At 62.4% G+C, this 115,343-nt stretch carries 94 protein-coding genes, 1 tRNA gene and 1 pseudogene (1 of these 96 only partly in view); 48 read left to right on the forward strand and 48 right to left on the reverse strand.

Annotated features, from left to right (window positions below; genetic code table 11):
* Window positions 1-386 carry the 5' portion of a substrate-binding domain-containing protein gene (locus HZ994_09805; GenBank protein ID QTN32614.1) on the reverse strand. 676 nt of this gene lie to the left of the window's left edge, so the window shows 386 of its 1,062 coding nt (coding positions 1-386); the start codon lies at window positions 384-386; its stop codon lies off the left edge, out of view.
* A gap of 177 nt (window positions 387-563) precedes the next feature.
* Here HZ994_09805 and HZ994_09810 point away from each other — a divergent pair, with 177 nt between their 5' ends.
* The 6 genes from HZ994_09810 (at window position 564) to HZ994_09835 (ending at window position 9,904) form a co-directional block, all read left to right on the forward strand.
* Window positions 564-1,442 (forward strand): PEP-CTERM sorting domain-containing protein, encoded by an 879-nt coding sequence (locus HZ994_09810; GenBank protein QTN32615.1) that lies wholly within the window; start codon window positions 564-566, stop codon window positions 1,440-1,442.
* Between the two features lie 76 nt (window positions 1,443-1,518).
* Window positions 1,519-4,347 (forward strand): hypothetical protein, encoded by a 2,829-nt coding sequence (locus tag HZ994_09815; protein ID QTN32616.1) that lies wholly within the window; start codon window positions 1,519-1,521, stop codon window positions 4,345-4,347.
* 106 nt (window positions 4,348-4,453) lie between these two features.
* Window positions 4,454-5,893, forward strand: coding sequence for a hypothetical protein (locus HZ994_09820; GenBank protein QTN32617.1), 1,440 nt, complete (start codon window positions 4,454-4,456; stop codon window positions 5,891-5,893).
* Entirely contained in the window at window positions 5,863-8,142 is a 2,280-nt protein-coding gene (locus HZ994_09825) for a hypothetical protein (protein QTN32618.1), read from the forward strand. Before HZ994_09820 ends, HZ994_09825 begins: the two co-directional genes overlap by 31 nt.
* A gap of 22 nt (window positions 8,143-8,164) precedes the next feature.
* A complete protein-coding gene (locus tag HZ994_09830; GenBank protein QTN32619.1) occupies window positions 8,165-8,881 on the forward strand; it encodes a hypothetical protein in 717 nt (238 codons plus the stop codon).
* Window positions 8,882-8,923: 42 nt separating this feature from the next.
* A complete protein-coding gene (locus tag HZ994_09835; GenBank protein QTN32620.1) occupies window positions 8,924-9,904 on the forward strand; it encodes a DUF1080 domain-containing protein in 981 nt (326 codons plus the stop codon).
* Window positions 9,905-10,004: 100 nt separating this feature from the next.
* Here HZ994_09835 and HZ994_09840 read toward each other — a convergent pair whose 3' ends face one another.
* The 6 genes from HZ994_09840 to HZ994_09865 all read right to left on the reverse strand — a co-directional run bounded on the left by HZ994_09840 (window position 10,005) and on the right by HZ994_09865 (window position 18,382).
* Window positions 10,005-11,390, reverse strand: coding sequence for a sulfatase (locus HZ994_09840; protein QTN32621.1), 1,386 nt, complete (start codon window positions 11,388-11,390; stop codon window positions 10,005-10,007).
* A 2-nt stretch (window positions 11,391-11,392) separates the two neighbouring features.
* Window positions 11,393-12,124 carry a hypothetical protein gene (locus tag HZ994_09845; protein QTN32622.1) on the reverse strand — a complete coding sequence of 244 codons (732 nt, stop codon included), beginning with the start codon at window positions 12,122-12,124 and terminating at the stop codon, window positions 11,393-11,395.
* A complete protein-coding gene (locus HZ994_09850) occupies window positions 12,121-13,029 on the reverse strand; it encodes a thioredoxin family protein (protein ID QTN32623.1) in 909 nt (302 codons plus the stop codon). The genes HZ994_09845 and HZ994_09850 overlap by 4 nt, the downstream gene beginning before the upstream one ends.
* Before the next feature lie 4 nt (window positions 13,030-13,033).
* Window positions 13,034-14,110 carry a DUF4332 domain-containing protein gene (locus HZ994_09855; GenBank protein ID QTN32624.1) on the reverse strand — a complete coding sequence of 359 codons (1,077 nt, stop codon included), beginning with the start codon at window positions 14,108-14,110 and terminating at the stop codon, window positions 13,034-13,036.
* A gap of 4 nt (window positions 14,111-14,114) precedes the next feature.
* Window positions 14,115-16,799, reverse strand: coding sequence for a valine--tRNA ligase (locus HZ994_09860; protein ID QTN32625.1), 2,685 nt, complete (start codon window positions 16,797-16,799; stop codon window positions 14,115-14,117).
* Window positions 16,800-16,912: 113 nt separating this feature from the next.
* The gene (locus HZ994_09865; protein ID QTN32626.1) at window positions 16,913-18,382 is read right to left on the reverse strand and encodes a DUF1501 domain-containing protein; all 1,470 of its coding nucleotides are present in this window, start codon (window positions 18,380-18,382) and stop codon (window positions 16,913-16,915) included.
* Between the two features lie 277 nt (window positions 18,383-18,659).
* Between HZ994_09865 and HZ994_09870 the strand changes: the two genes are divergently transcribed.
* Complete coding sequence (locus tag HZ994_09870; GenBank protein ID QTN32627.1) at window positions 18,660-19,001, forward strand: EF-hand domain-containing protein; 342 nt, start codon at window positions 18,660-18,662, stop codon at window positions 18,999-19,001.
* Window positions 19,002-19,048: 47 nt separating this feature from the next.
* Here HZ994_09870 and HZ994_09875 read toward each other — a convergent pair whose 3' ends face one another.
* The 6 genes from HZ994_09875 to HZ994_09900 all read right to left on the reverse strand — a co-directional run bounded on the left by HZ994_09875 (window position 19,049) and on the right by HZ994_09900 (window position 25,774).
* Window positions 19,049-19,771, reverse strand: a complete 723-nt coding sequence (locus HZ994_09875; protein ID QTN32628.1) for a GDSL family lipase — start codon at window positions 19,769-19,771, stop codon at window positions 19,049-19,051.
* Window positions 19,772-19,895: 124 nt separating this feature from the next.
* Window positions 19,896-21,203 (reverse strand): DUF1501 domain-containing protein, encoded by a 1,308-nt coding sequence (locus HZ994_09880; GenBank protein QTN32629.1) that lies wholly within the window; start codon window positions 21,201-21,203, stop codon window positions 19,896-19,898.
* Between the two features lie 14 nt (window positions 21,204-21,217).
* Complete coding sequence (locus HZ994_09885; protein QTN32630.1) at window positions 21,218-23,677, reverse strand: DUF1553 domain-containing protein; 2,460 nt, start codon at window positions 23,675-23,677, stop codon at window positions 21,218-21,220.
* Between the two features lie 334 nt (window positions 23,678-24,011).
* Complete coding sequence (locus HZ994_09890; GenBank protein ID QTN32631.1) at window positions 24,012-24,431, reverse strand: hypothetical protein; 420 nt, start codon at window positions 24,429-24,431, stop codon at window positions 24,012-24,014.
* A 28-nt stretch (window positions 24,432-24,459) separates the two neighbouring features.
* The gene (locus HZ994_09895) at window positions 24,460-24,999 is read right to left on the reverse strand and encodes a hypothetical protein (GenBank protein QTN32632.1); all 540 of its coding nucleotides are present in this window, start codon (window positions 24,997-24,999) and stop codon (window positions 24,460-24,462) included.
* 22 nt (window positions 25,000-25,021) lie between these two features.
* Entirely contained in the window at window positions 25,022-25,774 is a 753-nt protein-coding gene (locus tag HZ994_09900; GenBank protein QTN32633.1) for a hypothetical protein, read from the reverse strand.
* A 180-nt stretch (window positions 25,775-25,954) separates the two neighbouring features.
* Between HZ994_09900 and HZ994_09905 the strand changes: the two genes are divergently transcribed.
* The gene (locus HZ994_09905; GenBank protein ID QTN32634.1) at window positions 25,955-26,704 is read left to right on the forward strand and encodes a topoisomerase DNA-binding C4 zinc finger domain-containing protein; all 750 of its coding nucleotides are present in this window, start codon (window positions 25,955-25,957) and stop codon (window positions 26,702-26,704) included.
* Between the two features lie 37 nt (window positions 26,705-26,741).
* Here HZ994_09905 and HZ994_09910 read toward each other — a convergent pair whose 3' ends face one another.
* Window positions 26,742-29,549 (reverse strand): sulfatase-like hydrolase/transferase, encoded by a 2,808-nt coding sequence (locus tag HZ994_09910; protein QTN32635.1) that lies wholly within the window; start codon window positions 29,547-29,549, stop codon window positions 26,742-26,744.
* 104 nt (window positions 29,550-29,653) lie between these two features.
* On the opposite strand from HZ994_09910, the gene HZ994_09915 reads away from it, so the two are divergent.
* From HZ994_09915 to HZ994_09925, 3 genes are read left to right on the forward strand one after another with little or no spacing between them, the layout of a single operon-like run.
* The gene (locus HZ994_09915; protein ID QTN32636.1) at window positions 29,654-30,328 is read left to right on the forward strand and encodes a response regulator transcription factor; all 675 of its coding nucleotides are present in this window, start codon (window positions 29,654-29,656) and stop codon (window positions 30,326-30,328) included.
* Window positions 30,325-31,839, forward strand: coding sequence for a HAMP domain-containing protein (locus HZ994_09920; protein QTN32637.1), 1,515 nt, complete (start codon window positions 30,325-30,327; stop codon window positions 31,837-31,839). Before HZ994_09915 ends, HZ994_09920 begins: the two co-directional genes overlap by 4 nt.
* Complete coding sequence (locus HZ994_09925) at window positions 31,836-33,524, forward strand: cytochrome C peroxidase (protein QTN32638.1); 1,689 nt, start codon at window positions 31,836-31,838, stop codon at window positions 33,522-33,524. Before HZ994_09920 ends, HZ994_09925 begins: the two co-directional genes overlap by 4 nt.
* Before the next feature lie 22 nt (window positions 33,525-33,546).
* On the opposite strand, the gene HZ994_09930 is transcribed toward HZ994_09925, so the two are convergent.
* Both HZ994_09930 and HZ994_09935 read right to left on the reverse strand, forming a co-directional pair.
* A complete protein-coding gene (locus HZ994_09930) occupies window positions 33,547-36,609 on the reverse strand; it encodes a DUF1553 domain-containing protein (protein QTN32639.1) in 3,063 nt (1,020 codons plus the stop codon).
* Window positions 36,610-36,768: 159 nt separating this feature from the next.
* Window positions 36,769-37,572: an esterase family protein gene (locus HZ994_09935; protein ID QTN34362.1), complete on the reverse strand. Its 804-nt coding sequence runs from the start codon at window positions 37,570-37,572 to the stop codon at window positions 36,769-36,771.
* 147 nt (window positions 37,573-37,719) lie between these two features.
* Between HZ994_09935 and HZ994_09940 the strand changes: the two genes are divergently transcribed.
* The 5 genes from HZ994_09940 (at window position 37,720) to HZ994_09960 (ending at window position 43,394) form a co-directional block, all read left to right on the forward strand.
* Window positions 37,720-38,514 carry a histidinol-phosphatase HisJ family protein gene (locus HZ994_09940; GenBank protein QTN32640.1) on the forward strand — a complete coding sequence of 265 codons (795 nt, stop codon included), beginning with the start codon at window positions 37,720-37,722 and terminating at the stop codon, window positions 38,512-38,514.
* A 159-nt stretch (window positions 38,515-38,673) separates the two neighbouring features.
* Complete coding sequence (locus tag HZ994_09945) at window positions 38,674-39,486, forward strand: thymidylate synthase (GenBank protein QTN32641.1); 813 nt, start codon at window positions 38,674-38,676, stop codon at window positions 39,484-39,486.
* A gap of 57 nt (window positions 39,487-39,543) precedes the next feature.
* Window positions 39,544-40,014: a dihydrofolate reductase gene (locus HZ994_09950; GenBank protein ID QTN32642.1), complete on the forward strand. Its 471-nt coding sequence runs from the start codon at window positions 39,544-39,546 to the stop codon at window positions 40,012-40,014.
* Window positions 40,015-40,150: 136 nt separating this feature from the next.
* On the forward strand, window positions 40,151-41,275 hold the full coding sequence (locus tag HZ994_09955) for a fatty acid desaturase (protein ID QTN34363.1): 1,125 nt from the start codon (window positions 40,151-40,153) through the stop codon (window positions 41,273-41,275).
* A gap of 70 nt (window positions 41,276-41,345) precedes the next feature.
* Entirely contained in the window at window positions 41,346-43,394 is a 2,049-nt protein-coding gene (locus HZ994_09960; protein QTN32643.1) for a prolyl oligopeptidase family serine peptidase, read from the forward strand.
* A 199-nt stretch (window positions 43,395-43,593) separates the two neighbouring features.
* On the opposite strand, the gene HZ994_09965 is transcribed toward HZ994_09960, so the two are convergent.
* The 6 genes and pseudogenes from HZ994_09965 to HZ994_09990 all read right to left on the reverse strand — a co-directional run bounded on the left by HZ994_09965 (window position 43,594) and on the right by HZ994_09990 (window position 48,214).
* On the reverse strand, window positions 43,594-44,058 hold the full coding sequence (locus HZ994_09965; protein QTN32644.1) for an MEKHLA domain-containing protein: 465 nt from the start codon (window positions 44,056-44,058) through the stop codon (window positions 43,594-43,596).
* A 1-nt stretch (window position 44,059) separates the two neighbouring features.
* Window positions 44,060-45,340 carry a type II secretion system F family protein gene (locus HZ994_09970; protein QTN32645.1) on the reverse strand — a complete coding sequence of 427 codons (1,281 nt, stop codon included), beginning with the start codon at window positions 45,338-45,340 and terminating at the stop codon, window positions 44,060-44,062.
* A gap of 21 nt (window positions 45,341-45,361) precedes the next feature.
* Window positions 45,362-46,051, reverse strand: coding sequence for a hypothetical protein (locus HZ994_09975; protein ID QTN32646.1), 690 nt, complete (start codon window positions 46,049-46,051; stop codon window positions 45,362-45,364).
* Window positions 46,052-46,084: 33 nt separating this feature from the next.
* Window positions 46,085-46,244 (reverse strand): annotated as a pseudogene (locus HZ994_09980) (type II toxin-antitoxin system HicA family toxin).
* Window positions 46,241-46,459, reverse strand: a complete 219-nt coding sequence (locus HZ994_09985; GenBank protein QTN32647.1) for a type II toxin-antitoxin system HicB family antitoxin — start codon at window positions 46,457-46,459, stop codon at window positions 46,241-46,243. The pseudogene HZ994_09980 and the gene HZ994_09985 overlap by 4 nt, the downstream one beginning before the upstream one ends.
* Window positions 46,460-46,498: 39 nt before the next feature.
* Window positions 46,499-48,214: a type II/IV secretion system protein gene (locus tag HZ994_09990; protein QTN32648.1), complete on the reverse strand. Its 1,716-nt coding sequence runs from the start codon at window positions 48,212-48,214 to the stop codon at window positions 46,499-46,501.
* 161 nt (window positions 48,215-48,375) lie between these two features.
* On the opposite strand from HZ994_09990, the gene HZ994_09995 reads away from it, so the two are divergent.
* The 8 genes from HZ994_09995 (at window position 48,376) to HZ994_10030 (ending at window position 58,803) form a co-directional block, all read left to right on the forward strand.
* Window positions 48,376-48,465: transfer RNA gene (locus HZ994_09995), tRNA-Ser, on the forward strand.
* A gap of 401 nt (window positions 48,466-48,866) precedes the next feature.
* Window positions 48,867-49,901 carry a tetratricopeptide repeat protein gene (locus HZ994_10000; GenBank protein QTN32649.1) on the forward strand — a complete coding sequence of 345 codons (1,035 nt, stop codon included), beginning with the start codon at window positions 48,867-48,869 and terminating at the stop codon, window positions 49,899-49,901.
* Between the two features lie 5 nt (window positions 49,902-49,906).
* Window positions 49,907-51,490, forward strand: a complete 1,584-nt coding sequence (locus HZ994_10005; GenBank protein QTN32650.1) for a HAMP domain-containing histidine kinase — start codon at window positions 49,907-49,909, stop codon at window positions 51,488-51,490.
* A complete protein-coding gene (locus tag HZ994_10010; GenBank protein QTN32651.1) occupies window positions 51,487-52,164 on the forward strand; it encodes a response regulator transcription factor in 678 nt (225 codons plus the stop codon). The genes HZ994_10005 and HZ994_10010 overlap by 4 nt, the downstream gene beginning before the upstream one ends.
* Window positions 52,165-52,913: 749 nt before the next feature.
* Complete coding sequence (locus HZ994_10015) at window positions 52,914-55,184, forward strand: sigma-70 family RNA polymerase sigma factor (protein QTN32652.1); 2,271 nt, start codon at window positions 52,914-52,916, stop codon at window positions 55,182-55,184.
* Window positions 55,185-55,222: 38 nt separating this feature from the next.
* The gene (locus HZ994_10020; GenBank protein QTN32653.1) at window positions 55,223-55,963 is read left to right on the forward strand and encodes a hypothetical protein; all 741 of its coding nucleotides are present in this window, start codon (window positions 55,223-55,225) and stop codon (window positions 55,961-55,963) included.
* A 390-nt stretch (window positions 55,964-56,353) separates the two neighbouring features.
* Window positions 56,354-56,890 (forward strand): ankyrin repeat domain-containing protein, encoded by a 537-nt coding sequence (locus tag HZ994_10025; GenBank protein ID QTN32654.1) that lies wholly within the window; start codon window positions 56,354-56,356, stop codon window positions 56,888-56,890.
* A 695-nt stretch (window positions 56,891-57,585) separates the two neighbouring features.
* The gene (locus HZ994_10030) at window positions 57,586-58,803 is read left to right on the forward strand and encodes a bifunctional folylpolyglutamate synthase/dihydrofolate synthase (GenBank protein QTN32655.1); all 1,218 of its coding nucleotides are present in this window, start codon (window positions 57,586-57,588) and stop codon (window positions 58,801-58,803) included.
* 193 nt (window positions 58,804-58,996) lie between these two features.
* Here HZ994_10030 and ftsY read toward each other — a convergent pair whose 3' ends face one another.
* Both ftsY and HZ994_10040 read right to left on the reverse strand, forming a co-directional pair.
* Entirely contained in the window at window positions 58,997-59,848 is an 852-nt protein-coding gene (gene ftsY, locus HZ994_10035) for a signal recognition particle-docking protein FtsY (protein ID QTN32656.1), read from the reverse strand.
* 92 nt (window positions 59,849-59,940) lie between these two features.
* Window positions 59,941-62,685 carry a PDZ domain-containing protein gene (locus HZ994_10040; protein ID QTN32657.1) on the reverse strand — a complete coding sequence of 915 codons (2,745 nt, stop codon included), beginning with the start codon at window positions 62,683-62,685 and terminating at the stop codon, window positions 59,941-59,943.
* Between the two features lie 290 nt (window positions 62,686-62,975).
* Between HZ994_10040 and HZ994_10045 the strand changes: the two genes are divergently transcribed.
* Entirely contained in the window at window positions 62,976-63,773 is a 798-nt protein-coding gene (locus HZ994_10045; protein ID QTN32658.1) for a DUF4190 domain-containing protein, read from the forward strand.
* 70 nt (window positions 63,774-63,843) lie between these two features.
* Here the strand turns inward: HZ994_10045 and HZ994_10050 are convergent, their stop codons facing one another.
* Both HZ994_10050 and HZ994_10055 read right to left on the reverse strand, forming a co-directional pair.
* On the reverse strand, window positions 63,844-65,100 hold the full coding sequence (locus HZ994_10050) for a replication-associated recombination protein A (protein QTN34364.1): 1,257 nt from the start codon (window positions 65,098-65,100) through the stop codon (window positions 63,844-63,846).
* Between the two features lie 116 nt (window positions 65,101-65,216).
* Window positions 65,217-65,957 carry a methyltransferase domain-containing protein gene (locus tag HZ994_10055; protein QTN32659.1) on the reverse strand — a complete coding sequence of 247 codons (741 nt, stop codon included), beginning with the start codon at window positions 65,955-65,957 and terminating at the stop codon, window positions 65,217-65,219.
* A gap of 309 nt (window positions 65,958-66,266) precedes the next feature.
* Between HZ994_10055 and HZ994_10060 the strand changes: the two genes are divergently transcribed.
* Window positions 66,267-67,229 (forward strand): hypothetical protein, encoded by a 963-nt coding sequence (locus HZ994_10060; GenBank protein QTN32660.1) that lies wholly within the window; start codon window positions 66,267-66,269, stop codon window positions 67,227-67,229.
* Between the two features lie 76 nt (window positions 67,230-67,305).
* On the opposite strand, the gene dinB is transcribed toward HZ994_10060, so the two are convergent.
* Complete coding sequence (dinB, locus tag HZ994_10065) at window positions 67,306-68,358, reverse strand: DNA polymerase IV (protein ID QTN32661.1); 1,053 nt, start codon at window positions 68,356-68,358, stop codon at window positions 67,306-67,308.
* Window positions 68,359-68,537: 179 nt separating this feature from the next.
* Between dinB and HZ994_10070 the strand changes: the two genes are divergently transcribed.
* Together HZ994_10070 and HZ994_10075 are read left to right on the forward strand one after the other, a co-directional pair.
* Window positions 68,538-69,008, forward strand: a complete 471-nt coding sequence (locus tag HZ994_10070; protein QTN32662.1) for a 50S ribosomal protein L9 — start codon at window positions 68,538-68,540, stop codon at window positions 69,006-69,008.
* A 118-nt stretch (window positions 69,009-69,126) separates the two neighbouring features.
* Entirely contained in the window at window positions 69,127-70,143 is a 1,017-nt protein-coding gene (locus HZ994_10075) for a hypothetical protein (protein QTN32663.1), read from the forward strand.
* An 11-nt stretch (window positions 70,144-70,154) separates the two neighbouring features.
* On the opposite strand, the gene HZ994_10080 is transcribed toward HZ994_10075, so the two are convergent.
* The 3 genes from HZ994_10080 to amt form a co-directional block, all read right to left on the reverse strand.
* A complete protein-coding gene (locus tag HZ994_10080; GenBank protein ID QTN32664.1) occupies window positions 70,155-70,910 on the reverse strand; it encodes a type III pantothenate kinase in 756 nt (251 codons plus the stop codon).
* A complete protein-coding gene (locus HZ994_10085; GenBank protein ID QTN32665.1) occupies window positions 70,895-71,365 on the reverse strand; it encodes a hypothetical protein in 471 nt (156 codons plus the stop codon). Before HZ994_10085 ends, HZ994_10080 begins: the two co-directional genes overlap by 16 nt.
* Window positions 71,366-71,461: 96 nt before the next feature.
* Window positions 71,462-72,880: an ammonium transporter gene (gene amt, locus HZ994_10090; protein QTN32666.1), complete on the reverse strand. Its 1,419-nt coding sequence runs from the start codon at window positions 72,878-72,880 to the stop codon at window positions 71,462-71,464.
* A gap of 580 nt (window positions 72,881-73,460) precedes the next feature.
* Between amt and HZ994_10095 the strand changes: the two genes are divergently transcribed.
* From HZ994_10095 to HZ994_10120, 6 genes are all read left to right on the forward strand, one after another.
* Complete coding sequence (locus HZ994_10095; protein ID QTN32667.1) at window positions 73,461-74,180, forward strand: hypothetical protein; 720 nt, start codon at window positions 73,461-73,463, stop codon at window positions 74,178-74,180.
* A 102-nt stretch (window positions 74,181-74,282) separates the two neighbouring features.
* Complete coding sequence (locus HZ994_10100) at window positions 74,283-75,830, forward strand: carbohydrate kinase (protein QTN32668.1); 1,548 nt, start codon at window positions 74,283-74,285, stop codon at window positions 75,828-75,830.
* Between the two features lie 8 nt (window positions 75,831-75,838).
* A complete protein-coding gene (gene fabG, locus HZ994_10105) occupies window positions 75,839-76,582 on the forward strand; it encodes a 3-oxoacyl-[acyl-carrier-protein] reductase (GenBank protein ID QTN32669.1) in 744 nt (247 codons plus the stop codon).
* A 91-nt stretch (window positions 76,583-76,673) separates the two neighbouring features.
* Window positions 76,674-77,159 carry a histidine phosphatase family protein gene (locus HZ994_10110; protein ID QTN32670.1) on the forward strand — a complete coding sequence of 162 codons (486 nt, stop codon included), beginning with the start codon at window positions 76,674-76,676 and terminating at the stop codon, window positions 77,157-77,159.
* Between the two features lie 55 nt (window positions 77,160-77,214).
* Entirely contained in the window at window positions 77,215-78,297 is a 1,083-nt protein-coding gene (gene aroC, locus HZ994_10115) for a chorismate synthase (GenBank protein ID QTN32671.1), read from the forward strand.
* Between the two features lie 31 nt (window positions 78,298-78,328).
* A complete protein-coding gene (locus tag HZ994_10120; GenBank protein QTN32672.1) occupies window positions 78,329-79,102 on the forward strand; it encodes a hypothetical protein in 774 nt (257 codons plus the stop codon).
* On the opposite strand, the gene HZ994_10125 is transcribed toward HZ994_10120, so the two are convergent.
* Window positions 79,099-79,623 carry an NUDIX hydrolase gene (locus tag HZ994_10125; GenBank protein QTN32673.1) on the reverse strand — a complete coding sequence of 175 codons (525 nt, stop codon included), beginning with the start codon at window positions 79,621-79,623 and terminating at the stop codon, window positions 79,099-79,101. The two genes, HZ994_10120 and HZ994_10125, sit on opposite strands and share 4 nt — an antisense overlap.
* Window positions 79,624-79,754: 131 nt before the next feature.
* Here HZ994_10125 and HZ994_10130 point away from each other — a divergent pair, with 131 nt between their 5' ends.
* Both HZ994_10130 and HZ994_10135 read left to right on the forward strand, forming a co-directional pair.
* A complete protein-coding gene (locus HZ994_10130; protein QTN32674.1) occupies window positions 79,755-80,909 on the forward strand; it encodes a 3-dehydroquinate synthase in 1,155 nt (384 codons plus the stop codon).
* 111 nt (window positions 80,910-81,020) lie between these two features.
* Window positions 81,021-81,815 (forward strand): HAD family hydrolase, encoded by a 795-nt coding sequence (locus HZ994_10135; GenBank protein QTN32675.1) that lies wholly within the window; start codon window positions 81,021-81,023, stop codon window positions 81,813-81,815.
* A gap of 7 nt (window positions 81,816-81,822) precedes the next feature.
* Here the strand turns inward: HZ994_10135 and HZ994_10140 are convergent, their stop codons facing one another.
* Complete coding sequence (locus HZ994_10140; protein QTN34365.1) at window positions 81,823-83,457, reverse strand: sulfatase-like hydrolase/transferase; 1,635 nt, start codon at window positions 83,455-83,457, stop codon at window positions 81,823-81,825.
* Window positions 83,458-83,501: 44 nt separating this feature from the next.
* Window positions 83,502-83,990, reverse strand: coding sequence for a hypothetical protein (locus HZ994_10145; GenBank protein ID QTN32676.1), 489 nt, complete (start codon window positions 83,988-83,990; stop codon window positions 83,502-83,504).
* Between the two features lie 58 nt (window positions 83,991-84,048).
* Between HZ994_10145 and HZ994_10150 the strand changes: the two genes are divergently transcribed.
* The 7 genes from HZ994_10150 (at window position 84,049) to HZ994_10180 (ending at window position 92,298) form a co-directional block, all read left to right on the forward strand.
* Complete coding sequence (locus HZ994_10150) at window positions 84,049-86,562, forward strand: insulinase family protein (protein ID QTN32677.1); 2,514 nt, start codon at window positions 84,049-84,051, stop codon at window positions 86,560-86,562.
* Window positions 86,563-86,615: 53 nt separating this feature from the next.
* Window positions 86,616-87,458 carry a PEP-CTERM sorting domain-containing protein gene (locus tag HZ994_10155; GenBank protein ID QTN32678.1) on the forward strand — a complete coding sequence of 281 codons (843 nt, stop codon included), beginning with the start codon at window positions 86,616-86,618 and terminating at the stop codon, window positions 87,456-87,458.
* A 166-nt stretch (window positions 87,459-87,624) separates the two neighbouring features.
* On the forward strand, window positions 87,625-88,920 hold the full coding sequence (chrA, locus tag HZ994_10160) for a chromate efflux transporter (GenBank protein QTN32679.1): 1,296 nt from the start codon (window positions 87,625-87,627) through the stop codon (window positions 88,918-88,920).
* 55 nt (window positions 88,921-88,975) lie between these two features.
* Window positions 88,976-89,413, forward strand: a complete 438-nt coding sequence (gene ndk, locus HZ994_10165) for a nucleoside-diphosphate kinase (protein QTN32680.1) — start codon at window positions 88,976-88,978, stop codon at window positions 89,411-89,413.
* Window positions 89,414-89,421: 8 nt separating this feature from the next.
* Window positions 89,422-90,168 carry a hypothetical protein gene (locus tag HZ994_10170; GenBank protein QTN32681.1) on the forward strand — a complete coding sequence of 249 codons (747 nt, stop codon included), beginning with the start codon at window positions 89,422-89,424 and terminating at the stop codon, window positions 90,166-90,168.
* A gap of 58 nt (window positions 90,169-90,226) precedes the next feature.
* Window positions 90,227-91,231 carry a hypothetical protein gene (locus HZ994_10175; protein ID QTN32682.1) on the forward strand — a complete coding sequence of 335 codons (1,005 nt, stop codon included), beginning with the start codon at window positions 90,227-90,229 and terminating at the stop codon, window positions 91,229-91,231.
* A gap of 83 nt (window positions 91,232-91,314) precedes the next feature.
* Window positions 91,315-92,298, forward strand: a complete 984-nt coding sequence (locus HZ994_10180; GenBank protein ID QTN34366.1) for a threonylcarbamoyl-AMP synthase — start codon at window positions 91,315-91,317, stop codon at window positions 92,296-92,298.
* A gap of 31 nt (window positions 92,299-92,329) precedes the next feature.
* On the opposite strand, the gene HZ994_10185 is transcribed toward HZ994_10180, so the two are convergent.
* Window positions 92,330-94,417, reverse strand: a complete 2,088-nt coding sequence (locus HZ994_10185) for a right-handed parallel beta-helix repeat-containing protein (GenBank protein QTN32683.1) — start codon at window positions 94,415-94,417, stop codon at window positions 92,330-92,332.
* A gap of 83 nt (window positions 94,418-94,500) precedes the next feature.
* Window positions 94,501-95,583: a hypothetical protein gene (locus HZ994_10190; GenBank protein QTN32684.1), complete on the reverse strand. Its 1,083-nt coding sequence runs from the start codon at window positions 95,581-95,583 to the stop codon at window positions 94,501-94,503.
* 146 nt (window positions 95,584-95,729) lie between these two features.
* Between HZ994_10190 and HZ994_10195 the strand changes: the two genes are divergently transcribed.
* Window positions 95,730-97,421 (forward strand): arylsulfatase, encoded by a 1,692-nt coding sequence (locus HZ994_10195; protein QTN32685.1) that lies wholly within the window; start codon window positions 95,730-95,732, stop codon window positions 97,419-97,421.
* Window positions 97,422-97,527: 106 nt separating this feature from the next.
* Here HZ994_10195 and HZ994_10200 read toward each other — a convergent pair whose 3' ends face one another.
* The gene (locus HZ994_10200; GenBank protein QTN32686.1) at window positions 97,528-98,940 is read right to left on the reverse strand and encodes a sulfatase; all 1,413 of its coding nucleotides are present in this window, start codon (window positions 98,938-98,940) and stop codon (window positions 97,528-97,530) included.
* 239 nt (window positions 98,941-99,179) lie between these two features.
* On the opposite strand from HZ994_10200, the gene HZ994_10205 reads away from it, so the two are divergent.
* Together HZ994_10205 and HZ994_10210 are read left to right on the forward strand one after the other, a co-directional pair.
* A complete protein-coding gene (locus HZ994_10205; protein ID QTN32687.1) occupies window positions 99,180-99,527 on the forward strand; it encodes a BlaI/MecI/CopY family transcriptional regulator in 348 nt (115 codons plus the stop codon).
* 12 nt (window positions 99,528-99,539) lie between these two features.
* A complete protein-coding gene (locus tag HZ994_10210; GenBank protein ID QTN32688.1) occupies window positions 99,540-101,300 on the forward strand; it encodes a M56 family metallopeptidase in 1,761 nt (586 codons plus the stop codon).
* Window positions 101,301-101,308: 8 nt separating this feature from the next.
* Here the strand turns inward: HZ994_10210 and HZ994_10215 are convergent, their stop codons facing one another.
* A complete protein-coding gene (locus HZ994_10215) occupies window positions 101,309-102,742 on the reverse strand; it encodes a DUF1501 domain-containing protein (GenBank protein QTN32689.1) in 1,434 nt (477 codons plus the stop codon).
* 61 nt (window positions 102,743-102,803) lie between these two features.
* Between HZ994_10215 and HZ994_10220 the strand changes: the two genes are divergently transcribed.
* Both HZ994_10220 and HZ994_10225 read left to right on the forward strand, forming a co-directional pair.
* A complete protein-coding gene (locus HZ994_10220; protein QTN32690.1) occupies window positions 102,804-103,010 on the forward strand; it encodes a toxin-antitoxin system antitoxin subunit in 207 nt (68 codons plus the stop codon).
* The gene (locus HZ994_10225; protein QTN32691.1) at window positions 102,994-103,257 is read left to right on the forward strand and encodes a type II toxin-antitoxin system RelE/ParE family toxin; all 264 of its coding nucleotides are present in this window, start codon (window positions 102,994-102,996) and stop codon (window positions 103,255-103,257) included. The genes HZ994_10220 and HZ994_10225 overlap by 17 nt, the downstream gene beginning before the upstream one ends.
* A 1-nt stretch (window position 103,258) precedes the next feature.
* Here HZ994_10225 and HZ994_10230 read toward each other — a convergent pair whose 3' ends face one another.
* The 11 genes from HZ994_10230 to HZ994_10280 all read right to left on the reverse strand — a co-directional run bounded on the left by HZ994_10230 (window position 103,259) and on the right by HZ994_10280 (window position 115,268).
* Window positions 103,259-106,360: a DUF1553 domain-containing protein gene (locus tag HZ994_10230; GenBank protein ID QTN32692.1), complete on the reverse strand. Its 3,102-nt coding sequence runs from the start codon at window positions 106,358-106,360 to the stop codon at window positions 103,259-103,261.
* A 133-nt stretch (window positions 106,361-106,493) separates the two neighbouring features.
* Complete coding sequence (locus tag HZ994_10235; protein QTN32693.1) at window positions 106,494-106,913, reverse strand: HIT family protein; 420 nt, start codon at window positions 106,911-106,913, stop codon at window positions 106,494-106,496.
* Entirely contained in the window at window positions 106,910-107,476 is a 567-nt protein-coding gene (locus tag HZ994_10240; protein ID QTN32694.1) for a membrane integrity-associated transporter subunit PqiC, read from the reverse strand. Before HZ994_10240 ends, HZ994_10235 begins: the two co-directional genes overlap by 4 nt.
* 5 nt (window positions 107,477-107,481) lie before the next feature.
* Window positions 107,482-109,146 (reverse strand): intermembrane transport protein PqiB, encoded by a 1,665-nt coding sequence (gene pqiB / locus HZ994_10245; protein QTN32695.1) that lies wholly within the window; start codon window positions 109,144-109,146, stop codon window positions 107,482-107,484.
* A complete protein-coding gene (locus tag HZ994_10250; protein QTN32696.1) occupies window positions 109,139-109,801 on the reverse strand; it encodes a paraquat-inducible protein A in 663 nt (220 codons plus the stop codon). Before HZ994_10250 ends, pqiB begins: the two co-directional genes overlap by 8 nt.
* The gene (locus HZ994_10255; GenBank protein ID QTN32697.1) at window positions 109,798-110,451 is read right to left on the reverse strand and encodes a paraquat-inducible protein A; all 654 of its coding nucleotides are present in this window, start codon (window positions 110,449-110,451) and stop codon (window positions 109,798-109,800) included. Before HZ994_10255 ends, HZ994_10250 begins: the two co-directional genes overlap by 4 nt.
* 9 nt (window positions 110,452-110,460) lie before the next feature.
* The gene (locus HZ994_10260) at window positions 110,461-111,315 is read right to left on the reverse strand and encodes a fumarylacetoacetate hydrolase family protein (protein ID QTN32698.1); all 855 of its coding nucleotides are present in this window, start codon (window positions 111,313-111,315) and stop codon (window positions 110,461-110,463) included.
* 72 nt (window positions 111,316-111,387) lie between these two features.
* A complete protein-coding gene (locus tag HZ994_10265) occupies window positions 111,388-112,113 on the reverse strand; it encodes a single-stranded DNA-binding protein (protein ID QTN32699.1) in 726 nt (241 codons plus the stop codon).
* The gene (locus HZ994_10270) at window positions 112,113-112,766 is read right to left on the reverse strand and encodes a DUF1080 domain-containing protein (protein ID QTN32700.1); all 654 of its coding nucleotides are present in this window, start codon (window positions 112,764-112,766) and stop codon (window positions 112,113-112,115) included. The genes HZ994_10265 and HZ994_10270 overlap by 1 nt, the downstream gene beginning before the upstream one ends.
* 10 nt (window positions 112,767-112,776) lie before the next feature.
* Complete coding sequence (cyoE, locus tag HZ994_10275; protein QTN32701.1) at window positions 112,777-113,691, reverse strand: protoheme IX farnesyltransferase; 915 nt, start codon at window positions 113,689-113,691, stop codon at window positions 112,777-112,779.
* A 479-nt stretch (window positions 113,692-114,170) separates the two neighbouring features.
* Complete coding sequence (locus HZ994_10280) at window positions 114,171-115,268, reverse strand: sugar kinase (GenBank protein ID QTN32702.1); 1,098 nt, start codon at window positions 115,266-115,268, stop codon at window positions 114,171-114,173.
* Between the last annotated feature and the right edge of the window lie 75 nt (window positions 115,269-115,343).

A 115,343-nucleotide genomic window follows, 5' to 3' on the forward strand; every position in this document is an offset into this window, starting at 1 on the left:
ACCCGCCCCGCATCCATGCCCAGATCCAGCAGCGATTTCGTGGCAAACCCCGCGCTGTGCCCTGCCTCCTGCAGCCTGTGGCGCAGATCCGAGATGTAGTCGACCTTCGCATCCTGCCGCTCATAAAGCAGGATTTTCACCCGCAGCGCAGGCGCGGAGCCCTGCGGCAGCGCTGTACGGCTGCACCTCCCCGCCCCTTGCGCCAGCAAGAAGCCTTCGCGCTCCAATTGCTTCATGGCCGCATGTACCGTGTTCGCGCTGCATCCCAGACTGGCCGCGAGCCGGTTGATCCCCGGCAGCCGCCCGCCCAAGCCCCCCTGCCGGATCTCCTCCCTGAGATATCCGGCGAGCTGTTCAACGGAGGATAGCGGGCGGAACGGTTTCATGGTCGCAGACCATTATCCATGGAGTAATGGTTGAGGGAAAGAAAATTCTGGACGGGTTTGGATGAGCCGCAACAAATCGAAGTGATAGCAAATGCTAGATTGTCATGCCGCTTTGCGCGGTTCCCTCCATAAGCATTTCAGCCCAAACACAAGAACAGACAACAATACCTAATGAAAATGAAACCATACATCGCGGCCCTAGCGGCTTTCTCGCTGTTTGGTGCCTCGGCCAACGCGGCACTCGTCAGCCAACTAGGCATCCTCGACCTCAATGCCAACGGCGGGATCAACCCGAACACCGGTGTTGCATGGCAGGCCAATGACCAGTATCGCCTCGCTTTCTGGACGATAGGCACCATCACGGCAACCTCGAACGATCCCGCGTTTTACGACAACTTCGCCACCGCCCAGGCCCAACTCAGCACACTCGGCAACGGCAACATCCAGACATCAACAGGCTGGACGGCTTTGGCATGGGTGAACACGGATTTCAACCAGAACCAAGGGCTCGCACTCAGTAGCCCCTTGGTGAGATCCGGAACCAACGATTTCACGGGGGGTGCCGCTGCCGGCGGGGCGGGGGTTCCGGTCTACGCGATGGACGGCATGACTGCGATCGCGCGCAACAACAACGACATTTGGAACAACTGGAGCAACCCCTTTGCGAACAGTCTGAACGGCCAACCGGCGGATTCAACGATTCGCCTCACCAGTGCACAGACAGGGAATGGGCAAACGGTCTATTATTCTCCGTTCCTCGATCAAAACGGAGGCGGGGACACGGGTATCAACCACGGTGTCGACGCCTGGACAGGCGGTTTCAATGGTCATGTCAACGCCCTAGGTGACACCATCGACAATACGACTTCCAGCTACGGCAGCACGAACGCGAACAACCCAGGACGGGTGTATAACCGCTTCACGGGCAACAACACGGATTCGAGGAAAGTCTATGTGCTGTCTCCCCTCCTGACCGTCACAGATGCCATACCCGAGCCTTCCACCGCGCTTCTTGGAGCGCTCGGCATGCTCGCGCTGTTCCGCCGCCGCCGCTGATGCGGAAGTTTGCGAATAGGAACTTAGTCCAACTTCGGGGCGGTCGTCAGGCCGCCCCGTTTTTGTATTGAAAACCATGAATCTGAACCATCCAGCCATCCGCAAGACCCCCGCCCTTTTCCTGGGGGCGCTTTCCCTATTTGCCATGCAGATCCGCGCGGAGCCGCTGAAGGTTTTCATCCTTGCGGGCCAGTCGAACATGCTTGGGCAGGGAAACGTGAGTCCGGCCGGAACGAAGGGGACGCTCGAATACACCGTGGCGAACGAGCCTGCCACCTACGGCTTTGTAGGCACCGGTGCGGGGAACTGGGTGGTGCGCAGCGATGTGCGCATCAAGAACGAGGGTGCCGCCGCCGCCGGTCTCAGCGTCGGCTTCGGCTCCAGCGCCACAACCATCGGCCCGGAGGTGGGCTTCGGGCACAGGATGGGGGATCTTTATGAAAACCGCATCCTCATCGTCAAAGCCTCATGGGGCGGGAAGGATCTGGCGGTGGACTTCCGCCCGCCCAGCTCCGGGGGCACCACCGGCTTCTATTACACCGCGGTGCTCAACGCAGTGAACGATGCCATCGCAAATCTCCCCGCCTACGTCCCCGGATACGATCCTGCCGATGGATACGAGATCGCCGGCTTCGGCTGGCACCAGGGCTGGAACGACAGGGTGGATGCCGGAAAAAGCGCCCAATACCAGGTGAACATGGCGAATTTCATCCGCGACATGCGCACTGCCCTCGGAGTCCCCGGCCTGCCCTTCGTCATCGCCACAAGCGCGATGGATGGGAACGGCCCGGAGACATACTCGCAGGTGGAGCTGGCGCAGCGGGCGATGACCAACCCATACCTGACCAACCCAAACCCGCCGGATCTTTACCCGGATTTTGTAGGCAGCGTTTCGGTGGTCGATTGCCGCAGCACCTATGACGGGATGAAATTCTGGTTCCCCGTGGAGGAATCCCCCATAGATCAGGGCTTCCACTGGAACCGCAACGCAAAGACCTACCTGAACATCGGCCTCGCCATGGCGGATGCGATGTCCTCCCTCGCCCCCGGCCGCTGCCCGTCCCGCCTGCGGGCGGAGGGCGCTCCCGGCGGCATCAATCTCACCTGGCAGAACGGTCTCGATACCCCGTCCAGCGTCCGCATCCTCCGGAATTCGGTGGAAATCGCCGCGGCAGCACCGGCCAGCCCCGCCGCTTTTCTGGATACGACCGCCCTTCCGGGTATCCATGACTATGAGTTCATCTTCACCATGCCCGGCGATCCCTGCGATCCGCTCTCGGTCGCTTTCGATGGCGGCATTGCCAACCTCGCGGCCTTCCGCAGCCCGGGCGGCATCGGCCTGACCTGGGAAAACACCATGCCATACTCCGGCATAGAGCTGCGCCGCAACGGCACGCTGTTGGAGGCCAGCCTCCCCGGCAGCTCCACATCCTACACCGATGCCTCGCCGCCCGCCTCGGGGCTTGTCACATACTCCGTGGTGCCCACCACAGGCACCGCCTCCCGCACCACCACACAGATCAATCTCGCCGGCCCGCCCACCGGCAACGCCCTCGTCTACGAGCCCTTCGATTATGTCATCGGCGGGCTGAACCTGCGCTCGGGCGATTCGGAGGTCGGGCTGGACGGGGCTTGGAATGCAAACAGCCTCACGCCGGTCACTGCCGGCAGCCTCTCATTTGGCGCTCTGCCTGTCGGCGGAGGAAAGCTATCGGCTTTCAGCGCTGCGCAAAACCGCTTTGGCGGTAGCCGCCCCATCCGAGCGTCAGCCCTCGCTGAAAACGGGTTCCTGAACGACGGCGCAACCGTTTGGTTCAGCTTCCTCGCCGGGCTTGAGGAAGGCACCAACAGGACGAACACCCGCCTGGCGGTCGCACTGGCGGCAGGCCCCTTCGGCACGGGCAACGCGGATTTTTTCATCACCGGCGGCACCGGTGTCGGCGTCTCCATCAGCGCCGGCATCCCGCGCGCCGCGTCGTTCCCTGCGGGCAGCGGATCGCCGGTCACCGCCAGCAACAACAGCCCCCAGTCCCAGGTCGGCCAACATGGGCTGATCGTCGGAAAAATCACCTGGGGAGCCACCGCCGGTGCGGCGGACACCATCCAGCTCTACGCACCCGGCACGGATCTCGCCCTCCCCGCAACCCCCATTTCCACCCTATCCACCACGGTGGACCAATCGACCTTCGACACCCTCACCTTCCGCCGCGGGGACAAGCCGATCCTCGATGAGATCCGCTTCGGCGCGAGCTATGATGATGTCATCGGCGCAGGCAACACCCCACCCACCATCTCCGCGATCGTTGACCAGACGATCCCTTCGGGAGGAAGCACCAGCGCACTTGCCTTCACTGTCGGCGGCGGCGAATCCGGCCCGCTCACACTGAGCGCCTCCAGCAGCAACAACACCCTGGTCCCGGGCGGTAACATAAGCCTCGGCGGCAGCGGAGCCAACCGCACCGTCACGGTCACCCCCGTTTCCGGATTCAGCGGCAGCTCCACCATCACCATCACCGCGGACAACGGCACCGCCACCGCCACCCAGTCCTTCATCCTCACTGTCACGGAAAATTTCCTCTCCTGGGCCACCGCCAACAGCGTGTCCGGCGGAGCCAACGACGATTCAAACGGGAACGGCGTGAAAAATCTCATCGAATACGCCCTGGCAGATGGCGCGGCACATGGCCTGCTTGATGGCGACACCCTCACTTTCACCAAACGCAGCGCACCCTTCGGGGCGGATCTCACCTACGCCATCGAGATCTCCTCCGATCTCGGAACCGGCGACGAGTGGACCGTGGCGGAGACCGGTGTCACCCAGGACGCCGCAAGCATCAGCATCACCTTCACCCCGGGCAGCCCGCAGAGACGCTTCGCCCGCCTCAAAGTGCTTCAAAATCCCTGAATTCCCCACCAATCCAACCAACCAGCCACCGTAAGAACCGATGAAAGCCACAGCCCCCGAAAAGTCCTCTTGCGCCCCGTCCATGGATATGCGATGTAAAGCCATTATGAATACCAAACCCACCTTGATTCCGGTTTTCTCCGCCCGCCGGGGCTTCGCGCTGGTCATCACGCTGACCCTTCTGGTGCTCCTGAGCATCCTGGCGCTGGGAATGCTCTCGCTTTCTTCCATCGCCCTGCGCTCCTCATCCCAGGACGATGGCATGGCGCAGGCCAAGGCGAATGCCCGCCTCGCCCTGATGGTCGCCATCGGCGAGCTACAGAAGGAAATGGGGCCGGACATGCGGGTCAGCGGCGAGTCGTCGATCCTCGACACCAATGAATCGACCGAAAGCATCGATGGCGTGGCACAGTCGCGCTGGCTCGGAAGCTACGATTCCTGGGGCACGTGGCTCAACGCCACCTATGCCCGCCCTGGCAGCGGCAGCCCGCTCAACATCCAGGACACCTATTCGAAAGGCCGCACCAACATGTTCCGCCGCTGGCTGCTCTCCCTGCCCCGGGGCATGGAGACGAACCTCGACGTCCCGCGCACGCTCGCCGGGATCGACCCATCGCGGCTCGCCCTGATGGTCGGCGAGGGCTCGCTCGGCACATCGCCCGATGCGGATGAGGTCACCAAAGCCTATCTCGTCGATGTCGGCACCAGGGGCAGGCACGCATGGTGGATCGGCGCCGAGAACCAGCGCGCGAAGGCCACGCTGGCAAAGAACCCCCGCAACCTTGCGGTCACCGACTGGGAATCCTCGCAGGGCGACACCGCCGAGGTTGGCGTGGGAACCCTGGATGGCCTGAAATTCCTCGATGACACACCGCAGCTTTCCGAACGCCTGGTGTCCAGCTCCACCCTTGAGGCCGCCGGTGCCGCCAAGGGCGACGCGCAGCAGCATTTCTTCGATATCACCACGCATGGCAAAGGCGTCATTACAAGTGTCCGCACCGGCCAGCTGAAAATGGATCTGAGCCTGCTTTTCGAAAAACCCAACAGCAACCTGCCCGAGCAATACAGGTTCAACGCAAGCGACATCCGCGAACCTTCGATCCGGCCGATGAGCCCGGAGCTGAGGAACAGGGCGATAATGCCCAACCGGCAGTTCGCCTCATGGACGAACATGCGGCATTTCTACCGCATGTACCGCACCTCCAGCGATGCCACACCCACGGAACAGGGCACCACCGGCTCCCTCGAATGGAAACGGGGCAAACCATCTTCCGCATACGCCGCTTCCAGCTCGGTCAAGATCTCCAACCCCCGCTGGAACGGATCGAACCATTACTGGCGCACACCAATCCTTGCGAAACTGACCCTGGTCTACAGCCTGCTGGCCAGGCCGGCCGCCGGCGGGAAATACGATTGCCTCCAATACTACAGCCCGGTCTTCACCTTCTGGAACCCCTACAACACCCAGCTGACCCTTCCTTCCGGCCAACTGTCATCTCCAGCAAGGCATACCGGATGTGGCCCACCAACTCGAAGTTCTACCTGAACGGTGTCTACAAGACGATGAACGGTTACGGCGAGGCCAAGAACTTCACCGCGGCGCTCACTTCCGGGGGATCCGGTGACATCGTTTTCCAGCCGGGCGAACTGAAGGTTTTCTCCATGAAACAGACCATCGACAGCAATGCGTCCGGCACGCGCATCGACACCGATCTTGTCCCCGGCTTCGACCCGAACGTGGTCGTGGGGGATGAGCGGAGGTGGAGGGTGGGATCAGCCACATCTTTCTCGGCGGCGGAGAGGCCGGGTGCCGCCTATGAGTTTTCCTGCGCCCAATGGGGCGGCGGGGTGAACATGGGGAACACGCCGGGCGCGATGTTCATCGAATCGAGGTTCGCGGGCGGATCGGGTGAATTGCCCCTGACCTACAGCAACGACTGGTTCCAGAGGGCTCCGCATCCCAGCGACCAGACCAACACCGCGATCACCCCGCCCGGTGCCAGCAACCTCGCCACATGGGCATTCGACGGCAACCCCAAGATCGTGGCCTACGCACAGATGGCGATCAAGGGACTCTTCGATTACGATTATCCCAGCATCGGCTGGAAGAAAGACTGGCGCAGCCGGAACTGGATCCAGGCCCCGCCGTTCTACTTCGGTAGCGGGATGTACATGTCTCTGGACGACACGATCGCCCACACCCAGCGTCTGGACTGCCCCTACATCGTGAACTTCGGGCCGACCACCACGTTCGGCATCAGCAAGATCATCGGGCAAATCGGCGACAAGGCGTTCCTCGGGCCGGCGGAACAGGTCACTTCCGCAGCCATGCTGGAGTTGCCCGCCGCACCGATCAGCAGCCTTGCCGGCTTTTCCAGCATGCGCATCAACCCCGGCTGGCTCAGGGCCGACCAACTCAGCCCCAACTTCATCGGCGGTTTCAGCGGGAACGGAAGCAGCGTGGCGAAATGCTCGCTGTATGCCGCCGAGAGCAAGCGTGTCGCCTACCAAAGCGGGGTGACCGGCCCGGGGATCGGGAACTCATTCATGCATCCCATGCTGCCACGCAACGATGTTTACAAGTTCATCGACAATTCCAAGAGCCGGGATGTCATCGACCGCACGAACCCAAGCATCACCGAGGAGGTGGACACGAAGGCCTACTGCGACTACTGGGACCATGTGTTCCTGCTCAATGACACGCTGTGGGACGATTACTTCGTCTCCTCGCTGGCAGACCAGCAGAGGCCGCCGGCGAGCGCGGCGTCCAGCCTGCTGGACAACATACGCAGGCTGGCCTCCGATGAGGATCTTTCCAACAGCCGCTATGTCCGGCACGAGACGGGCAGGTCGCTGGCCCAGATGGAAACAGAGCTTCAGGGTGCGGACGGCTACCTCAAGGCGGCCAGGCACCTGATGGTGGACGGCATGTTCAATGTCAACAGCACCTCGGTGGACGCCTGGTACGCGCTTTTCGCGGGGATCCGCGAGCGCAAGGCGGTTTACCGGGATGCGAACGGCAACCTGAAGGAGATCCAGGTGCCCAGCGGCAAGCGGATCGTTCTCACCCGCTTCAACACGGAGGTTTCCGATCAGGAAATGACCAATGCCACAAGCGGCGTAACCATGCCCGATGGCTCGAAAGGCTGGAGCGGCGTGCGTTTCCTCGATGACGATGAACTCCGCAAACTCGCGGAGGAATGCGTGAAGCAGGTGAAGCTGCGCGGGCCGTTCCTGAATTTTTCCGAATTCATCAACCGCCGCCTTTCCAATGACAAGCTCGGCATCATGGGTGCGCTCCAGAGCGCGATCGACTACGACGACGCCTCGCCGGAGTCCGGCTCGATCAACTACCGATTCAAGAGCGACCCCGCACTGAGGATCACGAAGTCCGACCTCGGTGTCGCCGCGACCGGGGATGTTTCGAAACGCTTCAGCACTCCGGAGGCCGCCGAGGGATCGCGTTTGGCGGGCATTCCCGGATACGTGATCCAGTCGGATCTGCTCAAGCCCATCTCCAACACCCTCTCGGTGCGCGACGACACCTTCCGCATCCGTGCCTACGGGGAGTCGCTCGATGCCAAGGGCAAGGTCGTCGCCCGCGCGTGGTGCGAGGCCATCGTGCAGCGCATGCCCGAGTATTACGATCCCTCGAACCCCGCCGAGACGCCTGTCCGGGAAATGGGCAACGACGGTGCCTTCAAGGATTCCGGCAAGCTCAGCGGGGACAACCTGCGCTTCGGACGCCGGTTCGTGGTTGAAAGTTTCAGATGGCTCAACGAGAAAGAGGTCTGAGCTTTCTTCCCCATCAGCGCCCATGAAAAACTTCGCCATTTGCCTCTCCATCCTGACTTGCACGCTTATCCCATTGCCTGCCCAGCAGGATGAGGGTGAGCCTGCAAAAAAAACCAGGGGCAGGCAGGCATGGTTTGTCTACACCAGCATGCCGGAGGGTCTCGAGAATCCCGTCAGCGTCATGTCAGGCAAGGACATCAGCGAGATTCTCCTGTCCAAGCTTTCCGCCAGCGAGCCGGTGAAGATCCCGGCGGATGGCATCCTCCGCATCGTGCGCAGGATCGAGAACCCGAAAGACCCGGAAAAACCGGCGTATCTCACCCTCGCCCAAGCCAGCGTTCCCGAAACGGTGTCCGCCGCCATGATCATCCTCATGCCGGCCGCGAAGAATGCGGACGGCTTGCTCTTCCAGACGAAAGTCCAGGATCTGGCGGCCATGAAGGGAGGGGACACCATGTTCCTGAACATGACCAAGCTCCAGATTGGCATCGAGCTGGGTAGGGAGAAATTCCTCGTAACTCCGGGACAAGCGAAAATCCATAACCCCCTAGGAGCCAAAAAAACCGTCAGCCTGCCGATCCGCCTGAGCTTTTTCCATCCGGAGCGCAAGGAATGGGACATGATCACCGCCTCCACCGTCGCGCTCTATTCGACCCGACGGGAGCTTTGCATTTTCAATTGGGATTCGCGCTTCAACCGCGTGGATTTCGAGAGCATCACCTTTCCGATGATCGATTAGGGAGGCCATTGCATTCACGAAGCGCGACACGATCCTGAAACCATGAGAGCCCTGACCCGCAGCCTGGCGTTCGCATCCCTCGCCGTCTTCGTGCAGGCGGGGTTTGCGGAAGAAAAAAACAAGACCTGGACGGATCCCGGTCTGGTGGCGCAGGAAGATCCGGATTTCCTGATCCAAGGCGAATACGCAGGTGAGGATTCCGGGGTTCAGGTGGTGGCGCTCGGGGATGGGAAGTTCGATGCCTATGTGCTCGAAGGCGGCCTGCCCGGGCTGGGATGGACGCCGGGAAAAGCACGCTCCGTCCTCAGGGGCAAGCGGGAGGCTGGGGACATCGTCTTCAAGGGCGAGAAGCTATCGGCGGCAATTTCCGAGGGGAAATTCCGTCTGATCGAAGGGGATGGCACGGTGCCCGCATCCCCGCGCATCGAGCGCAAAAGCCCAACGCTCGGAGCGCCTGCCCCGGAGGGGGCGGTGGTGCTTTTCGATGGCAGCTCCGCCGATGCATGGGAGAACGGGAAAATGGAGGACGGGTTTCTGTTGGCCACCGGCTGCACCAGCAAACAGGCCTTCAAAAGCTACAGGCTTCACCTTGAGTTCAGGACGCCCTACAAGCCCTCCGCGCGCGGCCAGGCACGTGGCAACAGCGGGATCTATCACAGCGGCCGCTATGAGACGCAGATCCTGGATTCCTTCGGCCTGGAGGGGAAAGACAACGAATGCGGCGGCATCTACTCGATCTCCAAGCCGCTCCTCAACATGTGCCTGCCGCCGCTCGCATGGCAGACGTATGATGTGGATTTCACCGCCGCGAAGTTCGATGCGGACGGCAAACGGACGGCATGGCCGCGCATCACCGTGAAGCTCAACGGCGTATTGGTCCACGAAGACCTGGAACTGAACAAGGACTTCACCACATCAGCGCCCAGCAGCAAGCCCCTGACCTCACCCGAAGGGCCGATTTTTCTCCAGAACCATGGCAACCCCGTCGTTTTCAGGAACATCTGGGTCGTGCCGGGAGAATGATGTGAGGAACCGCGATTGGGAAAGCGCGTCCGCAAGCGCCCCCGGTGGTCGGGAGGTTTTCCGCCATGCATTTCGCGATCGGAAAAATTGCGGCCCCCATTCAGTCCGGTGCCAGCCCTACCTGGGACTGGAAGTTCTCCAGCTGTGGGTCGTTGGTTGCCTTCATCTGTTGTTGGAGGGCTTTGGTCAGTGAGGCGGCTTTCTCGCTGCTTTCCCCAATCAGGTTTCGAAGGCAATCGGGATCGGTGCGGAGGTCATACAATTCCTGGGGCACACGGTTGTCGTAGAGTTTCACGCGGGCGGCGATGGCTGGATCGGATTTCGCGGCGGCTTTCATGGCCTTGTAGGTGAGGCCGGACATGGATTCGTTCTGGAAATAGGCTTTGCCGTCCGCCCAGCCGTTCCAGATGTAGAGGGATTCGCCGTCGTTGACGGCGCGCATGGGGAACGGCTTTCCGGAATACGGGGCGTTGATGGAGGTGAATGCCTTGTTGCGCTCCGGCTGCGCTTTCCCCTCAAGGATGGGGAGGATGGAGGAGCCGTCTGCGCCGGCGAGGTTTTCCAATCCGGCGGCGGCGAGGAAGGTGGGTGCGATGTCGATGCCGGAGACGAAGTGATCCCCATCGCGGGCACCGGGCTCCGCATGGCCGGGCCAGCGAACGATCCACGGGGTGGCGGTGGAGGCGAGGTAGCAGTTGGTCTTCGCGAAGGGCAGGGGCATGCCGTGGTCGGAGAGGAAAATCACGAGCGTGTTCCCCGTTAGGCCGGCCTTGTCGAGTTCCGCAAGGATGGCGCCGACGACATCGTCGGCGCGGCGGACGGAGGTGAAGTAGTCCGCGAGCTCGGTGCGGATGTCGGGGAGGTCGGGGAGGAAACCGGGGACGACGACCTCGTCCGGGGTGATGCGGCGGGAGGCTTCGGGGACGTCCTTGTAATCGCCCTTGCTGCCGGAGAAGGGACGGTGTGGATCGTGGGCGTTGGCCATGATGAAAAAGGGCTTCCCGGCTTCCTTTGCGGCCCCGATGGCATCGCGCATTGCGGCGGCGTAGGCTTGCGGATCGCGGCCGCTCCTCAGCTCGCGTTCGGTGCGGATGAGGTCGAAGGCGGCGTGGCGGGAGGGCACGACGTGGATTTCCTTTCCGAACAGGGCGTTGTAGTAGCCGCCTTGTTTCAGGGCTTCCGGAAGCGAGGGGACATCGGGCTTGATCCTGTCGAAGCCAAGCGCGCCGCTGCGGTGCGGATAGCGGCCTGTCATCCAGACGGCGCGGCAAGGCATGCAGATGGCGATGTTGACGAAGCCGCGGTCGAAGGCGGTGCCCTCGGCGGCGAGCTTGTCGATGTTCGGGGTGATGCCTTCGATGGTGCAGCCGAAGGCCCCGACCGAATCGCGGTTCATGTCATCTGCGGTGATGAAAAGGATGTTGGGCCGGTCCGCGCTGGCAGGGGCGATCATCAGCAGGGCAAGGAGGGTTCGGATGGTTTTCATGTTCAGTGGGATGCTGCGTCGCTGCGCGGGCGGTAGATGTCGTATTGGATTTCGGTGGCTGAGGCCGACGGCTTTGCCATGTGGCGGTAGCGCCAGGGGTTGTAGCCTTCCTTTTTCAGGTAGCTGATGAGAATGGCTCCGCGCCGTGCCCTCCAGGTCGGCTTCGGGCCGGCCTCGTAGCCGATGACGTATCCGTCCTTGCGGGCGGCGAACATGAGCACGTGGCCGCTTTTGAGGATGATGTCGCCCGGCAGCAGCTCGTCCCATGATACGGGATCGGAGATACCGGGCAGTTCGCGGGTATCATAATGGCGGTCAAGCCCCCAGCAGCGGGAGACGAAGCCGGAGCAGTCGATGCCGACGCTTTCGGAGCTGATGGCGGCGTTGTCGTTGCGAACTTTGTAGGTGTTGGCGATGTCACCCGCCTTTTTCCCCTCGCGCAGGCCTTGGAGGAAGCTTTCCGGGGTGTCGAAACCGCCCCATTTGTAGGCCATGCCCTTGGCCGGGACGCCGGGTTCCCACCAGCCGCGCGAGTCCCCTGTGTGGCTGGCAAGGGTTGTGTCCGGAGTGTGGACGGGGATGCCTGCGGAGTCCTTGCCGTGGCGGATGTGCCATTGCCTCGGCTGCCAATCCAGATCGGCGTATGTGACGGCGATGCGAAGCGCCTCTTCGGGCGTGTGCTTCGGGGCACATGCGGCGAGGGTCATGCAGACGATGCAGAGAGCGGCTTTCATTGGATGCCGCGCATTGCCTTCTGTTCGGCGATCCATTTCCGGTCGGCCTTGGAAAGCCTTGATTCATCGGTCTTGTAGCGCTCGCCACCGGGCTCGATGAGGATGAGGGTGCCGTTGGAGTAGGAGGCGAGTTTCGCGAAAACCTTGTTGCCCCTGTGACCCTCCCACTCGCGGTAGCCTTTTTTCTCAAGACCTTTCCGCCAGTCAGCGTAGGCGGCCTGCGAGGATGCGACGCCCTGTTTGATGAGACCCCAGTAGAAATCGGCGTCGCCGCGTTTGTAGCCGCGGTAGCGGGTGATGACCTCGCCGCTGGGATTGAGCATCAGTACGGAAGGGTGGCCGAGGATGCGGTAGCGTTTTTTCAGGCGCTTGACGTAGTTGCGCAGGTCGGTCTGGCGGGTGATCTTCTCGTCTAGGGAGAGTTCGGGATCGTTGACGGTGACGTTTGCATCGATACGCAGGCGGACGAGGTTTTCCCCGGCCCATTTGCCGAAATCCGGGGTGGCGAAGAGCTCGGCGGCGAGGGCTTTGCACATGGGGCTGCGGGCGGAATCGGTGAACCAGATCAGGATTGGCTTGCCCTCGCGGGCGGCGGTCTGGCGGGCGATGGTCTCGCTTTCCTCCCACGGCCCCTTCTTGGGTGCGGACATGAGGTTTTCCAGGCCCGGGATGCCGGCATCGGGGTTGTCGGGATCCGTGAAGGATATGTCCTCCTGGGGGGTGAAAGCGATGGACGCGGGGGTTTGGTTGCCGCCGGCTGGCCACGGGGAACCGGCATCCGTGGTCATGGGCGGGCCGACACCGGGAGGCGGGAGGGATTCCTTGATGTTGATGCCCTTGTCCGCGCAAGACGGGAAGGCCAGTGCGGCTGCAAGGCTGAGGGCGTGCTTCCCGGAAAGGCGCATGGGACTATTTTTTCAGACGGACGGGGGTTCCGCAAGAGGAACAGCGGAACCAGCTGAAGAGCAAAAGATGGATGCAAAGAGGGACGACGTAGCCGATGCCCTTGAAGTGGTGGGCTTTGACGTGCTTGAGGGCGGCCTTGTGCACGAAGAGCTTCTGGGTGCAGATGCGGCATTTTCCGGAAACGCCCCAGAACAGGTAGCCCAGGCCTGTGATGGGCAAGGCGATGGGAAAGGCGAGGAACCACTCGGGTATCGCCGGGAAGGTTTCCGGCATCTCGCGCGAGAGCAGGAGGAGCAGGGCTGCGATGACGGCGAGCGGCAGGTTCACGAGCAGGAGGAGGCTGAAAAACGCACCGGTGCGCAGGCTCCACGGGTGTGTGTGGAGGACTCCCCGGACGTAGCTGCGAGATTCGGGGTCCTTCCCGCGGTTGGTCTGCTCGCGCGGTGCGCGGATCAGGGACACCCTATCCTCCTCGTGGCCTTGCTTGGACTTCGGGATGCGCTTTTCGCCGGTTGTGGGAAGCCCCATCGGCTTTGCGGATGAGGCCTCGAAGTGGCGGCGGGCGGTGGTTTTCTCTATCGTTTCCATGTTCCCGGAGGAGCGGCGGGAGGGGACTTCCGTCCTCTGTGCGGCGGGATCATCCACGCGGACATCGAGGTCGCCTGAATAGCGGTTGAGCAGCAGCCCGGCGGGGATATCGGAAACGGCAAGGCCTTTCTCCATCATGATCCTGCCAGCCAGCGGGATCGCGTATGGCGAGCGTGAGAGCATTTCGGCAACCTCGCCGTTCGCCTCGTAATTGACAGGCACGGGCGAGGCGGATGTCTCACCCCCGGGCTCATCCACGGCGGCCGGCGGCGGTGCGCCGACAAGATCGGCGGCACCGGCGATCCATTTCTCTACGGTGGCGATCCCGGGCGGGCGCTTGCTTATCCCCAGGCTCTCGTTGGTGCGCCTGAGTTCTTCGACAAGATCCCCGGCATCCTGCGCGGCAAGGCTTTCGGCATGCTGGATCCCTGCGGCGGCAAGGAGTTGCAGTGAGGCTTCGCCGATCCCTTTGATTTCGTTGAGTGAGGCCATGGGCTTACTTTAGATCTTCGAGCATTTGCTGCAACTGGGCGAGCTTGGCTTTCCAGTCCCCGAGCCGCTGTTTTTCCTGCTCCACCACTTCAGGCGGGGCACGGTCCACGAAGGATGCGTTGCCGAGCTTGCCTTCGGCTTTCTTCACCTCGATGTGGATCTTCTCAATCTCCTTGGTGATGCGAGTGCGCTCTGCCTCGACATCGATCAGGCCTTCCATGGGCATGTAGGCCTCGCCGGAAGGGGTGACGGCGGCGGGGGTGCCTTTCGGGGCTTCGTAGGAATCATCCACTAGGATCTCCGTAGCGCCGGCGAGCAGGGCGAGGACGTTGAGTTCGGCGGAAAGCCATGGGGCGGCGCCTTTCATGATGAAGCGGACGTCCTTGCGGGAGCCGAGGTTGTATTCCGCCTTGAGGTTGCGCAGGCGGCCTGCGGTCTCGTAGATCGCGGTCGCATGTTTGTCGGCCGCGGAAATTTCTGCGGCGGAAAGCTCCGCGAGCAGTGCCTTTTCCGGGAGGATTTTCTGCATCAGGAACTCGCCTTGGGAAACGTAGTCCATGCGCTCGGAAAGCTCCTCGGTGACGTGAGGCATGTAGGGATGCAGCAGCTGGAGGTATCGGCTCATCGCGGCATCGAAAGTGCCGAGCGCGGCGGCGCGGGCTTCCGGGGTGGCGGATTCGCGGAGGTCGGCTTTCACCGCCTCCAGCCATTTGTCGCAGAAGTCGTTCCAGAGGAATTCGTAGAGGCGCTGGGCGATCTCGCCGAAACGGTATTCACCGTAAATGCCATCGAGATCCGCCTGGAGCTGGTCAAGCTTCGCCATGACCTGGATGTGATAGACCGGCAGGCCTTTCACGGATGGGAGCGGGGCGAACTCATTGCCGTCCATCTGGCGGAAGCGGCAGGCGTTGTAGAGCTTGTTGGCGAAGTTCCGGCCTTCCTCGACGGAGCTTTCGTCGAAACGGACATCGGCACCCACGGGCGCGATGCGCATCAGGCCGAAGCGCAGGCCGTCGGCTCCGAACTTGTCCATCAGGTCGATGGGATCGGGCGAGTTGCCGAGGGACTTGCTCATCTTGCGGCCTTTGAGGTCGCGGATGATGGAGGTGAAATAGACGTTCCTGAACGGGAGGCCGTCGGCGAAGCGGTAGCCGGCCATGATCATCCGCGCGACCCAGAAGAAGATGATGTCGGGGCCGGTGACGAGATCGGTGGTGGGGTAGAATTTTTTCAGTGTCTGCGAGTTTTCACCTACGTCAGACATCGTAGCAAACGGCCACAGCCACGAGGAGAACCAGGTGTCCATCACGTCCTCATCGCGTTCCCAATCGCCTTCTGTCGGCGGCTCGACGCCGACGTAGATGTCCCCGGCTTCGGCGTCCTTGGTTTCGAGTGACTCGGCGTTCTTGAGGTCGGTGAGCTTGTCCTTGCGATACCACACGGGGATCTGGTGCCCCCACCAGAGCTGGCGGCTGATGCACCAGTCCTGGAGGTTTTCCATCCAGTGGGCGTAGGTTTTCGCCCAGCGTCCGGGGCGGAAAGCGATTTCCCCGGAGGCAACGGCCTCGGTGGACTCCTTGATTTTCGGGTAGCGTAGGAACCACTGCATGGAGATGCGCGGCTCGATGGGCACGTCGGCGCGCTCGGAATAGCCGACGTTGTTCTCGTATTCCTCGACACCGAGGAGCAGGCCCATTTCCTCGAGCTTTGCGGCGGCCTTGCGACGGGCGACAAAGCGGTCTAGCCCGTCGAACTCCGGCATGGAGGGCATGTTCATCGTGCCGTCGGGATGGAGGACGTCGATGATCTCCAGCCCGTGCTTGAGGCCGATCTCGAAGTCCACCTTGTCGTGGGCCGGGGTGATTTTCAGCGCGCCGGTGCCGAACTCCAGATCCACCGCGTCGTCGCCGATGATGGGGATGAGCGCTTCCGGGAAGGGTCGTTTCACCATTTTCCCGATCCATTTGGCATACTTTGGGTGCTTCGGGTGGACGGCGATCGCAACATCTCCCATCAGCGTTTCCGGACGGGTGGTGGAGATGTGGATGAACTCGCCGGGGCTGTCGGCGAGCTCGTATTTCATGGTGAAAAGCTTGGAGCGCGAGGGCTTCATGATCACCTCCTCGTCGGATAGGGCGGTGAGGGAAACCGGGCACCAGTTGACCATCCGCTTGCCGCGGTAGATGAGGCCTTCGTTGAAAAGGTCGACGAACACCTGGCTGACCCAGCGGGTGTATTGCGGATCCATGGTGAAGCGCTCGCGCGACCAATCGCAGGAGCAGCCGAGGCGCTTGAGCTGCCTGATGATGATGTCGCCGTGCTTGTCCTTGAAATCCCAGACACGCTTGAGGAACTCGTCGCGGCCGAGGTCGCGGCGGGTCTTGCCCTCGCTTTCGCGCAGCTCGCGCTCGACCTTCGCCTGGGTGGCGATGCCTGCGTGGTCGGTGCCGGGGAGCCAGAGGACTTCCTTGCCTTTCTGCCGCGCACGGCGGGCGAGGATGTCCTGGATCGAGTTGTTGAGCACGTGGCCGAGGTGGAGGATGCCGGTGACGTTGGGCGGTGGGATGACGATGGCGTAGGCTTCCTTTTCGGAATGTTCATCGGCGCGGAAACACCCCGCCTCTTGCCATGCGGCATACCATTTTTCCTCCACGGCCTGCGGCTCGTAGGCTTTCGCTAACTCGGACATCGGGCGCGGATGTTCGGGGAGGGGCATTCCTTTGTCCAGCATGGAGCAAGGCGAAAGCCTTATCCGAAGGATGCGGGTGGAGGGGAAAAGCGAGACAGCCCCGGGAAGCCGGCCTAGGCAAGCAGGTCTTTCACCACATGCCCGTGGACATCGGTGAGGCGGAAATGGCGACCCTGGAACTTGTAGGTGAGGCGGGTGTGGTCGATGCCGAGCTGGTGGAGCATGGTGGCGTGGAAATCGTGCACGTGGACGGCGCCGGGGGTATCGCCGTCTTTCGATGGGTTGTCGATCCTGTTGCCGTCCGGACCGAGGATGTTGTAGCCGTAATCGTCGGTTGTGCCATAGGTGGTGCCGGCTTTCACGCCGCCGCCGGCCATCCATGCGGTGAAGCAGCGGGGGTGGTGATCGCGGCCGTAGTTGGTCTTGGTGAGCGTGCCCTGCGAATAGGCGGTTCGGCCGAACTCACCGCCCCAGACGACGAGGGTGTCCTCAAGCATGCCCCGGCGTTTCAGGTCTGTGATGAGGGCGGCGCAGCCCTGGTCGGTTTCCTTGCACTGGTTGCGGATGGCGGAGGGAAGGTTTCCGTGCTGATCCCAGCCGGGGTGGTAGAGCTGGATGAAACGGACGCCGCGCTCCGCGAGGCGGCGGGCGAGCAGGCAGTTCGCCGCAAAGGTGCCGGGCTTCTGGGAGTCCGGGCCGTAGAGATCCTTGGTTTCCTGGGTTTCGTCTGTGGTATCCGTGACCTCCGGGACGCTGGTCTGCATCCGGTAGGCCATTTCGTATTGGGAAATGCGGGTCTCGATCTCGGGGTCGAGCTCGTTGTGGAAGTCGATCCTGTTGAGTGCTGAGACCTTGTCCAGGAGGGCGCGGCGGCCGGACTGGCAGACGCCGTCGGGGTTTGTGAGGTAGAAAACCGCATCCTTTCCGGAGGAGAAACGCACGCCCTGGTAGCGGGAGTCCAGGAATCCTGTGCCCCAGAGGCGGGCATAGAGCGGCTGGTCGGTGGGTTTTTTCGTGGTGAGGACGACGAAGCCGGGGAGGTTCTCGTTGTCGGTGCCGAGGCCGTAGGTGACCCACGAGCCCAGCGAGGGGCGCCCGGCGATCTGGGAGCCGGTCTGGAAAAAGGTCATCGCCGGGTCGTGGTTGATCGCCTCGGTCCAGAGGGATTTCACGAAACAGAGGTCATCCACCACCTTGGCGGTGTGGGGCAGCAGCTCGCTGACCCATGCCCCGGATTTCCCGTGTTGGGCGAACTTGAACTGCGACCCGGCAAGCGGCAGGGAGGCCTGGTTGCCCGACATGCCGGTGAGGCGCTGGCCGTTTCGGACGTGATCCGGGAGTTGCTCGCCGTTGAGCTCGTTGAGCTTCGGCTTGTAATCGAAGAGATCCATGTGGGAGGGCCCCCCTGACATGAAAAGATAGATGACGCGCTTGGCCTTGGGCGCGTGGTCGGCGATCATTTTTTCGCCGACGGCTGCGGAGGACGCCGCGCGCAGGTTTTCCGGCAGCAGGGATGCGAGCGCTGCCCCGCCGATCCCGGTGGAGAGCTTCGAGAGGAAATGGCGGCGTGTTACTTCAAGCATGGGCAAGGGAGTTTGCGGCGCCGGGCTTGAGGCGCTTCCGGCGGTTGTGGTGGCAGGATCTGGCTATACACCTGATACGCATCGGATTCCAACGAGTTATCCATGTTTTCTCAGTCCTTCCGGATGCGCCCGAGTCCGCGCTTTCCGGGCCGCCGCCGGTTTCGGATTTTACAAACTCTTAACAAATCCGGGCGAAACCGGGGGTAGGGCGCGGAGTTTCATACATGGAAGCGGATCGGCAGATGCCAACCGCGAACCAACCAAGAAAACGAACACCATGAAAACATACCTACACATCATCGGGGCGATGGCCATCGCCACTTCACTGACATGCGCCCAGGATGGCCCGAAAGGCCCCAAGAAGCCCGGCAAGGGGCGTCCGAACCCTGAGGCGATCTTCAAGAAACTGGATGCCGACGGCAGCGGAGCGGTGAGCCTCGACGAGTTCAAGGCCGGCCCGCGTGGGAAGGAGAATCCCGAAAAGGCCGAAGAGATCTTCAAGAAGATCGACAAGGACGGGAATGGCGAGCTGAGCCTCGAGGAGTTCAAGAGCCACCGTCCGCCGCACAAAGGAGGCCCCGGCAAGCGTGGCGGCGACGGCCTGCCCCCTGCCGAGTAAGCAAACCATAGCCCTGCCCCACGGCCTTGGTGGTCGTGGGGCTGTTTTTAGCCACCGACGATCTCCTTGACCTTGCCAGCGATGGCTTCCGCCCAGATGTCATAGCCATTCGGGGCGAGGTGGAGAAAGTCACCCATGTTATCTTTGCTGATCATCCCATCGGCATCCAGATACTTGTCCCAGATATCGACATACTCGACATTCCCACCCGCGAGATTCGAAATCAGGTCGTTCACGGCCTTGCGCTTGTCGCGGCCTGGATTGGGTTTTTCGCCGGTAGGCAGGAGACTCATGAGAAGGATCCTGGATTCCGGATGCTTGGACTTGATCAAATCGAGCACCGCCTTGACCCCCGCCGCGGCGTTTGCCGGGTCGGCGTCCCTGGCCCACATGTTGTTGGTTCCGATCATGACGACAAAAAGCTTCGCCTTGTAGCCATCAAGGTCGCCGTTCTGGAGACGCCACAGCACGTGCTGCGTTTGGTCGCCGCCAATGCCCATGTTGACCGCGCGGTAGGATCCCCAGTGACCCTTCCAGTTTTCACTGTCCCTCCAGCGCGCCGTGATCGAGTCGCCTACGAAGGCCACGTCGATCTTGCCATCCATCTTCTTGATGTCGTTGTCGATCCTCGTGCAGTTCCCATTCCACCAGGCTTCCCCATTGGTCTTTGCGGCAACGGGGGTGGTGCTTTCCAATTCCTGTGCAAAGGCAGGGAATCCGGCCAGGGTGGCAAGCACGAGGATAAGGGGACGTATGTGGTTTGGTTTCATGGTTTGTTTGATCTGATGTGACGAAACAACAGCAAAACCGAAGCCCGGTCAATACGGGGTGACCGCCCGGACACCGAAAGGTTGAGCGCGCGGCGTCCGTTGCCCGAGCAACAGGATTGGCAGATCACGCCACAATTTCACTCACCACCCGTCCATGCACATCAGTCAGGCGGAAGTCACGCCCGGCGTGGCGGTAGGTGAGCTTTTCGTGATCGAGGCCTAACAGGTGGAGGATGGTGGCGTGCCAGTCGTGGATGCTGACTTTTCCGTCCACGGCTTCGTAGCCGTAATCGTCGGTGACGCCGTAGCGCGCGCCGGCTTTCACGCCGCAGCCCGCCATCCACATGGTGAAGGCGCCGACGTTGTGGTCGCGGCCGTCCTGGCCTTCGGCGTGCGGGGTGCGGCCGAACTCCCCGCCCCAGATGACGAGCGTGTCCTGGAGCAGGCCGCGCGATTTCAGGTCGGTGAGCAAGCCGCGCAGGGGAAGATCGACCGAGGCGCAGCTTGCGGGCAGCGCTTCGCCGAGGTTGAAGTGGTGATCCCAGTCGCCGTGGTTGATTTCCACGAAACGCACGCCGGACTCGACCATGCGGCGGGCGAGCAGGCACTTGCGGCCGAAGTCGTCGGTGACAGGATTGCCGATCCCGTAGAGGCGGCGGGTGGCTTCCGTTTCCTTTTCAATATCCATGACGCCGGGCATCTCGCTCTGCATGCGGTAGCCGAGCTCGAAGGATTCGATGAGCCCTTCGACCTGCGGATCGTGTTTTTCGCGGGTGAGCTTGGACTGGTTGAGCGCTTGGACGAGGTCGAGTTCCGCGCGTTGCGAATCCGGTGTGAGGCTCGATTTTAAATTGGCCACTTCGGCGCTGGAGATGGGGCGTTTCTCGACACCGATGCGGGTGCCTTGGTATTTCGCGGGAAGGAAAGCGCTGCCGTAGTTCTGCGCACCGCCGAGGCCGCTGGGCGGGGCGAGGGTGATGAAACCCGGAAGGTTTTCGTTGCCCGAACCCAGCCCGTAGTGCGTCCATGCACCCATCGAAGGCCGCACGAACTGCGAGCTGCCGGTGTGCATGCGCAGGTAGGCCTGGGGATGCGCCGGGACTTCCGTTTGCATGCCGTGGAGGAAACAGAGATCATCCGCGCAGGCGGCGAGTTCGGGAAAAAGTTCGGACATCCAGTGGCCGCTCTGGCCGTGCTGCGAAAATTTCCAGCGCGAGCCTAACAGCTGCGTGCCGGGGCGGGATCCGGGCTTGCCGGAGTCGGCGTTGAGCTTGGGCTTGTAGTCGAAGGTATCCACATGCGAAGGCGCTCCGCGCATGCAGAGGAAGATCACGCGTTTCGGCGATTTCGCTGCGGTCTCGGAGGCCAGGGCGGAGAGGCCCATCCAGCCGAAGCCGAGCGAGCTGGTTTGTAGGAAATGTCTGCGGTTCATGGTGTTTTTTTGGTTCAGTTGATGAAAAGGAAATCGGCGCTGCCGAACAGGGCGCGGCAGATGCCCGTCCATGCGTTCAGGTCGTCGCCGGTGATCTTGCGGGCGGCAGCCAGCTCTTCGGGCAGGGCTTTGCGTCCGTAGGCCAGGCGGCAGGCGAGGTCGAAACGCCGCTCGAAGCCGTCCACCTGCATCACGCACTCCGCCATCGCGGTGGCCATTTCCGCGACGAACTCGTCGTTCATGAGGTAAAGCGCCTGTGGCGGCACGATCGTGGTGTCACGCGCGCCGCGGACGATGCTCGGATCGCTGAAGTCGAACACGGCCAGCGACTCCACCTGCACGGTGCGCGCGATGGGCAGGTAGATGCTTCGCTGGTGGCTGGTGGCCGTTTCAATCTGGCTTTCCTTGAGCACCTGGAAACGGTCGCCGCCGATGGGGCCGTCGCCCGCCACTGCGATCATCGATCCGGTCGGTGCTTTGGTTTCGAGCTTGCCGCTGGCGGCGAGCATAGCGTCGCGGATGGTTTCCGCGTCGAGCCGCCGGGCGTTCATCCGCCAGAGCAATTTGTTGTCGGGATCGACGAGGTGGTTCTTTTCGTCATACATCGTATCGAGCTGATAGACGCTGCTGCTGACGATGCGCTTGATGAGTTTCTTGATGCTCCAGCCATCGGCGATGAACTGCTGCGCGAGGTAGTCGAGCAGTTCGGGATGGGATGGAGCGATGCCGCTGGCACCGAAATTATCCACCGTCTCCACCAGCCCGCGCCCGAAGAGCCAATACCAGACGCGGTTCACGGTCACGCGGGCGGTCAGGGTGTTTTCAGGCGAGGCAATCCACTCCGCGAGTTCAAGCCGCCCGCTGCTGCCCGCAGGAATCTCAAGCGCATGACCGCGGGCGAGGATTTCCGGAACACCACGGGGAACCTTTTCGCCTTCGTTGTCGATGCTGCCGCGCACGAAAAGCGGGCTATCTCCGACGGTCAGGAAACCGCTGTCCGCGCGCTTGCTGGCGTTCGGCCCACCTCTCCTGGCAGCGCTGTGGTCGGCGGGAGGGGCGGTGGTGGGCTTGTCGAGGACTCCGATGATCTTCGGTTTCACGCTGCCATCCGGATGGAAGGCGCTGAGCTCCAGCTCGATCCGCTTCGCCTGTGTGATGATGCGCACCACGTCGAAGCCGGTCATTTCCCCGCCTCCTCCGGACGACTGGCCGCCGGGTCTGCGCGAGGCGAGCGCGGCGTCGCGCTGTTTGATGAGATCATCGAGCTGGGCTTTTTTGCGCTGCCATTCCTCGGGATCCATGCTGCGCTCGACGGTGGGCAGTTCGTAGGATGCAGGCGCGTCGATGAGGTTGGAGGCGTTGCGTTCACGCACGCCGCCGGCAGTGCCGTAGCGTGTGTCGGTGCTGAGGAAAATGCCGGCGATGGAGGTGTAGTCGCTCTGGGTGATGGGGTCGAACTTGTGGTCGTGGCAGCGGGCACAGGAAATGGTCGTGCCCATGAAAGCCTGCGACACCGTGTCGATCTGTTCGTCCGCCACATCGACCGCGAACTGTCTCGGATCCGTGCCGTTGAGGGATTTCTGGCCGATGGCAAGGAAACCGGTGGCGATCTGGTGCTCCGCGCGCTCGGGATCGCTGGCAGTGGGCAGCAGGTCGCCGGCGAGTTGCTCGCGGATGAACTCGTCGAAGGGCTTGTCCTCATGAAAGGAGTCGATCACGTAGTCGCGGTAGCGCCATGCCTCGGGCAAGGTCACGTTCATATCGCCGCCGGTGGTTTCGGCATAGCGTGCGACATCGAGCCAATGCCTGCCCCAGCGCTCGGCGAACTCGCGGCTTTCTAACAGGCGATCCACAAGGTTTTCAGCTGACGCATCCGGCGCCGGAGGGAGTCCTGTTAGATCGAGATACAGGCGCCGGACGAGGGTCGCATTGTCGGCGCGCCCGACCGGCTCCAGGCCTTTCTCCTCAAGCTCCGCGAGGATGAAGCGGTCGATGTCGGTCTTCGCCCAGGTTTGGTTCTTCACCTCCGGCACCTCGGGCTTGGTCATCGGCTGATACGCCCACCAGTCCTTCGCGGACATGCCGTCGTATTGCTTCGGCGCGGCCTTGCCGTCGCGCGGATCCTCGGCTCCGGATTTCACCCATGCCTCGATGTCGGCGATGATGGCGTCGGGCAGCTTGCCGCCCTTTTTCTCCGGAGGCATGCCGGTGTCCTCGTCATGCCATCGGATGGCCTCGATGAGCAGGCTGTTTTCCAGATCACCCGGCACCACCGCCGGCCCGGTGTCGCCGCCGGTGCGGATGCCCTCGCGCGTGTCGAGCTGCAGGCCGCCCTTCGATTTCCCGGCCTCCGCCGAGTGGCATTCGTAGCAGTTCTCCACCAGCACGGGGCGGATCTTCGTTTCGAAAAAATCATCCCCGGCGGCGCTGAGCGCGGTCGCGAGAATGGTGGCGGGGATCAATGGGGGTTTCATATACAAGATGAAACCCCGGTGAGATGAACGGAAGGGAGCGGTTCGGATAAATTCCCGTTTATTTTTACGGGCGGAGGGTTCGAATCAGACAGAGGGCAACCTATGGAGAAGTTGTGTTTTTGATCAGCGGATCGCTAAGTTACCGGGAAATCGTTTACCTGGAAATCCGGAATCGATTCCGAAATTTCCATGTGAATCTCTCGATTTGCGCGTCTTTGCAGGCTCCGGGCTCATTGGAGCGCGCCGGTATTGAGGTTGATCGTGCATGGATCCCCGCCTTCCCTCGCTGCCATTTCATGTGATCTTGTTCTGCTTCCCGTTTCGGTTCCCAGGACTACTGCTTATCGGCTGCCAAACGCTCTACGAGAGTGATCCGCTTCTGGACATGCGCTTCCCATTCCACGATGGCATCGTTGCCGGTGATATCGTGCGACTTGAACCACATCACGGTATCCGGCCCCACGCCAACGACGAACTCGTTCGGCGCTTTGGCGCTCCTGTCGCGCAAGGCAACCAGGCCTTCATAGCCAGTGTAGGGCGTGTCGACTGGCAGGATCTGTTGAAAGTTCTTCCCCGCTATCATCTCGAAATCATTCTTTTGTAGGGCTTGGACAAGCACTTCGGAGGCAACCGCCATTTCAACGGAGCCCAGACCAGACCCTTTGCTCTCTGCCGGGCGAGCATGAGGGTTGCACCCAAGGAGACTTCCAAACGCCAAGACGGCAACCATCGCGACGGTGGTTAGGTTCTTCATTTTTGTGGCAAGTTAGGTTTGCTAGGTTTCAGTGCCCATTTTCAGCAGGATTCCCCTGTTTGTCTACTTCAACGCAAGCAGCCGTTTTGAGATCAATGACCTGGGTCTTGCGGCCTTCCACCTGAATGGTCAGCAGGTTCCCCTTGATCGTGGCGTCGTCCCGCCAGAGGCGCCAGAAGTCCCCGATCGGGCCGATCTCGTCCTCGCCGGGTTTGCGCGGGGTGGAAAGCTGTCGATAGGTGAAGATTCGCCGCGCGCCATCGCGCCCGTAGATCACCACCGCGGGTTCGTCCAGTTCGTCGGCCTTGCACCAAGCCCAGTGCACGACGACCGCCGCCTCGCCGTCGTCGCTGACAAAGAAGCTGTGGTTCGATATGTCATGGTGGAACTTCCATAGCTTCAGGAAGCGGAAATCCCCTGTCACCTCGTGCCCGCCGTCCTCGGCGTTCACGTGGAGCTTGAACTTCCCGTTGGTCGATTCCACATCGTGGCTCTTCGGCGGTGCAAACTTCGTAGCCAGCGCGTTTCCCGTCAGGGCGATCATGGTCATCAAAAGGAGCGCTTTCATGGTTGTTTTTCAGAAGGAAAACTCACTTTCCGACCGGATTCTTTCCGGCACTTCCCTTGCAGTCGACCCCATGGGTTGGAGGGTGGTTCACCTTGTGGTGTTCGTCGGGTCCGAGGCCGCAATGTGGGTTGCCACAACGCTTGTAAGCGAGGCCGCAAACCGGGCATTTGAATACAAGGGACTTTGCATCCGGCTTGGCTACGCCTTTCGCATTTTCCGGTTCGGGAGTGGAGGCGGTTTCTTCGCCCGTGGCCGGCAGAACTTCGCCCAACGCACCGGGTTTCTCTTCGGGAACTCCCCCGGCCAGCTGGATCATGCGCCAGGCATCCAGGGAAAATCCCTGCGGGCCGTCGCCCAGCCCAAACATTTGCGACTTATCGATTTCCTTGTCCTCCTCGGGAAACAGGATCCATACGTAGCAGTTCTCAATGTTCTCCCTGGGTATGGCGAAAAGGAGCTTCGTCGGGTCGGTCTGTCCCTTGCGGTGTTCGGCTCGGCACAGTGAGGCGGCCTTGAAATCCTTGGTGCCGGAATAAAGCGTCATTTCCACGTGGCGGTCTTCACCCATTTTCTTCCAATCGTAGGAAATCTCCACCCACCTCACGGCGGGGAAGTCCCGGCCCTCGTCGTTTGCCCAGGGCTTGATCGTGATCCCGGCTTCCTGGAGCTGGTCTGTGCTCCAGCCGTTGACGTCCGCGATCCCGCTGTAGGCGGAAACGGGCAGGATTCCTGAGAATGTCATCAGGAGTGTGGTTGTGATTGCCAAATGTTTCATGGTGAATGATGTGGGATGGGGCGAGGAAAAGTCGCTCCGTATCTGTCATGACACGCGAGCGATCGGTTCCTTAGAATATTTCGCGCTGAAGTAGCTGGGAGCCTAATTATATATGGCGTTGCCATCCAGTATCTTGTAGCCGTCTCGCTGGAACTGAGGAAATTTTCAACGCCTAGACCCATGGACGAAGCACCCAGACGTATCCGAAAGACCGGCGGCTACCGCAACCTGCGGAGCTTTCAAATCACGACTCTCATCTATGATGGCACGGTTGCGTTTTGTAGGAACTTCGTGGATTTCAAAAGCCGCACCAGCGACCAAATGGTGCAGGCCGCGCGCAGCGGACGCCAGAACATCGCGGAGGGGAACCGCGCCGGCGCCGTAAGCAGCCACTCCGAACTGCTTCTCACGAACGTAGCAAGAGCCAGCCAGGAAGAGCTCCTGCTGGATTTCCAGGATTACCTCCGGCAGAACGATCTGCCGCTCTGGGGGAAGGATAGTCCGGAGGCGGATGCCGTGCGGAGGCTGGGGAGGAGAGATCGGTCGGATCCGTCCGATCGGTCGGATCTCTTGGACAGCTCTGAAGACGCCGGAGACCGTGCCCGCTACCAGCTCTACCGGCCGTGGCTGGAAAACAAGGACCCCACCGTGATCGCGAATACGCTGATCTGCCTGATTCACCAGGCGAATTTTCTGCTGGATCAGCAGCTTCTCGCCATGGAGCAGAGTTTCATCTCGGAGGGTGGCTACAAGGAACAGCTCGCCAGCGCCCGCATCGCGGAGCGCAACAAACCCGACGACTCCTCCCCGAAGTGCGAGGACTGCGGCAAGCCGATGTCTCTGCGCACCGCCCGCCAAGGGAAAAACGAAGGCTCCCAATTCTGGGGATGTTCGGGTTACCCGGAGTGTAAGAGAACCATGCCTGTTTGAAGAGATCCGTCTGATCGGACGCATCCGACCGATCTCCTCAGGGCGTATCGATGACATCATAAGCATCCACACTATCCCTCCGCACTCGGTGGAAGCTGCGGTTGGGGCTGGCGGCGGGAATGGTGCGCTGGGTCTGGAAGGCGGAGCCATCTGCAGGCACCTGCGGTATGGTCGTCCAGTCAGTGAGATCCACGCTTGTTTCCACGACATAATTCCCGCCCTCGGCGCTGTCCCAGCGGATCGTCACGTTGCCGCCGGATGGTTCGATGCGGTCGATCTCAAGCTGCGCATCCGCACCGCCTTGGTAGGTGGTGACGTTGGGCTCCTCGAGTGCATTGAAGCCAATAGTGCTGGCTGCGGCGAAGTTGCCACCCTGCTTCACGCCATGGTATTGGCGGCCGATGATGTAGGGGTAGGCAGGCTGGAACGAGGAGTCGATGGTGACGAAGTAGGCGTAGGTTCCTTCGGGAAACTCGGGCGTGATGCACCAGCGGCCGTTGCACTCGTCGAGGTCGAAATCCGTGCCCTGGGTGTAGCCCCGGTCGCCGAGGTAGTCATAGTCCTGAAGATACCAGCCGATGGGAAACGCGGCGCTCACCGCAGGGCCGGTGGCGGCATCTGCGACGGGGCTGATGCCGTGGCCGGAGCGGATCGCCCATGCGGGCAGGGTGGTGCGGCCTGCGGTGTTGAGGTTCGTGGTGCCGAAATTCCCGTCTCGCGGCACGTAGCCGCTGACGATGCGGCGCACGGCGCTGTTAGGGTCGGTGGAAATGCCGTATCCGTAGGGGCCGTAGATCGGGTAGCCGTCGAAGCTCCAGCCGAGGATAGGGCTGTGCGCGGGAGCTCCGGAGGCCTCGGTGTAGGTGTGGGTGGCGGGGTTGTACTCCATGTGGTCTCCCATTTCGTAACGCAGTGCGAAGGGGCTGATGTGGTGATGGCTTTCCCCGGTGAAGGGCTGGTGCGCGCCTGCGGGATCGAAGGTGAGGCCTTCGGCGAGGCGGGCGTTTCGCGTCCAGTATTCGGTGCCGCGCGCGTTGTCGTCGATGTCGCTACTACCATTCCAGTAGAACGCGTCGAGCTGGTTGTGGATGATGGCGGTGTTCACCCAGATGGCGATGGGGCCGAAGTTTGTGTTGGTGCGGGTGGCGGCCGGGACGGGCAGGCGTGGGATGCGGGCGAGCATATCCCATTGGCTCGGGTAGTTGACGAAGAGCTGGGTTTTCGCGGCATCGAAATACCAGGGTCCCATGGTGTAATGGGGCATCGACGAGCCTTTCACATAGACCCAGTTCGCGCTGACGCGGATGCTCTCGATCCCGGCGTAGGCGGGCAAGTCCTGCCGCCCGTTGCGAACGGCACCTTCGGGCGCCCATGTGGCGTCGGAGATGCCGTTGAGGGCGCGGTTCTGGGTGCGGTAGATGCGGGCGTATTCCGCGCCGGTGATTTTCTGCCATTGGGTTTCGGGCGGGGTGCCGAGCAGGTTGGGCGGGGAGATGTTTCCGGCCAGCTGGTCTGTTAGATCGTCGTAGGCGGCCTGGGCGGTCGTGTTGAGGGGGCTGAGCAGGAGGTTGGTTCGCTCGTCGGGATCGGTGGGCAGGAAATGCAGGCTTTCCGTGTTGTCGTTGAAGCGGTTGAGCTTGTAATCGCCGCTACGGACGGTGGCGCCGCCTTTGTCCGCAGCCACGGTGGAACCCGATAGCTGGCTCGAAGCGGCGCGGGCGGCGAGCGGCTGGTTTTGCAAAAGCGGCAGCAGGCTGCGGCTGTCGATGGGCTTGAGGGCGGGCTGGGTGGCGGCGACATCGATGCCGGCCATTTCGAGGATGGAGGCATAGAGGTCGGTGGCGTGGACGAGGTCGGTGACTTCGCGGTTGGGCGCGACGAGGCCCGGCCCGGTGACGATGAGCGGGACGCGGACACCGCCTTCGTAGAGGGATTCCTTCGAGTGGCCGTTGCTGAAGGGAGGCTGGATCACCTGGTTGGGCGTGCCGTTGTCGCCGATGAAGATGATCCATGTGTTGGCGAGGACGGCGGGCGGGATGTTTGCGAAGAGGCGGCCCATCTCGGTATCGAGCGCCTGGATGGCGGCGTTGAAGTGGGTGCGCAGGTTGGTGTTGATGGGGAGCGTGTTCCAGTTCGGCACGGTGGTGTCGTAGGTGTGGAGGGCGGCGGGCGGTTTGTGGAAAGGGCTGTGAGGTGCGTTGTAGGCGACCCATGCGAACCAAGGGTTTGCGCCCTGCGCGTTGATCCAGTTGATCGTGTCGTCCGTGGTGTCGGTGGTGGCGTAGGTGGTGGTGGAGTTTTCCGGCCCGGTGATGCCGTTGATGGTTTTGGTCCAGGCAAAATAGGTGCCGGTGCCGCCGTTTCCTCCCGTCAGGCCGCCGTTGAGACTGCCTGCGAAATGCGGCCAGCCTGCGATGTTGGCGGGGTCGTTGGCCATGTTGTTGCTGAGGGACAAATGCCATTTCCCGAAATGGGCGAGCGAGTAACCGAGGGCGGAATGTGAGGCGAAGGCGCGCGGCAGGGTATACTCTCCGGCCATGAGCTGGCCGTCGTTGGCGGAGACCGCGGTGGTGACGCCATGGCGGAAGGGCTGGCGGCCGGTGAGGATGGAGGCGCGTGTCGGGGAGCAGGTCGGGTGGGCGTAGGCGTTGCGGAACTGGACGCCGCCTGCCTTGAGAGCATCGATGTTCGGCGTGGGCGGGAGAGCCGCGCCGGGGCTGCTGTTGTAGAGGGCGAGGCTGTCCGTGCCGAGATCATCCGCGATGATGAGCAGGACGTTGCGCCGCTGGGCGGGCGCTGTAACGGCCAGACCAAGCGAAAGGAGTATGGGTAGCGGGGTTTTCATTCAGGAAAGATTCAACCATGGCGGGATAAACCGGGGGATGCCGACAGGATAAATTCCCATTTATCTTTTGATGGAGGGAGGCGGATTGCCTAGCATGCTCGTCGATGCGGGTTCTTTTGTTAGAAGACCAGGAAAGTCTGCGCAGCTCCACCCAAAAGGGATTGGAGGAGATGGGGTTCGCCGTGGACGCGGTGGAGGACGGTGATGTCGCGCTGGCGCAGGCATTGGAAACGCCCTACGACGCGCTGGTGCTCGACATCATGGTGCCTGGGCGCGACGGGTTGAGCATACTGCGCGTTTTACGGGAAAAGAAGCACACCACCCCGGTGATCCTGCTCACCGCCCGATCCACGCTTCCCGAAAGGATCGAGGGCTTGAACCTGGGCGCGGACGATTATCTCACCAAGCCGTTTTACATCGAGGAGCTGGCCGCGCGGCTGCGGACGGTGGCGCGCCGCCATTCGGGTGCGGTGGGACATTTGCTGGAGGTGGGAGATTTGCACATGGATCTGATCACGCGCAAGGCTTCGCGGGGTGGCGCCGAGATCGATCTATCGGCTCGTGAGTTCCAGTTGCTTGAGTTTTTCATGAGTACGCCCGGCAGGGTGTTCAGCCGGGTGCAGATCTACGAGCAGGTCTGGGGATACGGGATGGATCTGGAGAGCAATCTCGTGGAGGTCTATGTGCAGCGGCTGCGTGCGAAGATCGACAAGGATCATGGGAAAAAACTGATCCGCACCATCCGCGGTGCGGGCTATGCATTGGGGGAGGCGCGATGAGCGGAAGGCGCCCATCGTCATTCCGGGTGCGCCTCGCGCTGCAAACAATGCTCGTGGCGGGCATCGTGGTGACCGGTTTCGGGGCGGGTGCGTGGTGGTTCGCGCTGGAGCAGCAGGCGCGCAACCACGACCTGCGCATCGGACAGGAGGCCCGTCGGCTGTGGACACAACTGACGCCGCGAGACCGCGAGGAGCAATTCGCGAGGGCGGTGGAGAAAATTTTCAGCGAGAGCGGGGAAGTGGTGGCGGTGACGGTGATGTGGCATACGGAGGGAAATCCCTCGGCGACATTTTCCGGGCCGACATGGAATGAAGCGAACCGCCCGGTCTTCGCCGGCTATCTGCCGCGGGGCTCCCAAGTGGTCACGAGCGGGGTGGATACCGATAGCACAACGCGACCGGCACGGGCTTTTTCGCCGGGTATCGGGAACTCCGGCTCGCCGCGCCGTCCCATCATGCCGGAGATCCGCACGCCCGATTTTTTTACGATCGAGGATGGGAAGGTGAAATGGCGCTTCGGTGCCTTCAGCAATCCGCATTACACCGTGTTTGTCGGATTGTCGCGCGATGCGCTGCAGGCCGAGGCGCGCGGCACCGCGCTGTGGTTCGCCGGTGGCGGAGTGATCGCATTGTTGATCGCGGGGCTGGGGGCATGGTGGGCATCCGGGCGGGCGATCCGTCCGCTCGACCGGATCGTTTCCATCTCGGAACGCATGAGCGCGGGAAACCTCGGTGAGCGCATCCCGCTCCACGGCGGCGATGACCGTGAGTTCGCGCAGCTGATCGGCGCCCTGAACGACATGACCGCGAGGCTGGAGCGGAGCTTCGAGCAATCCGCGCGCTTCACCGCCGATGCCTCGCACGAGCTGAAAACGCCGCTGGCGGTGATCCAGGGCACGCTCAACGATGTCCTGCGCACCGAGGCGCTGGATGACGAGTCCCACCAACGGATCAGCGTGGTGCTGCACCAGATGTCGCGGCTCAAGCACATCACCCAAAGCCTGCTGCTGCTCTCCCAAGCCGATGCGGGGGAGCTGCCGGTCCGCCGCGAGAGCTACAATCTTTCCGAAGATCTCGAAGGGCTCATGGAAGACGCCGAGGCGCTCTGCGAAGCGGCAGGGCTGGCATTCGAAAAGCACATCGAGCCGGGAGTCTTCGTTGAGGCCGACCGGGCGCTCATGCATCAGGTGCTCCAAAACCTGGTCAGCAACGCGGTGAAGCACAACCAAGCAGACGGTCGTGTGGAGATCCGTTTTGTCAGACATGCCAAGGGCGCTCGTTTCGAGATATCCAACACCTGCGCGGCGATTCCCGGGGAAGTTCAGGAGCGCCTGTTCGAGCGCTTCTACCGCGCCGAGGATTCGCGGAGCGGCGAGGGCTTCGGACTCGGGCTCAACATCGCCCGCGAGCTGGCGCGGGCAAATGGAGCGAAGCTCGAACTCATGCCCGCCGGGAGCGGGATGATCGGTTTTTCCGTGAACTTCCCCCATCCCATGCCGACGGAAACATGAGGGCGCTCTTCATGATTTCCGGGATTTTCCTACCATCGGTGATGGCCGCACCGCTGCAGGTGGCGTTTGTTCATGAGGCGGATGGAAAGCCATTGGCGCTTGATTCCCTGCGCCACACGAACGCTGCCGGGGAAACATTCTCGGTTTCCCGGCTGGATTGGCTGGCAACGGGTTTCTCCGTCACGACGGCGGATGGCGCGACCCATGCGTATGGAGACGCTGTCGCCTTTGTCTCCGGCAAAGGGGGCGGGGTCGCGCTGGGCGAGGCTCCGGGCGGGCGGATCACCTCGCTGACCTTCCACATCGGGCCGGATGAAAAAACGAACCATGGCGATCCCGCGCGCCATGCTCCGGGGCATCCGCTCAATCCGAATGCAAACCGCCTGCACTGGGATTGGCAGGGCGGCTACATCTTCCTCGCCGCCGAGGGACTGTGGCGGAAGGCCGGTGCGGGCAATGAGGCGCTGGGGGGATTCGCCTATCATTTCGCCCGTGACCCGAACCGCACCAGGGTGACGCTGCCGGTCGATCTCGAGGCGCGTGATGCCAGCCGGGTGGTCGTGTCGCTGGATGCCATCAAACTGTTAGACGGGCTGTCGTTTGCGGCCGACGGGGCGACCACGCATTCCATCGAGGGCGACCCGGTGGTGGAAAAGCTCAAGGCCGGCCTCGCCTCCGCATTCCGGGTGGCGGGCATCGAGACCGCCGCCATGCCGCTCCCGGCAAGCAGGCCGGAGCCCATCGACCTGCCTTCCGAACCGGAGGGCTATCCGCTGACCCTGCCACGCCACGTGCCACTGCCGTCGCTGCCTTTGGACAATCCGTTGCTGGTCCAGAGGGTGGCCTTGGGCGAGCGGCTTTTCAACGAGCCGAAGCTCTCGCGCACCAACGCGATTTCGTGCGCTTCCTGCCATCAGGGGGAAGAGATGTCGGATCCGCGCCGGTTCAGCCCCGGCGTGGACGGAAAACATGGGTCGCGCCATGCGATGCCACTTTTCAACCTCGCCTGGAAATCGAGTTTTTTCTGGGACGGGCGCGCGCCGTCGCTGCGCGAGCAGGTGCTGGTTCCGATCGAGGATCCGCTGGAGATGGATGAGACGCTGGAAAACGTGGTGGCGAAACTCACCGCCGATCCCGCTTATCCGCCGCTGTTCCAAGCCGCCTTCGGATCGGGAAAGATCACACCGGAGAACATTGGCCTGGCTCTGGAGAATTTCCTGCTCACACGGGTCAGCTTCGATTCCAAATTCGACCGTGCCTTTGTCGGCAAGGAAACACTCACCACGCAGGAGAAGCGCGGTTTCGAGCTGTTTTTCACCGAATCCGAGCCGCGCATGGGACGGCGTGGCGCCGATTGCTTCCACTGCCACGGAGGCGCTGATTTCACCGACCATTCGTTCCACAACAACGGCCTATCCACTACGGATGACGTAGGTCTGGGGAAAACCACGGGCCTTGCCTCGGACCGTTACAAGTTCAGCACCCCTTCGCTGCGCAACATCGCCCGCACCGCGCCCTACATGCACGACGGGCGTTTCGCTACGCTGGAGGAAGTCATCGAGCACTACAACTCTCCTCCAAAGCCCAGCGCCACGCTGGATCCGAACCTCGCCAAGCATCCCCAGGGTCTCGGACTGGACGAGGAAGACAAGGCCGCACTGATCGAGTTTTTGAAAACGCTTTGAGGCCGGAATCCAACTCCCATTCTCAGCGCAGGGTGATGTTGGTGTCGAGGTTGAGGAGTGCTTGGGCGAGGGCGGCGAAGGTGGCGGTTTCGATTGCATCAAGCGCGGGGTCGGCCTGCGATTCGCCCACTTTCAGCAGGGCGGCGGCATCGGAGGATCCCGATGTGAAAAACGTGCGCTGATCCGCGATGAGGTCAAGCAGCAGCGTGAGCTGTTCGGCGGTGGGTTCTTTCCCGGTGACCTCGCGGTAGGCCCATTTCGCCCGGGATTCCCCGGTGGCGCCGCCTTCCCTCAGGATGCGCTCGCCGAGCTTGCGGGCGGCCTCCACGTATTGCGGGTCGTTGAGCATCACGAGGGATTGCAGGGGGGTGTTGGTCGGCATGCGGCGGGTCGCGCAGACATCGCGCGTCCCGGCGTCAAAGATGGTCATGTTGGGCGGGGTGGTGGTGCGCCGCCAGAAGGTGTAGAGCGAGCGGCGGTGGAGGCCTTCGCCGCTGTCCGCCTTGTATTCCGGCAGGAAGTTGTTGAGCGTCTTCCACATCGATCCGGGCGCCTGGTAGGGCTTGACCGGTGGGCCGCCGATGCTTTCCACGAGGAGACCGGAGAGGGCCAGCGCGGAGTCGCGCAGCTGCTCGGCGGTGAGGCGGCGGGCGGGGCCGCGGGCGAGCAGGGCGTTGTCGGGGTCGCGCTCGCGCAGCTCCGGCGAGGCCGACGAATCCTGGCCGTAGGTGGCGGAGAGGAGCATCTGCCTGATCGCGCGTTTCTGGTCCCAGCCGTGGTTGATGAAATCGCGGGCGAGCCAATCCAAGAGTTCCGGATGGGAGGGCTGTGCGCCCTGGAGGCCGAAGTTCTCGGAGGTGGCGACAAGGCCGGTGCCGAAGATTTCCTGCCAGATGCGGTTGATGGTGACGCGGGCGGTGAGCGGGTGCTCGGGCGAGGTGAGCCAGCGCGCGAAGCCGAGGCGGTTGCGGGGCTCGCCTTCGGGGAAGGGCGGCAGCCAGTCGGGGGTCTCGCGCCCCACCCTTTCCGCAGGCATGGTGTAGTCGCCGCGTTTCAGGATGAAGTGGGGTATGGGCTCGGCGCTTTCGCGCATGGTGACGATCTCGCGCACCTTGTTCTGCTCCTCCCGGAACGCGGCGCGGGCGGCGTTGAGTTTCTTGCGCAGTTCGCGCGAGGCGGGATCGATGGCGGAGAGATAGTAGTCGCGGAGTTGCGATGGATCGGAGGGGGTATTCGCCAGCGGCGCGCCCTTGTGGATGGCGAGCGCTTCCAGCGGTGTGATGGCGCGGAGATGGATGGAGACATCGTCGATCATTCCGCCGCGCAGGCCGGGGAAGCGTGAGCGGGCGGCGAAGCGGATGGCGGAGGCGGAGGAGAAATCGCGGGTTAGCGTATCGCAGGCGATGCTGGTCGGGGCCGGTTTCCCGTTGAGGAAAATCCTGAGTCCGGCGGCTTTGCGGGAGCCGTCGCTGGTGACTGTGACGTGCGTCCATTGCCCGGTGGGGATCGCTTCGGTGGTGTTGATGGATGCGGCGTTTCCGGGGAATTCACGGGCGAGAGTCCATGCCAGGCGACCTTCCTCCAGGAGCAGCTCGTAGCCGGAATACGGGACATCGGCGGAGGTGGAGTTTGCGAACACCACGGCGACCGGATAATCCTCACCGGGCTTGAGCCAGAGGGAAACGGAGAAGGGCTGGTCGGCGTGGCGTATGCCGAAATCGGGAAACACGACCGCATCGTCGCCATTGGTCTGGACGCCGTTGCCGGTTTGCCCGGGCGCAAGGGTGTTGCCGCCGATCTTGGCGGAAGACTTGGGATCCACTGCGTTGAGGAAGGCTGCCGCAGAATCGCCGTCGAAGCCGAAGCGCCCGGCGAGATCGGCTTGCGGAAAATCCTTTTCGGAGGAAAGCCAGGCCTGGAAATCCGCTTCGGAGCCTGCAATGCGGGTGGCGAGATCGGCCTCCGCGGCAGCGATGGCTTTCTCGAGCGCGGCGAGTTTTTGCTCCTGCTCGGGCGAAGGGAGCTCGAGGGCTGGCTGTGCGGTCACGCCGGTTTTCCAGCTCATGATCCCGAACTCGTCGATGCTGTTGAAAAAGGCGCCCATGGAATAATAGTCCTTGGCGGTGATCGGGTCGTATTTGTGATCGTGGCATCTGGCGCATTCCATGGTGAGCGCCATGAAGGCGGTGCCGACGGTGTGGACACGGTCGGAGACGCCGTCCTGTCGGAACTCCTCGGGAACCGAGCCGCCTTCGTTGGTCTTGCGGTGGATGCGGTTGAAGGCGGTGGCGAGTTTCTGCTGGCGGGTGGCTCCGGGCAGGAGATCGCCTGCGAGCTGTTGGATGATGAATTCGTTTATGGGAAGGTTGCGGTTGAAAGCCTCGATCACCCAGTCGCGGTAAGGCCATGCATCGGTGTCAACGTCCGCCTGGTAGCCGAAGGAATCCGCGTAGCGGACGACGTCGAGCCACGGGGTGGCCATGTGCTCGCCATAGCGAGGGGATGCAAGCAGCCTGTCCACCACGGTTTCCTTTGCCGCGGATGATTCGTCTGCGAGGAAGGCATCGATCTCAGACTGGGTCGGCGGCAGGCCGGTGAGGGTGTAGGTCGCGCGTCGCAGCCAGCGCTCGGGGCTGGCGGTCTCCGTGGGGGAGAGCCCTTCCTTTTCCAAGCGGTACAGGACGAAGGAGTCGATGGGGTTTGCGGCCCACGACTTTTCCTTCGTTTCAGGAACCGGGACTTCCTTCGGCGGGGTGACGAAGGCCCAGTGGGTCTCGTATTCCGCGCCTTGTTCCACCCATCGCCTGATGAGGTTTTTCTCCGTTTCGGAAAGAGTGCGGTGGGAATCCGGCGGTGGCATGATCTCGTCCTCGTCGTCCGAGAAAATGCGGATCAGCGCCTCGGAGTTTTCGGGAAACTCGGGATCCCATGCGAGCGCCTTGATGGCCTCCTCGCGGACATCGAGCCGTAGGTCTGCTTCCTGCTTCCCCTTGTCCGGGCCGTGGCAGTGGAAGCACTTGTCGGAGAGGATGGGCAGGATCTCGCGGGCGTAGGAGATTTCCCCGCCCGTTGCATGGCACGGCACGGCAACGGCAAGGATCCAGGGAATTGAATGGATATACCTCCTCATGGTGCACGGAAACTACGACCCGGTAGCAGCGGTTCTTTCTGTATCGAGGGGAAGGTATCCGGTCGAGCCGAGCCAGAAAAGCCCCTTGTTGGCAGGCTGTCCTCCTGCGGGAGGTCATTTCCGCCAAAGCCACCGCAGCGCCTCCGGGAAAACCGCGCCCATGTGCTTTCCGCTGTGGCCGCCATGGCCCCATACATACCTGTGGTCGTAGCCCTTGAATTTCAGCGACGCCTCCATCGCCATGTTGCCGAGCGGCCAGTTGCCGTGCTCGTTGTCGAGGTCGTTGACCCCTTCCTGGAAAAACCCGCGGATCGGTTTCTTCTCGGTCTTGCGGATCTTTCCGGGATACATATCGCCGCCACGGATGTTCGTGAAGGAGCCGATGGAGGAAACCACTTTCCGGAACTGGTCCGGCCTTTCCCATGCCACAGTCCACGCGCAGATGCCGCCGGAGCTGGTGCCGCAGATCGCCCTTTGCTCCGGATCGGTGGTGAGGTTGAAGTCCTTGCCGACGAGCGGGAGAATTTCCTCGACCAGGAAGGTCGCGTAGTCGGCTGACAGCGTGTCGTATTCGAAACTGCGGTTGCTGCTTTTCCACGGAGCCTGCTTGTTCGGCTCGCCCTTGTGGCCGGGATCGATGAAAATCCCGACCACCGGCGGCATGTCACCTGCGGCGATGAGGTTGTCGAAGACCGTGGGGATGCGGAAATCTCCTTTCGGGTTCACGTAGGCATGTCCGTCCTGGAAAACCATGACCGCCGTTTCCTTCTTGGGATCGTGGTTCGCGGGGATGTAGAGATGGATGTTCCGGCTCGTCCCGGGAAACACCTTGGAGTCCGAGAATACGAACGCGGTGACCTTCCCCTTCGGCACGCCCGCCCTGACCATGGAGTCCGCCCCCAGTTTCGGCTCCGGCATTTGCTGCAGGGTCAGTTTCGGCGGGGCATCCTGCGAAAAAAGCCGGGCGGCAAGCAGCACGGAGATGGCGATCGTGGGTTTGACCATGAACGTGGAACGTCGGGGTGCTTGCGGATTCTTTCATGCGCCGCTAGAACCCGACCAGCGATGCCCGCCGACTACCACAGCCACACGCCCCTCTGCAAACACGCCACCGGCACGCCGGAGGAATACGTGGAGGCCGCCATCGCTGCTGGGCTAACGGAATACGGCATCTCCGACCACGCCCCCTGCCGCCCGGAGCCGTTCGACGACTGGCGCATGTCGGAGAGCGAGCTGCCGGAGTATTTCGATTGGATAGACCGCGCGAAGCAGGCCGCCGGAGACCGCATAAAAACCCGCGCGGGGATGGAATGCGATTGGCTGAAGGGTTGCGAGGGTTTCATCGAAGAGCTGGCCGGAAAATACGATTGGGACTACCTGATCGGCTCCGTCCACTACCTCGGCGACTGGGATTTCGATAACCCCAAATGGCTCGGGAAATGGGCGGAAACCGATGTCGAGGCCGTTTGGGCGGAGTATTGGAAAACCTATGCGCAGATGGCGGAGAGCGGCCTCTTCGACATCCTCGCCCACCCGGATCTGGTGAAGAAATTCTCCTACGCCCCCGCAGGCGACCTCGACCGCTTCTACGATCCAGCCATCGAGGCCATCGCCGCCAACGGCTCGGTGATCGAGTTCAACACCGCCGGCTGGCACAAGCCCTGCGCCGAAGCCTACCCCGCGCCGCGTTTCCTCGAGCTGGCCGCCTCGGCGGGCATCGGCCTCGTGATTTCCTCCGACGCCCACGCCCCTTCCGAGATTGCCCGCGATTTCGGAAAAGCCCGCCCCCTCGCCAAGGCCGCCGGATACCGTGAGACCCAGCGTTTTGAGAAAAGGAAACGCAGTGATGAGATCCTTTGATTTTCACCTCAGAGCCGCAGAGCCAGTCCTCTGAAACCTTTTGGAATGCTGTGATCCGGGCGCTTGCGGAAACGATTCCTCCGCGTCCCTTTGCGACCTTTGCGGCTTTGCGGTGAAAAATCCTTCCTCACCACCCCGGCAAAAGGTTGAATCGACGCCATGAAAGCATATCACGACCTCCTCACCGACGTCCTCGAAAACGGCGAGGAGCGCGGCGACCGCACCGGCACCGGCACGCTCTCGGTCTTCGGCAGGCAGGCGCGCTATGACCTGAGGAAAGGTTTCCCCTGCCTGACCACGAAAAAGCTCCACCTCCGCTCCATCATCCACGAGCTGCTGTGGTTCTTGAAAGGAGAGACCAACATCTCCTACCTCAAGGAAAACGGCGTCACCATCTGGGACGAGTGGGCGGACGAGAACGGCGAGCTCGGCCCCGTCTATGGAAAACAGTGGCGGCGCTGGGAAGGTGCGGGCGGCGCGGTGATCGACCAGATCGCCCTGCTCATTGACGGCCTCGTGGGCAACCCGCAGTCCCGCCGCCACATCGTCTCCGCATGGAATGTCGGCGACGTGCCGGACATGGCTCTTCCGCCCTGCCACCTGCTGTTCCAGTTCTACGTCCACGAGCCAGTCGGAAACGGCAAGCCCGGCCTTTCCTGCCAGCTCTACCAGCGCAGCGCGGACCTGTTCCTCGGCGTGCCGTTCAACATCGCCTCCTACGCCCTTTTCACCCACCTCGTCGCCCAGGTCTGCGATTACGAAGCCCGCGACTTCGTCCATACCTTCGGAGACCTGCACCTCTACAAGAACCACCTCGACCAAGCCCGCCTCCAGCTCAGCCGCGAGCCCCGCCCCCTCCCCACCCTCCGGCTCAATCCCGCCGTAAAAACCATGGCCGACTTCACCTTCGACGACATTTCCCTGGAAAACTACGATCCCCATCCGACGATCAAGGCTCCCATCGCCGTATGACTCATCCGGTATCTTCAGCCGCCCCGATCACTGTTCACCCGGCATCAGCCACTTCCCATGCCCCACCTCACCGCCATCGTCGCCATGGATCCGAACCGCCTCATCGGCGCGGGCGGCAAGCTCCCATGGCACCTCCCCGAAGACCTCGCGTTTTTCAAGAAAACCACCCTCGGCCACCCCGTCCTCATGGGCCGGAAAACCTTCGAGTCCATCGGCCGTCCACTGCCGAAGAGGAAAAACATCGTCCTCACCCGCGACAAGACATGGTCGCACGAAGGCGTCGAGGTCATCCACAGCCCGGACGAGATCGCGAACATGGACGGCCGGATTTTCATCATCGGCGGCGCGGAAATCTACAGGGCGCTCTCCCCGCTCATCGACGAATGGCTCGTCAGCCACATCCACCACAGCCACGTTGGCGACACCTACCTTGATCCCTTCGAAATCGACTTTCCCCATCACGAGGAAGTGGAGGGCCACGAGAATTTCACCGTGAAACGCTATCTGCGCGGCCATGAACCCGCCTAGGAGAGCAATCCATGCATGGTTTTCCAAAAATAACGCCCCTTGCGCCGAAAGGCATTTCAGACTACAAGACATCGATCGCCGAAGCGGAGTGCCCCACCGAGGGAGCCCGCCCGGCACATCCCAGCAACCCACTCACATCATGTTACGCATACCCTACGAACGCGTGAACTGGACAACCTCCAGCTTCCTCATCGGCACGGCTCTCATCGCCCTCATCGGCGCACCGATCTACCTCTACCACCACGGCCTCGACTGGTTCCAGTTCGGCATGTTCTTCTTCTACCTCTGCGCGACGATGATGAGCATCACCGTCGGCTACCACAGGCTTTTCTCCCACCTGTCCTTCAAGGCGAAGAAGCCGGTGAAATTCTTCACCCTCATCTTCGGTGCCTGCGCCTTCGAGAACTCCTGCCTGAACTGGTCTTCCGACCACCGCCGCCACCACAAGCACGTGGATCACGACGAGGATCCGTATGATATTTCCAAGGGCTTCTTCTGGGCTCACATCGGCTGGCTTCTCTTCAAGCTCGATCCCAAGCCACCCATGGACAACGTGGCCGACCTCCGCAAGGACAAGCTGGTTATGTGGCAGCACAGATACACCCATTGGATCGGCCTCGGGATCGGCCTGATCCTACCCGCGGCACTCGGCTACGGCTACAACTCCCTCATGGGGCTCGATCCGATGACCGGCGCGCTCGGCGGCTTCCTCATCGCGGGCGTCACCCGCATTGTGATCGCGCAGCACTGCACCTTCTTCATCAACTCGCTCTGCCACACCGTCGGCAGCCAGCCCTATTCCAACAGCCACTCCGCCCGCGACAGCGCGGTCATGGCCTTCCTGACCTTCGGCGAGGGTTACCACAACTACCACCACGAGTTCCAGCACGACTACCGCAACGGCGTGAAGCCATGGCAGTGGGATCCCTCGAAATGGACGATCTGGACGCTCTCCAAGCTTGGCCTTGTCGAAGGACTCCGTCGCGTGCCGGACAGCAAGATCCTGCTTGCGGAAATGGGGCAGGCCCGCCGCACGGCGGAAGCGAGGATCAGCGAGATCCAGGCCATCCCCGGCTACTGCCAGCGCAGCGCGGAAATCCTTGCACAGGTTTCCGAGAAGCTTGCCGCAAACTACCGCGAGCTCGAGCAGGCGGTCGCGGATCGTGTCCAGCTCTCCAAGGAAGCCCTGCAAAGCTGGCAGGACGAGACCCGCGCCCTGATGCGCCAGATCTCACAGATCGCACAGCCTGCGATGGCATAGTCTCGCCGAAACATTTTCCGGAAAGGGAGGCAGGAATGCCTCCCTTTTTTCGTATCACCCCAACGCATACATGACCCGCACCGCTTATCTACTGCTCGCCACCTCCCTGTTGCAGCCCGCCGCATTCGCCGAACACGGCGGCACCGCAGGATGGATGCGCGAGACCGATGCCACGAGGAAAGAACTCGTCTCGAAAGTCCACAACGAACGGATCGCCCACAAATGGTCCGAGGACGGGAAATCGTTTTTCGCCCGCATCCACGAGGCCGGGCAAGGCGAACGCTGGTATGCGTACGATCTCACCACCGGAGAGAGGGAAGCACTCGAAAAGGCACCCGGCGGGAAAGCCTCCCTTGAAAAATTTCCGGCAAGGAACCAGCCAGCCCACCGCAAACCGGTATCCCCGGACAAGCGCTGGACCGCCTCCCTGAAAGACGGGTTGCCGCTGCTCACCCCCGCCGAGGGGGAGCCGCCCGCCGTCGCCTATCCACTGCCGGAGGGAATGGTTTGGCAGTCGAATTTCCTCTGGGCGCCCGATTCCTCCGCAGTCGTCCTCATGGCAAACACCACCTTTCCGGTCCGCAAGGTGACGTATGTCCGCTCCAGCCCGGAAAAGAAGATCCAGCCCGAGCATTTCACCAACGACTATCCAAAGCCCGGCGACAAAATCAACGTCCCCACTCCGGTCATCTTTTTCACGGACGGCTCGCCGCCCCTGCCACTCGATCCGGAGCTTGCGAAGAACCCTTTCCAGATCAGCGACCTCCGCTGGCACCCGGATTCCGGATCCCTGACCCTCGCTTACATCGAGCGCGGATTCGGCAAGTACCGCATCATCGAGATCAGGCCTGCGGAACGAGCCCAGCGCATCCTGCTCGCCGAGGAATCGGACAAATTCGTCTACGCATATGGGAACTGCCATTGCCAACACCTCGCCAACGGCAAGGAAATCCTATGGCTCTCCCAGCGCACCGGCTACAACCACCTCTACCTCGTCAAGCGCCAGACCGGCGAAACGATCCGCCCGCTCACCTCCGGGAATTTCGTCGTCCGTGAAGTCATCCATGTCGATGAGGCGAAACGAGCCGCCCTGCTGTCCGTTTCCGGCCTCTATCCGGGGCAGGATCCCTACCTCATCCACTTCATCCGCGTTGACCTCGATACCGGGAAAGCCACCGCCCTGACGGATGCCGACGGCACCCACTCCCTGAAATTTTCCCCGGACGGATCCCATTACCTCGCCGTCTGGTCGCGTGTCGATCACCCGCCCGTCCACGAGATACGCCGCAGCTCGGATGGGAAGATGGTTGCCACCCTCCCTGTCCCGGACCTAACGGAGCTGCTGGCCACCGGATGGCAGCTGCCTCAGCCCTTCGTCGCGAAGGACAGGAACGGGAAATTCGACATCCACGGGGTCATCTTCCGCCCCGCAGGCTTCGATCCACGGAAAAAACACCCGGTCATCGAGAATATCTACGCCGGCCCGCACGACTCGTTCGCGCCGAAGTCATGGAGCATCTGGAGCGGACACAGGTCGGAGATGACGGCGGCGGGCTTCATCGTCGTCCAGATCGACGGGCTCGGCACGAACAACCGGGGCAAGGAATTCCATGAGCATTCCTACAAGAACCTCATGGACGCCGGCCTGCCGGATCGGATCAAGTGGATGAAAGCGGCAGCGGGAAAACATCCAGAAATGGACATAAGCCGCGTCGGGATCTACGGCGGTTCGGCAGGCGGGCAGTCCGCACTCGCCGCCCTTTTGAACCACCCGGATTTCTACAAGGCCGCCGCCGCCGACTGCGGATGCCACGACAACCGCATGGACAAGATCTGGTGGAACGAACAATGGATGGACTGGCCCGTCGATGATTCCTATGTCCAGAACTCGAACCTCACCCACATCGCGAAACTGAGGGGCGAGCTGATGCTCACCGTCGGCGAGGTGGATACCAACGTCGATCCCTCAAGCACCTACCAGATCGTCAACGCGCTGATCGAGGCGGACAAGGATTTCGAATATTACATGGTGCCCAACGGCGGCCACGGCATCGGTGAGTCCCCCTACCTGCGGCGCAAGCGCATCGGGTTTTTCCGGAAACACCTCGAGCCGGAGTGAGCAACCCTTTCATCAGTGCGGTCAGACGGAGCCGCTTCGCGCTCACCGGCCGTGCCTCCGCGAATTCACAGGCGGAAAAGTTGCTCGGGCAAGACCCACTCTCGCCCATAGCCAGGGATCCCTTCGGTTGCGGATGCCTATCCGCTCCCTCATCGCGCCTTGGGCTCGGCCTTTTCGGCAATTGCTTTTGGCAAAAGGTCTAACCCAGCGGCTCCCAATGCGAGAAGGCGGCAGCCTGTCCGATGCGCTTTCCCTGCTCATCGCTCACGTTCCAGACCGTGGCATTGCATATCCTGAATCGCCGCCCGTCCGCCGCGATGCGGATGCCGGAGTAATCGTCGATGAATCCGCTTTCCGCCACGCGTCGCAGCAGATCCTCACGCTCCGTGCGCTCGGGAGCCTCCGCCGTTTCCCGCGAGGGAGTGCCGACCAGGCTCCCCCAATCCATGGCGAAGAGATCCTGCGCCGCGAGATTCCCGTAGCTGAGCAAGGGGGGGTCTGCGCCATCATGCGAGAGCAGGACAAAGGGCGCATCATAGGCCAGCCGCGCCGCATCACCCGCCGGTGGGATGAGGTGTTTCCCTGTCAGCGCATGGTGGCTGCGCAGCAAGTCCGCCACATGCCCGGCGTGAAAGCCGTTTTCCGCATCCGGCTCCGGAAGCATCTCAGCCGTTGAGGTTCGAGATCGTCTGGAAAATCGCGGTGATCATCAGGTAGGCGAAGGAGCCGATGAGCAGCGCCATCAGGATCAGCACGGTGGGCATGATGAGCGCCATTACCTTCTTCAGGTCGTTGTCGAGCTCCTTGTCGTAGCGCTCCGCCGCGCGGCGCAGCGATTGGTCGATCTTCCCCGTCTGCTCTCCCACCGCGATCATGTCGATGAGCAGGGGCGGGAAACTTTCCGAGCGTATCATCGCCTTGGAAAAGGCGCGCCCGTCGCCCACCTGGTCGATGACGCCGTTGAGCCGGTTCCGCAGGGAAATGTTCTGTGTGGCATCGCGGGAAAGCTCCAGGGCGCGGAGCAGGGGCAGGCCGTTGCCTACGAGGTTCGCCATGGTTTCAAGGAACTGGACGTAGAACCGCGAGGAGATCACCGCACCGGCCAGCGGCATGTTGAGTTTCATCTCGTCCCACTTCGGCTTGTTCGCATCGTTGTCCTTCCAAGCCTTGAAAAACAGGCCGCCGCCGACAAACACGAGCAGGATCACGATCCACCAGCTTTTGATGAAATCGGCGAAGCCCATCATCATGCCGATCGCGAACGGGATCTTCCCTCCGGGTGTGCTCTTGATGAGCTCCGTGAGCTGGGGGATCAGGGTGGTGACGAAAACCACGCCCACGCCCAGCCCGACGAGGATCAGGAAGGCCGGGTAGATCATCGCGATGATGAGGCGGCTCTGCAGCTCGGCGAGCGTCTTGAGATAATGCGCCTGCCGTTTCAGGATCGTATCGAGAGCACCGGAGGCCTCGCCCGCCGCCGCCAGCGAGCAATACAGCGGCCCGAAGCTGGGGCTGACCTTTTTCAGGGCGACGGAGAAATTCACACCGTCGCGCACGATGGTGCGGATGCGCTGGGAAACCGCCTTGAGGCTGCCGAGTTCCTGCCGGTTCTCCATGGAGCGCAAAGCCGGCTCAAGCTGCAGGCCGGCACCGAGCATGTCTGACAGCTCCTCGGTGAAAAGGATCACCTCCGCCCGCTTGAGCTTCAGCGGCCCGTCGGATATCTCTTCTTCCTTGCCGGTGGATTTCTCCTTCCTGCGCGGAACCGTCGTCTCCTTCTTGTTGGCCGACTTCACCGGCGCCGCCTTCGACGACTCCTTCAGGTTCACAGGCTGCAACCCGCGCTTGTCCAGAACACGGAGAGCCTCGGGACGATCCGATGCCTCGATCTCGCCGGTTGCGACTGTGCCGTTGGTTGAAAGGGCTTTGTAGGAGAAGAGGGGCATGAGACGTTCAGGTGAAAGAGACTAGGTGCATCCGACGAAAATGTAAGCCTGGGTTTTCGCGGAGTCGGTGATGAGGTACATGAACCAGTGGGATTGGCCGTCCATCCATCTGTACTGCTTCGCGCCTTCCCAATCGTTGAAATCCGGCCAGTCCGCAGGGGGCTTGACAGGGGTGGATGACATCCCTTCCTTGCCGAAGAATTCGTCCTCCTCCATCCCCTTTTCGCGGATGATGCGGCCGATCTCGTCGGAGGTTGTTCTGAAATAATAGGTGTCCCCGTAGTCGGCGAATCCGCCGCCGGTGAATTCGGTGCTCAGCCCTTCGGCTTCGCTTGGGAAACCAACCTTCGCCAGCCGTTCGAACCGCTTCTTTGGTGTCGGGTAATCGAAGGCCAGGCCGCCAAGAAAAATGATGAACACAATCCATGCCGGAGCCAACATCCACCGGGTGCGCCGGCTTTTGTCCTGCCTCTTGCGGAAGCCTAAGAAGACGGCGGTGCCCCATGGGATGAAAAGCATGGCCCAGCCGAACACGAAAAACAGCGAGTGGATCAAGCCGTTGGCAAAACCGGCGAGGTGATTGGACCAACTCAACGCCTGGGAAATGACGAACCCGGCATTGAAGATGACAAAGGAAAGCATCAGCGCCGCGGCGAAGTGCATCGGTTTTGCGGGATCCACTTCCTCCAAGGCGTCGGTCTCCGGATTCATCGTTTTACTTGATTTCTAGTCCGCCCCAAGGCCCTACAGGATCTTCTTCGCCAGATTCTCCTTCACTTCCGTGTGCCTGGGCACGGTTTCCGTGATGCCAGTCCCCGGGTTGATCCAAATCGAACGGGAACCTGCTTCGCGCTTCAGGTGACAGCCGGCCACACATCTTCTTTTCCAAATCCCGCCGTTTCATCCGATCATCACTTTCTCGCGGATCGCGTCCTTGGGAAGCCCTCTCAGGATATCCCCCATCCTGTCCTCAAGGAGCAGCTCGATGGCCTCCTTCAGGCTGGACTTCGCTTCCTCAACCGCTTCCCCCTGTCCGTTCGCACCCGGAATTGCCGGGCAGATCGCCCAGCAACCCCCTTCTTCGGCGGACTCGATGATGGCTGTCAATTCGGCTTTCATGAATGGTAAATTAGTCGGGGAGAAACATCAGAACAACGGCTAATCCGCACCACCGATATCGGATGACGTGACCGAGATGACTTCCTCGATGGTGGTTTCCCCCTGCATGACCTTGTGCCAGCCGTAGGTGCGCATGGGGATGTAGCCGTCGCGGTGCGCCTGGGCTTTCATCTCCGCAATCGGGCGGGAGTGGGCGACGAGCTCCTGCATTTTCTGGCCGAGTATGACCACTTCGTAGATCGCGAGACGGCCGGAGAAACCGGTCATGCGGCACTTGTCGCAGCCTTTCGGTTGGAAAATCCGGCCTTCGATGTCGCGGGGGATTTCCAGGTCGATGATGTCCTGGGTCGAGATCTCGCGCGGCACCTTGCAGTGCGGGCAGAGGCGGCGGACGAGGCGCTGGGCCAGGAAGGCGCGGACGGCTGCGGAAACGAGGAAGGGCTCCACGCCCATATCGACGAGGCGGGATATGCCGCCCATCGCGTCGTTGGTGTGGAGGGTTGAGAATACCAGGTGCCCGGTAAGTGAGGCGCGGATCGCGATCTCGGCTGTCTCGAGATCCCGGATCTCCCCGATCATCACGATGTTCGGGTCGGCGCGGAGAATGGAGCGAAGGGCGGTGGCGAAGGTCAGGCCGATCTCTGATTTCACGGCGATCTGCATCACGCCGGTGAGCTTGTTCTCCACCGGATCTTCCACGGTTACGATGCGCTTGTCCGGGCTGTTCACCTCGCTCAGGAAGGAATACAGGCTCGTCGATTTCCCCGAGCCGGTGGGGCCGGTGATCAGGATGATGCCGTTGGGGAGGTGGAGCAGGCTCTCGATTTTTTTCTGCACGAAAGGCTCCATCTGGAGCTTGGCGAGGTTGAACTTTTCCTGGTTGAGGAGGCGCAGGGAAACGCTCTCGCCCTCCACGGTGGGCACGGTCGCGACGCGGACGTCGATGGTCTGGCCCTCGAACTGGAGGTTGATGCGGCCGTCCTGCGGCACGCGGCGCTCCGCGATGTCCAGGCGGGACATGATTTTCAAACGGGCGATGACCGAGCTTTGCAGCGCCTTGATGTTTTCCGGCACGGCGATCTCCAGCAAGCGACCGTCGATGCGGTAGCGGATGCGGAGGTTGTTCGCCAGCGGCTCGACATGGATGTCGGTCGCGCGCTGGTCGAGCGCCTCGCGGATGATCTGGTTGACGAACTTCACCACGCTGGCCTCCTCGTCCTCGTCGGCGTCGATGACGTTCGCCTCGTCCTCGGAATCGGAGAGCTGGTCGTAATCGAGATCCCGGCCTTCGAGAATCTGCTCAAAGGTGTCGGCACCGACCCCGTAGAGCCTGCGAAGCGCCTCGTGGATGCGTTTCCGCGAGGCCATGCACCACTCGAAGGGCATGTCCAGCTCCTGCGCTGCCGCCTGGTGGGCGATGAGGTTGAAAGGGTCAAAGGTGGCGAGCAGGAGCTTCGGGCCATCGCCATCATCCTCGATGGCGACAGGCAGGAGCCGATGGCGCAGTGCGATGCGCGGGCCGCAGGCCTCGCGGAGGGGTGTGGTGTTTTCCTCCGTCGGGATCTGCGCCAACCATGGCAGGTCCAGGTCGCGGGCGAGTTCCCGGAGGTAATTTTCCTCATCCACCACATTGGCATCCAGCAGGTCGTCGATGGGCGAGCGCTGGCGCTGGGCGGCTTCCTTGATCAGCTCGCCGACGGCAGGCAAGTCATCGCATCCGGCGCGCCGGGCGGGTTCGAGTAAGAGTTGGGTCATGCTTTCGCGGGCAGTCTCACCTCAAATGCCCGCCGCGTGCAACCTTGTCGGTGAAAACAAGCGCCGGCCGAATCGCGCGAAGATTTCCGGGATCTTTCAAACCCCATACTTGACGGAAGCCGCTTCCCATGGTCAAAACACCTCGACCCGCTTGTTTTCACGGAACGGTGGCTGAGTGGTCTAAAGTACTCCCTTGCTAAGGGAGCGTAGGGGTGACTCTACCGAGGGTTCGAATCCCTCCCGTTCCGCCATCACCCGACCCCAGTCTGCTGGGGTCGGGTGATGGCGTTTCAGGGGAAGGTAGTCCCGTTCCGAAGCGAAGCGCAGGAGGGTTTGAATTCGGGAAGTCGTCCTCGACGACGGCGTCCTTCTGGTGCGCGGCGCGCACCGAAACTGGAATGGCCGGAGTGGAACGAAGGCAATCCCTGCCGGTCCGCCATTTCTCAACACTTCCCAAGACTTCTCGCCGCTTCTCACAGCTCAGCGTTGATGCAAGGGTAATTGGAATTACAAGAGCACCGCGATTGATCAGGGCTCTGGGAAGGAGCCGCACGCTGATCTGCAGTAAGAGGATCGGGACGACTTCAATTGTCGACAATTATGACAGCGCCATGACAATCGACACCGGCGAATCTGCTGCCATAGCTGCGTTATGAAAACACTGACCTACCTATTCAGCCTCACCCTCGCTTCCGTTTCCGCAGTCTCGGCCGACGAACTGTCGTTCAAGGACTCGCTTAACGAGGCTCTCTACGCCGAGAATGTCGCTCGCGACCTCGATGCCGCAGGCGAGGGCTACGGCCGGATCGTCGACTCCATCCGGAAAAACGGTTTCCCGGCCGAGGACCGGGCCCACGCCGCCACCGCCCTCTTCCGCCTCGCCGAGGTCCACGATCGCCAGGGTCGCGACGAGGAGGCGGAGAAACTCTACCGGGAGTTCATCGAGCGCTTTCCCGATCAGAACGACCAACGCGCGCTGGCCATCGCAAAACTCGGTATCAGCGGCCCCCTGCCCCGACAGAGGCTCACGAAGGTGACCGGCACCGAAGAGGGTGCCGAAGATGCCCAGGTATCGGAAAACGTCTTCCGCGACCGCTGGCATTTCACCCGCGCCATGCAGCCGGATGAGTTGGTGCTGACGACCTTCCAGGTCAAGCATCAGGAAGGCCATGCCAACGAGGGGCTGCCGCCGGAGTTCGAAATCAAGACCCTGCACTACGCTCCCTCCGGAAAGTTCACGAAATGGTTCTCCCACACGCAGGTCTTCTGGACGAAAGAGGAACTGAAAAAGAGGTTTGAGGAGAACAAGAACAAGGGCCGGGCCGAGTGGCATGGAAACGACCGCCGGAACAGCGTCTCCGGATTCGGCCAGACCTACGTCGTGCCGGACGACCTGCACCACAGCGGTGGAGGTTGGGGTGATGCTTCGATGGCGTTCTTCTTCACGGACGAGCACTCGGTGAGGGAAGACGGAGCTGAAGACTACGTGAAAGTCGAGGCCACCAAGTGCCTCACGGTCCGGCTGGCCTTCCAAGCGATGTCGCGGGACCGTGCCCAGAGGCTGTTGGCCGCGCCGCTCAAGCTGGAACTCCCCGAAATGGGTGACGAAGCCTGGTCTTACACCCTTCCGGTTTCACCCACCGAGTTTGAGGGAGTCAACCAGCCGAATGAGGACCCGAGCCGCTAAACGGAATGTCGAAGTCCCGGAAAGCGCAATCATCTTTGGCCGGCTGGGCGGTGGCGGTCACCTTGCCGCTCGTCGTCCTTGCCGCGGTGGCGGCCCTTGGGATCCGCGCCCAGAAGCAAGCCGCCCGCACGAGGGCGATGGACGAGGCCGCCGTGGTTTCCGCGTCACAGGCCGACCCGCTCTCCCGGCAGTTGCAGGCCGCCATCGAGGAGTTTCCGCGCTTTCCCGATCCGCCGGTGCCGGGCAGCGGTTCGTCCCTTGAGGAAGACCTCGATGGATCCGACCTCGGGAAATTGTCCCGGCTGCGCGACAATCCCGAAGCCGGGAAGTCTGCGACGGGACTACCACTCCGCGCCTTGGCCGCCCTGCGGATCGAGGCTCTCGCACCGGGGGAGCAGGCGCCGGACGAGATCGCAAGACTCCTGACCGTCGAGGCACCCTCCGTCCTGACCCTTCCCGCGCTCAAGCGCTTGCAGGACCGGCACCCCGGCTTCGAAATCCCGGAGGTCTGGCGACTCGTTGACAAACTCGACGAGGTGAGGGCCGGTCACCCCGACGGCGGCTGGATTTCTTTCGAGCAACGGTATTGGTGGATCTCGCCCGACGCGCGGCGGTTCCTGAGGCCGTCCGCCATCGGCACCGCCAGCCTCGAATTGCCTGCCCATGCCACGGCCCGCCTTTCTTCAAACGGGAAGCCGCTGACCCCACCGGCCAGCGGCGAAGTCCTCGCGAGCACCCCGGTCGACTTTCCCAGCCCGCTTGCCCTGGGTGGGTCCCTGTCCTCTCCGGACGCCCTCGCCGCGAACACCCGGCAGCAAACGCGCTGGACTCTCGCAATCGTGGGAACCTCGCTGCTGGTCTCGGCAATCGGGCTCTTCGCCATCCTGCGGATGGTTCGCGAGGAACGACGCCTCAGCCACCTCAAGGGCCAGTTCGTGTCGAGCGTTTCCCACGAACTCCGGGCACCGCTCGGGTCGATCCGGCTCATGGCCGAAGCGCTGGAAGACGGCCGGGTCGACGAACCGGGGGAATTCCATCGCCTGATCGGTCAGGAATCCCGGCGTCTCTCGCATCTCGTCGAGAACGTCCTCGATTTCGCCCGCATCGAGGAGGGTCGCCGCCGCTATGACTTTGTGGAAACCGATCTCGCCGCCCTCGTCGGGGAAACCGCCGAATTGTTCGGCCCCCGTGCCGCCGAATCGGCACACACGCTCGATGTCTTCGTGGAACCGGGCACGGCTTCCGTTGATCGCCATGCCGTGCAGCAGGCCGTGGCCAACCTCCTCGACAACGCCCTCAAGTTCTCGCCCCCCTCCACCACCGTTTCCGTCGTCCTGAGGTGGAGCGAGTCCGCGTGGTCCATCTCGATCATCGACGAGGGACCCGGCATTCCCGAGTCCGAGCGCGAGCGGATCTTCGAGCGCTTCCACCGCCTTGGAGACGAACTCCGGCGCGAGACCAAGGGCACCGGCATCGGCCTGAGCCTGGTCCGGCACATCACCGAGGCCCACGGCGGAACGGCGAGCGTGACCAACGGCCCCACCACGTTTACCCTGAGCACTCCCATCCATCCCCCGGTGTCCCCATGAGAATCCTGATTGTCGATGACGAAGCCCCGATGAGGGTCGCCCTCGAGCAGACCCTCCGCAGCGAAGGCTTCAAGGTCGCGAGCGCGGCCGACGGCGAGGCGGGTCTGGAGATGGCCCTCGCGGAACCCTTCGACCTCATCCTGCTCGACGTGATGATGCCGAAGCTCGATGGCTTCGCGGTCTGCCAGGGCCTTCGCCGGCACGGCAGCAAGGTGCCCATCCTGATGCTCACCGCCAGGGGACAGGTCGATGACCGCGTCACGGGGCTCGACAGCGGGGCCGACGACTACCTCACAAAACCCTTCAGTCTCAGGGAACTGCTCGCCCGGGTACACGCCCTGCTCCGGCGCTTCGAGCGCTCCGAACCCATCACCGATCCGTATCCGCTCGGTGATGGACAAATCCAATTCTCCAAACGCCGGTTCCAGCGCGCGGGCGAAGAGCATGAACTCACGGAGAAGGAGGTTGGGATGCTCAAGCTGCTGATCGAGTCGAAGGGCGAGCCGGTCAGCCGCGAGAAGTTCCTCGACCATGTCTGGGGCTATGAGTCCTACCCGAGCACCCGCACCGTCGACAACTTCGTCCTCGCCCTTCGCAAAAAGATCGAGCCTGATCCTTCGACTCCCCGGCATTTGCTCACCGTCCGAGCTTATGGATACCGCCTCGCCCGATAGAATACGATGCTTCGCCGGCACCGCGGCCGCAGGAGGCTCCGCCATCCGGTCCCGAAAAGCCCAAAGCCATCGGCCCTTGATCCTAGTCACCGAGCTGGCAGACCTGTGAAAGATGAAAGGATCCTGCCGGAGCCGCTGCCGCCCAGAGGGTCCGGGGTTCGTTTCTGCCACTATCTGGGACAAATTCCCCGGATTCAATGAGGATTTCAGCACAATGGCCGTGTCGGCGTGCGTCACCGTGCGACACCGGCAAATCCCCGTGACGCACCAATGCCCATGAATACGAAGAAAAGCGCACCATCAGACGGAGTCCCTACCGCTCCGCCATCGTCTTCCATCGCCGTCACTCAGCGCGCTAAATGACAAAAATCCGCAGGGAAACGATAAATTTGGGGGCCGTTTGATGCGGGATTCGTATCGAAATTGGTCGGCGTGCAAGGGCTTTGCACAGGGCATGCAGGATGACTGCACGAGTGGCCGAAACCTGGAAAACCAGCAGCAAAAGCAGGAAGAAATGCAGGCCGAGGCCGAGCGGATCAACCGGTCGCCGGATTCTACCGATGATACGGAGTGACGAAGCAGTCGGTTGAGGAATGAACTCGGCCCGGGACATCCCGAAACTTTTTTGGGACATTTCAGGCAGCGGCTTCGTGGTATACTGTGAAATGCCTGTTTCGGATCACAAGACGGACGCCAATTTGCTGAAGGAATTTTCCGGCAGCGGGAGCCATGCCGCTTTCGCCAGCCTGGTGAAGCGCCACGGCCCGATGGTCCACGCGGTTTCGATGCGGGTGTTGTCCAACCATCACGACGCGCAGGACGTGACCCAGGCCGCGTTCCTCGCCCTCGCCCGCGAGGCTGCAAAGTTGAGTCGCCAGCCCTCGGTGGCCGGTTGGCTCCACACGGTGTCCCGGCGCTTGTCGCTGGATGTCCGGAGGTCGAGGGAAAGCCGTCAGCGCCGTGAGCAAGCCGCCATGAATGAATCCTTGAACTCCACCCCGGACGCCGCCCTGAGCGCCGGATTCCGCCGCGAACTGGATGCCGCGCTCGAGCGCCTGCCGGATCGCTACCGTCAACCGTTGGTGCTCTTCCACCTCGAGGGCGCTCCGCTCGACGAGGTCGCCCGCCGTCTTGATCTCCAGCCCTCCACCCTGCGCACCCGGCTGTCCCGCGCCCGCGACATGTTGCGGGAAATCCTCGGCCGCCGGGGTGTCGAGGTGGCGTCGGTCGGGATGCTCGGAGCGCTCTTCACGGCTGAGGCCAAAGCGGCGACGTTCACACCCACCCTTCTATCCACGGTGCTCGATACCGCGAACGGCACCGGCATTTCGCCCCGCATCATTGAACTGGCCGGCAAAGCGGCCGGCGCCAATGGCATCACATTTTCCTCAACCTTCACCACCTTTGCCATCCTGATGAAAAGCAAAGCCACCGTCGTCTCCGCCATTGTGATCGCCCTGTTGGCTGTCGGAACCACTGCCTACGTCGTCAACCAAAGTGATGGCGCGAAAAGCAGGGAATCCCGCGCCGCCGGGCGCGATCTCTCAACGGTCGGGCCGCGCCAAGACCGCTTCAAGGCTTCGGAACGAATGCCAGTGGCCGCCCTCTCCGGGATCTCGTCCGAGGACGAGTTTTGGGCGCTGATGGAATCCGTGCTCCTGATCGGCGACGATGCCAAACGCCTGGCGGCGATCCGTGATCGCCTGGGCATGGACATCTCGGACGCAGCTTACCGCGAAGCGATCACCGCCCACGGCTATGCGGTCGAACCGGAGAATCTGCTGACGATGCTGGCCGAAGCGTGGATCGGTGAAGATCCGGTTGCCGCGATGAGCTGGGCGCGGAAACTCCCGGATAGATTCGGGGACTGGTTCACCCGAAAGATGGTGGCCTGCTGGTTGACGAAGGATGAGGCCTCGGCCCGGGCATGGGCGAAAGATCATCTCGGACCCGAGGACCAGGAGATCATAAAGCAAGGACTGGAGAGCCTTCAATCGAGACCCTCCCCTGATTCGTCCGCCGAGACTGCCGCGGGGCTGCGCCGGATGCAGGAGCAGTTGCTCGCCATCTCCGGCAGCGACTCACAGGCACAGAAGGAGAGGGACGACTTCGGTGTCGAGTTCAACCGCGCCTTCAGCAAGTGGGCGGGGCGGGATCCTCGTCAGGCCATCGAATTCTGGGCGTCCATGGACGAGGATACCAAGAAGCGCGTGCCCGACATTGGTCATGTGTTTAGGATCTGGGCCCGCGCCGATCCCGATGCCGCTCTGGAACGGGCCAAGGCCATGGCCAACGCGAGCGAACGCGCCAACGCCCTCGTGGGAGTGCTCCCCGCATGGCAGCTCAAGCACCCGGACAAGACCATCGCAGAGGCCGCCGACCTGAGCGTGATCCCCGATGAACGCTACGAAGTTCTCGTCCACAGGATCGTGAGCGACTGGGCCACCGCCGATCCTTCCCGTGCCCTTGACTTCGCCATGGCCATCGAGGATCCCGGCCAGCAGAAGCGTGCGGTGGGTGTCGTCGTCAAGTCATGGGTCCGGAAAACGCCGGAGCAGGCCCGCGAATGGGTGACGGCCCAGCCCGCCGGAGACATTCGCGACGCCGGCTTGAGCGAGATCAGCGACCGCCTTGCCCATACCGACTTTGTCTCCGCCGATCGTCTAGTCCGGGAGATCAAGGATCCGGAAGTGAAGCGAAACACGATCGACAGCATCATGAGCACCAGCGACTCGCTCGCGAACCACTTGCCCGAGGCGCTTCGCCTGGCCCAAGAAGAAGTGCCCCGGATGGATTACATGACCCTGAACGTGTGGGCAAGCAAGGTGGCGCCCCAGGATGTCCCGCGGTTCCGTTCCTGGCTGGAGGAAGCCAACGCCGCGGGACGCATCCAGTTCAACACCTATTCCAACCCGGATGGTGTCGATCCCGAAACGGTGAAGCGATTCAACGAGCGGTCCGCCCAGCAAGGGTATCGCTTCATCCTTGAGGGCCTCAAGACCGCGGAAGAGAAAAAGTGACATCTTCCCCCGCCTCGACGATCAATCAAACCGCCAACATGAAAACTGTTAAACCATCTTCTCCATTCCCGCTGCTCGGCATTGCAGTCTTCGGGCTTGTTGCGGTCACCAGCGCCGAACCAAACACGGGCGAATCATCAGGCAAACCTCCGGTCGATGGTGGCAGCGACAAGAGCGTCAGATACATTCCAGTTTGGAAGGACTGGCAGAGGGACATCGCCAGGTTCGATGCCATACTTCGGAAGCTCGTTGAGACGGCGGATATTCCGAAGGAAGAGGAATTCAAAAAGCGACTTGAAGGCGAATCGGGGTGGGTTGAAGTCATCACCGATGGCTACGGCGGCGTGGTGGATTTCAATGCCGCCAAAGGCACGATCCAATACGAAGCATCTGAGCTGATTGGCTCCGGGGGACCCTACATCGACTGGGAATTCGAGCTCGCAAGCGACGCCAAGGCCAGCTACGACAAGTCCATGGAGTTCATCCCCAAGTTCGCCACGGTTGCGAATGGCGGAGAGGAGAAGAGTGGGCGATTAGGATTTTCCATCACTATCGCTGAGATTGATGATGTTGCCTTCAAGGCTGGCGAACGGATCAGGCTGCGTGCCGCGATTGACGATTTCTCGCGCTTCAAAAAGCGGTATTCGAAAGCCATGGGCCTCGTCGCGATCTATTACCTGGAAGAGTCCCCCAACCCTGTCTTCAACCTCAGGTTGGACAAGGCGGACGTCACCCGTCTGGAACCGAACAAAGGAGAACAAGGTGGCGCTGGAAAATGAACAGATCCTCTTGACTGAAAAACACAATAGCACCACAAAAAATATATGAAGAACAATCCACTTGCCTTACTCTGCATCTTCGCTTCGATCGGATCGATTTTGACAGGTCTTGCATTAATGATCACAGCATTAAGCCCGAAAGTGTCATCAAGTTGGGGAGAGGTCGCCGCAGGTTTTACTCCTCAGGCGATACTAATCGCAGGAGGTTTGCTTTCTCTGGCAGTTTGCAGTTCTAAAAGCAATAATAGCGGCGGAGGCGAATAATAGTCCGGCAAGACAATTTCCCAGCACACCACATTGAGTGGAAACCAACGGTCAGGTAACGTCTCTCGTTCGCTGCGCCCTGCAAGTCCAACCTATCCTTTCCTCATTTTTGAAGTTCTCTACAATATGAAAATCACAATACCCATCATCGCCTCCATAGTCGTTGTTATCTCCCTTGTTGGCTGCAACAAAAGCAGCTCATCACTCGAAGTCGCAGCAATGACTGGAGATATTGACTCGGTGAAAGCACAAATTGACGCTGGGGCAGATGTCAATCTTCCCGCAGACAAACCTCCCCTCTATACTGCGACTGCGTTCGCTGGAGATCTTCTACGGGACCCCCGTCCGGATATGCAGGCCAGGGAGAAGAGTTACACCAAGATAGTGGAGTTGTTGGTCTCGGCAGGCGCCGACCTTGATGCACAGGATAGCGCAGGCGATGCGGCATTAGCCCGTGCGGCAAGAAGTGGTCACAAGGAAATTGTGCAGCTATTGATTTCAAAAGGTGCCGATGTGAATCTTATGTTGTATTCGGGTCGGACACAAACTGCGCTGGATAGAGCAATGTCCGCAGGGGAACCAGAGACAGCAGCTCTTCTTCGCAAACATGGCGGCAAGACGAGGGCGGAATTGGAGGCTAGCGAATCGGGTCCCCGTGACTGACTCCGAGAGCCAGCCACGGGTCCCATACCAGCGTGCGTACGGGTCCGTACACGGCGGTTCCGTTCAGACGCGGGACGAGCCCGCGTGAGGAGCGGGCCGAAGCCCGTCCTGAGCATCCACATGCTTCCCATCGAACCAGCTATCGTCCATCCCTCGCCGTCTGGCGTTTTCGGCTGGGGCGTCTGGTTCGCGGTTAGGACACTCCCATTCGGTTCTGCCCTTCGCTGTGTTGTGCCAGCTCGTCGTGCCGTAGAGGCCCATTTCGGCAACCAGCCCTTGATCGAAGGCACCAATCTGGCAGACGTGCGACGGATGGACGAAAACCTGACCAGAAAAGCCAGCCACCGGATTTCCGGGAAGCCGGCTCCTGTCGGCCCGTGTTTCAAATTCATCCGCCCTTCCGGGACAGAATGGCGGTTTTTCTGACGGATTTCTGACAAAGTCATGTGTCGTCACCTGTCATTCTGGGTAACCCGGAAAATCCAGTTGCCCAAAGAATCCTATGATATCCATAGATTCCCCACCCTGTAAGGGCTCCCCTCCCGTTCCGCCATGACCCCAGCCGGCATTGGGCAAAGTCTTGCGAGGTTTGCCGAATGTGGCTTGAGCGGGTCCCTTGCCCGGAAACCCGGCGTCCGATTGTTGAATTTTGGATTTTGAATTCCGATTTTTTGGGGGAGCCTAGCGGCAGGCACATGGACTATGAGGAAGCGATAGATTGGCTGTTCGGGACGCAGACCTTCGGGATCAAGCTGGGGCTGGATGGGCCGAGGAACCTGCTGAAGGAATGCTTGGCCTTTCCGGCGCACGGGGTGCAGGTGGCACATGTTGCGGGGACGAACGGGAAGGGTAGCACCTGTGCGATGATGGACAGCGTGGCGCGGGCTTGCGGGAGGCGCACGGGGCTTTTCACCTCCCCGCACCTGATCGACTACCGGGAGCGGATGCGGGTTTCCGGCCTGATGATTCCGAAGGAACGGTGTGCGGAGCTGCTGACGGAGGTTCGGGCCGTATGCGAGCGGCTGGAGGTGCACCCGACGTTTTTCGAGATCAGCCTGGCGGTGGCTATGCGCTGGTTCCGCGAAAGGGACTGCGAGCTCATCATCCTGGAGACCGGGATGGGCGGGCGGCTGGATGCGACCACGGCGGTGCCGGCGGATGTCTGCGTGATCTCGCCGATCGGGCTGGATCACATGCAGTGGCTGGGCGACACCTTGGGGAAAGTGGCGGCGGAGAAGGCGGGGATTTTCCTGGAGGGGGTGCCGGCCGTTTCGTCGCCGCAGGATACGGAGGCGAAGCTTGTGCTGGAGAAGGAGGCGAACGAGCGCAGGACGCCGCTGGATTTCATCGGGGCGCCGCTGGAGGGATATGGGATCGGCCTTGCTGGGGAGCACCAGAAATGGAACGCCGCGCTGGCGCTGGCCGCGCTGCACAAGCTGGGGATGAGGCTGGGATATGAAAGCGTCGTGGAGGGGCTGGGCAAGGTTTCGTGGCCCGGGAGGTTCGAGAGGATCCTTTCGGAAGGCACGGAGGTGATCCTCGATGGCGCCCACAATCCCCATGCGGCCAAGGTGCTGCGGCAGACGTGGCTGGCGGAAATCGGCGGGGGAAAAGGGACCTTGCTCTTCGGCGCGGTGGAATCGAAGGACGTTTCCGGGATACTGGCGGAGCTGGCCGGGCTGACGGCGCGGATGATTTTCTGCAAGGTCGGAACCATGCGGGGCTTGCCGGTGGAGGATTTGCTCCATGCATTGCCGGAGGGGGCGGAGGCGGATTGCCACGGGAATTTCCACGATGCGATGGAAGCGGCGCGGAAACACGGCGGCCCGGTGCTGGTGGCCGGATCGCTCTATTTGGTGGGTGAGGCGCGCGCGGAGTTGCTGGGCGGGGAGTTTTTGGCGAGCGCGCAGTAGTTCTCTCTCCTTTCACCGAAATTCCATGTCGTCATCCCAAAGGAAGTCCGAGGAGCCATGGCGCTTTCTGCGGGGGATGGGATCAACCGCATCACCGCGATGGAATGGCCTGCCAGGCCTTTGATGGAGGACGGGGGTGCGGAAGGGCTCGCAGGCGTGTCGCATTTCCGGCATCCTGGTCGGAAAAGGTTCCCTAGAGAACCTCGCTGACGAAGCGGTCTTTTGCGAAAACGGAGAACGCCTCCGGTTCCTCGCCGGTGCCTATGAAGCGGGGCACGATGCCGAGCTGTTCGTAGATGTTGAAGGCGATGCCGCCTTTGCCGGAGCCGTCGAGCTTGGTGATGATGAGGCCGTCCAGCGGGCTGGCCTTGTGGAATTCCCTGGCTTGGTTGAGGGCGTTGGAGCCGGTGGAGGCATCCACGACAAGCAGGGTAATGTGGGGTGCGGATGGATCCTGCTTGGCGAGGGTGCGGCGGATTTTCCCGAGTTCCTCCATGAGGTTGTGGCGGGTGTGGATGCGCCCGGCGGTGTCGCAGATGAGGAAGTCCGCTTGTCCGGCGACGGCCTTTTCGTGGGCGGCGAAGCAGACGGAAGAGGGGTCGGAGTTGGGTTTTCCGGTGATGACGGGGATGTCGAGGCGTTCGCCCCAGCGCTGGAGTTGCTCGACGGCGGCGGCGCGGAAGGTATCCGCGGCGGCAAGCATGACGGAGTGGCCGCGGTGTTTCAGCCACAGGCCGAGCTTGGCGGAAGAGGTGGTTTTGCCCGTGCCGTTGACGCCAACCACGAGGATCACCGTGGGTTTCCCATCGGCGCGCGGGGCGGGCGGGGGGAGATCGGCGGGAAGCAATTCCGAGAGCCGCCTGCGGGTGACTTCCACCACATCCCCGGCGGAGATTTCGCGCCCGAGATCGTGGAGTTCGTCGGTGATGCCCGTGGCCAGCTTGGCGCCAAGGTCGGCGGCGATGAGGTTGGCCTCCAGCTCGTCCCAATCGACATCGGCGCGGTCGGTGATCGCGTTGAAGAGTTTCCTGAAAAAGCCTGCCATGTGTGGCGGGAAGCTAGCGGGTGGCGGCGGCGGGTCAAGGTGGTATGGAGGCGCCCCGTCTCAAGGGGACGGGGCGCGCGGAGGGATGCCGGTCACTGCCTGACGTATATATGGAATCCGCAGTGCCAGTCCGCAGGCACCTTGGCGGTCGCCTGCTCCTCGGTGACAGGGGCGACATTGTAGCCGCCCTTTTCGATGATGAGGAAATCCACGCCGTCGACCTTGCGAAGCTCCATCTTGAGCGCCTGGCCGTCGTTGTCGCCGATGAGCATGTCGCCCGACCAGAAATAGCCGCCGAAGTATTTCGACCTGGCGGTTTTCCCGCCATCGAGGAGCTGGAGCGTATCCTTGGAACCCTCGACCTTGGTGGGATCCTTGCCTTTTTTCCCCTTGAGATAGTTGGCGATGCACTTGTCGATTTCGGACGGGTTCGCCGGTTGCGGCCAAACCGCCCATGCCCAGGTGCCGACAAGCGCCGGGTTGGGGATGAATTTCCCGTCGTAGGAATACATGTCCTCATCCTTGCCGCTGATGTATGAGGCGAGCGTGGTTTTGGGGATACGGTGGACGAATTCCTCGCCGCCGGGTGTCTGCCGCAGTACATCGCCGATCCGGGAGCGGACGACCCTGCCGCCTCCCCCGAGGACGGCGCCCGTGTTCGGCTCCGCGAGCACGGGCGGCATGGATGCGTAGGTTTCCTTGAGCAGCGCGGAAGCAAAGGCTTTCACCTCGGGGCTGGCTGTTTTCAATGCATCGGAGATGGCCTTCGAGGTCTGGTATGAGGCGTGATCCACCCGGAAAGCGGACGATACCCTGACGATGGCCGGCAGCACGGTTTTGTAATGCGCGGGGTCGGTGGCGATCTTCGAGAGGGCGACCACGGCGGCGGGCTGCAACCATGTGCATTTGTAGTCGAGGAATTCCAGCAGGCGCTCGCGGTGCTTGGCGATCACCTCGGGGTTGGCGCGGGCCAGGGCATTGATGGCGTGTAGGGCGACCCACCACGATTCATCGGGGTTCTCGACCATACGTCCGGCGAGATCCAGCATTTCGGGAGTCACCTTGTCGGGCGGAAGGGGGCTGCCCTTGAACATCCCGGTCAGGGCCAGCAGGCCCGCCTGGCGCAGGCGCGGGTCGTCGGATTTCAGCAGAGGGACGACCAGCTCCACCTTGCCGCGCCGCACCACCTGATCCATGGCCATGCTGCGGAGGTCGTATTCCGGGTGCTGGATGTAGCGGAGGAGGGTTTCGTCGGCCAGATCCGGGGCGGTGAGCGCGGCGATGGCAGCCACGGATGCGTCCTTCACCACGGTCTCGTTGAGCAGGTCCTCAAGGGTGAGCGGTCCGCCGCCGGGGATGGGTTCGATGGAGTGGAAGGCGTCGTCGGCCGCGTTGCCCCAGGGGCGCTCGAGGGGCATGTTTTTCGCGAACTTGCTGCGGGGTGCGCCGAAGAGCTGGAGTGTTTTGCGGGGGTAGGTGTAGGTGAGGGCGAAAAAGGTGCCCCAGTCCATGTTGTCCTCGGTGGCGGAGCGGTCGTAGCGGTCGTCCATGCCGGCGATGCCGATGCCGCCGTCGAAGCGGCGGGAGAGATCCATGACCCAGCGGCGGGTGTCGAGGTAGGAGCGGTAGGGAGTGGGGCGTTTCTCGCGCATCTGGCTGACGGCGGCGTGGTGCCAGATCTCGCCCATGCCGCCGCCGGTGTGGGCGGCGTGGAACCAGTTGGTGGCGTAGAAGGCTTTCATCGCCGAGTTGTCGCGGGCTTTTGCGAACACCGAGTCCTCGCCCTTCGGGTCAACCATGGCCGCAGCACCGAGCCCGAGCGCCAGGCCGCTGGTCTTGCCGTTGTCGCGGAAGCCGCCCTCGGGGAGGGTGTTTCCGTAGGCGACGTTGCCGTGGCCGGCGAAGCGGTAGAACTGTGAGAAAGTCTCATCGAACATGTATTTGTCCACCTCCACGCCGCAGAGCTTGGCCATGATGAGGAAGGTCATGCAGTTGACACCGGAGGCGTGGACCTGCCCGGTGCCGACGGAGTAGGTGAATGACGCCGGCGCACCGCGTCCGCTCCAGCCGCCGCTGAACATGTGCTTCCTGAGTTCCTCGGTCTCTTGCTTGATGATGGGGAGCACGCTCGCGTCGCCGGTGCGCAGGTAATATTCGCAAAGCCCCCAGCCCATGTAACCCCTCGACCAATTCATCCCGCCGAGGTTCTTGATGTCCTTCATCCAGCGTTTCACCACCTCGAGATCCTTGTCCTCGCCGGTAGAGAGCAGGAAAATGACCGAGCCCCATTTGGGTGCGTCCTGTTTCGCGATGAGGTCGGCGAGGTTCCTGACAATCTTATCGGACTTGGGGCAGTTGACCGGCCATGTGGGGCTGTATGCGCCCATCACCGGGATGTTCACGGTGACATCGCCCTCATCCTTGATTTTCAGGACAACACTGCCGTCCTTCGCCTCGGCTTCGGTGATGATGTCGCCGAGGATGATGCGCGGATCGATTTTCTCCAGCACCCTGCCGTTGATGCTCTCGATGATCTGGCCTTTCTTGAGCTTGCCGGTCTTTTCGGCAGGGGAGCCGGGCTCCACGTTGTGGATCTGCATGGTCATTCCGGGGCGGATCAGGTTGATGCCGATCCCGACCGGGCCGAGGTTCCTGACAAGCCATGGCCTGCTGCCGTTGCGGCCGGTGTTTTCCGGAAAGGGGTTGAAAATCGGTGTGTTCTCCGGCGTGTAGTAGTTCTGCTCGCCCTGTGCCTGTGCGGAGGGTGCGAATGCGAGGGCGATGGCTGCCCAGGAGGCGGCGATGGCCCGTGGGGATTGTGGTTTGGCCTGTTTCATGTCTTGGGATGTTTGCGTGCGCGCGATTGCCCGGAAGATAGCAGGGGCTGCGATCAAAGGAAGGGTGAAAGGCGGCCGGAGCCGTGAGGGATGCGATGCAGGGCGCCCATCCCTTGGAAGCGATAGGCTTTGGGCAGGATGTGGCCGCAAAAAGGCGGAAAAAATGCGTGGATGAACGGAGCGGTGGAGGCTGTGGCTGCCAGCGCCGCGACCTTGGAAGCCAATAATCCGCTTGTCCCGGTCTGTGCTGCGGTTCTAATCGAGCTTCCGCAGCAACCCACTTCCACAAGATGATCCAAACCAACGGCCAAACGATCCTTCCCATGCCCCAGACGCGGCCAGGCCCGTCCGGCCTTTCGATCGCATCGCTCGTGCTCGGCATCATCGGCATGGTTCCCTGCCTGTCGTTGTTCCTTTCGCCGCTGGCGCTGATCTTCGGGATCATCTCCCTGGTCTTGGCCAAGCAGGGCCAGAGACCCAAGGGCATGGCCATCGCGGGAACGGTTCTGGGCGCGTTCGGGATCCTGTTTTTCGGCGTCCTGATGGTTTTCGCGCACCTTTCCACAAAGCCGAAGCCCTTCGTGGCATCGGCCCCGGAATACGAGACGATGATCGGTGAGGGCTTGTCAGGCTCGGGGTTTCACTTCGAGAGCGGCGGCAAGCGTTTCATCGCCTGCTCGCTCCATCAGTTTGATGGCAAGGCGCCGGCCACGATGCTGGCGCCGGATCTTGAGACGGACATCCCGATCACCGGGCAGGTGCATGAGGGAACCGACATCCAGGTGCTTTCCTATGACGAGAAGGTTTTCCCGGATCCATCGCCGCTCATCCATGACGGCAATCCGAGCGTGTCGGTGGGCGATCCGGTGTTTCTGCTGATCGATGACAAGGCCGTGAAGGCGCATGTCACCCGCTATTCCTTCTTGGAAGGGCACTGGTTCAGTGCGGAGAAACCGTTCGTCGGCCAGGGAGGGAGCGGCTCGCCGGTGGTATCCGGCCTGACGGGAAAAGTGATCGGCGTGTTTCTCGGCGGAGAGGGCGGGGATATGATGACCGAAGGTTATTTCGAGGACTTGGAAATGCCTTGAGATTCCCATGGCCGCGCAGGGGGGGGCGGGCTTATTGCCAGGTGCCCGGATATCGTTGGGATCACCCTGTTCAATGCCCGGGATCGGTGGCTTTGGCGGAGTTCCTCCAGAACTCCAGCCTTTCCTTGATCCGTTTTTCGAGGCCTTGGTCGCCGGGGTGGTAGTAGGTGCGGCCTTCGGGGAGGTAGGCCTGGGGGACGTAGTGGCCTTCGTAATCGTGGGAGTAGAGGTAGCGCATGGCGTCCTCGGGCTTGCCGGTGAGTTTCTTCGAGGTCGGGGTGCGGAGGCGCTCCGGCACGGCGAGGGTGCGGCCGGTTTCCACATCCGAGATCGCGGCCCCGAGGGCTTTGTAGGTGGTGTTGGATTTCGGGGAGGTCGCCAGATAGACGGTGGCGTGGGCGAGGGGGATGCGGCCTTCGGGCATGCCGACGAATTCGAGGGCGTGGTGGGCGTCGAGGGCGACCCTCAGGGCTCCGCTGTCTGCAAGGCCGATGTCCTCGGAAGCGGAGATGACGAGGCGGCGGGAGATGAAGCGCGGGTCTTCGCCGGCGTGGAGCATCTTGGCGAGCCAGTAGAGGGCGGCATCGGGATCGGAGCCGCGGATCGATTTGATGAAGGCTGAGATCGTGTCGTAGTGGCCGTCCTCGCCGTAGTGGACGGCCTTGCGCTGGATTGATTCCTCGGCGATGGCGAGGGTGATGTGGATGTTTCCCCCTGGGGAAACGGTGGCGAGCTCAAGGGCGGTGAGTGCTTTGCGGACGTCGCCGTCGGAGAGCTTCGCCAGATGGGCGAGGGCTTCCGGTTCGTGGGTGATTTCCATTTTCCCGAGGCCGCGTTCGGGATCGGCGATGGCATTTTCCAGGAGCTTCCTGATGGAACTTTCATCGACGGCCTCCAGTTGGAAAATCTGGGAGCGGGATACGAGGGGGGAGTTGACGTAGAAGTAGGGGTTGTGGGTGGTTGCGCCGATGAAGCGGACGGTGCCGCGCTCCAGGTGGGGCAGGAGGACATCCTGCTGGGCTTTGTTGAAGCGGTGGATCTCGTCGATGAAAAGGATGGTTGTCTCTCCGCGCAGGTCTTGGTTCATCTTCGCCTGGGCGATCTTTTCGCGGATTTCGGCGACGTTTGACTCAACGCCGTTGAGCGACTCGAAGCGCGAGCCGGTGGTCTTGGCGATGACATTGGCGAGCGAGGTTTTCCCCGTGCCCGGCGGGCCGTAGAAGATGAGGGAGGCGAAGCGGTCCGCCTCGATGGCGCGGCGGAGGAGCTTGCCCTCACCGAGGATATGATCCTGGCCGAGCACCTCGCCGAGCGTGCGCGGGCGCATCCGGGCGGCGAGCGGCTCGCGGATTTCCGCCTTGCCTGTTTTCGGCTGGGGGCTGGAGAAAAGATCGGACACTGCCGGAAACCTTAATTTCTAAACTTCAAACTCCAAGGAAGAGTTCACCTCAGTTTCCGGCCCGTGATGCGGTTCCAGAACATGCGGTCGCGCCAGTCGGTGAAGGCTCCGGCATGTCGCCGCAAGGCCGATCCGGCGGCAACGTTTTCCCCGGCAACCAGGATCTCGTTCATGCTTTCCTCGGAGCGCAGCGAGCGGACACAGGGGAAACGCCCGCAGATGAGCCTGCGCGTCGCGCTTTGCTTCGCCCGGTGGCCGGAGCCGGTGACAAGGTTGATCGCAAGGATGCCGCCGGGTGCCAGGGAGCGCTGTGTGAGCCCGAGCCAATTCCCATCGCAGGTTTCCGCGCGGAACACATCCTCATCGCCCGCAAGGTAGAGATCGTCGATGATGACATCGAACTTCCGGGTGTTGGATTTCATCCAGGAGTAGGCATCGGCGATGACGATCTCCGCGCCGCTTTCCCCGAGTTCCATCTCCTCGCGGGCGAGGGCGATGAGCTCGGCATCGAGATCGATGCCGGTGAGCTCAGCCTCCGGCAGCAGGTGGCGCAGGGTGCGCAGCGCGGTTCCGCCCGCAACGCCGAGCATTAGTACGGATGCGGGTTTCCCGGAGGGGTGGAGCAGCGCACCCGCCGCAATGAGATCCCAGGCAAGGCCGGTGAGGAAACGTTTTTGGTGGAACGAGGCATGGATGGCCCCGGCCACGCGGAACTCGGTGGAGAGAGGCGATTTCCAGACGGAGATCTTCTGGAAGCGGGTCTGGAAATCGCCGGTCTTTCTCACGTCGAGGAACACCTAAGGGAATGGCGAGCCGCAGGGAAGCAGGAATTCCAGCCCCGGCCTTGGGAAAGGTGGTGACGGAACGGCCATCCGCGGAGGCTCCGGGGCAGCATGAAATGCACAGCCATGGGGAGGCGCTGCGTAGCGCGCATGGCGTGGGAAAGGTATCCTGATCCCGCACCGGATGATTCCGACGCGATTTATGCAAATTTTTTTTGACACCCCTTAAAATGCGATTAGATATTCGCGCATTCTCATTCACGAAAAAATTTACGTGAATGAGATTGCATAAGATTCACCAAACATAACCACATGAAAAACAGATACAAGACAGCAATGACAGCGGGCATCCTGGCGGCTTTCGCAGGCCAGGCATATTCGGGAAGCATCATGGAAGTCCCGGTGGCGGCCGGCGATCCGGAATCGGCATTCGAGGGGGTTCGCCGCCCGATATCGAACCCCACCCTGTTCGACCTCGCCCTGCCGACGACGAACATCCACCCGATCTTCATGCACCACAACCTGCCGAGCACGGTGAACACCACGCCGCTCGGCAACCTGCCCATGGGCGGGGATGTTCAGGTCTATGCGCTGCAGTTCGAGTACGCCCTGAGCGAGCGGCTCTCCATCGTCGCAACGAAAGACGGTTTCGTCGATATCAACCCCGGCAACGGCCTGTGGGGCAACGAATCCGGCTTCGCCAATCTCGGAGCGGGCCTGAAGTACGCCTTCATCTACGATCCGGCCAATGAGTTCGTCCTCAGCGGAACAGCCGTTGTCGAATTGCCGACCGGCAACGACGATGTCTTCCAAGGCCAGGGAGAAGGGATGGTGAACCTCATCGTTTCCGCACTGAAAATGTACGACGATCTCCAGCTGGCCGGTGCCGTTGGCGGGCGTTTCGCAGTCAGTGACGACCAGTCGTCCAGTTCCTTCGTCAGCATGCACGCCAGCTACGAGGTCACGCCGTGGTTCATCCCTCTCGTAGAGCTGAACTGGCACCATGTCCTGAGCCCCGGTGATGGTGCCGGTGCATTCAATTCGCAGGCAGGCGGCCTCGTGCCGGTGGTGGCGACCTTTGAGGGCTCCGACCTGCTGAATTTCGGTGCGGCCAACTCCGGCTCAAACCGTGATCTGGTCACCGCCGCGTTCGGTTTCCGCTCGCGCGTCGCCGACGGGGTCGACCTCGGATTCGCCTACGAGATCCCGCTCACTCCCGAGGACGACGGCATCATCGAAGATCGCATCACGCTCGATCTTGTCTGGAGATTCTGATTTTTGTTGTGACGGCGAGTCCCGGGGGGAAGCTTCCTCCCGGGATTTTCCGTGTCCGGATATAGGGCTCCCGGTTTCAGAAAAGCTCCATCTGCTCCGCTTCCGGCAGATCGTGGAAGCGGACGCCGACGCCAAGCAGCCGGCTGGGCTTGCCGCCGGAGCGCGATTCCGCCTCTTCCAGCAGCTCGCGGAAAATCCCGGCGTCCATCTCCCCATGCGCGCGTTCCGCCGTGGTGCGCTGGAAGTCGGAAAACTTCAGTTTCACCACAAGCGACCGCACCTTGCGATCCGCATGCCGGGTTGCGAGCTTCACTTCCAGCTCATCGAGCATGGCCTTCATCTCCCGGCCAAGCGCCGCGAGTCCGTGGAGGTTTTCGGAAAAGGTGTTTTCGATGCTCAGGGATTTCCGCGGGCTGTCTGGGTTAACCGGGCGCTCGTCGCGTCCCCAGCAGCGCTCCCAGAGCTCCGCCCCATAACCGCCAAGCCGCCGAACCCACTCGAATTTGTCCGTGCTGCGGTATCCGTGGCATGTCTCAACACCCATCCCCGAAAGCTTCTCGGCCATCTTGCCGCCGACCCCGGGGATTTTCCGCAGCGGCAATCCGCGCATGAACTCCGCGGCATCCGCCGGTGAAACGGTGAACTGCCCGTCGGGCTTTTTCCAATCGCTGGCGATCTTCGCGATCAGCTTGTTTGGCGCGATCCCGGCGGAGGCGGTCAGCCCCGTTTCCTCCCGGATGAGCTGGCGGATGCGCGAGGCGATGATGGTGCCGGGCTCCGGGTTGTGGCTCACATCCAGATACGCCTCGTCGAGCGAGAGCGGCTCGATGAGGTGGGTGAAACGCGAGAGGATCTCCCGGATCCGGGCACTGTCGCGTTTGTAAACATCGAAGCGCACCGGCACGATGCGCAGCTCCGGGCATTTCTCCAATGCCATGAAAACCGGCATTGCCGAGCGGCATCCGGACTTGCGCGCCTCGTAGTTCGCCGTTGTGAGCACACCGCGCCTGCCGTTCCCGCCGACGCCCAGCGGCTTGCCGCGCAGTGAGGGGTCATCGCGTTCCTCGATGGCCGCGTAGAAGCAATCCATGTCGATATGGATGATCTTCCGGGCACTGGCCGCCACCATGCCGCAAGCTAACGCGCAGACCCCGCGGGGCGCAAGTTCGCCCGCAAGCCATGCCATTCATTTCACCCCATCGCCAGCCCGCGTCCCCCGCGGCATCCCAAAAAAACAAGGATTCTCCTTGACCTGGCCCGCGCCCGAGCCTAAATCCGCCGCCCGTTTCCCAACAAAACACTCCCACCATGGCCAACGCACAAGTCATCCTCAAAGAAAAAATCGAAGGCCTCGGAGCCGAAGCAGACGTCGTGAAAGTCCGCGCCGGATACGCACGCAACTATCTCGTCCCGCAAGGCATGGCCTATGAGGCCACCAAGGCGAACCTCCGCCACGTCGAGGCGCTCAAGTCCGCCCGGGCCCAGCGTGAGGCCGAGGAACTCGTCGTCGCCCAGGAGCTCGCAACCAAGATCGGCAAGCTCAAGCCGTCCTTCACCCTTTCCACCGGCCAGGGCGGCAAGGCCTTCGGATCCGTCACCAGCATCGACATACACAAGGAGCTCGAGGCCGCTGGGATCAGCGTGGACCGCCACACGATCCAGCTCGAAAAACCGATCAAGACATCCGGCAAGACCGTGGTGGAGATCAAGCTCAACCCGCAGGTCAGCGCACAGCTCACAATCACCGTCGATGCCGGCGATGTGGCCGAGGAGGCCTGACTTCCAATCTTCAGCTTTCAGCAAAAAAAAGCCGGTTCCGATTGGAACCGGCTTTTTTGTTGGTTTGCCCGGGGAATTGGAAATTGATTGTTGAAACTCCAACGTCGATCATCGCCGGATGATTCAGGCGCGCAAGATCATGTATCCGGTTTCCCAGCCGCTGCGCCAGTATCTTTATCGCTTCGACCGCCTCCGGGACATCCCACGCGTATATGCGGAGCTGACCCGCTTCACCGGCGCGGTGCCCTATGATGATCCGCAGGGCAGGGAAACCCTCTGGCTGACCGTAATGTACCCTCCCGGGGTGCTCGAAGAGCTCCAGCACCGGCTGATCTGCATCTACAGCGAGCTGAAAATCGGGCGCAACGCCGTCGAGCACGACCACCTCCTTGTGGATCGCATCGACTTCGGCGATTTCGGCAATTCCAAGCCCTTCCGCATCCGAGTCACGAACCTGTTCAACGACAACTCCGACTACTTCTACGTGAAGCAGGCGGATGCCTCCCGCATCTACGGCCTGGAGCTGGAGCACATCCTCTCGCCGAACCGGATCAACTACATGGTGAAGGGCAACACCCTCATCGAGGAGCACATCGCCGGCGTCCCGGGCGATGTGTTCCTGCGCGATTACCTCCCGGACCCGAAGCTCAACAAGGTGCGCATCGCCAAGGAATTCACGAAATTCACCGAGCGCTCCTTCATCCGCCTGCTCGGCGACATGCGCAGCGTGAACTACATCGTCGACATCACCCCGGATTTCGAGGAGGTGCAATACCGCGTCCGCCCCATCGACTTCGACCAGCAGTCCTACGAGGGCAGCGGAAACATCTACCTCGCCTTCCGCTTCAACTCGAACCGCCCCGTAACCCGCCTCGCCTTCGATGTGCTCAACCGCAAATCCATCGACCAATACGTCAATGAGGAGCACTCCCAGATGGCACGGCGGGCGAAAGTGGAATCGACGCGCCTGCGCGCCCTTCTCGGGATCATGCGACGCGAGGAGATCGCCCCGGCGGAACACGTGGAGAGGCTTGCCAAAGACCTCGACCGCATGCACGGCACCAGCGATTTCCGCGACTGCAAGTCCATGGGCGAGCTGACCGCAGAGCACATCTCCCTGATGCTCGGGGTGTGAGGGGCGGCGGCTTAGCTTTTGCCAGGCCCCTCGCAAAAGATCCGCCTCGCGACGAGCCGTATCCCCTCCAGCGTGAGATCCGGGTCAACGGCTCCGATTTCGCCAAGACCCCTGGCCGCGAATGCCGCCCCCCCGCCCGTCGCGACCACTTTCGTCCCCGCAGGCATCCCGGAAAGCATTCCCCGGAGTATCCCCGCCACCATCCCCCGGTGGCCGAAGACCGCCCCGGCCTCCATGGCTTCGACGGTGGTTTTCCCGATCGCGGAGACCGGCTCGCCGGCCTCGATGGACGGCAGCTGGGCGGTGCGTCCGGCCAGGTAGGAAGTCATCGCGGCCATCCCCGGTGCGATCGCACCTCCCAGGAAATCCCCATCCGCGGAAAGCGCGCTGAATGTCACAGCCGTGCCAAAATCCACCGCGATCCCGGGAAACCCGTGCCTCTCGCGCAGCGCCACGGCGTTGGCAAGTCGGTCGCTCCCGATCTGGTCCGGGTGCTCCAGGCAGAACCGGTAACCGAGCGGGCTCTCATGGTTGATGAAATGAACCGGTTTCTCCCCGCCGAAGTGTGAGGCGATCAGCCCGGCCTTCCCCGGAACCACGGAGGCCACCGCCACGGCCTCGAAACCAAGCCCGGCAAGCACCTTGTCCAGCGAGGCTGCACCCAGCTCCGCCGTCGGGAGCACCGCCCGCCAGTCCAGCAATCCCCTGCGGTCGCCAAGGGCGAGCTTGGTGCGGCTGTTCGAATTGTCGATCAGAAGCCAAGCCATGATTTCCCCCAGTCCGCCGATTTGAAAACCGCCTTGCCATCGCTGCCGAGGGAAGGCGGCCCGCTGTTCGTTTTCACCCGCAGCGAGCCATCGTTGGCGCGAAGATCCAGCTTTCCTTCGAGATCCCTCTCCGCCAGCCAGAACTTGAACCAGATATCGGTGAAACCCTTTTCGGGGCTGCCCGCGAAAGTCGTGTCCGCCGGCTCGTGCTCCGTGCCCTCCGCAGTCACCAAACGCACCCGCTTCCGCAGGTCATGTTCCGCATCGCCGCTCCTCTTCAGGTGCACTTCCACCCAGCGGTAGCCCTTGTCGCTGCTGACCTGCGCCGCAACCACCACGAAACGCGCCTTTGGGTCGGGTTCGCTGTCATACTCCGCCGTCCAGATCCGGGCGGCGGCGAATGTCAGCGCGACGATCAGCCCCGCAAGCAATCCCCGTAACATCTGGCGTTTCATCCCGGCCATTCCTAGCCCATACCCCGCCATCGGCAAACGAAAACGGGCGACCCCTCGCAGGAGCCGCCCGTTTTGTGAAAACCCGTTGGGTTGGGATTATGCGTGGCTGTCGGTGTAGGCGGGTGACCCGTGCTCGGCAACGTCGAGACCTTCCGCTTCCTCCTGTGCATCCACTCGGACACCTAGGGTGACCTTGAGGATGATGAAGAGGATCAGCGAGGCGATGAACGCGAAGGCGGAGATCGAAACCGTGCCGACGAGCTGTGTCATGAAGCTGATCTCGCCCCCGTTCAATCCGTCCTGGCCGAAGATGCCGACGGCCAATGTCCCCCACACGCCGCAGACGCCGTGGACGGAAATCGCACCGACAGGATCGTCGATCTTGATTTTGTCAAAGAAGAGCACGGAAACGACAACCAAAGCACCAGCGATGGCTCCCACAAGGACGGAACCCCAAGGGGTGATCGCACCGGCACCGGCCGTGATTCCGACGAGACCGGCAAGCATGCCGTTGAGCCCCATGGAGAGATCAGGCTTTTTGAGAACGATCCACGAAGTGAAGATCGCGGCAAGGCCGCCACCGAATCCGGCCATTGCGGTCGTGACAAACACTCGCGACACTCCCTCTGGGTCGGCGCTCAGGACGGAACCGCCGTTGAAGCCGAACCAACCGAGGAATAGGAGGAACACACCGATTGCAGCAAGCGGAAGGCTATGGGGAAGGATTGGCTTGACGCCATCCTTGGTGTATTTGCCGGCACGTGGGCCGAGGACGATGACAGCTGCGAGTGCAGCGAAGCCTCCGAAGGCATGGACGAGGGAGGAGCCTGCGAAGTCAACGAACTCGCCGCCGAATTTCTCTGCGCCGACGGTGTTGAGCCAGCCACCGATACCCCATTCCCAGGAGCCGGTGATCGGGTAAATGAAGGTCACGAGGAGCGTGGCGTAGATCATGAAGGATCCGAGCTTCACACGCTCGGCAACCGCTCCGGAAACGATGGTTGCAGCAGTAGCGGCAAACATGGCCTGGAAGATGAAGTCGGACCAGATGGTGTAACTGCCGTATTCGCCGGTGACATTCGCTGTGCGGGTCGCGTCGTCCGCGAAGCCGTTCATGAGCGGTCCGCCGACCGCAAAGAAACCGTTCCAGGCCCCGGCGGTGGCGTCCCCCGGATACATCGCGTTGAACCCATAGATCATGTAGCCCAACGCACCGATGCATACGATGAAGACGTTCTTGAACAGGATGTTCACAGTGTTTTTCTTCTGGCACAGGCCGGATTCAACCGTGGAGAATCCGAGGTGCATGATGAAGACCAAGGCGGCGGAGATCAGGATCCACAGGTTGTTGACCGTGAACATGGCTGCGTCCGGGCCGGCCATGAAATCCGCGTAGCCATCCGGCTCGGCTGCTTCCTCGGCCGCCGGGGCATCTGTTGCAGGGGCTGCTGGTTCCGCCACCTCTTCGGTTGGCGCCGGGGCCGCCTCATCCTGACCGTAGCCGGTCGTTGGCATGAGGGGGATTGCGAAGCAAGCCACCGCCGCAAGGGCTAGGGCTCGCAATGTCATTGGATGTCGTCTGGTCATATTGGTCGGGGTTGTCGGATATTGTGTGCCTTGCACGTGGGGATAGTTCGCCAAGTGTGCGGCGAAAGACCCCTAAGCAAGCCGCGTGCCAACCTGGCTGGCTGCTCTTTTTGGAAGTGCCGGCACGCCCCCATCCGTGCTGGAGGCGTTGGACATCGCTGCGCTTCGCCATTCAGGCCGCGCTTTCGGAATGGACGCCCTCACCCGCTTGTTCCCCGCTTTCCATGGAACTCGGTGACCGCCCCTGTCAGGACTAGGGGAGAGCCCTCACGATTTTGAAAAAATATCTTGCAAGAGCCGTCTGCCATCCGGTAGATACCCGCCGTGCGGCAGTGAATAGCTCGCCAAATAATGTTCTGGACAATTCCTTAGCTTTTGTTAAAGAAAGCCCGGCGAATCGCACCGGAAACAAAATCTGGCACGCAAAACGCTACCCACAAAACACCCTTCTCTGGATCCCAACGGTTCAGTCAAGGGCGCTACCAGCAACCGAAACAACAACAACACTATGCAAAACTACTGCAAAACAATTGGCGCCCTGGCCGCTGCCTCCGCCCTCGCGGCTGGCAACGCCTCGGCTGAAATCGAATACGAACTCCACGCCGGATACTCCACCGACTATCTGTTCCGCGGGATTGATCTCGGCAACGACCTCGTCGAAACCGGTCTCAACCTCTCCACCGAATGGAACGGCCTCGACCTGAGCGCCGGTGCTTGGTATGGCGCATTCGAATCGAACAACGATGATTTCTCGGAGCTCGACCTCTACGCCGAGGCCTCCAAGGACTTCGGTTTCCTCACCGCAGCCGTCGGATACATCTCCTACCAGAACATGAACTCGACCTTCCGCGTCGACGATACCCAGGAGCTGTATCTCTCCCTTTCCAAGGAGTTCTTCGGCCTTGACACCTCCCTCACCTATTTCTGGGAGATCGAGGATTCCGGATCCGGCACAGGCGGTTACCTTGAGGCAGCTGTCGGCAAGAGCTTCGAGCTCAGCCCATGCCTCACCCTGAATGCAGGTGCTGCGCTCGCTTACCTCGTTGAGGAAAGCGAATTCGCACACATCACCACCAAGGTTTCCCTTGACTGGGCATTCACCGAGACGGCTACCCTCTCGCCGTACATCGCCGCTTCGTGGGGCCTCACCAACGATCCTCGTTCGGCAGCATACAACAACGTGAACGAAGAATTCGTCGGTGGCACCATGCTCACCGTCAGCTTCTAATCTGAAGTTTACGAGCTAAACAATCCAAGGGCGGTTGCTTCGGCAGCCGCCCTTTTTTCGTTTCGCGCTTGAATGCTGCGCCCATCCCGGAAAACTCCCGCCATGTTCCTCGGGATCGATTCCTCCACCCAATCCGTCAGCGCACTCATCATCGATCCCGCCTCTGGGGCGGTCGTGGCGGAAGGGTCGGTGAACTTCGGCAACGACCTCCCGCAATACGGCGCTCCGAGCGGCTTCATCCCCGGCGGAAAGGGCGGCGAGGTTCACTCCGATCCGCTGATGTGGCTCGATGCGCTCGATCTCCTGTTCTCCAGGCTCTCGGCAAATACCGATCTCTCGGCCGTCCGCATCATCGCAGGCTCCGGCCAACAGCACGGCTCCGTGTATCTCAATGCCGGATTCGGGAAAGCCATCGGCGGTCTCGATCCTTCGCGAGGCCTCGCCGCACAGCTTGCGCCCACACTTTCCCGTCCCACCTCGCCGATCTGGATGGACACCTCCACCGGCGCGGAGTGCTCGGAGATCACCGCCTCCCTTGGCGGGGCTGATGAGGTCTGCGCCCGCTCCGGCTCCATCGCCATCGAGCGCTTCACCGGCCCGCAAATCCGGAAATTTTCCAAGGAACATCCGGAAGGCTATGCGGCGACGCAGGACATCCATCTCGTCAGCTCCTTCATCGCCTCGGTGCTTGCCGGGAAATCGCTGCCCATCGACTACGGCGACGGAGCGGGTATGAACCTGATGAACCTCGCGGAGCTGGCATGGGATGGAAGGCTTCTCGAAGCCACCGCGCCCGGCCTTTCCGCCCGTCTTCTGCCACCAGCCTCCTGTCTCCAGCCCCAAGGCACGGTTTCCGCCTACTTCGTCTCGAAATACGGCATTTCCAGTAGTTGCAAAATCTGTCCGTTCACCGGGGACAACCCGGCATCCCTCGTCGGCATGGGCGCCACCACGGCCGGGCAGGCGGTGATCTCGCTGGGCACCAGCGACACCTTTTTCGCGGCCATGCCGGAGGCGAAGACCGATCCGAACGGATACGGCCATGTCTTCGGGAACCCGGCGGGCGGCTTCATGTCGCTCATCTGCTTCCGCAACGGCTCCCTCGCCCGCGAGGCTCTCCGCGACGGGCTCGGCGTGGACTGGGATGCATTCGAAAAGGATGCGCTCGCCGCCACCTCGGCATCCGCGGGGAAAAACCTCACCCTCCCGTTCTACGGCCCGGAAATCACGCCGCGCTTCGATTTCGCGGAACCGGTTGCCTCATTTGCCGAAGAGCCCACCCCCGCGCTGCGCATACGCTCGCTGCTGGAAGGGCAGTTCCTCAACATGCGCCTGAACTCCTCATGGATGGGCGTCGCCACGGACCGCATCCGCCTCACCGGCGGCGCATCGAAGAACGACGGCATCGCCCAGATCGTCGCCGATGTTTTCCAGGCACCGGTCGAGCGTTTCGAGGTGGCGAATTCCGCCGCGCTCGGTGCCTCCCTGATCGCCGCCACGGCGGGCGGACATGGTCTCGTGGAACTCCAGCACACATTCTGCAAACCATCGCCCGGATCGCTCATCGAGCCGGACACATCTCTCGCAGGGAAATACTCGACCGCGCTCGCGGAATTCGGGAAGCTTCTCCAGCAAACCACCCAAGCCTGAAATAAGAAATGCAATTCAAGGACAAGATCGTCGTCGTCACCGGAGCCGGAAGGGGCATAGGCCAGGAAATCGCCCGCTCCTTCGCAGCCGGGGGCGCCAAGGTCGCACTCATCAGCCGCAGCGAATCGAGCTGCGGCGGCGCGGCGGAGGAAATCAACAAAGCCCACCCCGGATCCTGCACCGCCTACGCGGTCGATGTTTCCTGCCATGATGCCGTGCAGGAAACCGCCAGGAAAATCGGCGAGGAGCTCGGTGCGGTGAACATCCTGGTCAACAACGCGGGCGTCACCCGCGACGGCCTACTGATGCGCATGAAGGAGGAGGACTGGGACACAGTGCTGGACACCAACCTCAAGGGTGCCTTCAACACCGTCAAAGCCTTCATGCGCCCGCTGATGAAAGGGGAGAACTCTCGCATCATCAACATCGCCTCCGTCATCGGCCTCATCGGCAACGCGGGCCAGGCGAACTACTCCGCCAGCAAGGCGGGGCTGATCGGTTTCACCAAGGCAGTCGCCCGCGAGCTGGCCGGCCGCGCCGTCACCTGCAACGCGATCGCCCCCGGCTTCATCACCACCGACATGACCGATGAGCTGCCGGAAAGCGTCAAGGAAGCCGTGATCGGGAAAATCCCGCTCGCCACCTTCGGCACCACCGATGACATCGCCAAAACCGTCACTTTCCTTGCCAGCCCGGACGCCCGCTATATCACCGGCCAGGTGATCGCCGTCGATGGCGGGATGACGATGTAGCCTGCGCGGGGTTGGAAGCCATTCGTGAGATGCTCCGCGTTTGCAGAAACAGATCCTCCCAAATAACCTCTAACAAATAACGAATAGCCAAATGCAACTGATCCTTCTCCGCCACGGCCAGGCCGAGGATTATGCGTCAGATGGCGGCGGCGATTTCTCACGAGTGCTGGTGGATAAGGGCATAGCCCAGGCTCGCAACGCGGCCCGCGTCCTTGCGGCGGCGGATTCCCTGCCGGACATCGTCCTGAGCAGCCCGGTGCTCCGCGCCAAGCAAACCGCCGAGGAATTCACGCAGGCGGCGGGAATTCCGGGGCCGGTGATGCAGAGCTGGCTGTCCTGCGGGATGTCCCCTGGTGCCGCGCTCACGGAGCTGGCCGGCTACACGGACTTCGGGCGCGTCATGATCGTCGGCCACGAGCCGGATTTCTCCCAGTTCGTCCAGCAGGCCCTGGGCTCCGCCGCAGGCACCGTGGAGATCCGCAAGGGTTCCATCACCTGCCTGGGGATCAATCCGCCCTCGCCGCGCGCCACCCTGCATTTTCTCTTCCCTTTCCGGATCGGGAAGCACATGGAGTGAACTTCCCCTTCATTGGGGTTTCGAATTTCGGATATCAGGTTTAAAGTCCCCGCACATGTCATCCACCTTCGGCGAAGTTTTCCGCATCCACACCTACGGCGAATCCCACGGCGGAGGTGTCGGCGTCATCATCGACGGCTGTCCGCCGCGCATTCCCGTTTCCCTGGGAAACATCCAGAGTGAGCTGGATCGCCGCCGCCCCGGCCAATCCGAGATCGTCACCCCGCGCAAGGAGGCAGATACCGCCGAGATTCTCTCCGGCCTTCATGACGGGCAGACCATGGGCACACCCATCAGCATCCTTGTCCGCAACACTGACCAGCGGCCGGGCGCCTACGAGGAAATGGCCGTGAAATACCGTCCATCCCATGCGGACTACACCTACGATGCGAAATACGGCATCCGCGCACCTTCCGGCGGTGGCCGAGCCTCCGCCCGCGAGACGATAGGCCGTGTCGCCGCTGCGGCCGTCGGGAAACAGGTGCTCGCGGCGCTCAGCCCCGGCATCGAGGTCATCGCATGGGTCAGCACGATCCAGCACATCCACGCGAACGTCGATCCCGCGACGATCACCGCCGGGCAAGTGGAGTCGAACATCGTGCGCACCGGGGATCCCAAGGCGGTCGAAACCATGATCAGCCACATCAAGAAGATCCGCTCGGAAGGGAACTCGGTGGGAGGCATCGTCGAGTGCGTCATCCGCAACTGCCCGCCCGGCCTCGGCGAGCCGATCTTCGACAAGCTGGAGGCGGAGCTCGCCAAGGCCATGCTCTCCATCCCGGCCACCAAGGGCTTCGAGATCGGCTCGGGCTTCCAGGGCACCCTCCTGACCGGCAAGGAGCACAACGATCCCTTCGAGATGCGGGACGGGAAGATCCGCACCGCCACGAACCGCTCCGGCGGCGTCCAGGGCGGCATTTCCAACGGCGAGGACATCGTGTTCCGCGTCGCATTCAAGCCCACCGCCACGATCATTTCCGAGCAATCGACCGTCACCGACCAAGGCGAGCCGACCACCCTCATGGGCAAAGGCCGCCACGATGCCTGCGTCCTTCCCCGCGCCGTGCCCATCGTCGAGGCGATGGCCACCCTCGTCCTGACCGACCACCTCCTCCGCCAGCGGGCGATGCGCGGCTGACACTGATTCCGGCGTTTCAGCATTCACCCAATTGGACACCCTACCGGAAATCTCCCTTGGCACGGCCGCCCTGATCATCTTCGCGTGCTGCGCGGGATACATGTTCATCCGGGGCATCGTGCGCACCATCGTCAATGCCGCATGCCTCACGCTGAGCGCATGGGTCGGCTTCCGCGTCTGGCAGCAGGCGCCCGCTCTGGCCATCGACTGGTTCGGGAAACCCTCCGAACTCATCGCCACCGGCCTGCCAATCCTTGCCTTCCTCGCCTCCCTGATGGTGCTGCGCCGCATCATCCGTTTCTTCCGCGCTCCAGTCCCGAAGCTGGCCGAGGAAATCGCTCCGAAATCCCCCGGGCAGCTCGTTTTCCGTCTCCTCGTCACGGTCATTCCCGCCGCACTGCTCTGCCTCACGGCCGCCACCTTCATCCACCACGCCAGCTCGGTCGCGGAAATCCGCAACTCCGCCGAATACGGCACCAGCTCCCCGCCCAGCCCCAGCCTGCCGGAGCGGCTGAAAAATTCCCTCTCCGTCGCCGTGCCGGAGAAGCTGATGGATTGGCTCGATCCGCTCACCACCGAACCGCGCCTCCAGCTTGCGAAAATGATCGCCGCCAGCCCGAACAAACCCCTCGAACCCATCGTCGATCCCGAGACCGGCAGGCCCTACCCCCGAGCCATCATCGTCGATGACCCGGAGCTCGTCTCCCTCGCCCACAAGGGACGCTTCAGCACCCTGCTGCGCCACCCCCTGCTTTCCGAGGCGCTCAAGGATCCGTTGATCCGCCAGGCCCTCGGGCTGGACTAGAAAGCGATCCCCGCCGCAGCAAGGGCGGCATGGATCTTGAAATCCAGGAAGGCGCCCCCGGCTTCCTTTTCCGCGAGGAATGCGCGTAGCCCGGATAGGGGCACGATGTGGACCGTGATGTCCTCGCCGGCTATGCCGCCGCCTTCGCTTTCGGGGTGCAGGCCGGTGGCGTGGAAAAGGTGGGTGATCTCCGGGGTCATGCCGGCCGAGGTCGGCGAGGAAAGCAGGGGCACCACGCTTTCCGCTCGGTAGCCGGTCTCCTCCAGCAGCTCGCGGCGCGCCGTTTCCGAGAGATCCTCGCCCTTGTGCTCCGGCTCGTCGCCCACCAGGCCCGCCGGGATCTCGATGACGCGTTTCCGCACCGGGATGCGGAATTGCTCGATCAGCACCACCTCGTCGCGGTCCGTGACGGCAAGGACGCCAACGCAGGCATCGGAGTTCGGGCGGCGGACATAATCCCAGTGGCCTGTGCGGTAGAGTCCGAGCCATTTCGATTCGTAGAGCGTGATCTCCTCGGGCATGGGGCTTGGATAGACGCGCGGAGGCGCTTTGCAGAGGGAAAATTTCCGGAAAGCATGGCCGCCATGGGAAAGAAAGGTTGGCGGAGGCGGGTATTCCGGCGTATCAAACCGCCCCCGCAGGAAAAGACCTCATGGATCGCCACGACTTCGATATCCCCGTCACCTTCAGGCACCGGGTGATCTTCACCCGGGAGGCCTTCGCAGCGGACAACGCCGCGCTGGCCGACGTCCTTGCGGAAGGCGGCGGCAGGAGGGTTCTGGTTTTTCTGGAAACGGCGGTCGCTGAGTCATGGAAAGGCCTTTCCGAGCAGATCCAGGCCTACTTCGGGAGACTAAACCTCGACTTCCGGGGCGTGAGGATTTTCACCGGCGGGGAAGCCTGCAAGGCGGATGAGGATCTCGTCCACGAGGTCTGGCGTGAGATCGATTCCGGCCACATCGACAGGCACTCCTACGTGCTCGTGATCGGCGGAGGGGCATTCCTCGATGCCGTCGGCTTCGCCGCATCGACCGCCCACCGCGGCGTACGCCTCGTCCGTTTCCCCACCACCACCCTCTCGCAGGACGACAGCGGGGTGGGCGTGAAAAGCGCGATCAACGCCTTCGGAAAAAAGAACTGGGTCGGCTCCTTCGGGGTGCCTTTCGCGGTCGTCAACGATTTCCGTTTCCTCGAAAGCCAGGATCCCGAGGAGAGCCGCGCGGGGCTCATCGAGGCGGTGAAGGTTTCGCTCGTGAAGGACGGGGAATTCTTCGCGTGGATCGAGGCGAACGCCGCCGCCCTCGCAAAACTGGAGCGCGGCCCCTTCGAGGAATGCGTGCGCCGTTCCGCGCTCCTCCATGCCCGCCACATTGCGCTGGGCGGGGATGCCTTCGAGACCGGCTCCAGCCGCCCCCTCGATTTCGGCCACTGGGCCGCGCACAAGCTCGAGGCGCTCACCAAATACCAGCTCTCCCATGCCGAGGCGGTGGCGGTCGGCGTTGCGCTCGACACCGTCTATTCCCGGAAAAAGGGTCTGCTTTCGGAAACGGACGCCAACCGTGTGATCGCCGTGCTTTCTGCGCTCGGCCTCAAGACCTACCACCCTGCGCTCGACTGGACGGACAAGAAAGGGGTGCGCCGCGTGCTTTCCGGGCTTGAGGAATTCCGCGAGCACCTTGGCGGCGAGCTCACCGTCCTGCTCCTCGCCGGCCCCGGCAGCGGGATCGATGTGCATGAGCTCGATATCCCTCTCCTCAACGGGAGCATCGCGGAGCTGCACTCGGCATGGGACGGCGGAAGCGCCTGAGTTGCCACGCTGAATGGGAATCACCGCCAGGCGGCGCGGTGATGAAACATCCTCACCCGTCCGTCTGCGTTGTCACACGCCCTGGCCTGCGGATCGCTTGATATGGCGTGCATGAAAGACATAGGATTCCTTCTCGACATGGACGGCGTGATCTATTCCGGCACGCGCCTCATCCCCGGCGCGGCGAACTTCATCGCGAAGCTCCGCAACCACCGCATCCCCTACCGCTTCCTCACGAACAACTCGCAGCGCGCCCGCCGCGATGTCGCCCTGAAGCTACGCCGCCTCGGCATCGAGGCGGAGCCCGACGATGTCTTCACCTGCGCCATGGCCACCGCCCGTTTCCTCGCCTCCCAAAAGGCCGGCGGCACCGCCTACGTCATCGGCGAGAACGGCCTCGCAAACGCCCTTCACGTCAACGGCTACACCGTCGTCGACGACGATGCGGACTACGTGGTCGTCGGCGAAGGCAGGACACTGACCTTCGAAATGATCGAGCGTGGCGTACGCCTCGTGGAGCGCGGCGCCCGCCTCATAGCCACCAACCTCGACCCGAGCTGCCCGACGGAAAGCGGCATCCGCCCCGGCTGCGGAGCCATCGTCGCCATGATCGAGAAGGCCACCGGCGTGAAAGCCTTCTCCGTCGGCAAGCCCAGCCCGGTGATGATGCGCGCCGCCCGCAAGGAGATGGGGCTCAGCAGCGAGCAGACGGTGATGGTCGGCGACACGATGGAGACGGACATCCTCGGCGCGGTCCAGCTCGGCTACCGCAGCGTGCTCGTCCTCAGCGGCGGCACGAAGCGGGAGGATCTCGGGAAATTCGCCTACCAGCCGGACATCGTCGTCGAGAACATCGGGGAGATCCCCGACGAGTTCCTGTTCGGCGCTGTGCGCCTGGCATGTTAGAGTAAGCTCAGGGTTTCACGAACTCCTCGCGGGAGAGGAATCCGTCGCCGTCCCTGTCGAATTTCTGGAAACGCGGGCGGGCGTCATCGCCGTCGGGCTGGCGGGAGAGGAATTCCCCCATGGTCAGCCTGCCGTCCTTGTTTGCATCGCGGGAATCGAACATCGCGCCGCGATCCTGCTTGGGCTTTTGCCTTGTGGCGGGCTTCCCGCCCTTCGCCCTGAACTGCGGTTTCGCCTCGGGATATCTGGCGAGGATTTCCTTCATCCCCAGAAGCATCTCCGGATTCTTCGCGGCGATGTTTTCCTTTTCCAACGGATCCCTGAGGCAATCGTAAAGCTCATACTCCGCCGTCTCCGGATCGGCTCCGGGGACTTTCCACTCGACCATGCGGTAATTGCCGGTGCGGATCGCGCGACCAAGCCTGCCGCCGCGCGGATAAACGTGAATGGCATGATCCATGGTGCCTGCGGATGGATCGGAAAGGGCTGCGAAAATGTCCGTGCCATCGATGCCAGCGGCGGGTGCAAGTCCCGCCATCGCACAGAGCGTGGGGAAAAGATCCACCGTCTCCACAAACGCATCGCTGCGCTTCCCTTCGCCCTGTTTCGCCCCCGCTTTCGCGATCATCAGCGGGATGCGGGCGGCCTGCTCGTAGTTCGTGTGCTTGCACCACATGCCGTGATCGCCTAGGTGCCAGCCATGATCGCCCCAGAGGACGATGATCGTGTTTCCGGAAAGTCCGCTCGCATCGAGCGCATCGATCACCCGCCCGATCTGTGCATCGACATAGCTGGTGGCGGCGTAGTAACCGTGGATGAGCAGCCGCTGGTAATCATCCGGCAGCACCGTTACGTCCGGCACATCCGAGTATTGCCGCAGCTCACCGCCGAACTGCAGGGCATACGGTGGCGCATCCTTCGGCACCTCCCGGAACTCGGCCAGCGGCATTTCCCCTCTCTCGTAGAGATCCCAATACTTCTTCGGCGCGACGAAGGGCAGATGCGGTTTCATGAAACCGACCGCCAGGAAAAACGCTTCGTCCGGTTTCCCGGCCGCAGCCTTGAGCCGGGCGATCGCCTCATCGGCGATCTTCCCGTCCGCATAGAAATCATCGGCCACCTCCGCGCTTTCGGTGGCGGCTCCCCTTGCTCCGTTTTTGCCCTCTTTCATCGTGGATGTGCTTTCCGGCAGCGCGAACTGGGGCGCCTTTGGTTTCCAGGGTTCCATCGACCACGAGGCCGCGTCCTCGCTGTTGCCGTGGCCGGTGTGCAGGATTTTGCCGAGCGCCTGAGTGCGGTAACCCGCTTTCATGAAAACCTGCGGCATGGTCACCGCATCCGGGGCCACTTTGCGAAAATTCGTCTCCAAATCGTAGATCCCCAGGGTGTCGGGGCGGAGGCCTGTGATGAGCGCGTTGCGGGACGGGGCGCAAACCGCCTGGTTGCAGTAGGCGCGCCCAAAGAGGGTGCTACGCAAGGCGAGGCGGTCGATCTGCGGCGTCTTCGCGATGGTGTCGCCATAGCAGCCGAGCGCGGGCTTGAGGTCATCCACACAGATGAGGAGGACATTTGGTTTTTCCGCCAAGGCGAAAATGGCGGAGCCCAGCAGGATCGCAGCGGCGGGGGTTTTCACGTGGCGCATGGGAGACATGCTGGCATCCCGCCCGGCATCATGCAACAGCCGGGCTAGAATGATCCGGGTGGATCCGGCGCGGGTTCACCCAGCGGCCTGCCTGTCGCGGGATCGATGCCTAGCATCAGCCAAACGTCCTTGATGATGCGGGTCGAGGCTTCGCCGAGGACTTTGTTCTCATGCCCGGTTCCGCTCAGTCCCACATTGATCGATGGCACCTGGCCACCCGCAGGTGTCTTGGCCGTGCCCGCCTCAACGAAAAGGCGCTTGTCCAGCTCCTTGACCGCGGCGTCCTCCGTTGCTTGCCCGAATTTCTCCTGCAATCCGACATCGACCACCACCTGCCGCAGGATCGCATCGGTGCGCAGTTTCTCCGCGATCTGCTCCGCAAGCTTCTTCTGGTCCTCCATGGAGATATCCTCACGAAGGGCGAGCGGAACCCAGATCCTCGAAGGCTTGCCAAGGTGATATTCGCGCCAGGCAAACCTCGCCCCGAAGAACATCATCACTAGACCCACGATCCCGGCGGCCGCCCATAACATCCATCGTTGCATGACTAGCGTTTATGCTGCATCCATCCATCAGCCAAGCCGGAAATCCATGGAATACCCACTCACCCAAGCCACCCGCCACACCCTCCCAAACGGTCTCACCCTCATCCTCGATCCCGATCACGCCGCCCCGGTCATCAGCGTGCAGGCATGGGTCGCCACCGGCAGCATCCACGAGGACAGGCTCCTCGGCTCCGGCCTCTCGCACTTCCTCGAGCACATGGTCTTCAAAGGCACCCGCGACTTTTCCTCCGAAGGCCTCGCCCAGGCGGTGCAGGCGGGCGGCGGCCACTGGAACGCCTACACCACCTTCGAGCGCACGGTCTATTACATCGACGGCCCGGCGCAGTCCCTGGAAGTTTTCCTGAAATGCCTCACCGGACTGGTGTTTTTCCCGCTCATCCCCGAGTCCGAGTTCGAGAGCGAAAAGGACGTCATCCGCCGCGAGATCGACATGGGCTTGGACGATCCCGACAACGCCTCGATCCGCCTCCTGCTCTCCACCGCCTTCACCAAGGACGCCCGCCGCCAGCCTGTCATCGGCCACCGCCACCTCTTCGATGAGATTTCCCATTCCGATCTGACAAGCTATCACCGCACCCGCTACACCCCGGAAAAAACCCACATCGTCATCTCCGGCGATTTCAATCCCAATGTGGCGCTCTCCCTCGTGACCTCCCTGACCGCCGACGCGAAAAACGCCTCCGGCGCCGAGCCCCACCTCCAGGCCGATCCCCCGCAGGTTGGGCCACGCGAGGGTTTTGAGACCTTCGATGTCCCCACCAGCCGCCTCTGCCTGTCATGGAAAACCCCGGCCATCCATCATCCGGATGCGCCCGCCTACGATCTGCTCGCCGCCATCCTCGGCCGTGGCAAGGCCTCACGCCTCCACCGACGCCTCCGCGACCAGCGCGAGCTGGCACTGGAAATCTCCGCATGGACATGGATCGATCCCGGCTGCGAAGGCCTCATCGCCGTTTCCGCAGAATGCGCCCCTGAGAAACGCGATGAGCTGAAGGCCGCGATCCTCGCCGAGATCACCGAGATCGCCGCCAGCGACCTCGACGCGGATCTCGCAAAAGCAAAGCGCCAGACCGCCGCCAGCCAGTTCAAGACACTCACCACCGCCTCCGGCCGCGCCTCCGACCTCGCCTCGAACTGGCACGAGGCGCGCGAACTCGATTTCACCCGCTCCCACCTCGCCGCGATCAATGCCGTCACGCCCGCCGACATCCGCCGCGTCGCCACAAGCCTCACCGAAAGCCGCCTCACCTTCACCTCGCTCGATCCGGAAAATTTCACCCCCATCGTCGCCGAAAGGAAAGCCGCCGCCGCCGTGCAGGGCATCACCACCCACACGCTCTCCAACGGCCTCCGCCTCGCCCTCCTGCCGGATCACCGCGTGCCGCTCATCCATTTCCAAGCCGCCGCCCGCGCCGGGCTGCCATCCGAAACGGCAGAGAACAACGGCCTCAACCAGCTCTTCGCCTCCACCCTCGCCAAAGGAACCGCCAGCCGCTCCGCCGACGAGATCGCCACCTCCCTCGAATCACTCGGCGCATCCATCTCCGCCACCGCCGGCAACAACGCCCTGCTCGTCCAGGCCGCCGGCCTCTCCGCCGACATCCTGCCAATCCTCGATGTCTTCGCCGACGTAATCCAGAACCCCAGCTTCCCCACCGATGCGATCCACCGGGAAAAGGCCAGCCAGCTCGCCTCCCTTGAGGAAGCCCTCGCCGATCCCCTGCACCGCTGCTTCAGGCAGCTCCGCCACAACCACTACTGCGGCCAGGGCTACGCCCTCGATTCACTCGGCACCCCGGAAACCCTCGCAAAACTCGGTCGTCTCGATCTCGCCGCCCACCACTCCCGCCACTTTTGCGCCGCCAATCTCACCCTCGCCGTCGCCGGCGATTTCGACCCAGCAGCCATGGTCGATCTGCTCGAAAGCCATTTCCAAAAACTCCACGCCGGGGAAGCATGGAACCCGCCCGAATCCACCAGATCCATCGGAGAGACAGCCACCGCCACCCTCCCCAAGAAACAGGCCGTGCTCGCCATCGGCTATCCCGGCGCATCCACCGGCTCCGAGGAGCGCCACGCCCTCGCCTTCCTGCAGGAGCACTCTTCCGACATGGCAGGCCCCCTTTTCGGCCGCATCCGCGAGGAACTCGGCCTCGCCTACCGCGTCGGCGCCACCCAGTTCCTCGGATACGACAAGGGTCTGTTCACCTTCTACCTCGCCACCTCCCCCGAGCAGATCGAGCTCGCCACCGGGGAACTGAAAAAGGAAATCGCAAAAATCGCCACCGAGGGCATTCCGGAAGACACCTTCGAGCGCGTCCGCTCCACCGTCCTCAGCGGCGCCGCCATCCAGCAGCAATCCCCCGCCTCCAACGCCCGCCACGCCGCCCTCGACCTCCTCTTCGGCCACCCCGCCGAAACCCACCGCCTCCTTCCCGCCATCTACGCCGCCCTCACGCCGCAGCAGGTTTGCGAGGTCGCGAAGAGCGTTTTCTCCACGAAGCCCACAATTTCAGTGATCATGGGGGAGAAGGCATGAGACCGGAGCGAAAAACATCTTTACATCCCGTCCTCAGCCTGAATAGTGGACAAATGACGAAATTAAAAACCCTCCTGATTTCCATGACTCTCGGCGCTGGCATCTCCCAGGCGGCGACGACGGTCTTCTCCGATACCTTCAGCGATGGCGACCGCACCGATGGCGCGGATCTTGATGACATCCAGTGGTACGCGGGTCGCAACAATGTCGCCCTGTCCGTCGGCGCCGATGCCGGAATCGGCACCGGCGATGCGCTCCTGGTCAACAGCAGCACAACCTTCTCCCGCGTCGTCGGACTGTTTGGCTCGGCTGTCACCATCGGCGTTGGGGAAACGCTGCGTCTTTCCTTCGACATGCGCTTCCAAACCACGCCCGGCACCGGGAGCGGCCTGCTTCGTATCGGCATTTTCAACAATGGCGGAACGGCGATCACCGGCGATGAGGATCCCGGCGCCAACCAGAACAATCACTTCGGTTACGGCTTTTCCACAAATCCAGGGGCGGTTCTCGCTGGAGGAACCACCGTTACCACCGAGGAGGCGGGCAATTCCATACTCGGCGGCTCCAACCCTGGCGGCTTCAGCTCCACCGGGAGTGCGGGCGCTTCCATCGAATGGGGTACCACCGTGCATAACGGGGTGTTCAGCATCACACGCCTCGCGGACGGATCCATGGATCTCAGTGCCCGCATCGACGGGGGCACCGCCGCAACGGCCAACATCGCCGCCCCGATAAATAGCAGCTACACCTTCCACGAAGTCGCGTTCGGCCAAGGTAACATGAACATTGACTTCGCGCTGGACAATGTGGAGCTCTCCATCGTCCCCGAGCCGTCCACGTCCCTCGTCCTCGCGCTTGGCGCGCTGTGCTTTTTGCGCCGCCGCAGGCTTCCGTGAAACGCGGGTTTCGGCGCGGAGCGCTTGCGCTTTTCTTGTGGCGGACGAGGCCAACACCTATGTCACCCGTGCGCGACGAATGCCGTTTGGCCTTGCCATCGCATAGCTGGAACCGTCGGGGATTCCGGCGAAAGAAACTTTCCACGGGACACGCGGACACGCATGCTTGGGCGTGCCAACCCTCCGCGAAGCGATCCGCTATTGGCTGAAGCTCGGCCTCATCAGCTTCGGCGGGCCGGCAGGGCAGATCGCGATCATGCACCGCGAGCTGGTGGAGAAACGCAAGTGGATCTCGGAAAGCCATTTCCTGCATGCGCTCAATTTCTGCATGATGCTGCCCGGGCCCGAGGCGCAGCAGCTGGCGACGTATCTCGGCTGGCGGCTGCACGGCTGGCGCGGCGGGATGGCGGCGGGCGCACTGTTCGTGCTGCCCTCGGCGGTCATCCTTTACTTCCTGGGCTGGCTCTACATGGCGGGCGGGCATCTGCCTTGGCTGGCGGCGATTTTCCACGGGCTGCTCCCGGCGGTGATCGCGGTGATCGCGGCCGCGGTTCTCAGGATCGGCGGGAAAACCCTGCGCAGCGCCACCCTCTGGGGCATCGCCGCGCTGTCCTTCTCCGCGATTTATTTTTTCGGGGTGTCCTTCGTGCTGATCATCGCCGCCGCCGCGCTGGCCGGCTGGGCCGGGCACCGGATTTCTCCTACGCAGTTTCCTCCGGGGAAATCCCACGGCGCGCTGGAGCATGATGATGATGCGGGCGTTCTGGTGCTTCCACCCGCCCCCCGCGCGAGCTGGAAGCGCACCCTGAAAGTTTCCGCCATCTGCATTTCCCTCTGGTTTCTGCCGGTGGTTGGGCTGGGTCTGTGGCTCGGGTGGGACAGCACGCCGGTCGCGCAGGGCGTCTTTTTCAGCAAGGCGGCGCTGGTCACCTTCGGCGGCGCTTATGCGGTGCTGCCCTACGTGGCGCAGCAGGCGGTGGAGCATTACCAATGGCTCTCGCACCCCCAGATGATGAGCGGCCTCGCCCTCGCGGAAACCACGCCCGGGCCGCTGATCATCGTGCTGGAGTTCGTCGGATTTGTCGGCGGCTGGCAGAATCCGGGGAAATTCAGCCCGCTGGCCGGAGCCTCGGTCGGAGCCGCGATCACCGTCTGGGCGACTTTCCTACCCTGCTTCCTGTTCGTTTTCCTCGGCGCCCCGTACGTGGAGCGACTCCACGAACTCCCGCGACTCGGTGCGTGCCTGACCGCGATCACCGCCGCCGTGGTCGGTGTGATCCTGAACCTCGGGGTCGTTTTTGCGCAACACGCCCTTTGGCCGGAAGGCGGCTTCGATGCCTTCGTGGCCATCCTCGCCGCCGCCTCGTTCATGGCGCTGTGGCGCTTCAAGCTACCCTTCACGTGGATCCTAGCCGCCTGCGCGGGGCTGGGGCTGCTCGCGGGATGGGCGGGCTACGCCTGAAAACGAGCCGTTTAAAATGCTTGAACGGCCGGGTGTGCCTGCCTACAGCCTCCGCATGGCTCTTGAAACCACACTGATCCTCTTCAAACCCGACGCCGTCGCGAAAAACCTCACCGGCGAGGTGCTTGCCCGTTTCCAGAAGGAAGGCTTCCTCGTGCGCGGCATCAAGATGATGTCCCTCAGCGACGAGATCCTCGCCGAGCACTACTCCCACATCGCCGACAAGCCGTTTTTCCCCTCCGTGCGCGGATTCATGCAGGAAACGCCGGTCATCGCCCTCGCCCTCGAAGGTGAAGACGTCATTTCCCGCGTCCGCGACCTGCTTGGCCCGACCGATTCCATGGTCGCCGCACCCGGCACGATCCGCGGTGATTTCGGTTTCAAGGACGCCGATGCGAAGATGCGCAACGTCTGCCACGCCTCCGATTCCCCGGAAGCCGCCGCCGCCGAGATCAAGCGCTTCTTCAAGGACGGCGAGATCTTTTCCTACTGACCGGAAACTTGAGCTTTTCCCTCCTCCTCCACGCGCTTGAGCCGAAGCCCGACCGCAAGGCTCTGGAGGAAATCACCGTCAACGTGCGTTCCGTGGCGCGCGCCGACGCGGCGGGGATTTTGCGGGGTTGGTTCGGCATCGTTTCCTCGGGGCTTTCGCTCGAAGACGCGACCGCCTTCCAAACCGGCCTGCGAACCCTCGGCTGCGAAACGGACATCGTGCCGGACGGGGACATCCCTTCCCTGCACCCGGATTTCCGCTGCCAGCGGATCGACCTCACCCCGGAAACGCTGACACTCACCACCGCGATGAACCGCCGCCAGGTGCGCGGACTCGGCGAACTGGTCTTTGCCGCCGCAGGCATGGTTGAGCGTGAAAAACAGGTCTCCGATTACGAAATGCAGACCGACGTACGATATTTCGAGGGCGGCGCGTACACCGTGCAGGTGCCCACGCGGATTACGAAATCCGTGGAAAAAACATGCTTCCGCATCGACCTCTTTTTCTCCGCGCCCATGCACCGCGTTTCCTACGAGGTCGAGCGGGAGACCGTGATGTTCTACGGCGAGCGCCACATCCGCGTCGGCAACAAGGCGGAAAGCCTGGCCCTCATGGCGGATCTTTCCTCGCTGCTGCCGCCCGACCGCCTGAACCGCGGCCTGCGCGAGCTTTCCACGGAGCCGCTCTACCCCTCCCTGCAAGCCTATGAGGAGGAGATCCGCTGGGCGTTTCACCGCCTCGGCGCGAAGGGGTGAGTGCGGCGAAAAAAGATCGCCATGCCCGGCTATGCTCAGCGAAGATGACCTCAACGCCATGAAACATCTCCTCGCCGCCGCCCTTCTCCTCGCCGCGCCCGTGCACGCCGCGCCGCTGAAAGTCTATATCCTTTCCGGGCAATCCAACATGCAGGGACACGCCAACGTCAGCACCTTCCCCTCGATGGCGCGGAATCCGGAAACCGCACCCCTGCTCAAGGAAATGACCGACGCCGAAGGCAAGCCGGTCGTCTGCGAGCGCGTCTGGATCAGCTACCTTTCCGAGGGCAAGGGCGGCGTCACCGAACTCAGGGAGGGCCAACTCACCGCAGGCTTCGGCGCCGGCCCGGACAAGATCGGGCCGGAATTCACCTTCGGCCTCACCATGCAGAAGCACGTCAAGGAGCCCATCCTGCTCATCAAGACCGCCTGGGGCGGCAAAAGCCTGCACACAGATTTCCGTCCCCCTTCCGCAGGCGGCGAAGGCGCGGGCAAATACTACGGCCTGATGATGGAGCATGTGAAAAAGGTGCTCGCAGATCCCGGCAAGGTCGTCCCCGGCTACAACGCCAAGGACGGCTACGAGCTCGCCGGTTTCGTCTGGTTCCAGGGCTGGAACGACATGGTCGATGGCGGTGCCTATCCCGACCGTTACAAGCCCGGCGGCTACGACCGGTATTCGGAAAACCTCGCCCACCTGATCCGCGATGTCCGCAAGGATCTCGACGCGCCCAAGCTTCCCGTCGTCATCGGCGTCCTGGGCGTCGGCGGGCCGACGTCCATGTACGAGCAGCCGCGTTACGTGCAGGTGCACCAGAATTTCCGCGACGCCATGGCCGCACCGGCGAAGCTACCCGAGTTCAAGGGCAACGTCGCCAACGTCCTCACCGAGGAGTTCTGGGATCACGAACTCTCCAAGGTTCGTTCAAAGAAAGAGAAAACCCCGGAGGAAGAGGAAATTGCCAAAGGCGCATCCAACCAAGAATTCCACTACCTCGGCGCCTCGACCATCCTCGGCCCCATCGGGAAAGCCTTCGCCGATGCGATGGTTGGGATGAAGTGAGTCCGCTGCTTGCCAAGCGCACCCGGAAATCTGAAGATCGCCTCGTGTTCGAGACAAAGATCATTGAGGCGACCGACGACGGGATGAAGGAAGCGCAGAACGAGGCGGTCGCGCTTTTGCAAAAGGGCGAGGTCGTGGCCTTGCCGACGGAGACGGTGTACGGGCTGGCGGCGGATGCTTTCAATCCGGATGCCGTGGCGAAAATTTTCGCGGCGAAGGAGAGGCCGAGCTTCGATCCGCTGATCGTGCACATCGCCACGTTGCGTGATCTGGAGCGGGTGGCGGTGGTGCCGGAGGAGATCCGCACCATTGTGAACCAGCTCGCCAACGAGTTCTGGCCCGGGCCGCTGACGATCATTCTGCCGAAGACCCCGGAAGTGCCGGACATCGTGACCAGCGGCTTGCCGACGGTGGGCGTGCGGCAGAGCGGGCATCCGATTTTCCGCGCGATCAACAAGGCGCTGGGCAACCCCATCGCCGCGCCGAGCGCGAACCGCTTCGGGCGCATTTCCCCGACCTCCGCCTCCGCCGTGATGAAGGAACTGGGCGGGCGCATCCCGCTCATCGTCGATGCGGGAGCCTGCGGCGAGGGATTGGAAAGCACGATCATCCGCATCGAGCCGCGCGAGGGGAAAAAGCCGATTTTCCACCTTCACCGCGCCGGCCCGATCACCAAGGAGCAGCTCCAGAAATTCGGCAAGGTGGAGAAGGCGAAACCCGGCGACAAGCTGCTCGCGCCCGGGGAGCTGGAGAGCCATTACGCGCCGCTCACGCCCTTCCGCCTGATCGAAAAGCCGTCGGATTTCACGCCGGAAGTCGGCAAGACCTACGGCCTGCTCAGCTACACCGGCGAGGAGGGCGGCGAGTTCGTCCGCGCGCACCGCTGGGACAGCGTCGTCGCGCTCAGCCCCGGCAGCGGGAAACTCGCCGAGGCCGCGATCCGCCTGTTTTACGCGATGCGTGAGATGGACGAGATGGGGTTGGATGAAATCATCGCCGAGCCGGTCAGCGAGGTCGGCCTCGGTGTCGCGATCATGGATCGCCTGCGCCGCGCTTCGGCACGGTGAAATACGGCTCGCAGGCGTCGGGGTCGGAACCCTACTCAACCGGCGAGGCGGCTCCGCCTCCATGCGGCGGCAGGGTCTTGCGGAACTCGTCCAGGCAGAGCCCCATCTTGGTCGTCGGAATTACCTCGAAACCTGGCACCCGGGTGAGCGACAGGTCTTTGCCAAGCAGCGCTGAAAACGGCTCCCCGTCCTTGAGCCCCGCATCGGCAAGTGACAGGGCACGGTTGTCCGCGATGTTGGAGAACCTCCGGTTTTCCTCCTTCCCGCTCAAATCCAACCGGGTTTCGCACTCCACCATGACATTGCGGGTGATCCGGTTGCCGGTGGGCAGTTCGGGATGCTCTTTCAGCAGGCGGAGCATGCCGGGATAGCGCTCCGACCATGGCGGCAAGGACGGTCGGACTTTTGCCAGCTGTCCCCCGAGCTGCTTGTGCTCCAGGGTGTAGCCGCGGGCGACCCCACGATCATCCAGGTGAACCGCCCTCTTGCACCGAATGAACACATTTCCCTCCACGATATTATCATGACCGCCGCCGATCGCGACCCCGCTGGCTACGTTCCAGGCGATGTTGCCGCGGATGGTGTCGCCACTGTCCCCGTCATCCATGTAGAACGCGACGGCGTTGGTGTCGGCGACGAGGTTGTGCCGCAGGACGTTGCCCCGGCTGGTCCAGTCGTGGGTGGTGTAAAACGCCCCGACGTCGCCCGAATCCAGCGCGATGCGCCAGACCTGGTTGTATTCGATGATGTGGTCATTGCCGCCGTAGAGGACGGCGGCGTGGGGCAGGTCGTGGATCAGGTTATGGGCTAGCCGGCACCCAACCGCAGTGTAGCCGAAGGCGCCGAGCATGATGGCGGGCGCGTAGGTGGTCTGCGTCTGCCCGATGTGGTGGATATGGTTGTTCAAAACCACGTGGCCGGCGGGGGTGAGGCTCATGCGGTCGCCGCCTCCGACGTAGATCCCGCCCTGTCCGAGTTGATGGATGTCGCAACCGGCCACCCGGTGCCCGATCCCCCCGTTGAGAATGATCCCGGTGCCGCCCAGATCATGGATCTCGCAGCCTGCGATCAGGACTTCGGAGGCGCCGGTGATTTCCACCCCGTTCCCAAGGCCTCCCTCCAGGGTGAACCCGCGGAAGGTCACGTGTCCGGCATCCTCGATCCTGACAAGCGGATCCTTCATGTCGGAGATCAGGGCGCTACCGCCCTTCAGATCCCGCGGCGGCCACAGGTAGAGCATTTTTGTCGGGAAACGCAGGCACCATTCCCCCGCGCGATCCAGTTCCTCGAGGAGGTTGAGCGCATACCAGTTCTCCTTGCCGTCGCCGGTCCGCGTGCCGTTGACGGTCTTGCTGTATTTCGAGCCGATGCCGCCGCCGACCCCACGGGCATGCGTGACCGTTCCGGCCTGAGGGTCGATCGCCGCCACACGCACCGTCTCCGGTTGCCATGGCACCCGCCAGAAACCCTTCAACCAGAGTCCGTCCTCCACGGCCTTCCCCCAGGTGCCGGGGCGGCCCCCCCGGTAGCGGAAAGTTCCCGGGCTGCTGCTCGAGCCGTTTTCCAGGACGCTTTCGATGGTGGTGTATTCCACGTCCGGCCAGCGGGCCAGCGGCAGGCGCTCACCGTCGATGAAAAGCTCGATGATCCCGCCGCCGTCGCGGAACAGCTCCGGGAAAGGCCCGGCATTGCGGATGCCCAGCGCCTCCAGATCCAGTTCCACGACATGATCGCGCGCCGCCTCGGGCAGGCGCGCCTTCACGGCCGGATCCGAGACCGGGCGAAAGGCATCGCCTGCGATGACGCGGCCACCGACGAGCCGGACCGTCCCCTCCGCCTGATAGACGATCCGCGCCTCCGCTGTGCCGCCGTCCTGCTTGTCCAGCCCGAAAGAACGGGTGCGCAGGTAGGTGCCGGCATGCACACGGACGACGGCCCCCGCGCCCTGCAAACCATCCGCCTTGCGCTGCCGCAGCAGGTCGCGGGCTTTTTCCAGGGTGGCGACGGGCAGCTCCGCGGTGCCCGGATTGGTATCGGCACCATCCACGGCAACATGGATTTCGTGCGGTGCAGCCGGCGCCTCTCCCGCCCCGAGGGCAAGAAGAACGGCGGCGGTCACGGGCGCGAAGAAGCGGCGCGAAGATCTTGGGCCTTTTGAAATCATAGCTCTGTCTTTCATGAATCCGTTGCGGGATTTCCGCATCAATCCGCGGTCCCGATCCCAAGACCCTCGGAGAGCCTCAGGAAATCCTCCTTGTCCTTGCCTTTCCAGAGGCCGTTCGACTTGGCGGCGGCGTGCCACGTTTCCGCAGCGTTCCTGCATTGTTCGAGCAGCTTGGCCGAGCCGGGCTTGTCCTTCCAGAGGACAGGCGGGTATTTCCGCATGAAGGTGAGCAGCTTGTCGGCCGGGATCTCCTCCGCGTTCGCTTTCGCGAACGCGGCCTTGGCGGTCGCATCGGGGATGGTCGGGACGGCTGGCGGCGCGGGCTTGGCGGGCGGGGTTGCTTTCGGGATGCCGTCGAGGTTCTTCCACTCGGCGCTGATCGCCACCTCTTGGGTCGCCGATTTTCCGGGAAGTCCGGTGGCGAGCTGGAAGCATTGCTGCGCGAAGTCCCATGCGCCGGGCGAGATGCTGTGCCCCACGCCCGGCCAGCTTGCGGCGATGTGGCAGAATCCCTTCTTGTCCAGCTCGTCGCGGAACCTGCCGAACCATTCGAGGCGGCCGTAGGGGGCTTCGCCGAAGGATTTGCCCGTGTCGTTCTCCCCGCAGGAAATGGCGAAGGGGATCTTCTTCGCCGAATTACTAATGTTCCCGTAGTTGTCGGTGGCCCAGGTGCCGCCGGAATGGGCGGAGACCCCGCAGACGAGTTTCGGATGGTTCATCGCGAAACGGTGGGTGAACTGGCTGCCGGCGGAAAAGCCGTGCAGGAACATCTTTTCGCGCAGCTTGTAGCGTTTGCCCAGCTCCTCGAAGAGATTGATGAGCTTCTCGGCGTGGACGCCGTTGCCGTTCTGGAATGGGTTCTCGTTTTTCGTGTCGAACGACGGCCCGATGACGATCACATCGCCCCGTGCCGCCCAGCCTGCCGTTCCAGCCGCGCCTTTGCCGTTGCCACGGGCTCCATGGACGCCGACCACGAACTGGTAAGTCTTCGCGAGATCCACCGGATCGGGCGTGTAGACGTAGCAATCCATTCCCTGCGAGTCCCTGATCACTTCCTCGCCGGCTAGGGTGAGGACTGTGGTGATGGCGAGAGAGAGGGCAACGAAGAACGCATGCGGCATGACTTTGATCGTAACGTAAGCTGCGACGGTGATTTGTCATCGTGCTGTAGGAGCATGCCGGGTTTCGCGCCCATCGGAAGGACACATTTTCCACCACAGGGATGTTTGTCCTTTTCGAATGCGCCGATCGGTGTTCGCATGATCCCATGATTCGCGCCTCATCCGTGGCCAGCGCCCTATTGGGCTTTGTGGTTGCGGCGCAGGGAGAGAGCCGCCCGAATCTCCTGATCATCCTAGCCGACGACTTGGGCTACTCTGACCTCGGCTGCTACGGCGGCGAGATCCGCACTCCGAACCTCGATGCGCTCGCATCGGAAGGACTGCGTTTCACCCAGACCTACAATTCCAGCCGCTGCTGCCCTACGCGGGCAAGCCTGCTGACCGGGCTTTACCCGCACCAGGCGGGGATAGGTCGTTTCGTGGGCGGAGGAAAGCAGCCGGGCTACCAAGGCCGCCTCACCGATCGCTGCGTCACCCTGGCGGAAGTGCTCCGCCCGGCGGGTTACGCGACCCTCGCCTGCGGAAAATGGCACGTGAACACCCCGGGGCCGACCGAACGGGGCTTCGATGAGTTCTACGGTTTCGTTCACGGCTACGGGGTCGATTCATGGGATCCAAAAATGATGATCCGCCTCCCCGAAGGCCATCCGCACCGCAAGTATGTGGAGGGCGAGTATTTCGCCACCGACGCGATCACGGATCACGCGCTGGATTTTCTGGGAATCGCCCGTGAGAGCGGGAAGCCGTGGCTGCTCTACGTGGCTTACCAGGCACCGCATTTCCCGATCCAAGCGCCGGGGAGCCTCACGAAAACATACGTGGATACATATGCGAAAGGGTGGGACGCGATCCGGGAACAGCGCCTCGCCCGAATGAAGGAGCTTGGCCTCATCGCCCGTAGTATGCAGCTCCCGCCACGCGGGGCCATCGATCGGCCGGATGTCGCGGAGCGGATCGGATCGATGACGGCGGACGGGATGAACCCGGCATGGGAATCGCTGGACGAAGATCGCCGCGCGGATCTTGCGAGGCGTATGGCAGTCTATGCCGCGATGGTCGAGAACATGGACAGCAACATCGGGCGCCTGGTTCGCGATCTGGGTGCGAGCGGCGAACTGGACAACACGCTCATTCTTTTCCTCAGCGACAACGGCGCCTGCGCGGAGTGGGAGCCGTTCGGGTTCGATCTCGAAAAGGCGGACTACTCGGGCAACAAACCCGGCCACGGCATCGGTTCGGGCACGCCGAACAAGCCCAATGTCCTGCACAGGGGCGAGGAACTCGATCTGATGGGGGGCATGAACAGCCTGTTGAGCTACGGCTGCGCGTGGGCGAACGCCTGCAACACCCCGCTCTCGCTCTACAAGCACTATGCCCATGAGGGCGGCATCCGCACACCGATGATCGCCCACTGGCCGAAGGGGATCGCCGATCGCGGAAAGCTCCGCCCGCAGGTTTCCCATGTCATGGACATCATGGCGACGTGCGTTGATCTCGGAGGTGCCAGTTATCCGAAGCATCGCAAAGGCGCGGACATCCCGCCGCCGGAGGGTCGCAGCCTCGTCCCCGCATTCGCCGGAAAACAGGATGAGCCGCGCACCCTGATCTTCGAGCATGAGCAGAATGCCGCCATCCGCCAGGGCGATTGGAAACTGGTTTCCGAAAATGGCCTTGGAAAAAGCGGAATGCGGCCGGGAGCCGCGTGGAGGCTGTATGATCTGTCGAAAGACCCTTCCGAGCAGAACGACCTCGCCCCGGAGCAACCTGATCGCGTCGAGGCGATGTCTGCGGAATTTCTCCGCCAGGCAGAGAGGACGCTGGTTTTCCCTGCGCCGTGAGAACGGGGAGCGGTTGACGCCCGCCTACCATTGGCCATGCTTGATTGGCTGGGTTTTGTGCGGCCAACCAGGCATCGTGCCATCATGATGTGGGGGATGCCTGGCTTCAGCGGCTTGGATTCGAGCCGGGCCTGGGTTTCTTCGGGGCGAGTGTGCGCATCGTTTCAATGGTGCTTGCTTGGGAGGGATCTTCGGCAAGGTTCGCGAATTCGTGGGGGTCTGCGGTGATGTCGTAAAGCTCCTCCCCGCCATCGGCGTAGCGGATGTAGCGGAAGCGCTCGCCTGAGACGGCGAACTCGCCGGGCTTGCCGAGCTGGGTGACGGAGACGTGCGGCCATTCCGCTTCGGGATTTGCGAGAAGGGGTGTCAGGTCGTTGCCTTCCACCGGTTGGCCTTCGCGATCCGGCACGCCGGTGAGCGAGAGCAGGGTGCGGAAGGTGTCGAAGGTGGAGACGGGGCTTTCGCAAATGCCGGGGGTGGTGCCGGCGGGCAGCCCCGGGCAGCCTTTCGGGACGGAGATGAAATAGGGGACGCGGGTGCAGACGCGCCAGCCGGTGAATTTCTGCCAGTGCTCCTTTTCTCCGAGGTGCCAGCCGTGGTCGCTCCAGAGGACGACGATGGTGTTGTCGCGGCGCGGGGATTTTTCCAGGGCATCGAGCACGCGGCCGAGCATGGCATCGGCGAAGTGGATGGATGCGAGGTAACCCTGCACGCCCTGTCGCCATTGGCCGTTCCAGTTGATGTGGGCGAAATAGCGGTTGCGGGCGAGGCGTTGTCCGGCGGGCGGGATGTCCTCGAGGTCGTCGGCGCGGTATCCGGCCGGGAGCTGGATCTGATCGAGGGGAAACGGCTCGAAGTATTTCTTCGGGACGAACCATGGCTCGTGCGGGCGGTAGAGGCCGCAAGCGAGGAAGAAGGGCTTTTCCGGAGGATGGGCGAGCTGCCCTGCAATCCATTCCGTGACCTTGTGATCCCCGCCGAACTCCTCGTCGGTGCAGTCGAGCGGGCCCCAATCGGTCTCCATGTATTGCCATTCCCCGGCGCGCGGCAGGGAGACCGGGCGCTTCTTGGGATAAAGGGTGAAGGGGAACGGGTCGTCGCCATCCTTTTTCGGGAAATATTCGTCCCAGCTCGGCGGATCGATGACGTAGTGAAGGATTTTCCCGGAGCCGGCGGCGTGGTAGCCGTGGTTCGCGAAGTGCCGGGGCATCAGGGTGACGTCGGGCATCACGTCGCGGAGCTTCTGGCGGTTGTCGTAGAGGCCGGACTGCCACGGCGGGATGCCGCTCATGATCGCCGCGCGGACGGGGCCGCAGGAAGGGGCGATGCAGTGGGCGTTGGTGAAAGCGACGCTGCGTGCGGCGAGCCTTGCGAAGTTCGGGGTGACGGTCTGGGGGTTTCCGCCCAGCGGCGAGATCCAGTTGTTGAGGTCGTCGACGGCGATGAAGAGAATGTCGGGTTTGCGCTCGGCGGCGACGAGGCTGCCGGTGAGCAGGCAGGCAAGGAGGAGGGGTTTCATGTTAGGGCTGAATCTATCCAACCCTTTGGTACAGGATACCAAGCCAACTGGCATCACCTTTTTTCCGCAGCGGCAAAATCCGCTTCCGGACAACTCCGAATCGACAGTCACCCGGCTCATGAAATAAAAACTTAATTTTTAGTTTTACAGGTCGCGACAATGCGATTATGGCTTTCCGTATGGCACAGGAAAAATCGTCCCACTCACTCTCGAAGCTATCCCGGAGAGAGATCCAGATCATGGAGATCCTTTTTGCAAACGGGCCGATGACTGTAGCCGATCTCACGGAAAGGATGCCCGACGACCTTTCGAGGAACGGCGTCCGGACATTCGTGACCATCCTCACCAACAAAGGCAAATTGACGCGGATCAAACAGGGGCGCGAGTTCATCTACGAGCCTGCCATCGAGAAAGAGGCGGTGGCGAATAGCGCCCTCGGGAAATTGCTGGAAGTGTTCTTCAATGGCTCCCTGTCTGACGCGGTTGCCGCGAGGTTTTCCGGAACAAGATCGAAAATCGACGAGCATGAGCTTGCCCGGCTCGAGCAGTTGATTTCCGAAGCCCGTGGCAAAAAATCCCGATCCTGACCATCCACCGCCATGAACAGTTTCAACTCCCACCCCGATCTGCTCCTCAGCCTCGCGAAGTTCACCTCGGCACTTCTGATCGCGCTCGCGGTGGCTCCCCTCCTCAAGCGCCCTGCGCTGCGTTCAACGTTCTGGGCGGCGATTTTCCTCATCCTCCCCGCAATGATCCTGGCCAGCCACGGCAGGAGCCTGCTGAACATCCTGCCCCGGTTCCCGGCGGTCGCGGAGATCGAGATCACCCAAGCGCCCACTCCCATCCGCGAGGCGGTCGCGGCGCCAGCGATTCCATCGGCCATGCCCGCTGGTCCCATTGAATCCATCGATGCCCGGGATCCGGCGCGCAGGGTCGATTGGGTCTCCGTGGTGTTTTCCGCCGGCCTGATCGTCTCCCTGCTTCCCATCCTGATCTCGATCCTGCGGATCCGGTTCATTCCGAAAAAACCCGCCTACGGTGTAACCTTGGAGGAATGGCTAACGATCAGGCCACAGAAACCGCATCCGGCTCCGCTCTACCTCACCAGATCCCCTGCCGCCCCGTTCACCGCAGGATTCATCCGGGAATCGGTCCTATTGCCGGAATCCGCAGCCGGCTGGTCGATGCGCAGGTTGCGCTCCACACTCCACCACGAAGCCGCGCACATCAGCCGCAGGGATCCGCTGGTGCGCATGTTCGCGAGCCTTGTGCGGGCTGCGTTGTGGTTCCATCCGCTGATCTGGCTTGCCCACCGCCAATTGGTCGCCGCCCAGGAAGAGGCCTGCGATGAGATCGCCCTCGCCGCAGGCATTCCGGCGGATGAATACGCCGAGGATCTCCTCGAAACCGCCAGATGCTCGCAGGGCATCCTCGGGCACAGCCTTGGCATGGCCCGTTGGTCCCAGCTCGGCTCCCGCATCCGCTTCATTCTCGATAAAAGCGCAACCCAAACCAAACCATTGACTATGAAAACCAAAGCAATCGTCTCGCTCGGCATCGCCGCCGCCACCTTCGGCCTTTCAAGCCTGGGGTTCTCCGAAGCTCCCGATGCCGCTGCCCGGATTCCCGATGCAGCCGCGAAACCCGGGCAAGCGGGCATCGAAGCAAAGCTCAACCGAATTGTCATGCCGAGAATCGATTTCGAGGACGTCACCCTCGGCGACGCGATTGAATATCTCCGCATCCGGTCTGCAGAGCTCGATGTGGCGGAGAAAGATCCCGCGAGAAAGGGATTCAATTTCGTGATACAGGGAGCTCCGGGCGCCAAGGACGACGATGATCCGGAATCACGCCGCATCCCGGAACTCCGCCTCCGGAATGTCCCGATCGGCGTGGTTCTCGATTACATCTGCAATGCAACTAGGATGGCCTACAAGGTGGACGAGTTTGCAATCGCCATCCGTCCCCTCGGCAATGCGGAAGGAGCCGACGCGGCCAAGCCTGCAAATGGTCCGGGTGCCGCGATCATCGCCAGGAAGCTTGAGCAAATCGTCATTCCGGCAATGCACTTCGACAACATCACCATTGAGGAAGCGATCGATTTTCTCCGCCTGAGGTCGCTGGAGCTCGATGTGGCGGAGAAAGATCCCGCGAAACGAGGATTCAATTTCGTGATCCGCAAACCGCTTCCCGCGAACAAAGAGGGGGATGGTGCCGCAGCCGGGGACGTGCCCCGCATTGCGGAACTCCATCTCCGCAACGTGCCGTTCGGTGCGACCCTCAAGTATGTCTGTGATGCGGCGAAGATGGATTACAAGATCGATGAGTTTGCGGTCACCATCATTCCTCGTGCCGACTGAGGTGTGGCTTACGCCAAGATCCCTTTGATCACCTTCGATGGCTCGACGCCGGTGAGCTTGTAGTCGAGGCCTTGGAATTTCCTGGTGAAACGTTCGTGGTCGATGCCGAAGCGATCCAGCAGGGTGGCGTGAAGGTCGTGGACGCTGACGGTGTCCTGGACGGAAGCGTAGCCGAGCTCGTCGGTGGCGCCGTGGACGTGGCCGCCCTTGATGCCCGCGCCGGCCATCCAGAGGGAGAAGGCCTTGATGTGGTGGTCGCGGCCGGTGCCCTGACCCATGGGGGTGCGGCCGAACTCCCCGCCCCAGATGACAAGGGTGTCTTCTAACATGCCGCGTTGCTTGAGGTCTTTCACCAAGGCGGCGGAGGCCTGGTCGGTGAGGGCGGCCGATTGCGGCATCCTTGTCTCGATGTCCGAATGCTGGTCCCAGCCGCGGTGGTAGAGCTGCACGAAACGGACGCCGCGCTCCAGCATCCGGCGGGCGAGCAGGCAGTTCGACGCGAAGGAGCCGTCGCCGGCCTCTTTCACGCCGTACATGTCGAGGATGTGCTGGGGCTCGCCTTTCATGTCGGTGAGTTCGGGCACGGAGGATTGCATGCGGAAGGCCATCTCGTATTGCGCGATGCGGGTTTCGATCTCCGGGTCGTAATGGTGCTCGCGCAGCAGGCCGTTGAGGCGCTGCACTTCGTCGATCACCTGGCGCTGGGTGGATTGGCAAACGCCATCCGGGCTGCCGACGTAGTGGACGGCGTCGCCTTTCGATTGGAACTGCACGCCCTGGAATTTCGAGGGCAGGAAACCGGATGACCATTGCCGCGCGGAGATGGGCTGGTCCGCAAATTTTCCGCGCGATACCATCACCACGTATCCCGGCAGGTTCTGCGTGTCGGAGCCGAGTCCATAAAGCAGCCATGAGCCCATGCTGGGGCGGCCCTTGAGGATGGAGCCGGAGTTCATGAAGGCGTGGGCGGGATCGTGGTTGATCTGCTCGGTGACCATCGAGCGGATCACGCAGATCTCATCCGCGATCGAGCCGATGTGCGGGAAAAGGTCGGAGATCTCGATCCCGGCCTGGCCGTGTTTGGTGAATTTCGTGAACGAGCCGCGCGCGATGAGTTTGGAGCCCTGGAGCTGGGCGAGCTGCTGGCCTTTCGTGAAGGATTCGGGAAACGGCTGGCCGTTGAGGGCGTCGAGCTGGGGCTTGGGATCGAAGGACTCCAGGTGCGAGGGGCCGCCGGCCATGCAGAGGTGGATGACGCGCTTCGCCTTCGCCGGGAAATGCAGGCCGCCCTGCTGGTGGAGATAGGGCAGGCTGGCGGCTTTGGAAAACTGGGAAAGCGCGATCCCGCCGAGGCCGGCGAAGCTGCGCTTCAGGAAGGTGCGGCGCGACCAGTCCTGCTGCCATGCGTGGTGGAGGGCGAGTTGTTTCCGGAGGTCGTTCATGATCAGTTGGTGTGGAATTCTCCATGCTTGAAAAGGCATCGGCAACGGCTAGTGTGATCGCGTGATCGCAGTGGAATTGGCACCGGATTTGGAAGCGCGAGTCGCCGCCTTGGCGAAATCGACCGGGCGGACGATAGCCTCCGTGGCGCATGAAGCGATCGTCCAGCAGTTGGAGGATCTTGAGGATTACTACGAGGCCGCGAAGGTCGCGAAAAATCCGGGTCGTGTTTACAGCTCAGGGGAAGTCGAACGTGAGCTGGGACTATAGTTTTTCCGAAAAGGCGCTCAAGCAGCTCCGCAAACTCGGACACGATCCCGCCCGGAAGATCGTTGCGTTCCTCAGGGAGAAGGTCGCAGGCGATGAGGATCCCCGGAGATTCGGCAAGCAGCTCAAAGGCGAACTCGGCGAATTCTGGCGATACCGCGTCGATGACTTCCGCATCATTTGCCACATCGAGGACGGGCAGATGAGGGTTATGGTGGTGAAGGTGGGGCATCGGAAAAACGTGTATTGATTCAGTAGCGGTTGATCGTCTCGTGCAGGTTTAGGATGACGCGGCAGAGCTGCTCCATCGCATCGGTTCCCTTGTCCTCCTTGCGGAGTTTTTCGAGGAACGCGGTCAGGTTTTCGGTTTCCTTTTCGGAGGGCGGGCGGGAGAGGGCGAGGATGTAGGCGCGGGCGATCTTGTCCGCGTCGGAGCCGCCGGGGATTTCCTTTTCCAAACGGGCGGCGAAGGCCTTGGCGGCCTCGACGAAGGTGGGGTCGTTGAGGAGGGTGAGGGCTTGCTGGGGCGAGTTCGACTGGAAGCGGTCCACGGCGCATTCCTCGCGGGAGGGGGCGTCGAAGGCGGCGAACATGGGGTGGATGAAGGTGCGCTGCCAATGGGTGTAGAGGCCGCGGCGGTATTGGTCGGGGCCGGTGGAGGAAATGTATTTCCGCTCGGGGAAGTTGAGGTTTTCCCAATAGTTCTCGCGCTGGTAGGGCAGGATCGAGGGGCCGCCGATCATGTCATCGGCGATGAGGCCGGAGATGGCGAGGGCGTTGTCGCGGATGAACTCGGCTTCCAGGCGGCGGGCGGATTGCTCGGAGAGCAGGCGGTTGTCGGGGTCGATCTCGGCGAGTGCCGGGTTTTTCGCGGAGGCCTGGCGGTAGGTCTCCGAGGTGACGATGAGGCGGACCATGTGCTTCACATCCCAGCCGGACTCGCGGAACTCCGCGGCGAGCCAGTCGATGAGTTCGGGGTGGGAGGGCCACTCGCCCTGGTTGCCGAGGTCGTCGAGGATGTTGGAGAGGCCTTTTCCGAAGAACTGTTTCCAGAGGCGGTTCACGAAGTGGCGGGAGGTGAGCGGGTTTTCCTCGGCGAGCAGCCACTCGGCGAGTTCGGTGCGGGTGAGGCGTTTTCCGGAGGGTTGGAGATGCTTGGAAAGGAAGGCGGGGAAGGCGGGCTCGACCTTTTCGCCGGGGTTCATCCAATCGCCGCGCGGCAGGATGCGGCCTTGCGGGATCTTGTCCGCCGGGACGGGCTGCGAGACCATGGAATGGGCGTAACCGGCGCGAGCCGCGATGATCTGTCCGCGGGCTTGCTGGGCGGCGGGTGGCAGTTTCGCGAAAGGCGTGGTGGCGAGAACGTGGGCGGCGGCGATGTCCGGGTCGGTGGTTTTGTCCGAGTTGAAAACCGAAGCGAGCTGCGGACGGAGCGCGGAGGGCTCGCCGGGGATGGGATCGGCGAAGGGGCTTATGCTGACGCGGAATTTCCCGATGTCCGCCGACTTCAGCGTGAGGGTGAGCGTAGAGGCCTCCGGGAAAGCGAGCGAGCCGTCGAGGTGGTAGTGGGCGTGGTGAGGCAGGCTGGCGGCGTCGGAAGGCTCCTCGAAGACGGCCGGGGCGGATTGCCAGGTGTTTTCCAACAGGGGCGACTGGCCGCCGTTCGAGTATCTCTCGGGGGTGCGGCGATCCGCCTGTTGGTACGAGAAACCTAGTTTTTGGCCGTTGGCGGCGAACTCCGGGGTGAGTGCGAATTTCCCGTCGGGGCGGCGGCCGATGCGGTTGTTGTTCGCGGCGTCCGGCAAGGCTTCGAGGCGGATCGTTTTCAGCGAGGTGCCCGGAGGCAGGGCGTAGGTGATGGTGAGGGTGTCGTCCTTCACGGGCGCGCCGGTGAGGAGGATGGAGCCGTCGGCGGCTTGGCTGGGAGGAGGAAGGGTGCCGCCGCGCGTGATGGCGGTGGCCTGGAGCGGCAGCCAGCCGGATGGGTTTGCGGTGAGGAAAGCGGCGGTGGATTGGCGCCATGCTTCGAGAGCGGCGGGATCGGGAGTGACGGTTTTCGCGGCGGCGAGGGAGGCATCGCGCGCGGCTTCGAGGCGCTCCATGACCGAGCGGGTTTTCGTATAAAGCTCCGGCGGGAACGGCCACTCGTTGTTGGAGCCGGGCAAGTCCGGGTTCGGCGAGCTGTTGTAGTGCGAGTAAACCCCCCATTGCCGCACATCGTTGAAAAACGCGGCCAGCGAGTAGAAATCCTTCGCGGTGAAGGGATCGAACTTGTGGTCGTGGCACTCGGCGCAACCGGTGGTGAGGCCCAGCCAACCGGCGCCCACGGCGCGGACGCGGTCGGCGGCGGACTTGGCGAGGTATTCGTTGATCTGCGCGCCGCCCTCGCGGGTCATCAGGTTGAGGCGGAGGAAACCGGTGGCGGTTTTCTGCTCCTCGGTGGGGTTCGGCATGAGATCGCCGGCGAGCTGCTCGCGGGTGAACTGGTCGAAGGGCTTGTTGGCGTTGAAGGAGTCGATGACGTAGTCGCGATAGGGGAAAATGCGCGCGTTCTGGTCGCCGTGGTAGCCGACGGTATCGGCGTAGCGCACCGCATCCAGCCAAGGCACGGCCATGCGCTCGCCGTAGCGGGGGGAGGCGAGGAGGCGATCCACGAGTTTTTCGTAAGCGTCGGGGGATTCGTCCTTCAGGAACGCATCGAGCTCCTCCGGGGTGGGCGGGAAACCTGTTAGATCCAGCGTGACGCGGCGGATCAGCGTGGATTTTTCGGCGGGCGGGGATGGCTCAAGGTTGTGCTGCTTGAGGTTTTCGCGGATGAAATTGTCGATGGAGTTCTTGGCTCCGGCCTCCGGCGGCGCTGCCTTCGCGATCGCGTCGAACGCCCAATGCTCCTGATAGACCGCGCCCTGCTCGATCCAGCGGGCGATGACGTTTTTCTCCTCCGCCGAGAGAGGCTTATGGAAATCCTCCGGCGGCATGGGATCTTCCACATCGTTGATGCGCTGCAAGACAACGCTTTCCTCAGGCTTCCCGGGGACTATGGCGAACTTCTTCGGATCGCTCTCCAGCGCGGCGTAGGCTCCCTCGGCGGTGTCGAGCCGGAGGTTTTCCTCGCGCGTGGTCGAGTCGAAGCCATGGCAGGAGAAGCACTTGTCCGAGAGGATGGGGCGGATGTGGGCGTTGAAGGAGACCTTGTCGGGCAATTTGGAATCGCCGGCGGCAAGGGTGGGTAGTGAGGGGGCGATGGCGAGAGCGGGGGAAGGATCGCGCAGGCCAAGCCACGTCACTCCGCCGACCAGGGCAGTCAGGCAGAAGGCGCAGAAAGTGAGGACGGGCGTGGAGGGGCGGTGCATGACTGGGGAAAAGTAGGAAAATATACGGACTTCGGGCGTATTTTGTTACAGGGTAAGGGCGGTTTGGCCACACGTCCAGGGCAAGCCAAATGCTGACGCATCGCCAAAACGGAGTCCGGCCGGGAGGGCTGGATCACCCCACTTCCAGGAAAGCCTGCGCAGCCGCGACGATGGCCTCCGCCTCGGCCTGCGGATATTTCCCCTTCACCTCACAGGCCCAGACCACACCGGGCCATGCGGGATCATGGGTGAATCGGGCGACAACATGGATGTGCATCTGCCGGACGATGTTGCCGATGCAGGCGACATTGAGTTTCTCCGGATTGAAACGTGAGCTGGCAAAAAGCGAGACCTCGCGAACCGCCTGCATGACCTGCGCGAAGGTATCCACATCGAGCTGGTGCAGATCCTCCACCCCCTCCGACACTTCCGGGACGATGATGAACCAAGGGAAATTCGCCTCGTCCTTGAGGAGGATGCGGCAGCCGTGTTTGCGGGCAATTTCATACCCTCCCGCCGCCAGCCTGCCGTTGAGCGTGAAATCGGTGTTCATCTCCCCCGTATGCCTGCGGCGATGTCTTCGGAAAGTTTCCCCAGCAACCTGGATTGTGCGGCGACAACCGCCTCGAAATCCTCCGATTCGATGGGATCCTTGGCGATGAATGTCCGGGACTTGACCAGCCTGGAGCCGGGCAGTGAGTAGACGCGCCAGCTCGCCTCGATGTGGGCATGCCCGTCATCGCCGGCGATGAATTCGCGGATGTCGATGGCGACCTGCCAGTCGATCTCGCTGTCGCGCTGCCACGGATAGGTGCGGATATTGCCGCTGTTGAGCCGCCTGCCGAGATTGATGGCGACGACGCGCGCCACGGAATTGTCCAGATCCCCGGCCCAGAGGTGGTTTCCGGCAAGCTCGATCTTGTTCGGGCCGCTCTGGATGACAATGTTCTGCCTGTCCACGTACTCCGCGAGGGAAACGGGGCCTACGCCGATGCCCGTGCCGCCGCCGGAAGGCAGCGGCCCCTCGGCGCTGAGCTTGTAGAAGGTGGGCGTGGGATTGCTGCATCCGGCGAGGACGGCCGCAGCGAGAAGGGTGGATAGGAGCTGGGGTTTCATCACGTTCAGCGCTTGCCTGCGGCCTTGGGCCTGGGGTTTCCCGAATCCTCCTTGCCGAAGAGGAGCGAATTCGGCTTGTCCTTGATGACATCCGTCATGCTCTCCATGGAGCGGATCGCGCTGCGCAGCTCGTCGAGAGTCCGCAGCAGATCGCCCTGGATGTTCCCGTCCGGGCCGACGCTGGCAAGCGCCGCGTCCAGCTTGGCGAGGGTTTGCCTGACATCTGCGGGGAGGCTTTTGAAATCGGGATCCTCCATGGTCGCCTTCGCGGCGGCGGCGGCCTGCTCGATTTCCCGGAGGGCACCCCTTGCATCGGCGGCGGTCGTCGCGGCCTCGTCGGCCGCCCGGTTGATGTTCGCCATCGCATCCTCGATGGGGAGCTTGTCGATCTTGTCCAGGATGGAGGCGAGCTTCACCTCAAGCTGGGCGAAGCCGGAAGGGATGGTGGGGACAAGGGGGTAATCGCCCTTGTAGGTCAGCTCCTGCCGGGGGCTGTCTGGATAGTAGTCGAAATCGACATACATCGCGCCGGTGAGCAGGCTGCCGGTTTTGAGAGTCGCCCGCAGCCCGTTCTCGATGGCATCGCCGAGGATGGGCAGCTCGTCCTCCTCCGGGGTCTCCGACCCCACGGGGCGCAGCACTTTCGGATCGATCTCCACAAGCACGGGCACCTTCTGGTTGTCCCTGTCCGGCACGAAATCGAAGGAGATGTTCGTCACCCGGCCGATGACAATGCCGCGGTACTCCACGGGGGCGGACTGGGAAAGCCCGCGCACGCTCTGGTCGAAAAGCAGCAGCAGGCGCAGGGTCGGCTCGAAGGTGGAAGAGTTCGCCGCATCCTCATCCTCATGCAGGTCGAAGATCATGCCGTCCTCTGCGAGCGCTCCGGGGTCCACGCCTTCCTGGATCGCAAAGGAAACCCCGCCCGCGACCATGGCTTGGATGGAAGGTGTCCTGACCTTGAAGCCGTCCACGCCCGCTGCGACACTGATGCCGCTGGTGTTCCAGAACTTCGTGTTTGTCCTCACCAGCCCCTGGTACTGCTCGCGTATGAAAATCTCATAGAGGATGCGGCGCCCGTCCGGATCGAGCTTGCGGCTTTCCACCCGGCCCACATCGTATCCCCGGTAATAGACGGAGGAGCCGACGGAGAGCGATCCGGCGTGTTCGGAGACCAGGGTGATCCTGCGTCCGGGGACGCTGCGGTTGGTGGCGGGCGGAGTCTCCCTGCCCTTCCATTTCCTCGGGCCGAGCGCCCCGGAGCCGGGTTCGAGCTCGATATACACCCCGGTGAGGAGCGTGCCGAGGCCGGAGATATCCGCCGCCGAGACCCGCGGGCGCACCACCCAGAAGCGCGATCCCTTGCGGAGCAGTTTTTCGTTTCCCGCATCAAGGGTGCAATAGACCAGCACCGAGTTCAGATCCTCGGCGAGTTCCACCCGCGTGACCTTGCCCACGTTCACCGAGCGGCAGCGCAGCTCCGTTTTCCCCGCGACGATGCCATCCGCCGTCTCAAAGCGGATACGCACCTCCGGCCCCTTAGAGCTGATGCTCCGGTAAAGCATCCAGCCGCCGATGAGCACCGCCAGGATGGGCACGACCCATACCACGTTCCAGCGCTGTGCGGCGCGGAGTTGCGGGGCTGCCGCCTTTGGTTCTTCTTCAATCATTTTCGGAAAGTGGTTGGCGAGCCGCTTCGGCCTGCTCGCGTTCAAGTTGATCCCAAAGCAGTTTCGGGTCAAAGCTCATTGCTGCAAACATGGTGAGGATGACGACCGCGGCAAAGGCCAATGCTCCGGGGCCGGGGGTGATGCGCATGTAATTTCCCAGCTGCACCATGGTGACAAGGATGGCGACCACGAAGATATCCACCATGGACCAGCGCCCCAGCAACTCCGTGACCCAATAGACCCGTCCGAGGACTTTCGAGGAGTGTGGCACCATGCCCTTGGCCGCAGCGCAGAGCCATAGCAGAGAGAAAATTTTCAGGATCGGGATGAGCAGGGAGGCGGTGAAAATGACAATCGCGATGGGGTAGGAGCGCGCCTGCCAGAACTGCACGAGGCCTTGCATGATGGTGCTTTCCGTAAGGACGCCCAGCTCGCGGACACTCATGATGGGCAGCGTATTCGCCGGGATGTACATGACGGCTGCCGCAATCACTAGGGCGATGGTGCGGTTGAGGCTGTCCGGCTTGCGCAGGTGCAGGTGGCTGCCGCAGCGCGGGCAATGCCCCAGGGAAACCGGAGAGACTTTTTCGCAGACATGGCAGCCCGCCAAGCCTTTGGACAAGCCCCTCGGTGGATATTTAGCCGGGCCGTTCATTCCGACATCGCCACCTCCAGGCGATCCCACAGCTCGCGCTTGTCGATGGCCGCGACGGCGGCCGCCATGCACAGCATGAGGGCGGTGAAAGCCCAGAAGCCCAGGCCGAAATGCAGGTCGGCAAGGCCGCCGAGCTTCAGCAGGCTGACGAGCACGCCCAGCAGGAAAACCTCGATCATGTTCCATGGTTCCGAGCGGCTCATCCAGCGGGTGACGAACATCGCGCCGGGAGCGCTGCGCCCGAACATCAGCGGCCCGCAGACATAGACGAGTCCGCCGGCGAGGACGAGCGGGGTGATGATGGTGAAAAGCGCCACCCCGCAACCTACGAGCAGATAGCCCTCATCTATGAGTGCCATCGCGGCACCCGGCAGCGTGAGGATGGTGCGCATCCCGGCGGCGTCCATGTCCACGAAGGGGGCGCTGTGGACGAAGAACATGAGCACCAGCGCGGTGAGCGAAAACGCCGTGACCCGCACCAGCGAAGCCGGCCTGTTCTGGAAAAGCGTGGCTCCGCAGCGCACGCAGCTCGCCCGCGAGCCCTCCGCGATGGGATCGGCCAGATGCAGCGTGTCGCAGTAGTGGCAGAGCGCGTGGTGCGGACCGCCTTTCGGCTTCGGCCAGCTGAGTATGGAAAGGCGTGTTCTCAAATGCCTTGGCTATCTCGTTGCAACGACCCTCTGTGTCAACTCTCCCAGCCCCTCGATGCCACATTCCACGAAATCCCCGGCCTGGAGGTAGCGCGGTGGATTCATGCCCATGGCCACTCCGCCGGGCGTACCGGTGGCGATGACATCGCCCGGCAGCAGCGTCATGAAACGGCTGATGTAGCTGACCACATCGCGCACCCCGAAAATCATGTCCCGCGTCCAGCTGTTCTGGCGGATCTCGCCATTCACCTTCGTCCACAGCCGCAGCCCCTGCGGATCCGCCACCTCATCCGCCGTGACAAGGCACGGCCCCATCGGCGCGAAGGTGTCCGCGCTTTTCCCCTTCGTCCACTGGCCTCCGTGTTCTTTCTGGAAAGCCCGCTCCGAGTAGTCGCAGAAAACCGAATAGCCGGCCACATGGGACAGGGCATCCTGCTCGGAAACGGAGCTCGCCGTCTTCCCGATGATGACCGCCAGCTCCACCTCGTAATCCATTTTCAGCGCCCCCTTGGGGATCAGCACATCGTCCTGTGGGCCGCTCCATGCAGAGCTGGCTTTCATGAAAAGCACCGGCTCGATCGGGATCCCGGCGCCCATTTCCCGGGCGTGCTCCAGATAATTCTGCCCTACGCAGACGATCTTGGAAGGCCGCGCCACCGGCGGGCCAATGCGTGCCTCCGGATCGATCTCAAACCCACCCGGGCAGCCCTGGGAGACCCATTCCGCCAGGCTTTCCAAGCCATCCATTGCGAAAAAACCCTCGTCGTAGTCGAAGAACTCGCCGCTGGCATCAATCTTCCTGCCGTCATCCAGCAGCACGCCGGGTTCCTCACGCCCCTCGTCACCAAAACGTATCAGCCTCATAACAGCACGGATGCTACGTAGATTCCCTGCCGATTCCAGCCAAATCCCGGGGCTATGCGGGGCTGATACTGGCTACCACACGCCCAGCTCCGCGAGCTGCCTTTCCGCAGCCTCCGCCCAGCCACGGTTCGCGGCAGGCGATGCGGGGGATGGGTGTAGGATTTTTCCGACGGAAGCCTGCGATGCGATCTCTTGCTTCACCGAGAGCATCTGCTTTTCCGCATACGCGCCAACGCCGATCAGATGCTGCGGCTCGAGAATCTCGATGAGGCGGCGGAGGTGCCTGTAGCAGGCGGCATCCACAGCGACCATCTCGGCGGCCTTGATCTTGTCAGGCGTCAGGTTCGCGCCGCTGTCCTTCATCCAGATGAGCGGACAGAAATTAATGACCAGGTGGTCTTTGAAAAAGTCCTCCGCCTTGGGGAACTTTTCGGAAAACAATCCCCACAACCTTTTCCCGCTCACCTCGGACTTCGGGCAGGCCATGCCGGTGATCCTCCGCTTCGGGTGCTCGTTCTCCGGTTTCCCGATCTCCGGGGAAAGCCCCATCCAATCCCTCACGGCGGCGATTTCCCCGAAGGGCACCCCGGTCTGCGCCATCCCGTAGGGGCCGGGGTTCATGCCGAGCATGAGGACTTTCTTTTTCGTGTCGCCGAATTTCCGCAGGTAGGACTCATAGCCCTCTCGTGCGTAATCGACGGTCAGGTAGGTATGCGAGACGGGATCGGAAAAGCGCAGAGGGCGCAGCTCGTCAGCGAGTTCGCGGCCGGCGAGGATCAGCTCGTCGCTCGTGCCCATCAATCGAGTTCCTTGATGCGCAGGTTGCGGAATTTGTAGGTCTGCCCCTTTTCGCCGTGGTGCTGGATGCCGATCACGCCCTTCGCGTCCTTGTCGTCCTCCACGTCGGTGGTGACGACCCCGTTGACCTCAATGGTGATTTTGTTGCCCTTGCAGGTGATGCGGTAGGTGTTCCAGTCGTTGCGCTTGAATGTATCCCCTGCCCTCTCGCGGAAGGCTTTTTCGCTCTCCTTGTCACCTTTGATCGGGCTGATGAACCATTTCCTGCGACCCTCATCGTAGAGGCCGCCGGACCATTTCCGGTTCGCATCACCGTCCACCTCGGACTGGTATCCGAAGACTTTTCCCGGCTCCGCATGGGCGCGGAACATGAAGCCGCTGTTCGCCTTGCCCTCGGGAAGCAGGATCTGGCCCTCGAAGATAAAATTGGAGTATTCCTTGTCGGTGACCACGAAGAACTTGTTGTCGCCGGTCAGGTGGATTTCCCCATCTACGACCTCGGTCTTGCCCCACTTGTAGGGATTGTTCCAGCCTGCGAGGGTCTTGCCGTCGAAGAGTGGCTTGAAGCCATCGGCGTCGGCTTTTTCCTCCGCGCAGGCGGACAGGAGGCCGAGGCATAGCACGGCGGCGGTGGATAGGATGTTGGTTTTCATGATTGTTCGCTCAGCGTTTCCACGCGATGAGCAGGACGGTCAGCGCGGCGGGAAGATAGATGAGTGTGGAGAAAAACAGCTGGCGGCAGGATTTCCTTTCACCGTCCGCGATGAAACGCAGGGCGAGGGCCATGATGGCAAGCCCGAAGATGGGGCCGCCGATGAGCCAGAGCAGGTTGGTGAAGCCCCAGATGCCGGGGAGAAGGGAAAACGCGGCGAGCACGAGGGAGAACATCGCGCAGAGCAGCCCGCTCCTTTTCCCGCTGACATCCCCGTTGGACCACATCTTGTAACCCGCCTCTTCGTATTCGAGGCGGCAGAGCCAGTTGATCGCGACGAAGTGCGGGAGCTGCCAGAAAAACAGGATCCCGAAGAGGAACCATGCCTCCGGATCGAGGAACTCCCCGCCACCGCCGACCCAGCCGATCATCGGCGGGATCGCGCCGGGGATCGCACCGACGAGGGTGTTCATGGAGCTCATGCGCTTCATTGGGGTGTAGACGAAAACATAGACAGCGATCGTCGCCGCCGTGAGATAGGCCGCCATCGGGTTCACCATCACCGCCAAGTGGATGATCCCGATCGCCGAAAGCACCCAGCCGACCGCGAACGCCGTCACCGGGCTCATCCTGCGCGATGGCAGCGGGCGATCCGCCGTGCGTTTCATCATCAGGTCGAGATCGATTTCCATGAGCTGGTTGAACGCCGCCGATCCGAAGGCCGCCGCCGCCGTGCCGATGATCGTGTGGAAGAGAACCCACCACTCCATCGGCATCCCCTTGCGCGCCAGCAGGTAACCGAAAAACGCCGTGACCAGGACGAAGAAATTCAGCCGCACCTTCATCAGGACGGACAAATCCTGGCTCAGGGTCGGTGTCACGATGGTTTCTTCCTCGGTATCCGGCACAGGGGTAGGATGATGCATGTTCGCGACGCTGTCGCCCCTAAAAAGGGATCAGTGTTCTTCGGCAAGGATTTCAATCCTCCATCCGGCGATCCGATCGAAATGTCGGCGGTTCCGCGCCACAAGCGGAAGGCCGCATGTCATTGCCACCGCTGCCAGCCATGGGTCGTTCTGGCCGATCTCGCGCAGTGGCCCTTGTTCTGTAGATCCGGGCATATCTCTCAACGACCGGCGCCGCGTCGTTGATCGGCATTCCGATTTTTCAGGAATTCAGGCACCCTCAGCGGGTCGTGGCCGGCTTTCATCGCCCCGTGCCAGAATTCGCCCAAGGCGACCCGGCGAATCCCAAGGCTCCTTCCCGTGCTTTGCCCTGCATATCTCACCGCCCATGGCCGCCTCCTCCAGAGCCCGATGAGAAACGTGGTATCGGCGATGAGCTCCATCGAACCAATAAGATCGAGCTCCTCATTGGAAACTGAATTTTGACATTCGAACCTTCCCTACCGCACCACCCGCGCGCCGCCGCCGGAGATCTGTTTCTCCACTTCGCTGCGGGTGGCCATCGAGGTGTCGCCGGGGGTTGTGGAAGCCAGCGCGCCGTGGGCTGCGCCATACTCGACCGCTTTCTGCGCGTCGTTGAACTCCATGAAACCGAACTGCACGCCGGAGGCGAAGGAATCCCCTCCGCCGACGCGGTCGAGGATCTCAAGGTCGTCGTATTTGCGGGATTCGTGGAACTTGCCCTCATGCCAGAGGATGGCGGACCAATCGTTGATCGTTGCCGTTTTCACCCCGCGCAGGGTGGTGGCGGCGACCTTGAAGTTCGGGAATTCCTTCACCGCCGTTTCGATCATCGCCTTGAAGGCGTCGAGCTCGATGGAGGAGATGTTGTGGTCCACGCCCTCGACCTCGAAGCCGAGCGATGCGGTGAAATCCTCCTCGTTGCCGATCATGACATCCACGTATTTCGCGATCTCACGGTTCACCTCGCGCGCCTTGTCGAGGCCGCCTATGGTCTTCCAGAGCGAGGGGCGGTAGTTGAGATCGTAGGAAACGATGGTGCCGTATCTGTTTGCCGCCTTGACCGCCTCGACGGTGACCTCGGCGGTGCTTTCGGAAAGCGCCGCATAGATCCCGCCGGTATGGAACCAGCGGACACCGAGTTTCCCGAAAATGTGATCCCAATCGACATCGCCCGGCTTGAGCTGGGAGGCCGCCGTATTTCCACGATCGGGATTTCCGACAGCGCCACGGATGCCGAAACCGCGCTCGGTGAAATTCAGGCCGTTTCTAACAGACCGGCCGATTCCGTCATCCCCGCGCCACTGGATGAAATCGGTGGCGACCCCGCCCTGCATGATGAAATCCTCGATCAGGTGCCCGACCTCGTTGTCAACGAAGGCAGTCACCACCGCCGTCTTGTAGCCGAAGCATTTCCGCAAACCCCGCGAGGTGTTGTATTCGCCGCCGCCCTCCCAGGCCTGGAAGCTGCGCGCCGTGCGGATGCGTCCCTCGCCCGGATCAAGGCGGAGCATCACTTCCCCGAGGGAAATCTGGTCAAAGGCACATTCGGATTTCGGCTTGATGGTCAAAGGCATGGCGGGGGCATTCAAAGATTCGTGAGGCTTCGTGTAAAGACGTTTGGGCAAGAATGCGGTTCGCTAAGCAGGGAG

This window comes from Akkermansiaceae bacterium, assembly GCA_017798145.1.
In the GTDB taxonomy this organism is placed as follows: domain Bacteria; phylum Verrucomicrobiota; class Verrucomicrobiia; order Verrucomicrobiales; family Akkermansiaceae; genus Luteolibacter.

What these genes read in the sequence shown, in the direction of transcription:
- ftsY (QTN32656.1), bottom strand. Translation starts at nt 59,848, where the DNA reads ATGGCAGGCTTTTTCAGGAAACTCTTCAACGCGATCACCGACCGCGCC.
- HZ994_09840 (QTN32621.1), bottom strand. Translation starts at nt 11,390, where the DNA reads ATGAAAACCATCCGAACCCTCCTTGCCCTGCTGATGATCGCCCCTGCC.
- HZ994_09850 (QTN32623.1), bottom strand. Translation starts at nt 13,029, where the DNA reads ATGCGCCTTTCCGGGAAGCACGCCCTCAGCCTTGCAGCCGCACTGGCC.
- HZ994_09860 (QTN32625.1), bottom strand. Translation starts at nt 16,799, where the DNA reads ATGTCCGAGTTAGCGAAAGCCTACGAGCCGCAGGCCGTGGAGGAAAAA.
- HZ994_09890 (QTN32631.1), bottom strand. Translation starts at nt 24,431, where the DNA reads ATGAAGAACCTAACCACCGTCGCGATGGTTGCCGTCTTGGCGTTTGGA.
- HZ994_09855 (QTN32624.1), bottom strand. Translation starts at nt 14,110, where the DNA reads ATGGCCTCACTCAACGAAATCAAAGGGATCGGCGAAGCCTCACTGCAA.
- HZ994_09835 (QTN32620.1), top strand. Translation starts at nt 8,924, where the DNA reads ATGAGAGCCCTGACCCGCAGCCTGGCGTTCGCATCCCTCGCCGTCTTC.
- HZ994_10210 (QTN32688.1), top strand. Translation starts at nt 99,540, where the DNA reads ATGAACAGTTTCAACTCCCACCCCGATCTGCTCCTCAGCCTCGCGAAG.
- HZ994_10110 (QTN32670.1), top strand. Translation starts at nt 76,674, where the DNA reads ATGCAACTGATCCTTCTCCGCCACGGCCAGGCCGAGGATTATGCGTCA.
- HZ994_09900 (QTN32633.1), bottom strand. Translation starts at nt 25,774, where the DNA reads ATGAAACATTTGGCAATCACAACCACACTCCTGATGACATTCTCAGGA.
- HZ994_10060 (QTN32660.1), top strand. Translation starts at nt 66,267, where the DNA reads ATGAAAAACAGATACAAGACAGCAATGACAGCGGGCATCCTGGCGGCT.
- HZ994_09830 (QTN32619.1), top strand. Translation starts at nt 8,165, where the DNA reads ATGAAAAACTTCGCCATTTGCCTCTCCATCCTGACTTGCACGCTTATC.
- HZ994_09945 (QTN32641.1), top strand. Translation starts at nt 38,674, where the DNA reads ATGAAAGCATATCACGACCTCCTCACCGACGTCCTCGAAAACGGCGAG.
- amt (QTN32666.1), bottom strand. Translation starts at nt 72,880, where the DNA reads ATGCCAACGACCGGCTACGGTCAGGATGAGGCGGCCCCGGCGCCAACC.
- HZ994_09905 (QTN32634.1), top strand. Translation starts at nt 25,955, where the DNA reads ATGGACGAAGCACCCAGACGTATCCGAAAGACCGGCGGCTACCGCAAC.
- HZ994_09970 (QTN32645.1), bottom strand. Translation starts at nt 45,340, where the DNA reads ATGCCCCTCTTCTCCTACAAAGCCCTTTCAACCAACGGCACAGTCGCA.
- HZ994_09870 (QTN32627.1), top strand. Translation starts at nt 18,660, where the DNA reads ATGAAAACATACCTACACATCATCGGGGCGATGGCCATCGCCACTTCA.
- HZ994_10270 (QTN32700.1), bottom strand. Translation starts at nt 112,766, where the DNA reads ATGAAAACCAACATCCTATCCACCGCCGCCGTGCTATGCCTCGGCCTC.
- HZ994_10000 (QTN32649.1), top strand. Translation starts at nt 48,867, where the DNA reads ATGAAAACACTGACCTACCTATTCAGCCTCACCCTCGCTTCCGTTTCC.
- HZ994_09965 (QTN32644.1), bottom strand. Translation starts at nt 44,058, where the DNA reads ATGCTTCCGGAGCCGGATGCGGAAAACGGCTTTCACGCCGGGCATGTG.
- HZ994_10005 (QTN32650.1), top strand. Translation starts at nt 49,907, where the DNA reads ATGTCGAAGTCCCGGAAAGCGCAATCATCTTTGGCCGGCTGGGCGGTG.
- cyoE (QTN32701.1), bottom strand. Translation starts at nt 113,691, where the DNA reads ATGCATCATCCTACCCCTGTGCCGGATACCGAGGAAGAAACCATCGTG.
- fabG (QTN32669.1), top strand. Translation starts at nt 75,839, where the DNA reads ATGCAATTCAAGGACAAGATCGTCGTCGTCACCGGAGCCGGAAGGGGC.
- HZ994_09895 (QTN32632.1), bottom strand. Translation starts at nt 24,999, where the DNA reads ATGAAAGCGCTCCTTTTGATGACCATGATCGCCCTGACGGGAAACGCG.
- HZ994_10155 (QTN32678.1), top strand. Translation starts at nt 86,616, where the DNA reads ATGACGAAATTAAAAACCCTCCTGATTTCCATGACTCTCGGCGCTGGC.
- HZ994_09885 (QTN32630.1), bottom strand. Translation starts at nt 23,677, where the DNA reads ATGAAACCCCCATTGATCCCCGCCACCATTCTCGCGACCGCGCTCAGC.
- HZ994_09985 (QTN32647.1), bottom strand. Translation starts at nt 46,459, where the DNA reads ATGAAAGCCGAATTGACAGCCATCATCGAGTCCGCCGAAGAAGGGGGT.
- HZ994_10260 (QTN32698.1), bottom strand. Translation starts at nt 111,315, where the DNA reads ATGAGGCTGATACGTTTTGGTGACGAGGGGCGTGAGGAACCCGGCGTG.
- HZ994_10045 (QTN32658.1), top strand. Translation starts at nt 62,976, where the DNA reads ATGATCCAAACCAACGGCCAAACGATCCTTCCCATGCCCCAGACGCGG.
- aroC (QTN32671.1), top strand. Translation starts at nt 77,215, where the DNA reads ATGTCATCCACCTTCGGCGAAGTTTTCCGCATCCACACCTACGGCGAA.
- HZ994_09960 (QTN32643.1), top strand. Translation starts at nt 41,346, where the DNA reads ATGACCCGCACCGCTTATCTACTGCTCGCCACCTCCCTGTTGCAGCCC.
- HZ994_10215 (QTN32689.1), bottom strand. Translation starts at nt 102,742, where the DNA reads ATGAACGACCTCCGGAAACAACTCGCCCTCCACCACGCATGGCAGCAG.
- HZ994_10020 (QTN32653.1), top strand. Translation starts at nt 55,223, where the DNA reads ATGAAAACTGTTAAACCATCTTCTCCATTCCCGCTGCTCGGCATTGCA.
- HZ994_09865 (QTN32626.1), bottom strand. Translation starts at nt 18,382, where the DNA reads ATGCTTGAAGTAACACGCCGCCATTTCCTCTCGAAGCTCTCCACCGGG.
- HZ994_09845 (QTN32622.1), bottom strand. Translation starts at nt 12,124, where the DNA reads ATGAAAGCCGCTCTCTGCATCGTCTGCATGACCCTCGCCGCATGTGCC.
- HZ994_10095 (QTN32667.1), top strand. Translation starts at nt 73,461, where the DNA reads ATGCAAAACTACTGCAAAACAATTGGCGCCCTGGCCGCTGCCTCCGCC.
- HZ994_09975 (QTN32646.1), bottom strand. Translation starts at nt 46,051, where the DNA reads ATGAATCCGGAGACCGACGCCTTGGAGGAAGTGGATCCCGCAAAACCG.
- HZ994_10195 (QTN32685.1), top strand. Translation starts at nt 95,730, where the DNA reads ATGATTCGCGCCTCATCCGTGGCCAGCGCCCTATTGGGCTTTGTGGTT.
- HZ994_10040 (QTN32657.1), bottom strand. Translation starts at nt 62,685, where the DNA reads ATGAAACAGGCCAAACCACAATCCCCACGGGCCATCGCCGCCTCCTGG.
- HZ994_09880 (QTN32629.1), bottom strand. Translation starts at nt 21,203, where the DNA reads ATGAACCGCAGACATTTCCTACAAACCAGCTCGCTCGGCTTCGGCTGG.
- dinB (QTN32661.1), bottom strand. Translation starts at nt 68,358, where the DNA reads ATGGTGGCGGCCAGTGCCCGGAAGATCATCCATATCGACATGGATTGC.
- HZ994_09910 (QTN32635.1), bottom strand. Translation starts at nt 29,549, where the DNA reads ATGAAAACCCCGCTACCCATACTCCTTTCGCTTGGTCTGGCCGTTACA.
- ndk (QTN32680.1), top strand. Translation starts at nt 88,976, where the DNA reads ATGGCTCTTGAAACCACACTGATCCTCTTCAAACCCGACGCCGTCGCG.
- HZ994_10080 (QTN32664.1), bottom strand. Translation starts at nt 70,910, where the DNA reads ATGGCTTGGCTTCTGATCGACAATTCGAACAGCCGCACCAAGCTCGCC.
- HZ994_10190 (QTN32684.1), bottom strand. Translation starts at nt 95,583, where the DNA reads ATGCCGCATGCGTTCTTCGTTGCCCTCTCTCTCGCCATCACCACAGTC.
- HZ994_10200 (QTN32686.1), bottom strand. Translation starts at nt 98,940, where the DNA reads ATGAAACCCCTCCTCCTTGCCTGCCTGCTCACCGGCAGCCTCGTCGCC.
- HZ994_10140 (QTN34365.1), bottom strand. Translation starts at nt 83,457, where the DNA reads ATGCGCCACGTGAAAACCCCCGCCGCTGCGATCCTGCTGGGCTCCGCC.
- HZ994_10230 (QTN32692.1), bottom strand. Translation starts at nt 106,360, where the DNA reads ATGCACCGCCCCTCCACGCCCGTCCTCACTTTCTGCGCCTTCTGCCTG.
- HZ994_10100 (QTN32668.1), top strand. Translation starts at nt 74,283, where the DNA reads ATGTTCCTCGGGATCGATTCCTCCACCCAATCCGTCAGCGCACTCATC.
- HZ994_10075 (QTN32663.1), top strand. Translation starts at nt 69,127, where the DNA reads ATGATTCAGGCGCGCAAGATCATGTATCCGGTTTCCCAGCCGCTGCGC.
- HZ994_09935 (QTN34362.1), bottom strand. Translation starts at nt 37,572, where the DNA reads ATGCCGGAGCCGAAACTGGGGGCGGACTCCATGGTCAGGGCGGGCGTG.
- pqiB (QTN32695.1), bottom strand. Translation starts at nt 109,146, where the DNA reads ATGATTGAAGAAGAACCAAAGGCGGCAGCCCCGCAACTCCGCGCCGCA.
- HZ994_10145 (QTN32676.1), bottom strand. Translation starts at nt 83,990, where the DNA reads ATGTTATGGGCGGCCGCCGGGATCGTGGGTCTAGTGATGATGTTCTTC.
- HZ994_10205 (QTN32687.1), top strand. Translation starts at nt 99,180, where the DNA reads ATGGAGATCCTTTTTGCAAACGGGCCGATGACTGTAGCCGATCTCACG.
- HZ994_09810 (QTN32615.1), top strand. Translation starts at nt 564, where the DNA reads ATGAAACCATACATCGCGGCCCTAGCGGCTTTCTCGCTGTTTGGTGCC.
- HZ994_10085 (QTN32665.1), bottom strand. Translation starts at nt 71,365, where the DNA reads ATGAAACGCCAGATGTTACGGGGATTGCTTGCGGGGCTGATCGTCGCG.
- HZ994_10010 (QTN32651.1), top strand. Translation starts at nt 51,487, where the DNA reads ATGAGAATCCTGATTGTCGATGACGAAGCCCCGATGAGGGTCGCCCTC.
- HZ994_10250 (QTN32696.1), bottom strand. Translation starts at nt 109,801, where the DNA reads ATGAACGGCCCGGCTAAATATCCACCGAGGGGCTTGTCCAAAGGCTTG.
- HZ994_09940 (QTN32640.1), top strand. Translation starts at nt 37,720, where the DNA reads ATGCCCGCCGACTACCACAGCCACACGCCCCTCTGCAAACACGCCACC.
- HZ994_10070 (QTN32662.1), top strand. Translation starts at nt 68,538, where the DNA reads ATGGCCAACGCACAAGTCATCCTCAAAGAAAAAATCGAAGGCCTCGGA.
- HZ994_09990 (QTN32648.1), bottom strand. Translation starts at nt 48,214, where the DNA reads ATGACCCAACTCTTACTCGAACCCGCCCGGCGCGCCGGATGCGATGAC.
- HZ994_10175 (QTN32682.1), top strand. Translation starts at nt 90,227, where the DNA reads ATGAAACATCTCCTCGCCGCCGCCCTTCTCCTCGCCGCGCCCGTGCAC.
- HZ994_10030 (QTN32655.1), top strand. Translation starts at nt 57,586, where the DNA reads ATGGACTATGAGGAAGCGATAGATTGGCTGTTCGGGACGCAGACCTTC.
- HZ994_10280 (QTN32702.1), bottom strand. Translation starts at nt 115,268, where the DNA reads ATGCCTTTGACCATCAAGCCGAAATCCGAATGTGCCTTTGACCAGATT.
- HZ994_09815 (QTN32616.1), top strand. Translation starts at nt 1,519, where the DNA reads ATGAATCTGAACCATCCAGCCATCCGCAAGACCCCCGCCCTTTTCCTG.
- HZ994_10125 (QTN32673.1), bottom strand. Translation starts at nt 79,623, where the DNA reads ATGCCCGAGGAGATCACGCTCTACGAATCGAAATGGCTCGGACTCTAC.
- HZ994_09820 (QTN32617.1), top strand. Translation starts at nt 4,454, where the DNA reads ATGAATACCAAACCCACCTTGATTCCGGTTTTCTCCGCCCGCCGGGGC.
- HZ994_09915 (QTN32636.1), top strand. Translation starts at nt 29,654, where the DNA reads ATGCGGGTTCTTTTGTTAGAAGACCAGGAAAGTCTGCGCAGCTCCACC.
- HZ994_09950 (QTN32642.1), top strand. Translation starts at nt 39,544, where the DNA reads ATGCCCCACCTCACCGCCATCGTCGCCATGGATCCGAACCGCCTCATC.
- HZ994_10180 (QTN34366.1), top strand. Translation starts at nt 91,315, where the DNA reads ATGAAGGAAGCGCAGAACGAGGCGGTCGCGCTTTTGCAAAAGGGCGAG.
- HZ994_10130 (QTN32674.1), top strand. Translation starts at nt 79,755, where the DNA reads ATGGATCGCCACGACTTCGATATCCCCGTCACCTTCAGGCACCGGGTG.
- HZ994_10265 (QTN32699.1), bottom strand. Translation starts at nt 112,113, where the DNA reads ATGGGCACGAGCGACGAGCTGATCCTCGCCGGCCGCGAACTCGCTGAC.
- HZ994_10135 (QTN32675.1), top strand. Translation starts at nt 81,021, where the DNA reads ATGAAAGACATAGGATTCCTTCTCGACATGGACGGCGTGATCTATTCC.
- HZ994_09920 (QTN32637.1), top strand. Translation starts at nt 30,325, where the DNA reads ATGAGCGGAAGGCGCCCATCGTCATTCCGGGTGCGCCTCGCGCTGCAA.
- HZ994_10050 (QTN34364.1), bottom strand. Translation starts at nt 65,100, where the DNA reads ATGCGCCCGCGCACGCTCGGCGAGGTGCTCGGCCAGGATCATATCCTC.
- HZ994_09825 (QTN32618.1), top strand. Translation starts at nt 5,863, where the DNA reads ATGTGGCCCACCAACTCGAAGTTCTACCTGAACGGTGTCTACAAGACG.
- HZ994_09875 (QTN32628.1), bottom strand. Translation starts at nt 19,771, where the DNA reads ATGAAACCAAACCACATACGTCCCCTTATCCTCGTGCTTGCCACCCTG.
- HZ994_10235 (QTN32693.1), bottom strand. Translation starts at nt 106,913, where the DNA reads ATGAACACCGATTTCACGCTCAACGGCAGGCTGGCGGCGGGAGGGTAT.
- HZ994_09925 (QTN32638.1), top strand. Translation starts at nt 31,836, where the DNA reads ATGAGGGCGCTCTTCATGATTTCCGGGATTTTCCTACCATCGGTGATG.
- HZ994_10025 (QTN32654.1), top strand. Translation starts at nt 56,354, where the DNA reads ATGAAAATCACAATACCCATCATCGCCTCCATAGTCGTTGTTATCTCC.
- HZ994_10240 (QTN32694.1), bottom strand. Translation starts at nt 107,476, where the DNA reads ATGAAACCCCAGCTCCTATCCACCCTTCTCGCTGCGGCCGTCCTCGCC.
- HZ994_10150 (QTN32677.1), top strand. Translation starts at nt 84,049, where the DNA reads ATGGAATACCCACTCACCCAAGCCACCCGCCACACCCTCCCAAACGGT.